This is a genomic window from Bradyrhizobium sp. HKCCYLS3077 (assembly GCF_051167555.1).
Classification (GTDB): Bacteria; Pseudomonadota; Alphaproteobacteria; order Rhizobiales; family Xanthobacteraceae; genus Bradyrhizobium.
Window position 1 is genome coordinate 337,681 of the sequence record NZ_JBNPTH010000001.1, and the last position, 115,343, is coordinate 453,023.

86 protein-coding genes and 1 tRNA gene (1 of these 87 running past the window's edge) are annotated in these 115,343 nt (G+C 65.7%); 47 read left to right on the top strand and 40 right to left on the bottom strand.

Annotation, left to right across the window (positions count from 1 at the left end; all coding sequences use genetic code 11):
• Window positions 1–46: 46 nt before the first annotated feature.
• Window positions 47–469, bottom strand: a complete 423-nt coding sequence (locus tag ACQR0Z_RS01565) for a GFA family protein (RefSeq protein WP_434917451.1) — start codon at window positions 467–469, stop codon at window positions 47–49.
• A 236-nt stretch (window positions 470–705) separates the two neighbouring features.
• Between ACQR0Z_RS01565 and ACQR0Z_RS01570 the strand changes: the two genes are divergently transcribed.
• The 4 genes from ACQR0Z_RS01570 (at window position 706) to ACQR0Z_RS01585 (ending at window position 6,800) form a co-directional block, all read left to right on the top strand.
• Window positions 706–1,713 carry an AraC family transcriptional regulator gene (locus tag ACQR0Z_RS01570; protein WP_434917452.1) on the top strand — a complete coding sequence of 336 codons (1,008 nt, stop codon included), beginning with the start codon at window positions 706–708 and terminating at the stop codon, window positions 1,711–1,713.
• Window positions 1,714–1,827: 114 nt separating this feature from the next.
• A complete protein-coding gene (locus tag ACQR0Z_RS01575) occupies window positions 1,828–2,928 on the top strand; it encodes an HlyD family secretion protein (RefSeq protein WP_434917453.1) in 1,101 nt (366 codons plus the stop codon).
• On the top strand, window positions 2,925–5,672 hold the full coding sequence (gene rbbA / locus ACQR0Z_RS01580; RefSeq protein ID WP_434917454.1) for a ribosome-associated ATPase/putative transporter RbbA: 2,748 nt from the start codon (window positions 2,925–2,927) through the stop codon (window positions 5,670–5,672). The genes ACQR0Z_RS01575 and rbbA overlap by 4 nt, the downstream gene beginning before the upstream one ends.
• 3 nt (window positions 5,673–5,675) lie before the next feature.
• Entirely contained in the window at window positions 5,676–6,800 is a 1,125-nt protein-coding gene (locus ACQR0Z_RS01585; protein WP_434917455.1) for an ABC transporter permease, read from the top strand.
• Window positions 6,801–6,857: 57 nt separating this feature from the next.
• On the opposite strand, the gene ACQR0Z_RS01590 is transcribed toward ACQR0Z_RS01585, so the two are convergent.
• A complete protein-coding gene (locus ACQR0Z_RS01590) occupies window positions 6,858–7,679 on the bottom strand; it encodes an outer membrane protein (protein ID WP_434917456.1) in 822 nt (273 codons plus the stop codon).
• 366 nt (window positions 7,680–8,045) lie between these two features.
• On the opposite strand from ACQR0Z_RS01590, the gene ACQR0Z_RS01595 reads away from it, so the two are divergent.
• Both ACQR0Z_RS01595 and ACQR0Z_RS01600 read left to right on the top strand, forming a co-directional pair.
• Window positions 8,046–8,300 carry a hypothetical protein gene (locus ACQR0Z_RS01595; RefSeq protein ID WP_434876241.1) on the top strand — a complete coding sequence of 85 codons (255 nt, stop codon included), beginning with the start codon at window positions 8,046–8,048 and terminating at the stop codon, window positions 8,298–8,300.
• 997 nt (window positions 8,301–9,297) lie between these two features.
• Window positions 9,298–10,668 carry a UDP-N-acetylglucosamine-peptide N-acetylglucosaminyltransferase gene (locus ACQR0Z_RS01600; protein WP_434917457.1) on the top strand — a complete coding sequence of 457 codons (1,371 nt, stop codon included), beginning with the start codon at window positions 9,298–9,300 and terminating at the stop codon, window positions 10,666–10,668.
• 13 nt (window positions 10,669–10,681) lie between these two features.
• On the opposite strand, the gene ACQR0Z_RS01605 is transcribed toward ACQR0Z_RS01600, so the two are convergent.
• Window positions 10,682–11,242 carry a hypothetical protein gene (locus tag ACQR0Z_RS01605; RefSeq protein WP_434917458.1) on the bottom strand — a complete coding sequence of 187 codons (561 nt, stop codon included), beginning with the start codon at window positions 11,240–11,242 and terminating at the stop codon, window positions 10,682–10,684.
• Between the two features lie 119 nt (window positions 11,243–11,361).
• Window positions 11,362–12,951, bottom strand: a complete 1,590-nt coding sequence (locus tag ACQR0Z_RS01610; protein WP_434917459.1) for an ATP-binding protein — start codon at window positions 12,949–12,951, stop codon at window positions 11,362–11,364.
• 256 nt (window positions 12,952–13,207) lie between these two features.
• On the opposite strand from ACQR0Z_RS01610, the gene ACQR0Z_RS01615 reads away from it, so the two are divergent.
• The 11 genes from ACQR0Z_RS01615 to ACQR0Z_RS01665 all read left to right on the top strand — a co-directional run bounded on the left by ACQR0Z_RS01615 (window position 13,208) and on the right by ACQR0Z_RS01665 (window position 24,331).
• Window positions 13,208–13,669, top strand: coding sequence for a DUF1348 family protein (locus ACQR0Z_RS01615; protein WP_434917460.1), 462 nt, complete (start codon window positions 13,208–13,210; stop codon window positions 13,667–13,669).
• Window positions 13,670–13,680: 11 nt separating this feature from the next.
• A complete protein-coding gene (locus ACQR0Z_RS01620; protein ID WP_434917461.1) occupies window positions 13,681–14,241 on the top strand; it encodes a TetR/AcrR family transcriptional regulator in 561 nt (186 codons plus the stop codon).
• 137 nt (window positions 14,242–14,378) lie between these two features.
• Window positions 14,379–15,392, top strand: coding sequence for a formamidase (locus ACQR0Z_RS01625; RefSeq protein WP_434917462.1), 1,014 nt, complete (start codon window positions 14,379–14,381; stop codon window positions 15,390–15,392).
• Window positions 15,393–15,608: 216 nt separating this feature from the next.
• Window positions 15,609–16,805 (top strand): acyl-CoA dehydrogenase family protein, encoded by a 1,197-nt coding sequence (locus ACQR0Z_RS01630; RefSeq protein ID WP_434917463.1) that lies wholly within the window; start codon window positions 15,609–15,611, stop codon window positions 16,803–16,805.
• 233 nt (window positions 16,806–17,038) lie between these two features.
• Window positions 17,039–17,383, top strand: coding sequence for an STAS domain-containing protein (locus tag ACQR0Z_RS01635; RefSeq protein ID WP_434917464.1), 345 nt, complete (start codon window positions 17,039–17,041; stop codon window positions 17,381–17,383).
• Window positions 17,384–17,420: 37 nt separating this feature from the next.
• On the top strand, window positions 17,421–19,502 hold the full coding sequence (locus ACQR0Z_RS01640; protein ID WP_434917465.1) for a chemotaxis protein CheA: 2,082 nt from the start codon (window positions 17,421–17,423) through the stop codon (window positions 19,500–19,502).
• Complete coding sequence (locus ACQR0Z_RS01645; protein WP_434917466.1) at window positions 19,502–19,972, top strand: chemotaxis protein CheW; 471 nt, start codon at window positions 19,502–19,504, stop codon at window positions 19,970–19,972. Before ACQR0Z_RS01640 ends, ACQR0Z_RS01645 begins: the two co-directional genes overlap by 1 nt.
• 26 nt (window positions 19,973–19,998) lie before the next feature.
• Window positions 19,999–21,816, top strand: coding sequence for a methyl-accepting chemotaxis protein (locus ACQR0Z_RS01650; protein WP_434917467.1), 1,818 nt, complete (start codon window positions 19,999–20,001; stop codon window positions 21,814–21,816).
• Between the two features lie 55 nt (window positions 21,817–21,871).
• Window positions 21,872–22,360, top strand: a complete 489-nt coding sequence (locus tag ACQR0Z_RS01655) for a chemotaxis protein CheW (RefSeq protein WP_434917468.1) — start codon at window positions 21,872–21,874, stop codon at window positions 22,358–22,360.
• On the top strand, window positions 22,341–23,222 hold the full coding sequence (locus ACQR0Z_RS01660) for a CheR family methyltransferase (RefSeq protein ID WP_434917469.1): 882 nt from the start codon (window positions 22,341–22,343) through the stop codon (window positions 23,220–23,222). The genes ACQR0Z_RS01655 and ACQR0Z_RS01660 overlap by 20 nt, the downstream gene beginning before the upstream one ends.
• A 14-nt stretch (window positions 23,223–23,236) precedes the next feature.
• Window positions 23,237–24,331 carry a protein-glutamate methylesterase/protein-glutamine glutaminase gene (locus tag ACQR0Z_RS01665; protein ID WP_434917470.1) on the top strand — a complete coding sequence of 365 codons (1,095 nt, stop codon included), beginning with the start codon at window positions 23,237–23,239 and terminating at the stop codon, window positions 24,329–24,331.
• Window positions 24,332–24,358: 27 nt separating this feature from the next.
• Here ACQR0Z_RS01665 and ACQR0Z_RS01670 read toward each other — a convergent pair whose 3' ends face one another.
• The 3 genes from ACQR0Z_RS01670 to ACQR0Z_RS01680 are packed head-to-tail and all read right to left on the bottom strand — an operon-like array spanning window position 24,359 to window position 28,592.
• Complete coding sequence (locus tag ACQR0Z_RS01670) at window positions 24,359–24,598, bottom strand: hypothetical protein (RefSeq protein WP_434917471.1); 240 nt, start codon at window positions 24,596–24,598, stop codon at window positions 24,359–24,361.
• Window positions 24,591–27,881, bottom strand: a complete 3,291-nt coding sequence (locus tag ACQR0Z_RS01675) for a hypothetical protein (RefSeq protein ID WP_434917472.1) — start codon at window positions 27,879–27,881, stop codon at window positions 24,591–24,593. The genes ACQR0Z_RS01670 and ACQR0Z_RS01675 overlap by 8 nt, the downstream gene beginning before the upstream one ends.
• 36 nt (window positions 27,882–27,917) lie before the next feature.
• Window positions 27,918–28,592, bottom strand: a complete 675-nt coding sequence (locus ACQR0Z_RS01680) for a hypothetical protein (protein ID WP_434917473.1) — start codon at window positions 28,590–28,592, stop codon at window positions 27,918–27,920.
• Window positions 28,593–28,910: 318 nt separating this feature from the next.
• On the opposite strand from ACQR0Z_RS01680, the gene ACQR0Z_RS01685 reads away from it, so the two are divergent.
• Window positions 28,911–29,807, top strand: coding sequence for an outer membrane protein (locus ACQR0Z_RS01685; protein WP_434917474.1), 897 nt, complete (start codon window positions 28,911–28,913; stop codon window positions 29,805–29,807).
• 64 nt (window positions 29,808–29,871) lie between these two features.
• Here the strand turns inward: ACQR0Z_RS01685 and ACQR0Z_RS01690 are convergent, their stop codons facing one another.
• The 16 genes from ACQR0Z_RS01690 to ACQR0Z_RS01765 all read right to left on the bottom strand — a co-directional run bounded on the left by ACQR0Z_RS01690 (window position 29,872) and on the right by ACQR0Z_RS01765 (window position 59,737).
• A complete protein-coding gene (locus ACQR0Z_RS01690; protein WP_434917475.1) occupies window positions 29,872–33,018 on the bottom strand; it encodes a tetratricopeptide repeat protein in 3,147 nt (1,048 codons plus the stop codon).
• 56 nt (window positions 33,019–33,074) lie between these two features.
• Window positions 33,075–33,197: a hypothetical protein gene (locus tag ACQR0Z_RS01695; RefSeq protein ID WP_434917476.1), complete on the bottom strand. Its 123-nt coding sequence runs from the start codon at window positions 33,195–33,197 to the stop codon at window positions 33,075–33,077.
• Between the two features lie 44 nt (window positions 33,198–33,241).
• A complete protein-coding gene (locus ACQR0Z_RS01700; RefSeq protein ID WP_434917477.1) occupies window positions 33,242–41,794 on the bottom strand; it encodes an autotransporter-associated beta strand repeat-containing protein in 8,553 nt (2,850 codons plus the stop codon).
• Complete coding sequence (locus ACQR0Z_RS01705) at window positions 41,795–43,420, bottom strand: ShlB/FhaC/HecB family hemolysin secretion/activation protein (RefSeq protein ID WP_434917478.1); 1,626 nt, start codon at window positions 43,418–43,420, stop codon at window positions 41,795–41,797.
• Between the two features lie 1,192 nt (window positions 43,421–44,612).
• Window positions 44,613–45,929 (bottom strand): hypothetical protein, encoded by a 1,317-nt coding sequence (locus ACQR0Z_RS01710; RefSeq protein WP_434917479.1) that lies wholly within the window; start codon window positions 45,927–45,929, stop codon window positions 44,613–44,615.
• 67 nt (window positions 45,930–45,996) lie between these two features.
• Window positions 45,997–47,502 (bottom strand): methylamine utilization protein MauJ, encoded by a 1,506-nt coding sequence (mauJ, locus tag ACQR0Z_RS01715; protein WP_434917480.1) that lies wholly within the window; start codon window positions 47,500–47,502, stop codon window positions 45,997–45,999.
• Between the two features lie 333 nt (window positions 47,503–47,835).
• Window positions 47,836–47,912, bottom strand: a tRNA-Arg gene (locus ACQR0Z_RS01720).
• A gap of 83 nt (window positions 47,913–47,995) precedes the next feature.
• Window positions 47,996–48,400: a YccF domain-containing protein gene (locus ACQR0Z_RS01725; protein WP_434858170.1), complete on the bottom strand. Its 405-nt coding sequence runs from the start codon at window positions 48,398–48,400 to the stop codon at window positions 47,996–47,998.
• Between the two features lie 148 nt (window positions 48,401–48,548).
• Entirely contained in the window at window positions 48,549–51,689 is a 3,141-nt protein-coding gene (locus tag ACQR0Z_RS01730) for a bifunctional diguanylate cyclase/phosphodiesterase (protein WP_434917481.1), read from the bottom strand.
• Window positions 51,690–51,847: 158 nt separating this feature from the next.
• Window positions 51,848–52,924, bottom strand: coding sequence for a branched-chain amino acid ABC transporter permease (locus ACQR0Z_RS01735; protein WP_434917482.1), 1,077 nt, complete (start codon window positions 52,922–52,924; stop codon window positions 51,848–51,850).
• The gene (locus ACQR0Z_RS01740; protein WP_434917483.1) at window positions 52,921–53,931 is read right to left on the bottom strand and encodes a branched-chain amino acid ABC transporter permease; all 1,011 of its coding nucleotides are present in this window, start codon (window positions 53,929–53,931) and stop codon (window positions 52,921–52,923) included. The genes ACQR0Z_RS01735 and ACQR0Z_RS01740 overlap by 4 nt, the downstream gene beginning before the upstream one ends.
• Window positions 53,928–54,650, bottom strand: a complete 723-nt coding sequence (locus ACQR0Z_RS01745; protein WP_434917484.1) for an ABC transporter ATP-binding protein — start codon at window positions 54,648–54,650, stop codon at window positions 53,928–53,930. The genes ACQR0Z_RS01740 and ACQR0Z_RS01745 overlap by 4 nt, the downstream gene beginning before the upstream one ends.
• On the bottom strand, window positions 54,647–55,411 hold the full coding sequence (locus ACQR0Z_RS01750; protein WP_434917485.1) for an ABC transporter ATP-binding protein: 765 nt from the start codon (window positions 55,409–55,411) through the stop codon (window positions 54,647–54,649). Before ACQR0Z_RS01750 ends, ACQR0Z_RS01745 begins: the two co-directional genes overlap by 4 nt.
• Before the next feature lie 67 nt (window positions 55,412–55,478).
• Entirely contained in the window at window positions 55,479–56,672 is a 1,194-nt protein-coding gene (locus ACQR0Z_RS01755) for a substrate-binding domain-containing protein (protein ID WP_434917486.1), read from the bottom strand.
• Between the two features lie 135 nt (window positions 56,673–56,807).
• Window positions 56,808–58,586: a putative bifunctional diguanylate cyclase/phosphodiesterase gene (locus ACQR0Z_RS01760; RefSeq protein WP_434917487.1), complete on the bottom strand. Its 1,779-nt coding sequence runs from the start codon at window positions 58,584–58,586 to the stop codon at window positions 56,808–56,810.
• 182 nt (window positions 58,587–58,768) lie between these two features.
• Window positions 58,769–59,737: a sensor histidine kinase gene (locus ACQR0Z_RS01765; protein WP_434917488.1), complete on the bottom strand. Its 969-nt coding sequence runs from the start codon at window positions 59,735–59,737 to the stop codon at window positions 58,769–58,771.
• Between the two features lie 175 nt (window positions 59,738–59,912).
• Here ACQR0Z_RS01765 and ACQR0Z_RS01770 point away from each other — a divergent pair, with 175 nt between their 5' ends.
• A complete protein-coding gene (locus ACQR0Z_RS01770; RefSeq protein ID WP_434917489.1) occupies window positions 59,913–60,755 on the top strand; it encodes an SDR family NAD(P)-dependent oxidoreductase in 843 nt (280 codons plus the stop codon).
• Between the two features lie 235 nt (window positions 60,756–60,990).
• Here ACQR0Z_RS01770 and ACQR0Z_RS01775 read toward each other — a convergent pair whose 3' ends face one another.
• Entirely contained in the window at window positions 60,991–62,367 is a 1,377-nt protein-coding gene (locus ACQR0Z_RS01775; protein WP_434917490.1) for a cytochrome P450, read from the bottom strand.
• Between the two features lie 235 nt (window positions 62,368–62,602).
• Here ACQR0Z_RS01775 and ACQR0Z_RS01780 point away from each other — a divergent pair, with 235 nt between their 5' ends.
• The gene (locus ACQR0Z_RS01780; protein WP_434917491.1) at window positions 62,603–63,133 is read left to right on the top strand and encodes a hypothetical protein; all 531 of its coding nucleotides are present in this window, start codon (window positions 62,603–62,605) and stop codon (window positions 63,131–63,133) included.
• Between the two features lie 127 nt (window positions 63,134–63,260).
• Here ACQR0Z_RS01780 and ACQR0Z_RS01785 read toward each other — a convergent pair whose 3' ends face one another.
• Both ACQR0Z_RS01785 and ACQR0Z_RS01790 read right to left on the bottom strand, forming a co-directional pair.
• Window positions 63,261–63,419: a hypothetical protein gene (locus ACQR0Z_RS01785; protein ID WP_011923716.1), complete on the bottom strand. Its 159-nt coding sequence runs from the start codon at window positions 63,417–63,419 to the stop codon at window positions 63,261–63,263.
• A 393-nt stretch (window positions 63,420–63,812) separates the two neighbouring features.
• Complete coding sequence (locus ACQR0Z_RS01790; protein ID WP_434917492.1) at window positions 63,813–64,628, bottom strand: outer membrane protein; 816 nt, start codon at window positions 64,626–64,628, stop codon at window positions 63,813–63,815.
• Between the two features lie 202 nt (window positions 64,629–64,830).
• Between ACQR0Z_RS01790 and ACQR0Z_RS01795 the strand changes: the two genes are divergently transcribed.
• The 3 genes from ACQR0Z_RS01795 to ACQR0Z_RS01805 all read left to right on the top strand — a co-directional run bounded on the left by ACQR0Z_RS01795 (window position 64,831) and on the right by ACQR0Z_RS01805 (window position 65,910).
• The gene (locus ACQR0Z_RS01795) at window positions 64,831–65,187 is read left to right on the top strand and encodes a hypothetical protein (protein ID WP_434858183.1); all 357 of its coding nucleotides are present in this window, start codon (window positions 64,831–64,833) and stop codon (window positions 65,185–65,187) included.
• A gap of 127 nt (window positions 65,188–65,314) precedes the next feature.
• Window positions 65,315–65,455: a hypothetical protein gene (locus ACQR0Z_RS01800; RefSeq protein ID WP_434858184.1), complete on the top strand. Its 141-nt coding sequence runs from the start codon at window positions 65,315–65,317 to the stop codon at window positions 65,453–65,455.
• A gap of 44 nt (window positions 65,456–65,499) precedes the next feature.
• A complete protein-coding gene (locus ACQR0Z_RS01805) occupies window positions 65,500–65,910 on the top strand; it encodes a response regulator (protein WP_434858185.1) in 411 nt (136 codons plus the stop codon).
• Between the two features lie 209 nt (window positions 65,911–66,119).
• Here ACQR0Z_RS01805 and ACQR0Z_RS01810 read toward each other — a convergent pair whose 3' ends face one another.
• Complete coding sequence (locus ACQR0Z_RS01810; protein ID WP_434917493.1) at window positions 66,120–67,358, bottom strand: LLM class flavin-dependent oxidoreductase; 1,239 nt, start codon at window positions 67,356–67,358, stop codon at window positions 66,120–66,122.
• Window positions 67,359–67,833: 475 nt separating this feature from the next.
• Between ACQR0Z_RS01810 and ACQR0Z_RS01815 the strand changes: the two genes are divergently transcribed.
• The gene (locus tag ACQR0Z_RS01815; protein WP_434917494.1) at window positions 67,834–69,297 is read left to right on the top strand and encodes an extracellular catalytic domain type 1 short-chain-length polyhydroxyalkanoate depolymerase; all 1,464 of its coding nucleotides are present in this window, start codon (window positions 67,834–67,836) and stop codon (window positions 69,295–69,297) included.
• Between the two features lie 366 nt (window positions 69,298–69,663).
• On the opposite strand, the gene ACQR0Z_RS01820 is transcribed toward ACQR0Z_RS01815, so the two are convergent.
• A complete protein-coding gene (locus tag ACQR0Z_RS01820) occupies window positions 69,664–70,332 on the bottom strand; it encodes an MBL fold metallo-hydrolase (protein ID WP_434876211.1) in 669 nt (222 codons plus the stop codon).
• Between the two features lie 132 nt (window positions 70,333–70,464).
• On the opposite strand from ACQR0Z_RS01820, the gene ACQR0Z_RS01825 reads away from it, so the two are divergent.
• Window positions 70,465–72,063, top strand: coding sequence for an alpha-amylase family glycosyl hydrolase (locus ACQR0Z_RS01825; RefSeq protein ID WP_434917495.1), 1,599 nt, complete (start codon window positions 70,465–70,467; stop codon window positions 72,061–72,063).
• Window positions 72,064–72,288: 225 nt separating this feature from the next.
• Here ACQR0Z_RS01825 and ACQR0Z_RS01830 read toward each other — a convergent pair whose 3' ends face one another.
• The gene (locus ACQR0Z_RS01830) at window positions 72,289–74,022 is read right to left on the bottom strand and encodes an alpha-amylase family protein (protein WP_434917496.1); all 1,734 of its coding nucleotides are present in this window, start codon (window positions 74,020–74,022) and stop codon (window positions 72,289–72,291) included.
• 121 nt (window positions 74,023–74,143) lie between these two features.
• Between ACQR0Z_RS01830 and ACQR0Z_RS01835 the strand changes: the two genes are divergently transcribed.
• Both ACQR0Z_RS01835 and ACQR0Z_RS01840 read left to right on the top strand, forming a co-directional pair.
• The gene (locus ACQR0Z_RS01835) at window positions 74,144–74,626 is read left to right on the top strand and encodes an MmcB family DNA repair protein (RefSeq protein ID WP_434917497.1); all 483 of its coding nucleotides are present in this window, start codon (window positions 74,144–74,146) and stop codon (window positions 74,624–74,626) included.
• A 212-nt stretch (window positions 74,627–74,838) separates the two neighbouring features.
• On the top strand, window positions 74,839–75,204 hold the full coding sequence (locus ACQR0Z_RS01840) for a hypothetical protein (protein ID WP_434876207.1): 366 nt from the start codon (window positions 74,839–74,841) through the stop codon (window positions 75,202–75,204).
• A 61-nt stretch (window positions 75,205–75,265) separates the two neighbouring features.
• Here the strand turns inward: ACQR0Z_RS01840 and ACQR0Z_RS01845 are convergent, their stop codons facing one another.
• Window positions 75,266–75,820 carry an ActR/PrrA/RegA family redox response regulator transcription factor gene (locus ACQR0Z_RS01845; protein ID WP_434858192.1) on the bottom strand — a complete coding sequence of 185 codons (555 nt, stop codon included), beginning with the start codon at window positions 75,818–75,820 and terminating at the stop codon, window positions 75,266–75,268.
• 175 nt (window positions 75,821–75,995) lie between these two features.
• Window positions 75,996–77,357 carry an ActS/PrrB/RegB family redox-sensitive histidine kinase gene (locus ACQR0Z_RS01850; RefSeq protein ID WP_434917498.1) on the bottom strand — a complete coding sequence of 454 codons (1,362 nt, stop codon included), beginning with the start codon at window positions 77,355–77,357 and terminating at the stop codon, window positions 75,996–75,998.
• A 98-nt stretch (window positions 77,358–77,455) separates the two neighbouring features.
• Here ACQR0Z_RS01850 and ACQR0Z_RS01855 point away from each other — a divergent pair, with 98 nt between their 5' ends.
• The 5 genes from ACQR0Z_RS01855 to ACQR0Z_RS01875 all read left to right on the top strand — a co-directional run bounded on the left by ACQR0Z_RS01855 (window position 77,456) and on the right by ACQR0Z_RS01875 (window position 84,511).
• A complete protein-coding gene (locus tag ACQR0Z_RS01855; protein ID WP_434917499.1) occupies window positions 77,456–78,247 on the top strand; it encodes an ABC transporter ATP-binding protein in 792 nt (263 codons plus the stop codon).
• Window positions 78,244–79,056 (top strand): ABC transporter permease, encoded by an 813-nt coding sequence (locus tag ACQR0Z_RS01860; RefSeq protein ID WP_434876204.1) that lies wholly within the window; start codon window positions 78,244–78,246, stop codon window positions 79,054–79,056. The genes ACQR0Z_RS01855 and ACQR0Z_RS01860 overlap by 4 nt, the downstream gene beginning before the upstream one ends.
• 124 nt (window positions 79,057–79,180) lie before the next feature.
• Entirely contained in the window at window positions 79,181–80,509 is a 1,329-nt protein-coding gene (locus ACQR0Z_RS01865; RefSeq protein ID WP_434858196.1) for a polyhydroxyalkanoate depolymerase, read from the top strand.
• A gap of 208 nt (window positions 80,510–80,717) precedes the next feature.
• Entirely contained in the window at window positions 80,718–81,557 is an 840-nt protein-coding gene (locus tag ACQR0Z_RS01870; protein ID WP_434917500.1) for a M48 family metallopeptidase, read from the top strand.
• Window positions 81,558–81,850: 293 nt separating this feature from the next.
• Complete coding sequence (locus ACQR0Z_RS01875) at window positions 81,851–84,511, top strand: EAL domain-containing protein (protein WP_434917501.1); 2,661 nt, start codon at window positions 81,851–81,853, stop codon at window positions 84,509–84,511.
• A 203-nt stretch (window positions 84,512–84,714) separates the two neighbouring features.
• Here the strand turns inward: ACQR0Z_RS01875 and ACQR0Z_RS01880 are convergent, their stop codons facing one another.
• Window positions 84,715–86,919, bottom strand: coding sequence for a transglycosylase domain-containing protein (locus ACQR0Z_RS01880; RefSeq protein ID WP_434917502.1), 2,205 nt, complete (start codon window positions 86,917–86,919; stop codon window positions 84,715–84,717).
• 147 nt (window positions 86,920–87,066) lie between these two features.
• On the opposite strand from ACQR0Z_RS01880, the gene ACQR0Z_RS01885 reads away from it, so the two are divergent.
• The 4 genes from ACQR0Z_RS01885 (at window position 87,067) to ACQR0Z_RS01900 (ending at window position 89,100) form a co-directional block, all read left to right on the top strand.
• Window positions 87,067–87,492 carry a DUF1330 domain-containing protein gene (locus tag ACQR0Z_RS01885; protein WP_434917503.1) on the top strand — a complete coding sequence of 142 codons (426 nt, stop codon included), beginning with the start codon at window positions 87,067–87,069 and terminating at the stop codon, window positions 87,490–87,492.
• Window positions 87,493–87,751: 259 nt separating this feature from the next.
• Window positions 87,752–88,084 (top strand): ArsR/SmtB family transcription factor, encoded by a 333-nt coding sequence (locus ACQR0Z_RS01890; protein ID WP_434858301.1) that lies wholly within the window; start codon window positions 87,752–87,754, stop codon window positions 88,082–88,084.
• Window positions 88,081–88,440, top strand: a complete 360-nt coding sequence (locus ACQR0Z_RS01895) for an SRPBCC family protein (RefSeq protein WP_434917504.1) — start codon at window positions 88,081–88,083, stop codon at window positions 88,438–88,440. Before ACQR0Z_RS01890 ends, ACQR0Z_RS01895 begins: the two co-directional genes overlap by 4 nt.
• 42 nt (window positions 88,441–88,482) lie before the next feature.
• The gene (locus ACQR0Z_RS01900) at window positions 88,483–89,100 is read left to right on the top strand and encodes an ATP-dependent Clp protease proteolytic subunit (RefSeq protein ID WP_434917505.1); all 618 of its coding nucleotides are present in this window, start codon (window positions 88,483–88,485) and stop codon (window positions 89,098–89,100) included.
• A 398-nt stretch (window positions 89,101–89,498) separates the two neighbouring features.
• On the opposite strand, the gene ACQR0Z_RS01905 is transcribed toward ACQR0Z_RS01900, so the two are convergent.
• The 4 genes from ACQR0Z_RS01905 to ACQR0Z_RS01920 form a co-directional block, all read right to left on the bottom strand.
• Window positions 89,499–90,749, bottom strand: coding sequence for an ABC transporter substrate-binding protein (locus ACQR0Z_RS01905; RefSeq protein WP_434917506.1), 1,251 nt, complete (start codon window positions 90,747–90,749; stop codon window positions 89,499–89,501).
• 391 nt (window positions 90,750–91,140) lie between these two features.
• The gene (locus ACQR0Z_RS01910) at window positions 91,141–92,364 is read right to left on the bottom strand and encodes an ABC transporter substrate-binding protein (RefSeq protein WP_434917507.1); all 1,224 of its coding nucleotides are present in this window, start codon (window positions 92,362–92,364) and stop codon (window positions 91,141–91,143) included.
• Window positions 92,365–92,739: 375 nt separating this feature from the next.
• On the bottom strand, window positions 92,740–93,105 hold the full coding sequence (locus ACQR0Z_RS01915) for a DUF1304 domain-containing protein (RefSeq protein ID WP_434858205.1): 366 nt from the start codon (window positions 93,103–93,105) through the stop codon (window positions 92,740–92,742).
• A gap of 102 nt (window positions 93,106–93,207) precedes the next feature.
• Entirely contained in the window at window positions 93,208–96,003 is a 2,796-nt protein-coding gene (locus tag ACQR0Z_RS01920; protein WP_434917508.1) for a [protein-PII] uridylyltransferase, read from the bottom strand.
• Window positions 96,004–96,196: 193 nt separating this feature from the next.
• Between ACQR0Z_RS01920 and ACQR0Z_RS01925 the strand changes: the two genes are divergently transcribed.
• From ACQR0Z_RS01925 to ACQR0Z_RS01945, 5 genes are all read left to right on the top strand, one after another.
• Entirely contained in the window at window positions 96,197–97,171 is a 975-nt protein-coding gene (locus tag ACQR0Z_RS01925; protein WP_434917509.1) for an aliphatic sulfonate ABC transporter substrate-binding protein, read from the top strand.
• A 368-nt stretch (window positions 97,172–97,539) separates the two neighbouring features.
• A complete protein-coding gene (locus ACQR0Z_RS01930) occupies window positions 97,540–98,388 on the top strand; it encodes an ABC transporter permease (protein WP_434917510.1) in 849 nt (282 codons plus the stop codon).
• Complete coding sequence (locus tag ACQR0Z_RS01935) at window positions 98,388–99,173, top strand: ABC transporter ATP-binding protein (protein WP_434917511.1); 786 nt, start codon at window positions 98,388–98,390, stop codon at window positions 99,171–99,173. The genes ACQR0Z_RS01930 and ACQR0Z_RS01935 overlap by 1 nt, the downstream gene beginning before the upstream one ends.
• Window positions 99,174–99,229: 56 nt before the next feature.
• Window positions 99,230–99,745 (top strand): OsmC family protein, encoded by a 516-nt coding sequence (locus ACQR0Z_RS01940; RefSeq protein WP_434917512.1) that lies wholly within the window; start codon window positions 99,230–99,232, stop codon window positions 99,743–99,745.
• Between the two features lie 264 nt (window positions 99,746–100,009).
• Entirely contained in the window at window positions 100,010–100,807 is a 798-nt protein-coding gene (locus tag ACQR0Z_RS01945) for a hypothetical protein (protein WP_434917513.1), read from the top strand.
• A 3-nt stretch (window positions 100,808–100,810) separates the two neighbouring features.
• Here the strand turns inward: ACQR0Z_RS01945 and ACQR0Z_RS01950 are convergent, their stop codons facing one another.
• Together ACQR0Z_RS01950 and mutS are read right to left on the bottom strand one after the other, a co-directional pair.
• The gene (locus ACQR0Z_RS01950) at window positions 100,811–101,653 is read right to left on the bottom strand and encodes a hypothetical protein (RefSeq protein ID WP_434917514.1); all 843 of its coding nucleotides are present in this window, start codon (window positions 101,651–101,653) and stop codon (window positions 100,811–100,813) included.
• Window positions 101,654–102,194: 541 nt separating this feature from the next.
• A complete protein-coding gene (mutS, locus tag ACQR0Z_RS01955; protein WP_434917515.1) occupies window positions 102,195–104,939 on the bottom strand; it encodes a DNA mismatch repair protein MutS in 2,745 nt (914 codons plus the stop codon).
• Between the two features lie 553 nt (window positions 104,940–105,492).
• Between mutS and pcaF the strand changes: the two genes are divergently transcribed.
• From pcaF to ACQR0Z_RS01985, 6 genes are all read left to right on the top strand, one after another.
• Complete coding sequence (gene pcaF / locus ACQR0Z_RS01960; RefSeq protein WP_434917516.1) at window positions 105,493–106,701, top strand: 3-oxoadipyl-CoA thiolase; 1,209 nt, start codon at window positions 105,493–105,495, stop codon at window positions 106,699–106,701.
• A 112-nt stretch (window positions 106,702–106,813) separates the two neighbouring features.
• Window positions 106,814–107,707 carry a dioxygenase gene (locus tag ACQR0Z_RS01965; RefSeq protein WP_434917517.1) on the top strand — a complete coding sequence of 298 codons (894 nt, stop codon included), beginning with the start codon at window positions 106,814–106,816 and terminating at the stop codon, window positions 107,705–107,707.
• 59 nt (window positions 107,708–107,766) lie between these two features.
• The gene (locus ACQR0Z_RS01970) at window positions 107,767–108,831 is read left to right on the top strand and encodes a phosphotransferase (RefSeq protein WP_434917518.1); all 1,065 of its coding nucleotides are present in this window, start codon (window positions 107,767–107,769) and stop codon (window positions 108,829–108,831) included.
• A gap of 526 nt (window positions 108,832–109,357) precedes the next feature.
• Window positions 109,358–110,527: a PspA/IM30 family protein gene (locus ACQR0Z_RS01975; RefSeq protein ID WP_434917519.1), complete on the top strand. Its 1,170-nt coding sequence runs from the start codon at window positions 109,358–109,360 to the stop codon at window positions 110,525–110,527.
• A 22-nt stretch (window positions 110,528–110,549) separates the two neighbouring features.
• The gene (locus ACQR0Z_RS01980) at window positions 110,550–111,212 is read left to right on the top strand and encodes an OB-fold-containig protein (RefSeq protein ID WP_434917520.1); all 663 of its coding nucleotides are present in this window, start codon (window positions 110,550–110,552) and stop codon (window positions 111,210–111,212) included.
• Between the two features lie 5 nt (window positions 111,213–111,217).
• Window positions 111,218–112,927 (top strand): flotillin family protein, encoded by a 1,710-nt coding sequence (locus tag ACQR0Z_RS01985; protein WP_434917521.1) that lies wholly within the window; start codon window positions 111,218–111,220, stop codon window positions 112,925–112,927.
• A 477-nt stretch (window positions 112,928–113,404) separates the two neighbouring features.
• Here ACQR0Z_RS01985 and ACQR0Z_RS01990 read toward each other — a convergent pair whose 3' ends face one another.
• Together ACQR0Z_RS01990 and ACQR0Z_RS01995 are read right to left on the bottom strand one after the other, a co-directional pair.
• The gene (locus tag ACQR0Z_RS01990; protein ID WP_434917522.1) at window positions 113,405–114,961 is read right to left on the bottom strand and encodes a DHA2 family efflux MFS transporter permease subunit; all 1,557 of its coding nucleotides are present in this window, start codon (window positions 114,959–114,961) and stop codon (window positions 113,405–113,407) included.
• A gap of 4 nt (window positions 114,962–114,965) precedes the next feature.
• Window positions 114,966–115,343: the 3' end of an HlyD family secretion protein gene (locus ACQR0Z_RS01995; RefSeq protein WP_434917523.1), read on the bottom strand. Its footprint extends 777 nt past the window's final position; the window shows 378 of its 1,155 coding nt (coding positions 778–1,155); the start codon falls outside the window, past its right edge — the gene reads right to left on this strand; its stop codon occupies window positions 114,966–114,968.

The following is a 115,343-nucleotide window of genomic DNA, read 5'->3' on the forward strand; positions in this document are numbered from 1 at the left end:
CGAGAGCCTGGAGGCGACGAGTCCTCCAGGCTCGCTGCGTGCCGGGCTATTCGGGGATAGTGTCGCCCGAGCCGCCGAACTCGCGCGGAAAATCCTTCAGCTTCGGCAGGCCGTCGCGCATCGGCAGCACCGTTTCCGCATAGTTGACGTGGACCGCGGGCTGGAACGCAAGCTCGGGCAGGGTCGCCGCGAACACGTCGATCAGCCCGAGCGGCGGGTGGTTGGTCATCAGATGCCCGCCGCATTTCGTGCAGTATTGCCGCTGGCTCAGCGCCGTCTTCTGAAACATCGCCACGTGCTCCGCGCCCGATGTGATCCTGACCGCATCCGGCTTCCAGAGACTGAAGGCATTGACCGGGCCGCCCGACCACGACCGGCAGGAGCGGCAGTGGCAATAGCCCATGGCCTCCGGCGCCCCGGTCACCTCGATTTCGACGGCTCCGCAAAAACATCGTCCAGACAGTGTCATCCTCGTCCTCATTGGTTGTGAGAGGGACGGACGGCAACATTCCCATGCGCGTGAGTCTTGGCGTTGGACGACGAATGCCGAGGCTGCGGCGATCAGAGGTGATCCGGTTCACATTCGGATCGCGCATGCGAGCCCGCGTCCCCTGATCAGAGGACGCCTGCCGCAAGCAGATGACGGTATCGAACCGTCGGAGCGAACCATTCTCGGTCGCAATCGGATCAGTCGCGGGTGATTGCATGTCGGGTCTCAATTCTCAGATCGTCGAGTTTTCAACCGACCGGATCGCGGAGCACGAACGGGCTGCGTTCTGGCGCGAGCATTACGGCCAAGTGATGCTGCGGGTGGACTTCGAGCCCGCGCCGGACGTCGCCTTCAAGGCGCATAATCGCGCGCTGGCGCTGCCCGGATTGCAGCTGTTCGATGCCTGGGCGACGCCAGCGCGGATCTCGCGATCGCGCCGCCATCTGACCGACGGCGCCGACACCGTGCTCCTCGCCATCAATCGCGAGGGGACCGCATTCGTGGAGGCCGCGCATCAGACCCAGGAGCTGCGCGAGGGCGATGCGGTGATCCTGAGCGGTGCCGAGCCGTGCGCGTTCCATCGCGCGAGCAACGGCCGGTCGTTGACCCTGCGTGTGCCGCGTGTGATGATCGAAGCGGCCGATCTCAGCATCGAGGATGCGGTGATGCGGCCGATTCCCGCAGGTCACGGCGCGCTGCAACTGCTCGATCACTATGCGGGCTGGCTCATGAGCAGCGGCGGTGCCATCGATGCGCAGCTCTTGAACCTGTCGGTGCGTCACGTCCAGGATCTGCTGGCGCTCGCGATCGGTCCGTCCGTCGACATGGCCGAGACGATGCGCGCGCGCGGATTGCGCGCCGCCCGGCTCAAGCTCGCCAAATCGTTTCTGGTCGCCAACAGCCGGCGTCGCGACGTGTCCGTATCGACGCTTGCGGCGAAGTTGAACGTCACGCCCCGCTATGTGCAGCGTCTGTTCGAGATCGACGGCACGACCTTCTCCGCATTCCTCGCCGGTGTGCGCCTCGCGAACGCCCATCGCATGCTGTGCGATCCTGCCCACGGCCAGCTCGGGATCGCCAGCATCGCCTATGATGTCGGCTTCGGGGATCTCTCGCACTTCAACCGCTCGTTCCGCCGCCAATATGGGCTGACGCCGCGCGAAGTCCGTGGCGATCGTGGCCAGAGCCAGGATGTCCGGCTCGCTGGCGTAACCCAAACGTGATCGCCGTCCACGCCACCTGGTGGCTGAACGCTGCGCGCCGTTGAGCTGAGTCAACGGTTTTCGGGAGCCGTATGGCAAAGCAAGCGCCTGCGTCAGCGACGAAGGCGTCTTGGAATGGATCAGCAGGAAACTGAGCGCGTCAACGATACCAGGCTTGTGCCACAGCCGCGCACTGAGGCCGCAACGGTGGTGCCGCATCCCGCCATGCCCGTTCCCGTGGCGCATCAGCCGCAACGGAAGCGGGTGATGTGGCCGCTGGTGCTGCTGCTCGCTGTTCTCGGCGCGGCGGGCGGCGGCGGTTACGTGTGGTGGCAGCAGCTTCACCCGCCGCTGCCGCTCGGCATCAGCGTCAGCAATGGTCGTATCGAGGCGGACGAGATCGATATCGCCACCAAATATGCCGGTCGCGTCGCCGAACTGCGCGCCGATATCGGCGATCTCGTCGAGGCCGGCCAGATCGTGGCGCGCATGGACACCAAGGAGCTGCAGCAGTCGCTGTCGAAGGCAGAGGCCCAGGCCGAACAGGCCCAGCATGTGGTCGATCAGGCGCACGCCAATCTGGCGCAGCTGCAATCGCAGAAGACGCTGGCCGAACAGGAGATGGAGCGCACGCGGAGCCTGCTGCAAAGTGGCTGGACGACGCGTGAGCTCGCCGACCAGCGCCAGCAGGCGCTCGACGCCGCGACCGCCGGCCTGACTGGCGCCCAAGCAAAGATATCGGAAGCGCAGCGCTCGCTGGAAGCGGTCCGGCACGACGTCGCGCTGTACATGGTCCAGATCGCCGACAATTCGCTGATCGCGCCGAAGCCGGGCCGCATCCAGTATCGGCTCGCCAATGTCGGCGAGGTGCTGGGCGCCGGCGGCAAGGTCTTCACCATGCTCGACACCGGCTATGTCTACATGGACGTGTTCCTGCAGACCGAGGAGGTCGGCAAGGTCAAGATCGGCAGCGACGCGCGGATCGTGCTCGACGCCTATCCGGATCGGCCGATCCCGGCGAAGGTCTCGTTCGTCGCCAGCCAGGCGCAGTTCACGCCGAAGACGGTGGAGACCCGCAGCGAGCGTGACAAGCTGATGTTCCGCATTCGCGTGCGCGTCGACCAGGACAGGCTCGCCGCGCATGCCGACGCCGTGCGCAGCGGTCTGCCGGGCGTGGCGTATGTCCGCTGGAATCCCGACACCGCCTGGCCCGCACGGCTGCAAGCTGCGCCATGAGCACATCAGCGCCTCCCGTCGCGGTGGTGAGGCAACTGTCCCAGCGCTATCGCGACATCACCGCGCTCGACGACGTCTCGCTCGAGATCCCCGGCGGCTGCGTCGTCGGCCTGATCGGTCCCGATGGCGTCGGAAAATCGTCGCTGCTGTCGATCCTGGCCGGCGCCCGCGCGATCCAGTCGGGCGATGCCGTCGTGCTCGGCGCCGACATGGCTGACCGGCGCGCGCGCGAGCAGGTCTGCCCGCGGATCGCCTACATGCCGCAGGGTCTCGGCAAGAATCTCTATCCCGATCTCAGCGTGCGCGAGAACATCGTGTTCTTCGCCCGGCTGTTCGGCCAATCCCGTGCAGAACGCGACTGGCGCATCGCCGAACTGTTGGAGGCGACGGCCTTGGCTGACTTCGCCGACCGGCCGGCGAAAAAATTGTCCGGCGGCATGAAGCAGAAGCTCGGCCTGTGCTGCTCGCTGATCCACGATCCCGACTTCCTGATCCTGGACGAGCCGACCACCGGCGTCGATCCGCTGTCGCGGCGGCAGTTCTGGGACCTGATCGACCGGCTCAGGGCGCGCAGCGCCAACCGCATGAGCGTCATCGTCGCCACCGCCTACATGGAGGAGGCCGAGCGCTTCGACTGGCTGATCGCGATGAACGATGGCCGCGTGCTCGCGACCGGCGCGCCGGACGAGCTGAAGGCGCAGACCGGCGCGGCGACGATTGAGGATGCGTTCGTCGCGCTGCTGCCCGATGGCGCCGCACGGGACGAGGCGGCCATGCCGCCGAAGGCCGAACTCGACGGCAGCCACGAGACCGTCATTGTAGCGCGCGACCTGACTTGCCGCTTCGGCGATTTCACCGCCGTCGACGGCGTCAATTTCGCGATTCGCAAGGGCGAGATCTTCGGCTTCGTCGGCTCGAACGGCTGCGGCAAGACCACGACGATGAAGATGCTCACCGGGCTCTTGCCGCCGACCGCGGGCGAGGCGCTGATCTTCGGCCGCTCGATGGAGGCCGGCAACCATGAATCGCGCAGCCGGGTCGGCTACATGTCGCAGGCGTTCTCGCTGTATGGCGAGCTCACGGTGCGGCAGAACCTCGTGCTGCATGCCCGTCTGTTTCACCTGCCCGGCGCCACCGCCGACAAGCGGATCGCCGAGCTCATCGATCGCTGTGATCTCGCCGACCATGTCGACGGTCTCGCCGCTGATCTGCCGCTCGGCATTCGGCAGCGGCTGTCGCTCGCGGTGGCGATCGTCCACAAGCCCGACCTGCTGATCCTGGACGAACCAACCTCGGGGGTCGATCCCGTGGCGCGCAACCAGTTCTGGCGGCTGCTGATCGAATTGTCGCGGCAGGACGAGATGACCATCTTCGTCTCCACGCATTTCATGAACGAGGCCGCGCGCTGCGACCGGCTGTCGCTGATGCATGAGGGGCGCGTGCTCGCCACCGACACGCCGGACGGGCTGATCGCGGCCAAGGGAGCGCAGACGCTCGAACAGGCCTTCATCGCCTTCCTCGAGCAGGACGCCGGCGTCGCCGATCCGCCGGTCACTCTCACCCAGGCGAGCCCCGATCAGCCGCATGCAACGCCAGCGCAGGGCGACCAGCGCCAGCCCGCCTTCAGCTCGCGGCGGCTGCTCGCCTATACGATCCGCGAGGGCCTGGAGCTGATCCGCGATCCGATCCGGCTGATGTTCGCGCTGTTCGGCACTGCGTTCCTGATGATCGTGATCGGCTTCGGCATCTCCACCGACGTCAACAACCTCACCTTCGCCGCGCTCGACCGCGACCAGTCGCCGGAGAGCCGCGCCTATCTCGCCGAGCTCCGCGGCTCGCGCTACTTCGTCGAGCGGCCGCCGCTCGCCGATTATGCCGAGCTGGAGCGGCGCATGAAGAGCGGCGACATCAAGGCCTCGATCGAGATCCCGCCGAATTTTGGCGTCGATCTCAAGCGGGGACGGCCGGTGTTCGTCTCTGCCTGGATCGACGGCGCAATGCCGTTCCGCGCCGAGACCATCCGCGGCTATCTCGAAGGCACGCATCAGCTCTATCTGTCCGATCCCGCGGTGAAGACCACGCAGCCGCTGCCCGCCGCGCCGGTCAATGTCGAGATCCGCTTCAAGTACAATCAGGCGTTCGACAGCATCTATGCGATGGCGCCGAGCACCATCGCGCTGCTGCTGGCGCTGTTCCCGGCGATCCTGATGGCGTTGGCGGTGGTGCGCGAAAAGGAGCTCGGCTCGATCACAAATCTCTACGTCACACCGGTGACGCGGCTGGAATTCCTGATCGGCAAGCAGCTGCCCTACGTCGGCGTCGCGCTGGCGAATTTCGTGCTGATGTTCGTGATGGCGCTGGTGCTGTTCCGCGTGCCGCTCAAGGGTGCGTTCCTGCCGCTGCTCGCCGGCACCTTCGTCTATGTGTTCACGACGACCGGCTTCGGCATGCTGATCTCGACCTTCTGCCGCACCCAGATCGCGGCGCTGTTCGGCACCGCGATCCTGACCGTGCTGCCGGCGACACAGTTCTCCGGTATGCTGGTCCCGGTCTCCTCGCTGTCCGGCGCCGCGCGGCTGATCGGCATGGGCTTTCCGATGACCTACTACCGCCCGATCACGGTCGGCACCTTCACCAAGGGATTGGGCTTTGCCGATGTCGGCATGGACATCCTGGCGCTGCTGGTCTTCATTCCCGCGCTGACCGCGGTCAGCCTCCTGATGCTGCCGAAGCAGGAGCGCTGAGCCATGCTGCGCTCGCTGTCCAACATCTTCTGGCTCGGCACCAAGGAGCTGCGCAGCCTGTTCGGCGATGTCGTGCTGATCGGGCTCGTGATCTATTCGTTCACGGTCGCCGTCATCAGCCAGGCGCAGAGCAGCTCGCAGGAGCTGCACCGCGCCTCGATCGCGGTGGTCGACGAGGACCATTCCGAGCTGTCTCGCCGCATCACCAAGGCGTTCCTGCCGCCATATTACCAGACGCCGGTGCACATCCGTCAGGACCAGATCGAGCCGCTGATGAACAGCGGCCGCTTCACCTTCGTGCTCGACATCCCGCCGAACTTCCAGCGCGATGTTCTCGCCGGCCGCAAGCCGTCGGTTCAGGTCAATGTCGATGCGACCGCGATGATCCAGGCCGGCATCGGCTCCGGTTACGCGCTCGAGATCATCGATACCGAGGTCGCCTGGTTCGTCGCCCGCTCCGAGACGCCGTCGCTGGCTCCGGTGAATCTGGTGACGCGGATCGCGTTCAATCCCAATGTGACCACGGCATGGTTCGAGGGCGTGATGGGCATCATCAACAGCGTGACCATGCTGGCGATCATCCTGGCCGGCGCGGCGCTGGTGCGCGAGCGCGAGCACGGCACCATGGATCATCTGCTGGTGATGCCGCTGTCGCCGTTCGAGATTGCGATGTCGAAAATCTGGGCCAATGCGCTGGTGATCGCGGTGGCGGTTGCCGTGGCCCTGTATCTCGTCGTCAGATGGTATCTGCAGGTGCCGATCATGGGCTCGATCCCGCTGTTCCTCGGCGGCACCGTGCTTTATTTGTTCTTCGCCACTTCGGTCGGGCTGTTCCTCGGCACGATCGCGCGGTCGATGCCGCAGCTCGGGCTGCTCTACATTCTCGTCGCGGTGCCGATCAACATGCTGTCCGGCGGGATGACGCCGGTGGAGAGCCAGCCGGTCTGGCTGTCGACGATCATGAAGGCCTCGCCCTCGACGCACTTCGTCTCGTTCGCGCAGTCGATCCTCTATCGCGGCGCGGGCCTCGATGTCGTCTGGCCGCAATTCGTCGCCGTGGCCGTCACGGCCGCGCTGGTGCTGTGGCTGACCTTGCGCCGCTTCCGGACCGCCATCGCGGCGGCCTGAGGCTCAACAAAAAAGCCTCGGCGGAGCCGAGGCTTTTGCGAATCGTTGCGGTCGCGATCAGTAGCGCGCGACGACCGGGGTGCCGAACTTGTAGTTCACGCCGACCCGGACGGTGTGGAACGAGAAATCCTGCGACAGATTTTCCCGGTAGTTGAAGCCGGGAGGAGCAAACGTGCTGCCGGGGGAATAGGTCGAGGCGTAGCTGATGTTGCCGAGGTCGGTGTAGAGGTACTCGGCCTTCACCGTCCAGTTCGGGGCGAACGCATGCTCGACGCCGGCGCCGACCGTCCAGCCGGCCTTCGTCACGTTGGCAGACGCGGTCTTGGCGTAGCCGTTGCCCGAGGTCAGATCCCAGCTGCCCTTGACGTTGCCGACGGCGAGACCGCCCGTGACATAGAATAGCGTGGTGTCGACGGCGACACCCGCGCGGCCGCGCAGGGTCATGAACCAGTCGGTGCGGATGGTCTCGTTGAACGTGCGCGTCGTCGGCGGATTCGGGCCCGTGACGATCAGGCGCTTGTTGATGTCCGATCCGTTGATGTCGGCCTCGATGCCGAACACACCCGGGCCGCTCTGCCAATTGTAGCCCGCCTGCAAGCCGCCGACGATGCCGGCGGGATTGAGCCGGTTGTTGCTGAGGGCGACGAACGTATTCTGGAAGGCGACGCCTTCGGCCGCCCAGCTGCTGGTCTGATCGAGGGTCGTGCCGAGATTCGAGCGGCCCCAGCCATAGCCGACGTTGCCGCCGAAGTAGCCGCCGGTCCAATTGTAGATCGCGGCCGGAGGCGGAGCCTTGGTGTAGCGTGCCGGAAGGTCTGCGGCGAAAGCGCCGAACGAGGTCGCGAGGAGCAGGGCGGTTGCGGAGACGAGCGTCTTCATCGGTCACAATCCTCAAATCAAATGAGCAACGTTCGGACACACTCATCTCACAATCCGATTTGTTGTGCTGTAGTCCAACTACAACACTCGCCGTCGTAAGTATCTGTGATGTCGTCACAATTCTCCGTTGTGCCGTTAACCCTAAGTCGTTGTAAACCCGACTCCTAATGGGCACAGCGGTTCAGTGATACGGGAGGCCGCCGCGTCTCGACCGCCGTCCAGGCGGATGCGGACAAATTGACGCATCTCATTAGGCAACGATTTGCCAACCATCCGCAGCACTGGCGCGGGCCGCTAACGATTTCGAAAACGCGCGGGTGCACCGTTGCCTCCGTCGTCCTGGGGGACGGAGAGAGGAGAGCAGTCATGATGAATGGGGAAGCGGTTCTCGAAAACGTGCGGCGCTATCGCACCATCGCCTCCTTGTACCGGCAGACGGCGGCATTCCGGCCGCATCAGCGCGAGTCGCTGCTGGCGCAGGCGGCCGAATGGGAAAGCCGCGCGGTCGCCGAGCTCGAGGATTACTTCATCGCGCGCCAGGCGCCGTCGCAGCCGCCTGCAAACATGAACTATCATACGCCGTCCTACACGCCGCCCGCCTGGCAGATGGCCGCGGCGTAGTCGCAAGGTCGCAGCCGAGCAGCCCCGCGGCGCAATCCGCGCCCGAGTTGGTGTGCCGATGGACCCTCTCCGAGCGAGAGGGGCAGGGAAGACCAGGCACCGACCGGTGCCCGTGGCCCCCGTGCGAGAAGAATGCACGGGGCAGGAACCACAGGTTCGGCCGACGACCGGCCCTCCCTGCGCAATGGGCTACGGCTTATACGTGCTCTTCTCGGTGCACCGGGCTTTCTGGCCACCGTATCGCGACAACGCTTTCGCGTTGCGCGGGACACCAGCATCGGGGTGTCAGAACCACACGACTTCACCGTCCGCAACGAACCGTTCGTCGGCATGCCCTTGGGCATGCTGCGATCCACTGCGGCCATCGCTCCCCGCCTCGCGTGTCGTGACGACCGCGATACGCCCTCTGCTCGAGGCGGTATGTCCGCATCAGACAATAGATTTCGAAAAAACGGAAGCAAAAAATTTTAGCGGTGGCATCTGGACAGGGGTCATCGCGTTGAGGCGGCGGGCGAAATGAGTTTTTCGGAGCATGTCGCCTCGTGGCGTTGGAGATCGAGCTGGAGTGGACCGGTCTGCCCGACGGGCGACTCACGCGTCGAAGATCTCGCCGAGCGATTAGTCCGGAGTTTCCCGAGACGACATCGGATTGGGAGCCGACAGCGGTGCTTCACACTGGCTGTCGTCCCGGACAAGCCACGACGCGCGCGAGCGCGTTGGGGCGCCGATCCGGGACCCATAACCACAGGGCGTCGGTGTTGGCACCACTGCCGCTCCAGCGTGCGCGACACGGGCAGCACGGAGTATGGATCCCGGATCTGCGCCCTGCCAACGCGGGCGCATTGTCAGGACTTGTCCGGGATGACGGCGGAGGGGATCGGCGGTCGTGTGTCTTCAAGCGGGGGAGCTTCGCATAACCGGCGCTTGGTGATCCCAGGGCTGGCGCAGGACTTGCTGAGCCTAAGGCGGCCGGCGGCTCCGGCGACGAGGGGACTCGATGAGAGCGTTCGGTCGCGACCGTGGCATGTGCGCCTGGGATGATTTCGCCCAGTCATCGATAGACGCCCGCCTGGCGCTGGCGGGAGCGCGGTCGGGGCAGATTCCGCCGTTCCTGATGCTGTCCGTGCCCGGAATGAGCGCGCGGGACCATCGCGTCTGCTCGGAGCTGTGGACGCGGGATCGCCTGGCCGCCAGCGGCGCGGAGCGAAGCCGCCTGGATTTCCGCTTCGACCTGGGGGTTCGCGACAAACTTCGTGTCGGCTACCTGTCAAACGACTTCCACGATCACGCGACCGCGCATCTGCTGATCGAGGCGCTCGAGGCCAACGATCGGACGCGCTGCGAGCTGCACGCCTTCTCGTTCGGGGCCGATGACGGCGGCACGATGCGCGGCCGGCTCAGCCGCGCCTTCGACGTCTTTCACGACATCACGGCGCTGAGCGACAGCGATGCCGCGACCGCGGTCCATGCGGCGGCCATCGACATCCTGGTCGACCTGAAGGGATTCACGCGCGGCGCCCGCACCGGAATCCTGATGCTGCATCCGGCGCCGGTCCAGGTGAACTTTCTCGGCTATCCCGGGACGCTCGGCCGCGACATCTGCGACTACATGATCACGGACGCGTTCATCACGCCGCCCTCCGCCGCGGCCGATTACGCCGAGAGCTTCGCCTATATGCCGCATTCCTACCAGCCGCATGGCCGGGCCAGCCTGGGGCCGCCACCGGCGCGCGGCGATGTCGGTCTGCCGGAATCCGGCTTCGTGTTCTGCTGCTTCAATCAGGCCTACAAGTTCACCCCGGACGTGTTCGACATCTGGTGCCGGCTGCTGGCGGAAAGCCCGGACAGCTTGCTGTGGCTGCTCGCCTCGGATCAGGCGCAGGGCAATCTGCGCGGCGAGGCGCTACGCCGCGGCGTTTCGCCGGACCGCCTGGTGTTCGCACCGGAGCTCGATCAGAAGGCGCATCTCCGCCGGCTGCAGCTGGCGGATCTCGTTCTGGATACCGCGCCGTACGGCGCGCACACCACGGCGAGCGATGCGCTCTGGGCGGGCGTGCCGATCCTCACCTGTGCGGGCGATACGCTGGCGTCGCGGGTGGCTGGCAGCCTGCTGCATGCGGTCGGCCTGTCCGAGCTGATTGCCTCCGACGAAGCCGATTACGTCGCGGTCGCGCTGACGCTTGCGGCCGAGCCCGACCTGCTGCAGGCAGCCAAGGCGAGGCTTCGGCGCAACCGCCTGGTCGCCCCCTTGTTCGATGCGCCGGCCTTCGCCCGATCGCTCGAGGATCTCTACGCGCAGATGTGGGACCGGTGGCGCCGCGGCGTCGGCCATGCGGCGATCTGGGCTGCCGCGACGCCACCCCGATGACGCTGCCGGTCCGTTACTCCCTTGCCATGCGCGCGGCGGCGAGCAGGCCGATCAGGGCGGTGAGCGCGCCGACGCTCATGGCGTTGATGGACACCAGCGAGGCGTAGTCGGACTCGGCGACGCGCATCAGCGGCTCGCCGAGACGGGCGTCGACGAACAGATAGGAGGCGAACGGCAAGGCCAGCAGCGGCAGCGACCGGAGGCGCTCCTCGGGACGAAACAGCAGCGCGCCGAGCAAAGCGCAGGGAATCAGGAACAGCTCGACGCCGCTATGGGTGCCGAACAGCTTGACGGAGAACACCGTATTGCCGGTGCCGGCCAGCACCATCAGGGCGCGGCCGGCAAACGGGTCGCGTCGCGCGAGCACGGGCACGCTGGCGAACAGCGGCAAGGTCAGCAGCGTGAGCCAGGCCGGCCAGGCGGCGGTGCCGGCGATCGCATGCAGATACAGCGGATAGAACGGCTGGTTGGAGACGATGACCAGGGCGACCTTGGCGGCGATGTCGGCTTGCGGATCGTCCGTCGTCGCATAGGCCTGGACGGCGGCGAGCCAGCGCCGGAACATGTCAATCATTCACGCAACCTCGACTCCGCTGATCGGTCCTGCTGATCGACCTTGCGCCAGCCGCTCATGAAACGCGCGCATGCGGCGGACGGATCAGCCGGCGCCGTTCCCGGCGCTGGTCCTTTGGGTCACGCATTCAGCGCCGTGCGGATCATGCGGGCGAGATCGGCACTCTGATAGGGCTTGGTCAAGAGCAGCACGCCGGCATCGAGGCGGCCGTGGTGCACGATGGCGTTTTCCGTATAGCCCGAGGTGTACAGCACCTTGAGGTTCGGCCGCCGCTTCAAGGCTTCGATCGCCAACTGACGGCCGTTCATGCCGCCGGGCATGATGATGTCGGTGAACAGCAGATCGATGCGGACGGGGCTGTCGATCAGCGCCAGCGCCTCGTCGGCCTTGCTGGCGGCGAGCGTGGTGTAGCCGAGCCGCTTGATCTGGGCGATCACATATTCGCGCACCAGGGAGTCGTCTTCCACGATCAGGATGGATTCGTCGCCGCGCTCCATGCCGGCCATGCTGATGTCGGCCAGCGCTGCGTCGGCGTCGCGGTTGGCTTGCGGCAGATACAGCTTCACCGAGGTGCCGTGCCCCGGCTCGCTGTAGATCTTGATATGGCCGTTGGACTGCTTGACGAAGCCATAGACCATGCTCAGCCCGAGGCCCACGCCCTTGCCGACGTCCTTGGTGGTGAAGAACGGCTCGAACACCTTGTCGAGCAAATTGGCCGGAATGCCGACGCCGGTGTCGCTGACCGCGATCATCACGTAGTTGCCGGGGATCACCTCCGGATTCATCCGCGCATAGGCGTCGTCGAGCAGCACGTTCTTGGTTTCGAGCGTGAGCTTGCCGCCCTCGGGCATGGCGTCGCGCGCGTTCAGCGCGAGGTTGAGGATCGCGGTCGAGAGCTGGCTGGGATCGATCATGGCCGGCGCCGAATCGTGCGCCAGCATGGATTCGATCTCGATCTGCTCGCCGAGCGTCCGCCGCAGCAGGCGGGCGGTGTCGACCACCATGCCGTTGATGTCGACGCTGCGCGGCTGCAGCGGCTGGCGCCGCGCGAACGCCAGCAGGTGCTTGGTCAGGTCGGCGCCGCGCGCGGCCGCCGAATTGATAAGGCTGGTGATCTGCACGAGCTGCGGACGGTCCTTCACGGCCTCGGCGAGGATCTCGATCGTGCCTGTGATCACGGTGAGGATGTTGTTGAAATCGTGCGCGACACCGCCGGTGAGCTGGCCGATCGCCTCCATCTTCTGTGCCTGGCGTACCTGTGCCTCGGTGGCCTCTATCTCCTGGAAGCGCCTCACCATGGCTTCCGCGGTGCGCCGCTGCCGCGTTTCCTCCTCGAGCTGCGCATAGGCATGCTTCAGCTCGGCCCGGGACGGCATCGTCAGCACGCGCGGCAGCAACAGCAGCAGCGCCGCGGCGATGCCTGCCGACATGAAGGCCAGGAAACCCTTGGTGGTCGCCTCGAGCACGTAGGCCGGCACCCACAAGGTCAGCACTTCGATCAGCCGCGTCAGTCCACATACCGACACCCAGAACGCGAATGCCCAGAAGATGTAGCTGAACTGAAAGTCGCGGCGACGATAGACCATGTAGGCGAGGACGAAGGCGATGGCGAAGAAGGCGAACGAGATGAGGGTATCGGACACCGCGTTCACCCAGATCAATTCAGGTGTCCACAGCAAACACTCGCCGTGCGGCGTGAGCTTCGACATGTCCCAATCCCCAACCCTGCGGCCAGCCACATTGCCTCATGGCTTTGCCGTCGCCTTGGCGTCCCCTTAGCAGAACATCGAATTTCCGTTGAGCACACAAGCGTGCTGACTGTCACATATCGCCGATTGGTAGAGCGGCACCGCGGCCGTTCGTTCGATGCACGCAGCGGTAGCGCGGCCCAGCCTTGCCATTGCGCTTGACGCGCGTTGTACCGAAAGGTACAGAGTGTTCATATCAGTACACAGGAGATTCGATATGGCCCCGCCCGTTCCGCCGTTCACGCTCGAAACCGCTATCCAGAAAGTCCGAATGGCCGAGGACGGCTGGAACAGCCGCGATCCCGAGCGGGTGTCCAAGGTCTACACGCCCGACAGCCGCTGGCGGAATCGCGCCGAGTTCATCAACGGCCGCGCCGAGATCGTCGCCTTCCTCACCCGCAAATGGGCGAAGGAGCTGGACTACCGGCTGATCAAGGAGATCTGGGCTCATAGCGACGACAGGATCGCAGTCCGCTTCGCCTATGAGTGGCACGACGATAGCGGCAACTGGTTCCGGTCCTATGGCAATGAGAACTGGGAGTTCGACGCCGAAGGCCTGATGCAGCGGCGCTACGCCTGCATCAACGATCTCCCGATCAAGGAGGCTGACCGCAAATTCCATTGGCCGCTTGGACGGCGCCCGGACGATCATCCGGGCCTGTCCGACCTCGGTCTCTGAGCACGCGCGCCATGCGGACGCTCTATGAGCGCGCCGATGTCGTGCCGCTGATCGCCGAGGTGTTCCGCGAGTTCGGCTTCGAGGGCACCTCGCTCAGCCGCATCACCGAGAAGACGGGCCTCGGCAAGGGCAGCCTGTATCATTTCTTCCCGGGCGGGAAGGATGAGATGGCGCGCGCCGTGCTGGCGCATGTCGACGGCTGGTTCGAGCGCGAGATCTATGCGCCGCTGCGCGACGGTCCGCCCGACGACGCCGTCGCGCAGATGTGGCGGGGTGTCGACGACTACTTCCGGTCCGGCCGCCGTGTGTGCCTCGTCGGCGCCTTCGCGCTCGACGAGACGCGCGATCGCTTCGCGGCCGATATCGCCAGCTATTTTACGCGCTGGATCGCAAGCTTGCGCGATGCGCTGATGCGCGCCGGCTGGCCGGCCGACCAGGCCATCGATCATGCCGAAGAGGTGGTGCTCGGCATTCAGGGCGCCCTGGTGCTGGCGCGCGCGACCGCCGACGAGGCCGTGTTCGGCCGCGCGCTCGCGCGGTTCCGGCAACGCCTGCAACAGCTCCCCGGCTGATCCCAGGGAACTGCCACGGGAACTGCCTCCTCAAGCGGCACTGCGTGGGCTGAAATATCGGCGCGCCGCGCCGGTGAAATCGTGGTTGTGTTGGGCGCAACGTCCCGAACAGGCGGCGACATCGAGGGAGGTCCGGCATGAATGGGTTAGGCGGTCTCAACAAATCCGATCACGGTGTGGTCATCGGACTGGTGCAGCTGCAGCTGCCGGTCGTCGTGACCAAGGACGATCTCGCGCGGCAGACCGAGAAGATCGTCTGGACGGTCGGCAAGGCCCGGCGCAATCTCGGCACCATGGACCTCGTGGTCTTCCCGGAATATTCGCTTCACGGCCTGTCGATGGACACCAATCCGGACATCATGTGCCGGCTCGACGGGCCGGAGGTCGCAGCCTTCAAGCAGGCGTGCATCGACAACAAGATCTGGGGCTGCTTCTCGATCATGGAGTACAACCCCGACGGCAATCCCTATAATTCCGGCCTGATCATCGACAGCAATGGCGACATCAAGCTGTATTATCGCAAGCTGCATCCGTGGATTCCGGTCGAGCCGTGGGAGCCCGGCGATCTCGGCATTCCCGTGATCGAGGGGCCGCGCGGCGCCAAGATCGCACTGATCATCTGTCATGACGGCATGTTCCCGGAGATGGCGCGGGAATGCGCCTACAAGGGCGCCGAGATCATGATCCGGACGGCAGGCTACACCGCGCCGATCCGCGAGAGCTGGCGCTTCACCAACCAGGCCAATGCGTTCCAGAACCTGATGGTGACGGCCAATGTCTGCATGTGCGGCTCCGACGGCTCGTTCGATTCCATGGGCGAGGGCATGATCGTCAATTTCGACGGCAGCATTCTCGCGCATGGCACCACCGGCCGCGTCGACGAGATCATCACCGCCGAAGTGCGCCCCGATCTCGTGCGCGAGGCGCGCATCGGCTGGGGCGTCGAGAACAACATCTATCAGCTCTGGCATCGCGGCTATGTCGCGGTGAAAGGCGGCGCGATGGACTGCCCCTACACCTTCATGCAGGACATGGTCGCGGGCACCTACCGCCTGCCGTGGGAAGATCAGGTCAAGGTGACCGACGGCACGTCCTGCGGCTTCCCGGCGCCGACCCGCGTGTTCGGCAAGATGGCCAAGGCGGCGGAGTAGCGGACTTCCCCTAAGGCTTCGCTGAAGCTCAACTGTCTCCGCCGTCATGGCCGGGCTTGTCCCGGCCATCCACGCCGTCCGGCATGCTGAGAACCACGTGGATGCCCGGGACGAGCCCGGGCATGACGAGGTGGAGGCGGTTCAGCGTAATCTTGACAGCTCGATCGTCTGCCAATTATTTTACATTTAAAATAATTGGCAGACAGGTCCGTCATCATGAGTGCATCGGCCAAGGTGATCCCGCGCGACTGGCTCGACTGGCCGTTCTTCGAGCCGAAGCATCGCGCGCTGTGTGAAAGGCTCGACGGCTTCGTCGCCTCCGGACAGCTCGACGATGTCGATCATGGCGACGTCGACGCCGCCTGCCGCAAGATCGTGCGTGCGCTCGGCGCGGCGGGGTTGCTCGACAGCGCCGTGGTGTCGCCCGACGCGGATGCCGGCGCCATCGACTCGCGCGCGATCTGCCTGTCGCGCGAGACGCTCGCTTATGCCGACGGCCTCGCCGACTTCGCCTTCGCCATGCAGGGCCTGGGCTCCGGCGCGATCGCGCTTGGCGGCTCGCCGGAGCTGCGCGCCAGCGTGCTGCCCAAGGTGCGATCGGGTGAATGGCTCGCCGCCTTCGCGCTGTCGGAGAAGGACGCAGGCTCGGATGTCGCCGCGATGGCCTGCGCCGCGCGGCTGGACGGCGACGCCTACGTGCTCGACGGCGAGAAGACCTGGATCTCCAATGGCGGCATCGCCGACGTCTACACGCTGTTCGCCCGCACCGGCGAAGCGCCCGGCGCGCGCGGCATCTCCGCCTTCGTCGTCTTCCCCGACGATCCCGGCTTCTCCATCGCCGAGCGCATCGAGGTGATCGCGCCGCATCCGCTGGCGACCTTGCGGCTGCAGAACTGCCGCATCCCGGCGAGCCGGCGACTCGGCGCGCCCGGCGGCGGCTTCAAGCTGGCGATGCAGACGCTCGACATCTTCCGCGCGTCGGTGGCCGCCGCGGCACTCGGCTTCGGCCGCCGCGCGCTCGACGAGTCGCTGGCGCATGCCTCGAGCCGCAAGATGTTCGGCGGTGCGCTGGCCGATCTGCAGATGACGCAGGCGGCGTTCGGCGAGATGGCGACGGAGACCGACGCGGCCGCACTGCTGACCTATCGCGCGGCCTGGCGGCGTGACGTGCAGAAGCTGCCGACGACGCGCGAGGCCGCCATGGCCAAGCTCGCCGCGACCGAGACCGCACAGCGCGTCATCGATCGCGCGCTGCAGATGTTCGGCGGCCGCGGCGTGCGCAAGGGCGAGATCGTCGAAAGCCTGTACCGCGAAATCCGCGCGTTGCGAATCTACGAAGGTGCGACCGAGGTGCAGAAGCTCATCGTGGCGCGCGAACTGCAGAAGTCGCGCACAGGGCGCGTGCGCGACTGAGGCCTTGCGGCGCGACAGGCCGTCCGTCGTGCTGCGCCAGATTGACGCATTCGGCCGTTCGGGCTCGAACTAACAACGTATGTCGCAGCGATCTCATCACTGTTTTGTCTCGATCATTCCGCGTGAATGCACGCGAGCACGCGTATGGCCGTCATTTGGATCACCCGGTAAACTCCGGGGGTCCTAGAATTCCCCTTTGATTTTAGTGAATCTCTAAGCCCGTCCTCGCAACGATGCCGCCGTCTTGTTCCGGTGGAGAGTCGTTCGTGTCCGAGGACGTGAAGTCGAAAGAGTCCGTAAAACTACCGGCCGACTGCAGTATCTCAGCGATCCGCGAAGTACACGAGCTGATCCGCGATGCGTTCGGACAGCACGCTGCGCTCGAGATCGATGGCTCCTGCGTCGACCGCGCCGACGTGACGTCGATCCAGCTCCTGATCTCGACCGCCAAGACCGGTCGCGAGCAGGGACGCGCGGTCGCGCTCACCGCGCCGTCGCAGGTGTTGTGCAACGTCATCAGGCGCGCCGGTCTTGCGGACGGCGATCATCATTTCACCAGCCAGATCGAATCGCGCTGATGACCCGCTCTCCGACCTCCCAAAGCGGTATGCAGCCATGAGCAGGCCGGATTGGACCGAGTCGTTCCGGCAGGAAGCCGCCGAGCTCCTCGACACGCTCGAAGGGGCGCTGCTGGATCTGTGCGATCAGCCTGACGATCGCGAACTCGTCGACTGCGCCTTCCGTGCGCTGCATACGATCAAGGGCTCGGGCTCGATGTTCGGCTTCGAGCGGGTCGCGCTGTTCACACATGAATTCGAGACGGCGTTCGACAGGGTCCGCCGCGGCGAGATCACGCCGACGCGCGATCTCATCTCGGTGGCGCTCGCGGCCAAGGACTACATCCGTTCGCTCGTCCAGTCGCCCGACAGCACCGATGACATCATCGGCGACGGCATTCTCGACGATCTCAGGCGCTTCGTGGCGCCGACCGGCGCGCCGGCCGAGACGCAGCCTGCGGCCGTCGCCGCCGTTACAGCCGAACCTGCAGCACAGGCCGGCTGGCGCCTGCAGCTCGAATTCGAGCACCACATCCTCCGCAACGGCTCCAATCCGCTGCACTTCCTCGACGACCTGAGCAAGCTCGGTCCCTGCTTCGCGGTGGCGCTGACCGATGCCGTTCCGCTGCTCGACGAACTGCAGCCCGAGGATTGCTATCTCAAATGGGACGTGACGCTGCATTCAACATGCAGCCGCGAGATCATCGACGACATCTTCATGTTCGTCGCCGAGGAGATGAAGCTGACGGCCACGCCGCTGTCGCTCAATGAGCTGCCGCCTGTGGCCGGGCCGACCGTTGCCGCGCCGCCGCTGCAGCCGGCCGCGCCCGAGACGCGGACGCAGACGCTGACCGAGGCGCCGGCCGCCACGGCGACGCCGCGCCAGAGCGCAAGCGAGAGCCAGGATCAGGAGCGTAGCGCGGAGCGGCGTCGTGACGAGCCGAAGCGCAGCGACGCCAGCGGCAATGCCACCGTGCGCGTGCAGGCGCGGCGTCTCGACGAGATGATGGACCGCGTCGGCGAACTTGTGATCGCGCAGGCGCGGCTGAGCCAGCTTGCCGCCGGCAGCGCCGACGTCTCGATCAAGCTGATCGCGGAGGAGATCGAGCGCCTTGCCGCGAGCCTGCGCGATACCACGATGGGCGCGCGCATGGTGCCGATCGGCTCGCTGTTCGGCCGCTTCCGCCGCCTGGTCCATGATCTCTCGCGCGACCTGGCCAAGCCGGTCGATTTCGTGACGTCGGGCGAGGACACCGAGCTCGACAAGACCATGATCGAATGTCTCGCCGATCCCCTGGTGCATCTGATCCGCAATGCGATTGACCATGGCATCGAGCAGACGGACGCGCGGGCGGCCGCCGGCAAGACCGAACGTGGCCGTATCGAGCTGCATGCCGTGCACTCCGGCGCGCAGGTGCTGGTGACGGTGCGCGACAATGGCGGCGGGCTCAACACCGCCCGGATCCGCACCAAGGCGGAAGAGCAGGGGCTGATCGCGCCGGGTGCGGCGCTCTCGGACGCCGACATCCACCAGTTCATGTTCCATCCGGGATTCTCGACCGCGCAGACCATCTCGGCGCTGTCGGGTCGCGGCGTCGGCATGGACGTCGTCAAGCGCACCATCGAGACGATGCGCGGCACCATCGACCTTGCGACTCGGCCGGGCGAGGGCACCACGGTGACGCTGCGCCTGCCGCTGACGCTCGCGATCATCGAAGGGCTCATGATCCGGGTCGGCGACGCCCGCTACATCATTCCGCTGTCGGCGGTCGAGGAATGCGTCGAACTCACCGCTGCCGATCAGCGCGCGCGCGGCCGCCACTTCCTCAACATCCGTGGCGATCTCGTGCCGTATTTGATGCTGCGCGACATCCTGCATGCGCGCGGCGCGCCGGACGACTATCAGAAGACGATCATCGTCTCGACGGGCGAGTCCCGCGTCGGCCTGGTCGCCGACCAGATCATCGGCAGCCACCAGACCGTCATCAAGTCGCTCTCCAAGCTGCACTCCGACGTCACGATCTTCTCCGGCGCGACGATCCTCGGCGACGGCACGGCCGCGCTGATCCTCGACGTGCCGCAGCTGGTCGGACTCGCCCAGACGCATGCCGATAAGCATCATCTCAACGAGGCCGCCTGATGGGACCGCACGCCGAGCAAGCCGCCGCCGCGACGATCGACGCCGCCGTCCAGGTCGTCATGATCGGGCTCGGCGACGAGAAGTTCGCGCTCGATGCCGCGATCGTGCGCGAGATCATCGATCCCGTGCCGGCGACGCAGGTCGCGGGCGCAAGGCCCTTCGTGCCGAGTATCATCAACGTCCGCGGCAACATCGTCCCGCTCGCCGATCTCAGGCTGCGCTTCGGCATGCCGGTGACGGAGGTGTCGGGCGACACCCGCATCGTGGTGATCGAGGTCCCGGTCGAGGACGAGCCGGTCATGGTCGGGGTCATCGCCGACAAGGTCTACGAGGTGACCGAGATCTTCCACGCCGATACGCAGCAGACGCCGCGCGTCGGCGTGAACTGGAAGCCGGAGTTCATCCGCTGCATCACCAAGTGGCGCGACGAGTTCGTCATCGTACCGAACATGGAACGCATTCTGAATTAGTCAGACCAGACTTCCGAGGGGCAATTATGAGATTCACGGTCAAGGCCAAACTGGCGGCATCGTTCGGTGTCGTGATCCTGCTGTCGATGATCGCGGGCGCGGTCGGCTACATGAAGCTGTCGGATACGATCGCGACGACGGAGACGATCGTCGGGGCCGCGGGGCGGATGGAAAAGGCGATGGAGCTGGAGACGAAGCTGCTGCTCCAGGTGCGCGCCGAGAAGAACGCGCTGCTGACGGCGACGGACGCCGAGTTCGACCGCTTTTCGGCGGAGATCGCGACCTTGCGCACGGCGATGGCCAAGACCAAGGACGAGATCTACGCGGTCGCGACCGAGAACGGGCGCAAGCTGCTGGATCAGTTCACCACCCATTTTGCCGCCTTCACCGCCGCGCAGGATGAAGGCTTGAAGCTCGGCCGGGCCGATCGCGCCAAAGGCGCGGTCCATTCGATGACGGAGGTGCGCAAGGCGGTCGGGCAGACCACCACCTCACTCGAGGAGTATGTGCACTACGTCCAGGGGCTGATGGCATCGCGCGCCGAGCAGGCCAGGGCCGATGGCGCCCGCGCGCAGCTGCTGCTGATCAGCCTGCTCGGCGCGGCGCTGCTGCTCGGCGTGTTCGCCGCACTCTGGATCGCGATCAACATCAGCCGCGGTCTCTCCCGCGCCGTCGGTCTCGCCGAGGCGGTGGCGATCGGCGACCTCAGCCAGACCATCTCGCACAAGAGCAATGACGAGGTCGGCGACCTCATCAATTCGCTGAACGTGATGACGGTGAACCTGAACAAGATGGCGAAGGTCGCCGATGAGATCGCCAACGGCAATCTCATCATCGAGGCGAAGCGGATGTCGGACAAGGATACGCTCGGCATGGCGCTGGAGCGCATGGTCGAGCGGCTGCGTCAGATCGTGTCGGAGGCGCTCACAGCGGCGCAGAACGTGTCGGCAGGCAGCCAGGAACTGTCGGCCAGCGCCGAGCAGCTGTCGCAGGGCGCGACCGAGCAGGCGTCTTCGGCCGAGGAGGCGTCGTCGGCGATGGAAGAGATGGCGGCGAACGTCAAACAGAATGCCGAGAACGCCAGCCAGACCGAGAAGATCGCGGCGCAGTCCGCCAAGGATGCGGAGGCCAGCGGCACCGCGGTCGGCCGCGCCGTGGAGGCGATGCAGACCATCGCCGGCAAGATCACGATCGTGCAGGAGATCGCGCGGCAGACCGACCTGCTGGCGCTCAACGCCGCGGTCGAGGCGGCGCGCGCGGGCGAGCACGGCAAGGGCTTTGCGGTGGTCGCCTCCGAGGTGCGCAAGCTCGCCGAGCGCAGCCAGGCGGCGGCGACCGAGATCGGCCAACTGTCCAGCGACACCCTCAAGGTCGCGCAGGACGCCGGCGGGATGCTGTCGAAGCTGGTGCCGGACATCAAGCGGACGGCCGAGCTCGTGCTCGAGATCACGGTGGCCTGCCGCGAGCAGGACGTCGGCGCGGCGCAGATCAACCAGGCGATCCAGCAGCTCGACCAGGTCGGCCAGCAGAACGCCAGCGCCTCCGAGCAGGTGTCGGCGACATCCGAGGAGCTCGCGGCGCAGGCCGATCAGCTGCAGGCGACGATCGCCTTCTTCCGCATCGACCAGCGCGCCGGCGACGTCGAGGACGCGCCGATCGACGCGGCCGTCACCCAGCTGCGCGGCAAGGCCGCGAGCATGGCTGCCGCCGACCGCGGTGCCAAGAAGCCGATGCCGAAGGCCAAGCCCGCGCGCGCGGTCAAGGCGGCCGGAGGCGGCGGCTTCTCGTTCAGCCTCGAGGATGGCGAGGACGAGCGCGACGAAGATTTCCGGCGTGGAGCCTGACGGCGCGGTGGCGCGCGCCGGTCCCCGGCTGCGCCAGGAGGGAGCAGGGCAGAGCATGGCCGAAACGTCTCAATATCTCACGCTTGGTCTTGCCGGCGAAACGTTCGGCATCGGCATCCGCAACGTCCGCGAGATCCTCGACATGAGGCCGATCTCGCGGCTGCCGCACGCGCCGCATTTCCTGCTCGGCATGATCGACGTGCGCGGCAGCGGCTATCCGATCGTCGACCTCCGGCTCAAGCTCGACCTGCCGAGCGTCGCGGCGACGGAAGCGACACGGATCATCATCCTCGACGTGCCGGTCGGCAATCGGCTGGTCGGTGTCGGCTTCGTCGCCGATTGCGTGTTCGAGGTCACCGACATCGACGAATCCACCGTCGAGCCGGTCCCCGAGGTCGGCGGCCGCTGGACGTCCGACTACATCTCCGGCATCGGACGCAAGGGAGACAAGTTCGTCGTGCTGTTCGATCTGGCCAAGCTGATGGCCCATACCGGCCTGCCGGCCGCAGCCATCCCTGGTGGTCATGCCCCAGCCGCAGCTTAAGCCTGCCTGGGCGAACGCCTATGTCGGCGGAACGCTCTCGGAGCCGCATTTCCGCGCGCTCGCGCAACTGATCGAAGCTCAGGTCGGGATCAAGATCCCGCAGGGCAAGCGTTTCATGCTGGAAGGCCGGCTGCTGAAGCGGGTGCGCGCGCTCGGCCTGTCGGATATCAGCGAGTATGTCGATGCCCTGTTCGACGCCAGCCAGTTCGAGGACGAGCTGATCCACCTGATCGACGTCGTCACCACCAACAAGACCGATTTCTTTCGCGAGCCCGCGCATTTCGATTTCATGCGCCAGACGGCGGTGCCCGAGCTGATCAAGCAGCGCGGCGGCGCCGATCGCGTGCATAAGCTGAAGGTGTGGAGCGCCGCGGCTTCGATGGGAATGGAAGCCTATACGATGGCGATCGTGCTGGACGACATGGTCCGCAGCGGATCACGCATCGATTTCCGTGTTCTCGGCACCGACATCTCCAATCCGGTGCTGCGCATGGCGCAGAAGGCGATCTACGACATCGAGGCCCTGAAGCCCGTGCCGGAGTCGCTGGCGAAGCGCTACTTCCTGCGTTCGCGCGAGCCGGCTCGCGCCGAGTGCCGCGTGGTCCCGGAGCTGCGCAGCCGCGTCAGTTTCCAGCGCATGAACCTGATGTCACCGACCTATCCGGTCGATCGCGACGTCGACATCATCTTCTGCCGCAACGTTCTCATCTATTTCGACAAGCCGACCCAGCGCAAGGTCGTGACCCAGCTGGCCTCGCACCTGCGGCCGGGCGGCTATCTGATGGTCGGTCATTCCGAATCGATGGTTCACAATGTCGTCCCTGGTCTCACACAGGTCCGACCGACGATCTTCAGGGTCTAAGGGGGGGCGAACGCATGACCAGCCAGAAGGTACGTGTTCTGATCGTCGACGATTCCGCGTCGGTCCGGCAGGTCGTGACGACGATCCTCAGCGAGGATCCCGACATCGAGGTCATGGGAGCGGCGGCCGATCCATTCGCCGCGGCGCGCCGGCTCGAGAAGGAGTTGCCCGACGTCATCCTGCTCGACATCGAGATGCCGAAGATGGATGGCCTGACCTTCCTGCGCAAGATCATGGCGCAGCGGCCGATCCCCGTCGTGATCTGCTCCGCTGCCACGGAGAAGGGATCGCAGCTCGCCTTCGAGGCGCTCGAGGCGGGCGCGGTCGACATCGTGCCCAAGCCGCGCGTCGATACGCGCCAATCGCTGGTGGAGGCATCGGGACGGCTGCGCGATGCGGTGAAGTCGGCGGCGCGTGCCCGCGTCAAGCAGCGCACCGCGCGCCCCCTGGTCGTCGAGAAGAAGCTGACCGCCGATGCGATGCTGCCGCCGCCGGTGGAGACCCGCGCGCGGCCGAAGACCGAGCGCATCGTCTGCATCGGCGCGTCGACGGGCGGGACCGAGGCGCTCGCCGAGGTGCTCATGGCTCTGCCTGCCGACAGCCCTGGCATCCTGGTGGTGCAGCACATGCCGCCCGGCTTCACCCTGGCGTTTGCACGCAGGCTCGACGGGCTCTGCGCCATCAATGTCAAGGAGGCCGAGGACGGCGAGACCGTGCAGGCCGGCTGCGCCTATATCGCCCCGGGCGCCCGCCACATGCTGCTGCAGCGATCAGGCCTGCGCTATCATATCGCAGTCAAGGACGGGCCGCCGGTCTCGCGTCACCGTCCGTCGGTCGACGTGCTGTTCCGCTCCGCCGCGCAATATGCCGGCCGCAATGCGCTCGGCGTGATCATGACCGGCATGGGCGACGACGGCGCCCGCGGCCTTCTGGAGATGCGCAAGCTCGGCGCCGCCACGCGCGCACAGAACGAGGAAAGTTGCGTCGTGTTCGGCATGCCGAAGGAAGCGATCGCCTTGGGCGCCGCCGAGAAGGTCGTGGCGCTCGATCAGATCCCGCGCGAGATCGTGTTGTGGCACCAGGCAGCGCACACGGCCGCGGCGGAGTAGTGCGGCGCCGACGGCCTTTGAACCGGCTCAGCGCCGTTTTTTAACCGGCCCCCGCGGGGTCGGCTTGGACCGTTCGGGATCGGTGAAGCCGCGCGAGAATTTCTCATAGAGATCGTCCAAGGACCGCACACCGAACGCGATGTCGGGCCGCTCGCTGTCCGCGCGCGAGGACGAGCTCTTCGAGGTGATGCGAAAACTCGGCAACTCCGAGAGAGACGACGGGACGGAGCTCTCGCGCACCGTCGGCTTCTTCGTGCTGTCAGACATCGAGGCTGGCCTCTTCGAATATGGTGGCTTCCAGCGCCTTGCGCCGGATCAACCAGCCCAGCACGTCATCATACGCCTCTAGCTCACCTTCCGGAAGGGCCAGCAATGGCCGGCTGTCGGGCGACGGATCGAGCTTTGGCGGCTCCGATGCGATGCTGGTGCTCTCGTTCTGGAACACCAGGAGGTGGCCCTCCTTCCGCTCGGGAGATTGCATGATGATGAGCGCCCAATCCTCCTGCTCCGGCCCGTCGAGCAGGCTTGCCGCCTCGGCGAGCAGGCGGCGCCCGAAGCCGAGCGCCGCCAACGCGGCGAGGAACAACCAGCGTGGTGCATAACCGTCATCCGGCGACGAGAAGCCCAATACGCAGATCCTGCTCCACTGAGCCAGACTCATGTTGGCGAGGTTGCGCTGAAACAGGTTGCCGGGAGACTCCTCTGCCGCGGCGCAGACGATATCGGCATAGCTCGGCGGCTCGACCAGCGATGACGCCGAGATCAGATGCTTGAAGACCCGGTCCCGCCAGACGCTCCAGAGTTGCGGGCGGCGATAGGCTTCGATGGCCGGTGTGCTGTTTGTCAGACCCTGGCTGAGTGTCTTCAGGTTTGCCGACCAATCCTTCACCGACTGGACGTCATCTGTCAGTGCTGGGCCCTGCGGGTCCGCCGGGCGGCCGGTGATCGCATCGAGCATGATGACGAACGTGTCCGACTGCTGAAAGAACGCCTGGAGATCGACATAGCGCGCAACGGCCTTGAGAGCGACGCGGAGCGGCATCAGCTCGGGGCTTCCGGACGGGCGCGCGTCGGCTGACACCTGGCAGGCCAGGCGGAACAGCGCCGCGAGCTTGATGCCGTTCTGTCGGGCAAAGCCGATGACGGCTCCGATCAGCGGAAGATCCTTCGCCATTCCGTCATAGGGCCGGTCGAATTTGCTGGCATCGTCGAGCCGCCGCTTGGCCCGATCGAGTTCGGCTACGTCGACCGTCGCTGGGAGAATCTGCAGCGTGATCAGATCCTGGATGTCCATTCCGTGCGTGCCCAGCGCCGCGGTGAGCGCACTGAGGAATTCCAGTGGATCGTCGATCTGCTTCTTGATCGCCGTCGGCAGTCCTGCAGCGGCGAGCGCACTCCGCAGCTTGTCGCGGACGACGACCTCTTCGCCATACATGTCGTAGATGAACTTGTACTCGCGCGTGTCTCCGATGCGCTCGATCAGGTTCGGCTGCGGGATGATCGCGGCCATGTCCGAGCGGCCATCCTTCGACAGCTCATCCTTCAGCTCGACGCAGTCGCAAACCAGTTCGGCAAAGGCTGCGACGCTGCGATCGATCAGGTCGAGGTCGAGGGGGCCGACGCCGCTGCGAAGCAGGCGCTGCTCGGCGGTTTCGCCTTCGCGTGCCGCCGGAGCTCCGCTCCGTTCGAGCAGGCAATCGACGATCGCGGCCCGGTCGAGCTTGACTTTCGCCTGCTTCTTTTCCCAGGCGCGTGACAACAGGTAGAGGGCGTCGATCGCCAATTGCATGAAGCGCGGCTCCGCCTCGATCCGCTGCCGGATGCCGTCGCGCTTGAGGATCAGTCCGATGGCCAACTGGATGCTGGCCGCGAACGTGTATTCGAGCCGCTTCAGATCCGCAGGCGTCCGCCGCAGCCGTCCGTCGACGTCGCACTGCTCCGCCAGCTCGCGCAGAACCTCGGCCATGTTCAGCTTGGACCGGTGCAGCACGAACAGCCCGAAGATCGCGCGTGCCGCTTCGTCCGGCAGATCCTGCTGCGACGCCGGCACCCAGATGGTGATGGCGCGCAGGAATTCCACGAAACGGTCGGGATGCGGAAGAATGAACAGGAAATGGCTGAAATAGGTGTGCTCGACCGGAAACGCCTCGCGCTCGACCTTGTCCATCAGCGCGTCATAATACTTGCGGTCGGTCAGGAAGCAGAAGCATCCGAAATCGGTCGTCAAATGCTTCAGATTCTTGATCAGGGTCGAAATCGAGGTTGCCGCATCGTCCAGCTTGTCGAGCTCGTCGAGCATGAAGACCGGTGCCAGGCCGGCTTCGCGGACGCGCTCGATCACGACAGGAAGGTCGCGTTCGAGCGATTGCTTGTCGCGATTGCGGACGAAAGTGTAGTCGATCGACCGCTCGGACTTGGCCGTGCGCTTGCTCGTCCAATTCAGCGTCAGCGTGCCGAGCAGCCATGCGCCGAGACCGAGCACGATCGCCGCCGGCGCACCCAGGGTGTCCACGCTCAGCGCGCCGACGCCGGCGCCGACCGCGAGGCCCGCGACCTTGTTGATCGCGTCCTTGAAGACAGCCTCGTTCTTGACGTCGAAGCTGCGCTCGCGCGACTGGCTTTCCTTGTCGGTCTGCGTCGATTTGACCGTGCCAGAGCACACCTCGAAGGCCTGCGCCGCGGTGGCCAGTGCGACGATCTCGCGGATGCCGCGGTCGTTGAGCCCGGCCTTGGCCAGCGCGGCTCCGACGTCGTAAGGCCACAACACGCCGGCATCGACCCGGCCCAGCCGGCGATAGAAGGCGCGGAGCGTGCCCGGGCGGGGAACGTTGTCGAGCTCGAGCGTAAACTGACCGGCGAGCTCCAGATAGTCGGCGACCTGCGCGCGGGGCGTGCCGGCCTGCTCGGCCTGATAGATCTCGTCTCTCGCATGGTTGGTGAAGGACCGCCCGAACTCCGCGGCGAGTGCGCGATAGAGCGCGACCGTGATCTGTTCGAGCGCCGTCACCGTCAGGTCGGGCGCGGCCGGCGCAGGCTGTTCAGGTGCGGCGGGCTCACCGCCGCCCTCCGCCATCTGCGCTCCGCCGGTCGTGATCTCGATCGTGACCTCGGGCTTGGTCTTTGTCTTGCTCTTGGCGCCGGGCTTGGTCTCGGAATTATTCGGCGCGGCGGACTTGTCTGCAGCAGGCGCCGGCCTGGTCGCTGCCGGAAGAAGGCTCGGGCCGTGGAGCTTCACCAACAGCGGCCGCTGCTGATTGAGCATGCGTCCCCGATCGCTGCCCTTGGCGCTGGCCGTCTTGACTGCCTTGTCGATGATCGAGCGGTTGAGGTCATCGACGACCTGGCGGACCAGCGAGGTCTTGCCGGCACCGCGATGGCCCGCGACCAGGAACGAGCGCCCCGGTACTTCACCCTTCACGTAGCGGGTCAGCTCCCGCATCAGCGTGTCATAGGCGTTCGAGGTGATGAAATGCGCGCGCGCGGGAAACGGCCATTCGCCGAACCATTCGACGGCGCCTTGGTCGTCACGTTCGTTGAGGATGAATGTCACGGCGGCTGCGCCTGGCTCACGCTGTTGATCTCGAACTCACGGCTTCGGCGTTGCCGCGGACTGCGGAGCCGCAGCCGGCTGCGCCGCGACCGCGTTGGTTGTCGTTGGCTTGGTCGTGGTATCGCTGCCGCTCGCGACCTTGGTCTCGGTGGTGGTGCCTTGCGGGCGCGAGATCTGGACGGACACGATCGCGCAGCAGGCAAACAGGAAGGCCGACACGATCAGGCTGGTCGCCGAGGACAGACGCCATCCACCCAGCGCGCTGCCGAGGCCGCCCCAACTGGTCTCGAATTCGATCGCCTCGCCCTGCCGGAACAATGACAGGGCGTTGGCGGCGGCGACCAGGGCCACGCTGCCGAGCATGACGACGAGCACCGCCTGAACGAAGGAGAGCTGGCCAGTGCGCGCGGCCGCCGTGGCCATGGTGGCGGTGGCGAAGATCGCGACCGGAAGCCACGTGTTCTGCGCTTCGCCGTTCGGCGTCTGCCGCGACATCAGGATGGCGACGAAGCCGCCGATGCCGCCCACCGACAGCAGGACGAGGACCAGGGCCTGCGCCTCGGCCAGCCATGCGCGCTCACTGAGCAAAACACAGGCGGCGAACCCCAGCACCATGCCGAACACCGTGGCGGCGATCACCCAGCGGGTGATCAGCCAGGAATCGACCTGCCTGGAGTCGGCCTCAGCAGCCGTGCGGTTTGCGTCCGACATCGAGCTCCCCACCAGCGAGCGCCGAATCGCCGAGACTGACGCCGCGCGTCAGCGCTGTCCGGCTTGCAACGGAAGGTAGCGTAGCCGGAATCCGGCCGCCATGGCTATCGTTCCCTGCCTGTTATTGAGGCGACGGGACCTGGCCCGGCGTGCCGCCGAATGGCCTCCGTCATTTGGATGAGGCAAACGAGAAACACTCGGTCTGAAAAATGCCGCGATGCGGCCAGGGTTGAGCTCTCTGTCGTACCGGATCGCGTGGCCGGACCGTAAGATCGGTTCATCATTGGAATGACCCGTCGGACGATCATGCAAAGCCGCTTGCTTTCGGGACTCATCATCGGACTCGCTCTCGCAGTCGCTGCCCCGGCCTTCGCGGCGGACCTACCGGTCTCCGTCCAGAAGCGAAGAGCGGAGCCGCAGCAGCAGTCGCGGCAGACGAACTCGAAGAGCAAATGGTCCGGCGGGCAGCTCGGCGGCTCCAACGGTGTCAGCTCGGTCAACAACAACTTCGTCGATCCCGGCGCCTATGTCTGTCCGGCCGCCTATCCATTCGGTGTGAGCTGTTTCGAGACCCCGTTCTCATTCAACCGTCATCCGCTGAGCTACACGGTCGGACCCTTCTTGGGATACCGCTGGCAGTTCGGAGATACCGTTTTCGGCGTCGAGGCCGACTGGTCGTGGAAGCGGGCCGAGAGCTCGGCGTTGCAGGTGCTGCCGACGGTCTGTTTCGACGCGGCCTGTCTCACCAGCCGGTCCGACACCAAGTTCGGGTCGGTCCGGCAGAACTGGGATGCCTCGCTCCGCCTGCGTTACGGCCTGCTGGTGACCCCGGACACGCTGGTCTACGGCACCGCCGGCCTCGCCGTAGGCAACATCTCCGGCTCATTCACCTATGTCGGCGCGCTCACCCAGACGACGATCATCCCCTCGTTCCCGCCGGTCATCACGCCCGGCAGCACGGCAACGGCGTCAGCGAGCTGGTCGGACACGCGGGTCGGCGGCACCGCCGGTGTCGGCGTCGAGACCGCGCTGTGGGACAATTGGAAGGCGCGTATTGAATATCGCTACACCGATTTCGGCAGCTACACCAAGACGGTCGCGGTCAACACCGTCTGCGTCGCGCCGACCGGCTGCAGCGCCCCGTCGAGCAGCGCGACGATCAATCTGCGCGAGTCCTTCCACACCATCCGCGTCGGCATCGGCTTCGACTTCTGACCGCCGCGCCACTGTAAACGTCCGGCATGTCGCATCAGGCCACGCGCGCCACCCGTGCGGGCGCCTATTGCCGGGCGCCTTCTCCGATCAGCGAGAACGGACCCCAGATCGCCGGATGGGCATTGGTTCGCGACGTCCGGTCATCGAGATAAGCGAGCATCGCGCGCCGCAGGGCCTCGGCGCGGCCGAGCGTTGGATCGGCTTTGAGCGCGGCAAAGGTCATCGTGTTCAGCCGCGTCGCCGCCTCGGAATCCACGGGCCAGTGCGAGACCAGCAGCGCGCGCGCTCCCGCGAAGAAGAAGGCGCGGGCCAGACCTGACAGCGCCTGCGCGCCGGGCTTGTCGCCGGCGGCCGTGTTGCAGGCCGACAGTACCACCCAGTCCGCATTGAGCTTGAGCTGCGCCGCCTCGCTCGCCGTCAGCAGGCCATTGTCCTCCTCGGTCGGTTGGGCGGGGAGGCTGAGCAGCAGCGCGGGTTCGGCCAGGCCCTTGACGTCGCCGGCGACGAGGCCGTGGGTGGCGAAATAGACGATGCGAAAATCCGACAGCGGCGCATGCTTGACGGTGGTGACGCTCGCGTCGCGGCGGAGATGAATGTCCGACAGCGCCGCGCCGAGATCACGCGCCACCGCCTTGAGCTCGTCCGCGGTATCGGGAAGACGCGGCGCCGATGCGAGCGCGGAGCGATCGAGACCCGCGCCCCGCCAATATTCGGTGTAGGCGCGTGCCATTCCCCTGGCGCGGCCGAGATCCCTGCTTTGTCCCGTCGCCTGCTCGTCACTGAAGACGGGGTCGCCAAATCCGATCATCGGCTTCTGGTTCGAGTCCCGCCGGACGAAGGAGCGGAGCGTCTGCAAGCTCCCGACGGATGGCAGCACCGTGATCGCCTGGCGCTTGATCAGCCACGCGGCATCGCGATACGGCGTCGTGTCCGGCCCGGGCGTCTTGCTGCTGGACGGCGCCGCCGCCTTGGGTGGCGGCTCCGTCACGAGCAGGTGAAACGGCAGCGCGGTCAGCGCGCCCGACGAGACCACCAGCAGATTGCGTTTGGTCCTCACGAGACCGTCGACCGGACCGATCAGCTGCGCGAACATCCGGGAGGCGAGGTCGAGGTCGAACGGCTGCGGGTTGTCGATGTCCAGGCCCTTGCGGAATTTGACGATCTCGGCGGCAAGGTCGGCGCCGCCGGTCGGCAGCGTGCGCCAGTCGAAAGCCTCCGCCGTCAGCGCGAAGACGTAGCTCTCCTTGTCGCCGGTCAGAAACAGCAGCAGCGCCTCGTCCGGTCCAAGCAGCTTCTGCGCGCCCTCGACCGCCAGCGGCCTGGGCGCCGACAGCTTCGCATAGTCGGGAAACTGCTGTTGAAGCTGCGCGGCATTGTCGGCCAGCTTGCTTTCGGTGTCGGCAATGCTCTTGCGGATGTCGTCGACGCGCGCCGCCGTCGATGCGCCGTCGAGGGTCGACAGCGCCGAGACCAGCGCCCTGTTGCGATCGCGCAGATAGGCGGAGAGATCCTGGTTGGTGCGCACCAGCGCGGCGAGCGCATCATTGCCGGCGGCGAAGCGCGGCCCGAGCTGTTGCAGCGCTGTGCCTGCCGATGACTGGATGCCCCATTGCGCCACCTCGAACGCCTCGCGGCCGCCCGCGTGGCTGGAGCTTGCGTCCGCGCGGGCCGCAGCCGCCAATGCGGCCACGTGAGTCACGAAGATGTCGCTGCGCTGCTCGATCAGTCCGCCCGATCCGTCGGCCGGCGGCAGGCCTGGCGACATGTCCTCATCCGCATGCGCCAGAATCCGAGCTGTCGCCTTCCTGGAATAGGCGACCGCCTCGGCTGGCCTGTCCCGCGACAGGCTCAGGGACGCGAGATCGTTGAAGCCGCGCGCCACCTCCGGATGGTTCACGCCGCGCCATTTCTCGTTGATCGCGAGCGCCCGCTTGTACGCCTGCTCCGCGTCGTCAGGGCGGCCCTGGTGCTCGAAGAGGTGGCCCTGGCTGATCAGCACCGTCGCAAGGAAGCGGTGGTCGGCGCCCACCGTCTTGGTCAGGATGGCGAGCGCGCGCCTGAACTGCGCATCCGCTTCGGCATAGCGGCGCAGCCCGTCATAGGCCACGCCGAGCTTGCGCAGCACTTTCGCAGTGTCGGGATGCTCCGCTCCGAGCGTCGTCTCGGCGATCGCCAGCGCGCGCCTGGCGAAGGTCTCGACATCGCCATAGCGCTCCTGGGATTCGTAAATCGCGGCGAGATTGTTGAGGATCGTGGCCACGCCGACACTGTTGGCGCCGAACGCCGCCTCGCGGATGACGAGCGCGCGCTTGTAGAGCGCCTCGGCCTCGTCGAACCTGTCCTCGTCCGCATAGACGCTGGCGAGATTGAGCAGCGAGGTGGCAAGCCGCGGATGGTTCGGGCCGAGGGCTTTTTCCCAGATCCCGATGGCCCGGCGGTAGAGGCTTTCTGCCTCCGCATAGCGGCCGATGCGCTCGTCGACATGCGCGAGATTGTTGAGACTGGCGGCGACGTCGGGATGATCAGGGCCGAGCGCCTGCTCGCGGATCGCCAGCGCACGCCTGGTGGCCTTCTCCACCTCCGCAAAGCGGCTCTGGTCCTCATACAGCCGGGTGAGATTGTTGAGAACGAGGGCGACCTGGAGGCTGTTGGGTCCGTTGTTCTTCTCGGCAAGCTCGAGCGCGCGCTGGTACTGCGCCTCCGCATGGCGCGCCTGGCTGGTGTAGACGTCTCCGAGATTGCCGATCAGCCTGACCGCTGCGGGGTCGTTGGGGCCGAGCGACTTGGTCGCGATGTCCAGGGCGCGCTTGTAGAGCGTTTCGGCCTCGCCACTGTTGCCCTGCAGGAGCTGGACGGTGGCGAGGTTGGCCAGCGCCTGCGAGATGCGCGGGTCGGACGGCGGGATGTTCTTTTGCAGGGCATCGAGGACGCGGCCGAACATGCCGGCTGCCGTCGTGTAGTGACCGAGCTCCTGATGCGCACGGGCGAGGTCGTTGAGCGCGACGACATAGGCGATGTTGTTGGTGCCGGCACGTCTGGCCGCGGCCTCGGTCGACTGCGCCTGCGCGAGCGCGCCGGAATAGTTGCCGGCCGTATAGAGTTCCGAGAAGCGCTTCTGCGCCGCTTCGATATCGAGCTTCTGTGCCGCCGCCGGCACCAGCGCGGCCGCCACGAGAAGCCCGATCAGTCCATTCCACCAGCTCGACCGCATCAACACGCATCCACCGACGAGGAGCAGCCGACATCGGCCGGCCCGCTCTTCTGACACTACCCAAGTTTGAAGCAGATCGCCGCCGAATGCACGCGCTTGTCGCGGCGGCGCAAGGCTCCCATGCCGAAGAGGATCAGCGTGTCATCCGAACGGATGACATCCGCGCCGATGATCGGCATGCCGATCTTCCTTTCGCTCCATCTTCGCGCCGGAGATGACGTTGCTAGCGGTTCGACCGACGCTGCGATCCGTTCAGGAGGGGCGGCGTGTTCCGCTCCGTGTGATGAAGCGCCGGGCCGACGCAGCCAGCTGACTCGCTGTTCGCGCAAGGAAGGTAGTCGATCTGCGCGACGATGCTGGGCCAGTAATTTGCGGCGGGATCGGTCGGCGGTGTTAGCTTCGGCGGTGCCGGAGGTGGTGCAACAACGGTCCAGACGCCGCTATTCGTCGCAACGAGAGTATAGTTCGGATTGGTCAGCGATCCCGTGACGTTCAGGACGTATTGGCCGGCAGCCGATGTCGCCGTGATCCCGAAGGAGTTGCCAAGACCGCTCAGCGCGGCGACTGTGTCGCCATTCTGCAGGCCGGCGGCGGACAGGCCTGGATTGGCCGGCGACACGCCGTAGCGCGATGAGCCGCCGAGCGCGGTCACCGTGAGCGGGGCCGGCGTGATCGCGAAATTGGCGCCGGTGTAGCCGATGCTGTAGTTCGATCCCGCCGACAGGCTGCCCTGACCGATCGCGTAGCTGCCGACATTCTGGCCGGCGGCGCGGCTCAGCGTCCCCGACAGCACCGCCGCGGTGTCGCCGTTGACGAAGCCGCTGACGCCATAAATGAGGGTCGGATCGACCGCGCCGTAGACCTTGCCCTGGCCTGACGTCGCCGTCACCGTGAGCGGCGCGGGCGTGATCGCGAAGTTGGCGCCGGTATAGAGGATGCTGTAGTTCGATCCCGCCGCCAGGCTGCCCTGGCCGATCGCGTAGCTGCCGACGTTCTCGCCGGCGGCGCGATTAAGTGTCCCCGACAGCACCGCCGCGGTGTCGCCGTTGACGAAGCCGCTGACGCCATAAATGAGGGTCGGATCGACCGCGCCGTAGACCTTGCCCTGGCCTGACGTCGCCGTCACCGTGAGCGGCGCGGGCGTGATCGCGAAGTTGGCGCCGGTATAGAGGATGCTGTAGTTCGATCCCGCCGCCAGGCTGCCCTGACCGATCGCGTAGCTGCCGACATTCTGGCCGGCGGCGCGGCTCAGCGTCCCCGACAGCACCGCCGAGGTATCGCCGTTGACGAGGCCGCTGACGCCATAAATGAGGGTCGGATCGACCGCGCCGTAGACCTTGCCCTGGCCTGATGTTGCCGTCACCGTGAGCGGCGCTGGCGTGATCGCGAAGTTGGCGCCGGCATAGCCGATGCTGTAGTTCGATCCCGCCGACAGGCTGCCCTGACCGATCGCGTAGCTGCCGACGTTTTCGCCGGCGGCGCGGCTCAGCGTCCCCGACAGCACCGCCGAGGTGTCGCCGTTGACGAAGCCACTGACGCCATAAATGAGGGTCGGATCGACCGTGCCGTAGACCTTGCCTTGGCCTGATGTCGCCGTGACGGTCAGCGTCGCCGGCGTCACAGTGAGACTGCCGGCACTGTTGTAGTTCAAGGCATAGCCCGATGTCGCCGCGAGCGATCCCGCGGCGACGCTGATGCCATAGGGGCCGCCCGATACGCCGGCGCCTGCCGCCGAGCCCGACGATGTCACGGCGGGATTGCCGCTATAGGACGAAGCCGCGTTGTCGCCGAGAAAGACGTTGGCGACGGCGGACTGGTAGCCCGAGACGGTGTAGGCCGACGCGACAATTGCGGTGGCGTCGACGCCGTAGGTCTTGGTCGTGCTGCTCGAGGCGAAGGTCAGCGTCGGCTGATAGGCGAAGAGATAGCGGTTACCCGCGGCGCCGACGCTGCCGGGAGGCTGGCTGCCATAGGTCGCGTTCCAGATCGCGGTGTTGTTGCTGTTGAGGCTGCCGAACGTATCGCTGCCGGGAGCGCTGGAATAGATCAGCCAACGCCCCGACGACGCCGTCACGGCGCCGCTGCCGGAATTGTTGATGAACTGATTTGCGGCCGCGAGCACGGGGCTTGCCGAACTCACGGTGGCGCCGCTCCCGAGCGTAAGATTGCCGCTGGACACCAGCGAGATCGCAGTGCCGGAAGCCGACGAGGTCAGTGCGGCGTTGCTGGCGACGCTGAGGTTGGCGCCACCCGTCGTCGTCACGGTGACCTGGCCTGTGGAGGCGATCGAGCCCAGCGCAAGCGCCACCGCATCCGTGAAGCCGAAGGCCCCGATCGATCCGGACGTCGTGATCGTGTTGACGGCATTGTTGCCCGACAGGTTGATCGTGCCGGCGCCGGAATGGGACAGTGTCGCCGCCGTGATCGTGCCGGTCCCCGAGAGGGTCGCACCCGACCCGACGCTGGTCGTCGCGGTTGCCGAGCCGACATTCCAGGAGCCGCTCAGATTGAGCGTGCCCGCGCTCACCGTCGTGGTGCCCGTGTAGGTGTTGGCGCCGGCCAGTGTCAGCGTCGAACTCGTGCTGCTGTTCTTGGTGACGCCTCCTGCACCGGAAATCGCGCCCGACAGGGTCTGCGCCGCGCTGGAGGAATATTGCAGCTTCGCGCCTGAACCGATCGAGATGCTGCCGCCGTAGGTGCCCGAGCCGAGCGAGCCGGCCGAGCCGATCTGCAACTGGCCGGCGGCGATCGCGGTCGCGCCGCTGTAGGTGTTGGTCCCGGACAGCGTCAGGGTGCCGGTCCCGTTCTGTGTCAGCGACACCGTCCCGCTGCCGTTCTGGATCACGCCGGAGAACGTCGTTGACGCGTTGTTGCCGCCGTTCGTGAGCGTGACGGCCGACGCCGTGCTGTTGGTGACCGTGCCGGCGCCTGCGAGCGAGCCGATCGTGCTGGAATAGCCGGCGAGATCGAGAAGGGACGAGGCGCCGACGGTCACGGCGGAATTGCTGCCGAAGGCCGAGCCGGAGCCGGCCTGCAGCGTGCCGGCCGTCACCTGCGTCGTCCCGGTGTAGGAATTCGTCCCGGACAGCGTCAGCGTCGACGCGGCACTGGTGTCCTTGATGATCGAGCCCGTCCCGGACATGTTGCCCGACAGCGTCTGTGCGGCGCTGGAGGAATATTGCAGGCTCGCGCCGCTCCCGATCGAGATCGCGCCGGCATAGGCGCCCGAGCCGAGCGAGCCGGAGCCGCCCACCTGCAAGGTGCCGGCCGAGATCGCGGTCGCTCCGCTGTATGTGTTGGTCCCGGACAGCGTGAGCGTGCCCGATCCAAGCTTGTTCAGGGTGCCGGAGCCGGCCAGGGCCGTGGCATAGCTGACGTTCTGGCCGTTGGTGTCGATGATCCAGTTCTGTCCTGCGTTGAAGCGACCGGAATAGTCGACCTGGTTGGCTGCGCTGTATTGCAGCGTGCCGCCGGTGAAGCTGACCACGCCGGATGGTCCGAGCGCCGTGCTGCTGCCGGCATTGACGATGCCGGCGACGAGATTGGTGCCCCCGGTGTAGCTGTTGCCGCCCGACAGGGTGAGCGTCGAGATTGCGCTGGTATCCTTGGTCACGGTGCCGCCGCCGCTGATCGCCCCCGACAGGGTCTGGGCAGCGCTGGAGGAATATCGAAACAGCGCGCCGCTCGCGAGCGCGAGGCTGCCTGCATAGGCGCCGGAGCCCAGCGATCCCGAGCCGCCGATCTGCAGCGTCCCGGCGTTGACCGTGGTTGCTCCGCTATAGGTATTGGTGCCGGTCAGGATGAGCGTCGTCGACGCGCTGGTATCCTTGGTCAGGGTGCCGGAGCCTGACACCACGCCGGAGAGCGTCTGTGCCGAGCTGGAGGAGTACTCGAAATTGGCGCCGCTCGCGATCGCGATGCCGCCGGCATAGGTTCCCGACCCGAGCGAGCCGGCGGAGCCGATCTGCAGCGTGCCGGCCGAGATGATCGTGTTGCCGGTGTAGCTGCTGGTTCCGGTCAGGGTCAACGTGTTGGCGCCCAGCTTCACCAGTCCGAGCGCGTTGCTGCCCGCATTGGTGTTGGCAATGGCATTGGCGTAGCTGACGCTGCCGCTCGCCGTGTCCAGGCCGAGGAACGCGCCGTTCTTGAAGCCACCTGACGCCGTGCCGAGACTGCTGATGCTCTGGACGTCGGACGACGTGAACTGGCCGGCGCCGCCATAGGCGAGCGCGAGCGTCGCGCCGGCGCCGACGATGATGTTGGACGCGGTCCAGTTCGACGGCGTGTTGTTGTAGAGCGAGACCTCGTTGCCGAATTCCAGCGTGCCCGCCGTGACCGTCGTGGTGCCGCTGTAGGTGTTGGTGCCGGTCAGCGTCAGGGTCGAGGAGTTGGTGTCCTTCAGAACGCTGCCGGAGCCGGAGATGGAGCCGGATAGCGTCTGCGCCGCGCTCGACGAATATTGGAAGGTCGTACCGGACGACGTGGCGATGCTGCCGGTGTAGGCGCCGGCGCCGAGCGAGCCGGAGCCGCCGATCTGCAGCGTGCCGGCCGAGACCGTGGTCGTGCCGCCATAGGTGTTGGTGCCGGACAGCGTCAGGGTCGAGGACGAGCTGGTGTCCTTGGTGACGGCGCCCGCGCCGGAAACGACGCCCGAAAGGGTCTGCGCCGCGCTCGAGGAGTAGTCGAACAGGCTGCCGGACGCGATCGAGATGTTGCCCGCGTAGGACCCCGCACCGAGTGAGCCGCTGCTGCTCACCTGCAGCTTGCCGTCCGAGATCGTCGTGTTGCCGCTGTAGGTGTTGGTGCCTGTGAGGACCAGGGTCGACGACGATGTGTCCTTGGTCAGGTTGCCACCGCCGGAGATCACGCCGGACAGGGTCTGCGCCGTGCTCGACGAGTATTGCAGGGCGGCTCCCGAGCCGATCGCGACGTTTCCGGCATAGCTGCCCGAGCCCAGCGAACCGGACGAACCGATCTGCAACGTTCCTCCGCTCACCGTCGTGTTGCCGGTATAGGTGTTGGTTCCGGTCAGCGTCAGCGTGTTGGTGCCGAGCTTCACCAGCCCGAGTGCGTTGTTGCCCCCATTGGTGTTGGCGATCGCATTGGAATAGCTGGCGCTGCCGCTCGAAGTATTGAGCCCGAGGAACGCGCCGTTCGCGAAGCCGCCGCTGCCGGTGCCGAGAGCGCTGAGGCTGTGCACGTCGGACGAGGTGAACTGACCGCTGCCGGCATAGGCCAGCCCCAGCGTGGCGCCTGAGCCCACGATGATCTTGCTGGCGGTCCAGTCGGCCTGATTGTTGTTGTAGAGCGAGACCTCGTTGCCGAACTCCAGCGTGCCCGCCGTGACCGTCGTGGTACCGCTGTAGGTATTGGTCCCGGTCAGATTCAGGGTCGACGAGTTGGTATCCTTCAGGACCCTGCCGGAGCCGGAGATGGAGCCGGACAGCGTCTGCGCCGCGCTCGACGAATATTGCAGGGTCGTACCGGACGACGTGGCGATGCTGCCGGCGTAGCTGCCGTTGCCGAGCGATCCGCTGCCGCCGATCTGCAGCGTGCCGGCATTGAGTGTCGTTGCGCCGCCATAGGTGTTGGTGCCGGTCAGCGTCAGCGTCGCGTTCGAGGTGTCCTTGGTCAGCGCCCCGGCGCCGGAGATCACGCCCGAGAGGGTCTGCGCGGCGCTCGATGAATATTGCAGCACCGTCCCGCTCGCGAGAGCTAGACTGCCGGAATAGCTGCCCGCACCCAGCGATCCGCCGCCACCGATCTGCAGCGTGCCGGCATTCAGCGTCGTTGCGCCGCTGTAGGTATTGGTGCCGGTCAGCGTCAGCGTCGAATTCGCGGTGTCCTTGGTCAGCGCCCCGGCGCCGGAGATCACGCCCGAGAGGGTTTGCGCAGTGCTCGAGGAGTATTCGAACGTCGTACCCAATGCCGTCGAGATGCTGCCGGCATACGTTCCGGAGCCGAGCGAACCGGCGGATCCAATCTGCAGCGTTCCGCCGTTTATGGTCGTTGCGCCGCCATAGGTGTTGGAGCCCGAGAGCGTCAGCGTGTTGCCGCCCAGCTTGACCACGCCCAGCGTGTTGTTGCCGGAATTGGTATTGGCGATCGCATTGCCGTAGGTGGCGTTGCCGCTCGTCGTGTCGAGCCCGAGGAACGCGCCGCTCTTGAAGCCGCCGCTGGAGGTGCCGAGGCCACTGATGGTCTGCACGTCCGACGACGTGAACTGCCCGCTGCCACCATAGGCCAATGCCAGCGTCGCGCCGGAGCCGACGATGATGTTCGTCGCCGTCCAGCTCGAAGGTGTGTTGTTGTAGAGTGACAGCTCGGTGTCGAACGCCAGCGTGCCGGCCGTCACGGTGGTCGTGCCGGAATAGGTGTTGGTGCCGGTCAGCGTCAGTGTCGAGGCGGCGCTGCTGTCCTTGGTCAGCGCGCCCGCGCCCGAGATCGTCCCCGACAGGGTCTGCGCGGCGCTGGAGGAATATTGCAGCAGCGCGCCGCTCGCGAGTGCGAGGCTGCCGGCGTAGTTTCCCGACCCGAGCGAGCCGGAGCCGCCGATCTGCAGCGTGCCGGCATTGACGGTGGTCGTGCCGGAGTAGGTGTTGGTGCCGGACAGCGTCAGTGTCGAGGTGGTGCTGCTGTCCTTGGTCAGCGCGCCGGCGCCTGAGATCGTCCCCGACAGGGTCTGTGCGGCGCTGGAGGAATATTGCAGCAGGGCTCCGCTCGCGAGTGCGAGGCTGCCGGCATAGTTTCCCGACCCGAGCGAGCCGGAGCCGCCGATCTGCAGCGTACCGGCATTGACGGTGGTCGCGCCGGAATAGGTGTTGGTGCCGGACAGCGTCAGTGTCGAGGCGGTGCTGCTGTCCTTGGTCAGCGCGCCCGCGCCTGAGATCGTCCCCGACAGCGTTTGTGCGGCGCTGGAGGAATATTGCAGCAGGGCGCCGCTCGCGAGTGCGAGGCTGCCGGTATAGTTTCCCGAGCCGAGCGCGCCGGAGCCGCCGATCTGCAGCGTGCCGCTGTTGACGGTGGTGGCGCCGGAATAGGTATTGGTCCCCGACAGGGTGACGCTTCCCGGACCGTTGAATGTCAGGCCTCCTCCGCCCGAGATCGCGCCGGACAATGTGCCCGAGCCCCCGGCGGCGACGTTGAGAACCAGAGAGCCGGCATGGTTGATGCCGCCGCTCCCGGAAATCCCACTGGTGCCATTCGCAGTGAGCGTGAGGCCGCTCGACGCGCCCGAAGCGGTGACGCCCGCATTGAGGATGATGCCGTTGGCCGCGTTCAGCGTCAGGGTCGTGTTGGCGCTCCAGCTCAGCGGATTGGAGACGGTGATGTTGCCCGCTTCCGATCCGCCCGCGCCGGTCGATACCGTGACGTTTGCCGTCGCCAGCGCGGTCTGCAGCGTCGAGGTGTTGATGTTGGCGCCGCTCGCGGTGGCGACCCAGCCGGACGTGCCGGTATCCGCGCCGGTGGAAATGGTGACGTTGTAGGGATCGAGCAGCAGCGTCCCGGCACGGCCATGCGCCGACAGCAGGTTCGTGGTGCCGTCGTAGATGAGACCGCCGCCGGAGACCTCGGCATTACCGCCATTGCCCGTGGTGCCCAAGGCCCGCGCCGAGATGGTGCCGAGAAATTGGGTGAGATCCGTCGACCAGAGCGTGATGCGACCGGCATCCCCGGCGCGGCCTGCATCGGCCCTGATCGTCGATGCCGCATCGACGAAGACAGTCTTTGCTGTGGTCAGGCCGGGAAGCGCCGCTCCGCCCGCGCCGCCGCCGATGGTGACCGAGCCCCCGCCGTTTGCGCCGGACACGTCGATCCCGGCCCCGCGCAGATTGATCTTCGCGGCGCCGATCGTCACGTTGCCGCCGTGGCCGCGCCGGCCGCCTGACGCTGCAAGCTTGCCGCTGACCGTCACCGCGCCGCCTGCGCCGTCGATGAAGATGTTGCCGGGCCGCCCCCTGACGGTCGTCGCGCGGATTCGTCCGGAGACGTTGACGACGTTGTGGAAGGCCTGCTGCGCGGTTGCGGCGCGGATCTCGACCGTCCCGCCCGCCGCGCGGATCTTGCCGGACACGTCGATCAACGCCTTGCCGTCTGCGGTGGCAGCGCTGGTAGGAGCGACGACCTGCAGGAAGCCGTCGCCGGTCGGGTTCAGCGTGATCTTCTCGCCAGCGCCGAGGCCGACCGAGCCGAGCGGAACATTGATCGTACCGCTGTTCGACACCTTGCCGCCGAGCAGGCCGACGAAGGATCCCGGCGCGCCCGCGATCGTGCCGGCATTGCTGACTGCGGCCGACGCTCCCTTGCCGCTGAAGCTCAGCGCGCCCGACATGAAATCGCTGTCGCGGATGTCCAGCGTCGATGCGACGAAGCCGCCGCCGACCTCGACCGATCCGGTCGGCGTGATCGCGATGCCGTTCGGATTGACCAGGAAGACCTGCCCGTTGGCGGTGACCCGCCCGGCGATGGAGGACGGAGCTTGTCCGGTGACGCGGTTGAGGATGGAGGCATGCGCGTCGGGCTGCACGAAGTTCACGTTGGCGCCGCTTCCGACCGAGAAGCTGTCCCAATTGACGACCGCCCTGTCGGAGGATTGCCGGATGGTCATGGAATTCATCGTGGGCGTGGTGATGCTGACCTGGCCGGAGGCCGCCGATCCGCCGCGTGGCAGCACGGCCTGCGCCTGCACGCGTCCGGACAGCGCCAGCACGGACGTGCAGCCGAGCAGGGCGATTCGCACGCTCGCCAGGATGCGGCTTGGATCCTTGGTACGCATTCAGAACACCGACGCGGCAACAATGTTGGTGCGCCATCCCGCCTTCACGCCGGCGAGGTCGGTGAAGCCTCGGGCCAGCTCCAGCGTCAGACTGCCGGTCGGCCCTCCCGCCCTGGACTCCAGGCCCGTGCGGACCCCGAGACCGAAGGACTCGGCGGTGAAGCTCGGTTGCTCCACGGCGGTCGCCTGCGCCAGCCAGCCGTGGCCGACGGCCCCGAACAGATAGGGAGAGACCCCCGCATTGATGCCGCCCCACGTCACGCGGAACGGCCGCGTCAATTCGCTGCGCAGGACGATGCCCTGGTCGGCGGTGAAGGTGCCGGACGCAAAGGCCGACATCTGATCGCTGCCGTCGAGCGAGATCTGCTCCGGACGCATCTGAGGCGTGCCGCCCGTGAACTGTCCCGAGGCCATCACATCGAAACGGAGCCCGAGTGCCAGGGGCTGGACGAAGCGCGCGCTTGCCGAGACCTTGGTGAAGTCAGGGCCGGCGCCCTGTCGTGACAAGGGAATGCCGGACGCCGCAGCATCGCGGGACGAGCGGCCACCGAGCCCCTTCGACGCCGACGCGGTCAGCTGCCAGTTCGCGCCCCACGGCAGAACGCCGGCATAGTCGGTGCCGCCTCGCAGCACGGCGTAGTGATCGTGATTGAGTCGCGTCGCGAAGTCTGGCGCCGACAGTTGCTGATCGATCATTTCGAACGCCGCGTTGATGTAGAGCGAGGCGTTACGCGTCAGGTCGATCGGCTCGCGGACGCGGACCACATAGCGCTCGAAGCTGCCGAGCGAGGCCGGGAGACCCGATGCGGCCGCCGTGCGCGTGATGGAGCGGGTGTATTCGGGATTGAGCGTGAAACCATCGGTGCCGATCGGCACGACGAGGCCGCCGCCATAGATCGAGAGGGGGGATCTCCCGTCGACGCCGAGATCGATATTGGCCGCTGCCCCGGCGGTCGCATAGATCTGTTCGCCGGCTCCGAACACGCTGTTGAGGCTGAACGTCGCGCGCGATTGCCAGGTCCCGAGCGTATGCGACAGTCGATCATCGAAGCCGAGCGAGCCCGAGATCGGCTGATAGGTGCCTTCGAGCACGAGACGAACGCCGCCATCGCTTTGGCCGCGGTCGAGCGTGCTCGTCAGCCTGAGGCCGGGCACGTCGCCGGCGACGAGCAGCGCGCGCTCCAGTGCGTCGAGCCTGAGGCGGCGCCGCCCGATGAGGACCGCGCTGCGCTCGCTCACCACGCGGCGCACGCGAGCATCGACGCCTTCAACGTCGACGCTCTCGATGAAGCCGTCGACGACCACGAAGCGAAGCCGGCCGTGATTGACCAGGTGTTGCGGCGGAACGATCACGCGCGCCAATGGGAAGCCGCTCGCGACATAGCTGCGTTCCAGTGCGGCAGCCGTTGCATAGATCTCGGCGAGGCTGACAGGCCGGCCGATGATGCGCTCAGCGATGGCCGTGGTGACCGGTGCGAGTTCGGCGAACTCGTCGTCGACGACGAAGCTGTCGATGATCACGGTCAGGTTGGCGCTGCCGGCGGGCGCCGTGATCGCAGACGGTCCTGGTACGATCAGAGACGGGGACCTCGGCGCGGCGTCCGGCCGGAGAGTCTCGGGGGTCACCTGGCTTGGCTGAGGGATCTGTGCGACCGCGGGCTGCGTGAACAGCGCCGCGAGGCCGATCCCCGCGCCAAGACAGACAATGTCTGCCAGAGCAGCAAGGACTCCCAAGCGCCTCGTCACCATCACGCCACCCGCAATCACGACTGCAAAACCGAATTGATCGACCGGAAACGTGAAAGATCATGGTTAACGATCAGGGATACGCGCCCTCCGTCGAATTACGGAGAACTGCGGAGAATCGCGGGATTGCGGCTTCCGGCGGTTCGGTCGATGGCCGGCGCCGGACGAGCGGCCGCAGCACGCTGGCACAAACGAACTCGTCCCGGCGCAACGCTCGAGCGGCTCTTGCGCAATGGAACCAAAACTCTGTCGAGATGGATCGACAACGGCGCTCGGGCGCTGTCCTGGGTGCAAGCGCTTCTCGGCAAACGGCGCTTCAAGGTTGCCGGTGTCGCGCAAGCCAATCAGACAGCGCGGTTCATCCGGAGCTTCCGAACACGGGCGGAATTGATCGTCGTGCCCGTTACCAACGTCGCGTGTCGTGGACAGCAGTGACCGAAAAACGATCCGACCGGCGGAGGTCGTCGCAGGGCAAGGTGCAACAAACAGGCGGTGACGTGGCTGTGACGGACTGGGCTTCGTGGCTGATCAGAAGCTGCGAGCGCCTGGCTAAAAAACCAGTCAATCTAACTGGTTAGCGCTGGCGCACCCGACACGATTCGAACGTGTGACCTTTGCCTTCGGAACATTTTTAGTTGTTCTGCGCGAGAAAACGCCAGGACATCTATTGCTAAGATATCACACTCTAATCATTATCGAAACTGGAATGAGCCTCCGCCGGCCGTATCCTGCGACACGCTCCGGCTTTCCTCCAAGTGCTTACGTGGTGCTTACGCGGGAGACGAGCTTCGGGGGAGAGAAAATCCATGCCTACGCTCAGCAAACGCGTTGTCGAAGGCGCCGAACCTAAAAGCACGGACTACGTGATCTGGGATGACGGCGCGGTCCACCGCTTTTCCCTCCTAGGGTTGCCTTGACGACAGAGGTGGCAAGCCTCAGTTTTTCTGCGCGAGGGATGGAAGCCGTACGGCCAGCCGACGCGTAAAACGTGGCTCAGTTTACGAGAGACCGATAGGCAGGGCCGGCGCGCCGTATAACATCGTGTCGAACCTACCCGCTGCTCCTTGACTCACTATTCTGTAACTGTCTGATTGATCCTCAGCGCTCGTGCCGCGGGGTCGTCACTGAAATGCAGGACGAGATGATCGTCATCCTCGTCGACGTTGCGTGGCGACATTTCAACCCTGGACAGTGTAAAGCCTTGGTTCAGCCAGCTCTCAAACAAGTTCGGATCGCCCTTTTGTTGGCCGATGAAGTGGCGGAACTGGTCAACAGAGATGCGACCCGCCAGGAAATCGAGAAAGGCGCGGGCCGGTACTTTCGCCTTGAAATCCTTCATCGTCACCTCAATCGACATGCCCAAATACCAACCTCTGCGTTTTGGCGAGAAAGCGCCCTGTCGAAACAGGGACCGTGCCTGGTAGCCTTCGAACCGTGGACGCGGAAGTGCTCTAACGATCCGATTGAGGCCCTCCGGCGGGATGTCGAATCCGGCCCGCCCGAAGAATGTTGCAGACCACTTTATCTCTCGATTGAGTGTCAAAGACTGCTGAGGGCGCTGCGGCGCGAACACCACAATCGCGTCGACCCGATCCTTGTGCGCCTGCATAAACCGGGAAAGAATCTCACTTCCGGAAACACGTCGACGGGTGTGATCGATCTCACCAAAGTGGCCCAGGCGGTTCAATAGTGCGGAGCCAACGTCGGTCAGAAAGATAAATCTGAGCGTATCGCCATGTCCGCCCTTCAATTGCGCGGCCTTTCGCTTCAGCACCTTATAGAGAGGGTTATCGTCTATCGAGTGGGTTTCCGGAGGCATACTCGACCAGACATTATGATAGCGGATCTGCCTATGCGCAGAGCGTTCGATCTCAACGTCGAGGCCGGGTTCGACAATATGCAGCCTGGTGCTACTGGCAGGGCCGCTTGCGATCCAATCCTCGATCAGTTTCGCTGCATTCTCGGAAAGCGCATAGTCCAGAGGCGCCAGCCGCCGACGAAAGTAGCGCCCATTTTCGTAGCCGTGTTCTTCTCCGAACCGGTAGTAGAGAAATGTGCTGATGCCCTTGCAAAAGCGATCCGCGAACTGACCGATGGCAATCGCAACATTGTCCATCGCCTCTTCGCCTGAAATGGCATTATCGCTTGTTGCGGCAATTTCGATGGCGCAGGGCTTTCCGGGCACGAGTTGTTCAGTGTAGGCGTCGGGACGGTTGCCGCCTCCCCACCATTCGGGCTCGATTTCGAGTTCTCCCATTTGGCCGATTGCCCAAAGAAGACCCAATTCCATTTCCGCCGGCAATGCCTGTTCGACGCGCTTGTCTTCGAGACGATTGAGCAAGTCGCGGGTCTTAGCGTCACCCAACACGGGATATAGCTCATCCAGCATCAATTGGAGGCGTCGTCGGGTAAATAGCGGCATCGCAATAGACCAACTACTGTAATCCTATCGAATATTACTGCGGCCTCGCCGGACCTTCGCGAGCATCGCCAATATCGGCTTTCGGCATCTCCGGCAAAGGATCGCCGCGATCGTGTGCAAGTTCATCCGAGTAGGAGATTTTGGACAACTTGTATTCCGTTTGAATGAAGTGTCGGGCGAGGGCGAAGGTGACCTCGGCGGCCGAGTAGAGACGCCGCAGCTCGGGCGACGCGTCGGCATCGGACGGAAAGGACTCAGAGGCGTGTGCCGTCGCTACCCGGCAATTGTCGAAGATATACTTCTCAACGTCCTTGCCGTTTCGGTCGGCGTCAAACCGCGAAAGTATCTCTGGCCGGAGTGACGCAGAAACCTCCGCGAAGACGTTCTTGATCCAGAGCTTGGTCGAATTCTGCTCGCCTGCCTTTGTCCTTGATCGTCTTTCGAAAACCTTGAAGAAACTTAACACCTCGAAGGTGACCAAGCCCGCGTGACGAGCATTTAGTCCCTCTCTGTAATACGCCAGCCGCTGAAGCAATTCCGGGTCGTCGGGGATGGATCTGGAGAACACCCAATTTGGCGTGGTTGAGAACGCTCCGTCAGAGCGCTGGACGGGCACCGGTATTGGATTGCCAGACCAGCCGTCCTCCAACACCGCGTAGCTATCATCGCACCAACTTAGCAAGCTCAGGAAACGATTGAGAAGTGTGCGGGCGTCCTCGGCGGAAATGCGCTCGTTGACCAGGTCGATGCTGATCGAATGCGAGAACTCCTTCGTCTTCGGGAAGAGTACGAAATGACGGCCGGCAAATTGCACACGGGTCGGCTCCTTCGGCCAAACCGCCTGCGTATCGACACCCAAATTCAGAAAACGCGAATTGTGGCGTGCGCCAAGGCTCTTGTGAAAGGCGTCTCGCTCTTCTTCCGTTTGATATTCTCGCCAGTCCGTCTTCAGCGGCAGATCGAGCTGCCGCGAAAGTGAGACGGCCCGGCGAAGCTGGGTGAAGAAGTCGCGCCCCAGAACGAGTTGCCGAGCGGACGGACCATCCATCCTATCATGATCATAGGTGGTTTCTGCGCCTTTGCTGAGCAGAGAGGTCGCCATCTTGGAGACGTATGAGACCGTCTTTCGCAGTTCACCCTCTTGGAACAGCGCCTTCGCATGATAGCCGTCATCGTTCCGGATCCGAGCAATCGAGAACGAAAAGCTGAGAATCGACCTGCACGCCTCATCTTCTGCGATTACGGACGCTATGGAGTCCAACAAGGTCGCCGTGCCTCTGAACGAGGAGGCCGGTCCGCCGACCGCGCACAGGTTGCCAAGGACAAGCGATACGTGTCCAGCCCATCCGGGCAATATTGGTACGAAGCCCAGCACCACGCTGGCGATCTGTTCGTCCGAAAGGCGAACACCTGCAAATTTTCGTCCGCGTGGCAGCAGACCATAGCCCCGCAATGACTCGAACCGCTTGAGGGTGTCGTCGAATGCTCCCGGCTCCGCGAGCGCGCGGTGCAATATCTCGGACAAAGGACGCGCATACATCGGGGTCAGCCTTGCGTGTTGCCTAGCGTGTTCAACAGCTCGGGATCTTCAAATTCCACGAGTCTCTCCGCGATCATCAGTGTGAATACTGATTGAACTTTGCTCCCCTCAATCACGTCATATAAAAATCTAGAGTTCTGATTTCGTTGGTGCGAGAGCGGTGCCCCAGCTCCGATCGGAGTCCAAGCCCCGCGCCGAAACACATCTCCGGCGCTGTTGGGGCCGGCTGCGTTCATCAGTTTGTTCTAGCGGGTGGCTTTAGCCTGCGGCGACGATGCTGGCCTGAAAAGCTCGGGCACAATGTTCGCAGTTTTGTTCTGATTGGTCCCGAAATGGCGCACCCGACACGATTCGAACGTGTGACCTTTGCCTTCGGAGGGCAACGCTCTATCCAGCTGAGCTACGGGTGCGTGCGGGACGGTTTAGCCGATTGGCCGGGGGTCGGCAACGGGCTTGAACGGTCTTCCGGTGATGGCCGGCCGGAAATTGCGACTCAGGCCGGGACGATGGTCTTGCCGATCGGCCACAGCGCGAGGCCGGCGAGCTTCAGATGCGCCCAGGCGAACGGCAGGCCGATGATGGTGACCGCCAGGGCGATCGCGGTGAGCAGGTGGCCCAAGGCGAGCCACCAGCCGGCCAGGACGAACCAGATGATGTTCCCGAGCAGGCCGAGCAGCCCGGTGCCGACATCCTCGATCCCCGTCAGTTCGTCGCGCCGGACCGCGCGCGAGCCGAACGGCAACAGCGTATAGGCGGCGATGTTGAAGGCGGCGCGCGCCCAGGGCAGGCCGACGATGGTGATGGCCATGACGACCGCGGCGACCAGCCAGCCAAACGCCATATAGGCGCCGCCGAGCACGATCCAGAGCACGTTGAGCAGCAGGGAAACGGGTTGCATGGGCCACCTGACGAGGTTCCGATGCGACCTATATAGGGTGTTGCCGGCGCCGGCCAACGGTGCTGGCAGCGGGAGCCGCGTGAGGCGGTTTGGCGCAGAACGCTTCTTGCGCGCTCCGCGGGCCGGGCAGGTTGCGCGGAGGCGCCGGTCAGCCCGCGGCTTGCAGATCCTCCGCCGCATCTGCCGGCGCGAACAGCTTGCGGAGCTCGGCGGCGGGCTTGGGCGCGCTGAACAGGTAGCCCTGCATCTCGGTGCAGCCGAGCTGGCGCAGGGCCGTCTGCTGGGCACCGGTCTCGACGCCCTCGGCCGTCGTGGTCATGTTGCTGGCGCTGGCGATGCTGACGACCGCCTGAACGATCGCCGACGAGCTGCCCGCATTGATGTCGCTGACGAAGCAGCGGTCGATCTTGATCTTGTCGAACGGGAACCGCTTCAGATAGCTCAGCGAGGAATAGCCCGTGCCGAAATCGTCGAGCGCGATGCGCACGCCCATGTCGTGCAGCTGATGCAGGATGCCGAGCGCGGCGTCGTCGTCGCTGATCAGCACAGCCTCGGTGATCTCGATCTCCAACCGCTGCGGAGCGAGGCCGGCGGCCGAGAGCGCGCCGGCGATCCGCAACGCCAGTGTCGGCGATTTCAGCTGAACGGGCGACACGTTCACGGCGAGCCGGATGTCCTCGGGCCAATGCGCGGCCTCGGCGCAGGCGGTGCGCAGCACCCAGTCGCCGATCTCGTTGATGAGCCCGGTATCCTCGGCCAGCGGGATGAAATCGAGCGGCGGCACCATGCCGCGCTCCGGATGGCGCCAGCGCAACAGCGCCTCGCAGCCCGTCATGACGTTCTCGCTGAAGCCCAGCAGCGGCTGGTAGTGCAGCTCGAACTGGTCCTGCGTGATCGCCTCGCGCAGGTCCTGCTGCAGCTGCAGGCGGGCGCGGGCGCTTTCGTCCATCGCCGGCTCGAAGAAGCGGAAGGTGTGGCGGCCGCCGGCCTTGGCGGCGTACATCGCGAGATCCGCGTTCTTCGTCAACTGGTCCCGTTCAATGCCGTCCTGCGGCGCCAGCGCGATGCCGATGCTGGCATCAGTCGACAATTGATGGCCGAGGCAGCGATAGGGCTTGCGGATCGCCTCCAGGATCGCGCTGACGGTGATGACGACCTCGTCGCGGTCCGCGGCGGCCGTGAGCAGCACGGCGAACTCGTCGCCGCCGAGGCGGGCGACCATGTCTTCCGGCGCGAGGCAGCCCTCGATGCGCCGCGCGATGGTCTTCAGCAGCTCATCGCCGACGTGGTGGCCGAGCGAATCATTGATGCCCTTGAACTCGTCGACATCGATGTAGAGCAGGGCGAAGAAAGTGCCGTGCCGGGCGCGTTCGAGCTCCTGACCGATCCGCTCCTGGAACAGCACGCGGTTGGGCAGCTCCGTCAGCGCATCGAAATGCGCGAGATGGGCGATCTTCTCGTCCGCCAGGCGCTGCTCGGTGATGTCCTCGATCACGTTGATCAGATAGCGCGGCCGATCCGCCTCGTCGGCGATGGCGATGCGGCGGGACGTGATATAGCGCAGTCCGAGCGCCGGGGTCTGCCAGGGGTGCTCGGCGAGTAACAGGCCGTCCGCATGCTCGAGGGCGCGATCGTCGTCGGCTGTGACCTTCTCGGCGGACGTCTTCGGCATCAGGTCGAACACCGTTCGGCCCACGATCTGTTCGCGCGGCAGTCCGAAGCCCTTCTCGGTCGATCGGTTGACCAGGAGGTAGCGGCGGTCGCGCACGTCCTTGACCAGGATGTGGGACGGAATGTGATCGATGATCTCGCGCAGGAACGCGTAGTTCCGGTCGCGCTCCTGCTCCAGCCTGCGATGCTTGCTGATGTCCTCGATCGTGGTCACCCAGCCGCCCGATGCCAGCGGCTTGTCGATGACGTTGAAGAAGCGGCCAGAGGCGCCTTCGACGACCATCTGACGTGTTGCGCCCGTGCCCGCCCTGTCGATGAGATCCGTGCAGAAATCGGTCACGTCTCCGTTGAATGAGCCCCGCGCCTTGCAGTGAGCGACGACCTCGCTGAGATGCAGACCGGGTTCGATCACCGCGGTGGACAGGCCGAGCAGGTCGATGAAGCGTTGATTGAACATCACGACGCAGGCATTGGCGTCGAACGAGATCAGGCCCTGCGTCATGTTGTCGAGCGCCGTCTCGACGCGCTGCTTCTCATTCTCGAGCTGCTGCGTCGCGGCGCGGTTCTGGCGGACGATCTGGCGGATCATCAGGCTGAACATGACGGCGATTGTCATGGCCGCGAGCGTCGCCGCGCCGACCAGCAGCACCATCTGCGACCGCCAGTCCGCCAGCGCGTCGTCGACGGTCTTGGTCACGGTCATCGTGAGCGGGAAGCGGCCGACCTTGGCGCCGGCCATGATCTTTTCGAGATTGTCGAAGGGGCTCTTGAGAACGTTGGTGTGCACGCGGCCGTCGGCGACCGCGCCATAGAGGTCGCCAGTCGCGACCTTCTGACCCATCGCGGATGCGATGTGCGGGTAGCGCGCCAGCACCGTGCCATCGGCGTGGAAGAGGGTGATCGCGGAGTTGTTTCCCAGCGCGATCGATTCCATGAACGTCTCGTAGGCGCGCGGGTCGACGCGGCGCGTCAGCAGGCCCAGGAATTCACCATTGGCGTTGCTCAGGCGGTACGCCACGATGGTGGCCCAGCCGCCGGTGACGCGGCTGATGACCGGCGTGATGGTGAAGCCGTCCCGTGGGGTGCCGGCTTGAAGATCCTTGAAGTAGGGGCGGTCGCTGATGTTGATCGGGGGCATCGGATCATGCGACGACCAGTTGACGAAGTTGCCGTCAGCGCCGATGAGCGTCAGATCGCCCATGTAGGACAGGCCGTTGACCTGCGACTGCAGCATCGCCTGGATATCGGGCTGCGACATCCGGGCCCGGAACGCCTCCGGCGAGCCGATCGATCCGAGCTGCATGCGACGGATGACATGCGACACCGCCGTCTCGGCGTCTTCGAATTGTTGCGCGAAATGCCGGCTCAGCAGCAGCACCGTATTCTCGAGCTCGCGCTCGCTGTTGCCGACGGCCTTCGATCGGAAGCCGTTCGCCATCACGATCGTCCCGATGACGATGGCCGCGATCAGGAGCGTGCCGCAGGCGACCAGCCATGGCAGCGGGCCGCGCCAGAGCGACGTGTCACCCCGTTCCGGCTCCGTCGCGCCGGCCCCTGACGTGTCTGCTGCGCCCTGCATGTATAGATCGACCTGGCAAAAATGGCTTACGACAAGCATGCTTGATAGCAAGGCACTGGTACCGGAGCGGTTAGGAAACGCGGTTATCCGGGGCTTAAGGCGAGCGTGAAAGGTCGCCGAAAACGGTAGCTTTGGCACGCGAATACCGTGTCGGTACTGCCGTGCCGCCGCGGTTGCGCGAATTGTTAAGATTAATCTCAGGCGCGGTGCTGCGCGCCCGGCTTGGAGCGCAGACGGCCGACCACGCCGGTCGGGAAGAAGTAGACGCTGGCAATGAACAGGAGGCCGAGCCACAGCAGCCAGCGGTCGGGATGCAGCAGGCCGGGCAGCAGCGGCAGTCCGGCGTCGGCGGCGGCGGTCGATGCGACGCCCATCAGCGCCTGAAGGTAATTCTGGGCGAGGATGAAGATCGCAGCGCCGATGATCGCGCCATAGATCGTGCCCATGCCGCCGATCACGACCATCAGGAGGATGTCGAGCATGATCGAGAACGACAGCGACGTATCCGGGCCGGCATAGCGCAGCCACAGCGCGTTCAGCATGCCCGCACAGGCCGCAATCATCGCGGCGATGCAGTTGGCGTAGGTCAGATGGAAGACGGTGCGAAAGCCGAGCGCCTCTGCTCGGAAGCGATTTTCCCGGATCGCCTGCAGCACGCGGCCGAACGGCGAATTGACCACGCGCAGCAGCGCGAGGATCATCAGCGCACAGGCCACCAGCACGAGGTAGTAGGTCAGGATGCGTCCGTTGATCGGGAAGCCGATCCATTCCTTGCCGATGAAGACGGTGCCTGGCCGCAGCAGCTCGGGCAGCTGAAAGCTGCGACCATCCTCGCCGCCCGTCAGCCACGACAATTGCGACGCCAGCACCAGGAAGGCCGAGGCGACCGCAAGCGTAATCATCGCAAAGAAGATGGCCTCGACCCGCAGCGAGAACAGGCCGATCGCGAGCGCCAGCAGCAGGGCGAGCGGCAGTCCCGCGGCCACCGCGACGGCGACCGATGTCCAGTTCGGGCCCAGCCCATAGAGCGCGATCGCGATCGCATAGGAGCCGATGCCATAGAACATCGTGTGCGCGAACGACACCGAGCCGGTATAGCCGAGCAGCAGATCGTAGGACGCCACCAGCGCCGCGAAGATGCAGATCTTGGCGGCCACGTTCAGCGCCTTGGCGCCGGGGAAGAGGAAGGGCGTCGCCAGCAGCGCCAGCACAATGACGATGAGCAGGATGGACAGTGCGCGGCTGCGCGGCGGATCGCCGGAGAGGATCATCATCGGCTGGTCACCGCATAGAGGCCGCGCGGCCGCCACATCAGCACGGCGACCATCAGCAGGATGTTGGAGACGAGGGCGAGCTTGGGCAACAGGAAGCCGCCGTAATTGGCGACCATTGCGACCAGGATCGCGCCGATGAAGCAGCCGGTGATCGAGCCGAGGCCGCCGATGATGACGACGATGAACACGAGCACCGTAAGCTCGTCGCCGATCGAGGCATGGACCTGCTCGCGATAGAGGCCCCACATCACGCCGCCGAAACCCGCCAGCGCCGAGCCGGTCATGAATACGCCGAGGAACAGGCGGCGGATGCGATAGCCGAGCGCCTCGACCATCTCGCGGTTCTCGACGCCGGCGCGGATCAGCAGGCCGATCTTGGTCCGGTTCAGCACCAGTTCGATGGCGACGAAAATCACGAGGCCGATGAGCAGCGCCAGCAGCCGGTATTTCGAGATCGCGACGTCACCCAGGATGAACGAGCCGCGTAGCGCCGTCGGCAGCGGCATCGGAATGATCTGCGGGCCGAACAGCGCGTACAGCGTCTGCTCGGCGACGATCAGGCCGCCGGTGGTCATCAGGATCTGCTTGAGGTGCTGGCCATAGACCGGCAGCACCAGCACGCGCTCGACGACCAGGCCCAGCGCGCCGGTCACGCCCATCGACAGCAGGACGGCCGGAACGAGCACGGCGAGGTTGGTCAGCAGCGAATCCGCCTGCGCCCAGCTCGCCAGCGGCAACAGCACCAGCGTCGCGGCATAGGCGCCGACCGCGATGAAGGCGCCGTGGCCGAAGTTCAGCACGTCCATCAGGCCGAACACCAGGGTCAGGCCGGAGGCCATGATGAAGATCATCATGCCCATCGCTAAGCTCGCGACCGTCAGGGTGATCCAGGAGCTCGTCGAGCCGATGAGAGGAATCATCATCAGCGCCAAGGCGACCGGCAGCAGCAGGGGCGCGATGTCGCGCTTCGGCTTCGGCAGCGCGTCGGTTGCGGCGATCTCGCTCATTGGTGCGCCTCCAGGCTCAGGCCGAGCAGGCGCTCCTGCAGCGGGACGTCGGCCGCCAGCGCGGCCATCTCGCCGCGATGGACGATGGTGCCGTTGTCCATCACCAGCACCTGGTCGCCGAGCTCGCGCGCGGCGTGGAAGTTCTGCTCGACCAGAAGGATGGTGGCGCCGCGGCGCTTGATCTCCTTGAGGCACTCGATCAGCGACATCACGATCGCCGGCGCCAGTCCCTTGGTCGGCTCGTCGATCAGGAGCAGCTTGCGCGGCTCGACGATCGCGCGCGCGATCGACAGCATCTGCTTCTGTCCGCCGGAGAGACTGCCGGCACGCGACAGCCAGAACTTCTTCAGGGCGGGGAAGAAGCCGAAGATCCAGGCGAGCTGGGCATCGTCGAGCGGACCGTTGCGTGCCGCCAGCACCAGGTTTTCCTTCACGGTCAGGTCGGAGAACACCGCCATGCTCTCCGGCACATAGCCGACGCCGCGCTGGGCGATGTCGGGCGTCGAAAGCTTCTCGATCGGCTCGCCTGCCAGCGAAATCGTGCCCGTCCTGGCCTGCCACAGGCCCATGATGGTGCGCAGTGTCGTGGTCTTGCCGGCGCCATTGCGCCCGAGCAGCATCGTGGTCTGGCCTTCCGGCACCTCGAAGTCGACGCCCTGCAGGATGTGATAGCGGCCGATATAGGTCTCGACATCAGCGAGCTTCAGCATGGCGCTCATGCCGCGCTCCGCGGGGCAACGCCGAGATAGGCTTCCTGCACGATCGGCGAGGCGATCACTTCGGCTGGCGGCCCGTCGGCGACGAGCTGGCCGTTATGCAGCACGATGATGCGGTCGGCGAGCGACCGCACCACGTCCATCTTGTGCTCGACCAGGAGGATAATCCGGCTCTTGTCCTGCTTGAGCCTGGCGATCAGGTCGAGCACGACCGGAACCTCGTCGATGCTCATGCCGGCGGTCGGCTCGTCGAACATGAAGACCTTCGGCTCCAGCGCCATCATCAACGCGACCTCGAGCTTGCGCTGATCGCCATGCGACAGGGTGGTCGCAGTGACGCCGCGGCGGCTGCCGAGCGCGACCTGGTCGAGGATCGCATCGGCGCGTGCGATCAGGTCGCGGCGCGCCATCCAGGGACGCAGCAGGTCGTAATGGGTCCCGCTCTGTGCCTGGACGGCGAGGCGGACGTTCTCTTCGACGCTGAGATTGGGGAACAGGTTGGTGAGCTGGAACGCGCGTCCCAATCCGGCGCGGGTGCGCAGCGGTGCCGACAGGCCGGTGATGTCACGGCCGTCGAACAGGATGGAGCCGGACGATGCACGCAGCTGGCCGGAGATCAGGTTGAAATAGGTGGTCTTGCCGGCGCCGTTGGGGCCGACGATGGCGGTGAGCTCGCCGGGGCGGAAACTGCAGCTGACGTTGTTGACCGCGACATGGCCGCCGAAGCGGATGGTCAGGTCGCGGGTTTCGAGAGTGAGGGGCATGGCGTCGGCTGCAGGGGCTTCCAAAGTGGACGTGCCCGGCGCGAGGGCCGGGCACGGATTCAGGATCTCAGCGCTTGTTGCGGATCGGGATGTCCATCTCCTCGATCTTGATCTCGCGCACGGGCTCGTTGACGGCCCAGGCGAGGTTCGGGTCGACCTTGACCCGGAAGTGATACATGCTTTGCAGCGCCTGGTGATCCTCTTTGCGGAAGATCATCTTGCCCTTCGGCGTGTCGAATTCCATGCCCTCCATCGCCGCGATCAGCTTCTCCGTATCGGTCGACTTCGCCTTGGTCACGGCGGTGACGACGGCCATCGCTGCTGAGAAGCCGCCGACCGTGAACAGGTCTGGCGGCGCGTTGAAGCGCTTCTGGTGCTCGGCCAGCAGCCAGTCGTTCACGGGGTTCTTGGGAATGTCATAATAATAATAGGTCGCGCCTTCCATGCCCGGCAGCTGCTTGTAGGCCGCGAGCGCCGCGAGGATGTTACCACCGGAGGAAATCTCGATGCCGTAACGCTTCGGGTCCATGTCCTGCAGCTTGCCGAGCGGATTGCCGCCGCCGGCCCAGAGTACCCAGATGAATTTGCGGCCAGGCTTGTCCTTCAGCGCGTCGAACAGACGCTGGCCGACTGCCGTGAAATCGGTGGTGTTGGTCGGCGCGTATTCTTCCGCCGCCAGCGTCGCACCGGTCTTGGCCAGCGCCTCTTTGAACGCCGCGATGCCGTCGCGGCCGAAGGCATAATCCTGCGCCAAGGTGGCGACCGTCACGCCGGGCTTGCCGATCGCGACCGCGTTGGAGATCGCGTCCTGCGAGGAGTTGCGGCCGGTGCGGAAGATGTAGCGATTCCACTTCTCGCCGGTGATCTGGTCGGCCACCGCCGGCTCGACGATCAGGATCTTCTTGTTCTCCTCGGCGACCGGCAGGTCGGCGAGTGCTGCGGCCGAGGACGTCGTGCCGATCGCGATGTCGGCGCCGTCGTCCTGATAGGCTTCCGACAAGGCGGCCTTCGACAGGTCCGGCTTGCCCTGGTCGTCCTTGGTGATGATGACGATCTTGCGACCGTCGATCATGTTGGTGCCCTTGGTCGCGTATTCTAAACCGAGGCGGAGACCTGCTTCGGTCTGCTTGGCATAGGCTTCGAGCGGGCCGGTCTTGCCGTAGATGAGAGCGATTTTCAGATCGTCGGCCTGGGCCGCGGTGGCCAGCAGGGCTGCACTCAGTGATAAAGCAATGCCTTTGAACAATTGTGACGTCTTCACGAGCCTTCCTCCCAGCTACCGGCGGCTGTTGTCTGCAACTGATAGTGTGCAGGCGCGGGCCGGGTCAAGGCGCTTTGGCAGGCAGTCCGGGAGCCCTCATACTTTGTGCTGATCGTCTCCTCGCTCCGAACGATGTCATCGCCGATAGCGGCTGCTGCGCGCGTAAGCCTGGCGATTTTCCTGCACAGGGCGACTGGCGAGGCTGATGCGCGCTTCGCTTGCAAGCGGCGCGGCAGGCTTGAGCTCTTCCAGAAAGATCGGACGCGAGAAGTAGTAACCCTGGGCATAGCGGATCTTGGTGGCCGCCTGCAGATAGGCGAGTTCCTCGAACGACTCGATGCCTTCGGCGATCACCGTCATGCCGAGCGCCTCGCTGAGCGACTCGATCGCGCGCAGGATGCCCTGGCTGCGCGGTCGCTTGTGGATGTCCGTGATGAAGGAGCGGTCGATCTTGATCTCGTCGGCGGTGATGTCGGCCAGCGCCGACAGCGACGAATAGCCGATGCCGAAATCGTCGATCGAGATGCCGACGCCGATCTCGCGCAGCAGCGGCACGATCTCGTCCTGGAAATGGCTCCGCGTCACGAAGGCGTCCTCGGTCACCTCGATCATGAACCGCTTCGGAAATCCGGTCGCCTCGATCGCACGCGCGAAGGGCTGCATGAATTCCGGGTTCGAGGCCTGCTTCGCTGCGACGTTGATGCTGATGGTCGCGTCGGGACCGAACGTGTCGTTGATGAGATCGATCGACTTGACGATCTCGCCGAGCACGAGATGCGCCAGCTCGTCGATCAGGCCGAGCTCGACGGCGAGATTGATGAATGCGCCCGGCGCCTGGATCACGCCTTCATTGTCGCGCAGCCGAACCAGGGCCTCGATGCCCTTGATCTCCTCGGTGCGGATGTCGACCTTGGCCTGGAATGCGCAGCAGAAGCGCTTTTCGAGGATGGCGAGCCGCAGCGACTGCTCGACCTTCATGCGCGCAAGCGCCTCGTGCTCCATGGCGCTAGAGAAGAAGGCCAGCGTGCCCTTGCCGCCGTTCTTGACGCGGTACATCGCGAGGTCTGCGTTCTGGCGCAGCACGTCGTAACTGGCGCCATGCTCGGGAAACAGGCTGACGCCGACCGAGGCGGCCGCGAACACTTCCGCGCCGTCGATGAAGAACGGCGCACTCAGACGGTGCAGCAGGCCCTGCAGGAATTCGGCGACCTCCTCGGCGCGCTCGATCGGATGCAGCAGCAGCAGGAACTCGTCGCCGCTGATGCGCGACAGCAGGTCAGTCTCACGCAGATCGCGGCTGATGCGCTTGGCGAACTCGACCAGCAGCGTGTCGCCGGTGGCATGGCCGTAATAGTCGTTGATGTATTTGAAGTTGTCGAGATCGAGGAAGGCGAGCGCGAAGCGTCCATCGACGCGGCCGCGCCGGACCAGATGGTCGGCGCGATGCTCGACGACGCGGCGCATCGGCAGGCCGGTCAGCTCGTCATAATAGGCGGCGCGGAACAGCTGGTCCTCGAACTCCTTCTGCTCGCTGATGTCGGCCGAGCTCGAGATCAGTACGTGCTGGTCGCCGATGCGGACGGGCCGGTGCGCCGTCAGCAGGGTCTGCGCGCCGCGCTCGCCGGGGACCTTCTCCTCGGTGATCACGGTGCGCCCCCGGCCGAGGATCTCGCGGCAGGCGGACCGCCTGTTGTCGAGATGCGGTGCCGCCACGCCGTCGACGCTGTTGGCGGCGGCGCCGAGCTGAACGGCGGCGGTGTCGTTAACCAGAAGGAAGCGACCGTGCTGGTCCTGCACCGTGACGCCCGACGGCAGCTGGCTGAGAATGCTGCGCAGGAAGCGCAATTCGGCCTCGGTCGAAGCCGTCCCGTCCTTGGCGTCGGGCGAAAAGTTGAAACGGTCGCTGCTGTACATGCGCCGATTGTGCAAAGTTCCCGCTTCATTTTAGTTAAGCGCTACGTAGAAACACGGAATGCGCGCACCAACTGTCGGGAATTGCGCGACTTTGTGCCCCGTCGTCGTTAACGGATCCTCAACGCCGCTGCAGACGCGCGCGCGGCCATGCGGCGAAAGTCGGAGGCGAGGCCGGCTCCTGCTCAGCTCGCCGGCACGCGACACTGCATCGTGCAGTGAATGCCGGTCTTGAGAAACGTCGTCTCGGTCTTGCCGTCGAACGCCGACAATGCCGCCTTCAGCAGCTTGCTGCCGAATCCCGGCTTGCCGACCTGATCGATCGGCGGGCCCTCGGCTTCGTCCCAGGTCAGCTTGAGGCGGTCGTCCTGCATCGTCCAGGCCACCTGCAGGAAGCCGCGCGGCGAAGCGAAGGCGCCGTACTTGCCGGCATTGGTCGCCAGCTCGTGAAAGATCAGCGCAAGGCTCACGGCGAGCTTCGCCGGCAGGAACAGCCGCTCGCCATTCAGCTCGAAGCGCACATGGCCGTAGGGCCCGAGCTCCGACATCAGGAGATCCTTGAGGTCGCAGCCCTGGCCATCGGCGCGCGCGATCAGATCGTCGGCGGTGGCCAGCGCGCGGATGCGCTGGTCGATGCGCCCCCACACCTCCGGCTGATCGTGCAGCACCTGATGCAGCACGGCGTGAATGGTGGAGGTCTTGTTCTTGAGCCGGTGATGCAGCTCGTCGACCAGGAGCTTGCGATACTGCTCCTCCTCGGTGAGGCGCCGCGCGATCTCGCGCTGTTTGCCGGCGAGGTTGCGATGATGCGTGACGCCCCAGATCACCAGGCCCGAGACGGCGAGATACATCGCCATCAGCGCAAGCCGCGCCGCATCGACCGGGCCGCCGCCGAAATCGAGCCCCAGCCCGAGCGCCGCGCCGAGGATCGCTGTCGCGATACCGACACCCGAGCCGCCCATCGCCGTGGCGAAGAATACCGCGGGCGTATAGGGCGTGAAGTACACGTCGGGTCGCAGATGCGCCATGCCGTAGCGGAACGCGGTGGCGAGCATGAGGCACATCGCCGCAAACGCACAGCTCCAGGCGAGGGATGGCTGCAGCTCGCCGAGCCAGGTCCGCTTGATGTCGTCGATGAGTCGCGTCATGGACATCCATCAGCCTGATGCGCGCAACCAAATTAAGGCGAGCGTGGCGGTAATTTGTCCGGTTGAAGGAAGCCGCCCGTCTTGTGTTGCAATTGATCTCACCGGATGATGGTTCCGCGTGGGAACTTCGGCGCTTCAAGCGACGATCGACAACAAGCATTGCACAGGGAAGGATCGAGCGATGGGACGGTTGGACGGCAAGGTTGCGGTGATCACGGGCGCGACCAGCGGCATCGGCTTGCGGACCGCGGAAGTCTTCGTCGCCGAAGGCGCCAAGGTCGTCATCGCCGGACGGCGCAGTGCCGAAGGCGAGGCGCTGGCAAGCCGTCTCGGCGCCAATTGCGTGTTCCGGCAGACCGACGTCACGGTCGACGAGCAGATGCGCGCGCTGATCGATCTCGCCGTCGATCGCTTCGGCCGGCTCGACTGCCTGTTCAACAATGCGGGCGGTCCGGCGCAGACCGGCGGCATCGAAGGCCTCGATGCCGGCCGGTTCGACCAGGCGATGGCGGTGCTGGTGCGCAGCGTCATGCTGGGCATGAAATACGCCGCGCCTCACATGAAGCGGCAGGGTGCGGGCAGCATCATCAACAACGGCTCGATCGCGGGACGGCTCGCGGGCTACTCGACCTCGGTGGTGTACAGCACGGCGAAGGCCGCCGTGATTCATCTGACGAAATGCGTCGCGATGGAGCTCGGCGAATCCGGCGTGCGCGTCAACTCGATCTCGCCCGGCCTGATCGCGACCGGCATCTTCGGCAAGGCGCTCGGCCTGTCGACGGAGGCGGCCGAGAAGACGCCGGAGACGGTCCGCACCGCCTATGCCACCGCGCAGCCGATCCCGCGCGCCGGCGTGACCGACGACATCGCCCACGCGGCGGTGTTTCTCGCCAGCGACGAATCGAGCTTCATCAACGGCCATGATCTCGTCGTCGACGGCGGCATCACCGGCGGCCGCAACTGGAGCCAGCAGCAGCAGGGCTACGCCGCCATGCGCAAGCTGCTGGGCGATGCGGTGGAGTAGAGGACGACGTCTTGGGGTGTTCTCTGACGGTCGACGCACAATGCGGCGATTGCCCGGATCTCTCCACGCCGTCATGGCCGGGCTTGTCCCGGCCATCCACGTAGTCCGACGTGCTGGGAAAGACGTGGATGCCCGGGACAAGCCCGGGCATGACGAGTAACTAATAGCTCTCACTGGTCGTGGCGACACGCGGGGCTCGTGGAAAACTGACTCCGCCGACCACGGCACATTGCGCTCACACCGCCTTCAACTGCACCTTCAGCCCGTCACGCGGCTTCGGGATCGGCCAGACCTGCCAGTTGGGCTGATAGCCCGGCGCGAACGACACTTCGACATTGGCCAGGAAGTGCCGCGCGAAGCACTTCACCTGCATGTAGGCGAAGTGCAGGCCGAGGCACATATGGGCGCCGCCGCCGAACGGCACCCAGGCGAAGCGGTGACGGCCGCGCTGCGCTTCGTCGGTGAAGCGCATCGGATCGAAGCGCTCGGGATCGGGCCAGATCTCCGGCATATGATGGGTGTACATCGGATTGATGCCGACGCCGGTGCCGGCGGGAATCGCAAAACCCTTGAAGGTGAAGTCCCTGACAGCACGGCGCGGCAGCGAGGGCACCGGCGGCATCAGCCGCAGCGTCTCCTGGAACGCCATCTCCGTCAGCTTCATCTTCTCCAGATGCTCTGAGCTCATCGGATCGCCCGCGGCGAGGCCGAGGCTTGCGACCTCGTCGCGCAGCCGCTGCTGCCATTCGGGGTGGGCGGCGAGCTGAGCGACGAAGGAGGTGATCGACGAGGTCAGCGTGTCGTGCGCGGCCATCATCAGGAAGCTCATGTGGCCGACGATGTCCTGCGTCGACAGCAGCGCGCCTTGATCGTCGGTCGCGCGGCAGAGATGCGAGAACAGATCGTCGCCGTCGCCCCTGGCCCGCCGCAGCGGAATCTGCTCGGAGAAATAGGCCACGATGCGCTGGCGGCCCTTGACGCCGCGCGCCATCTGCGTGCCCGGCAGCGGCTTGCGGATCGGCGCCACCGAGGCCGCGACCATGTCGACGAAGGCGCGGTTGATCGCGTCGACCTCCGGCCCGATCTCGGTGCCGAGAAAGGATGTCGCGGCGAGATCGAGCGTGAGCTGCTTGATCGCGGGATAGAACAGCATCTCGCCGGGATTTTGCTTCCATTGCGCGATGCGCGCGGCGATGCCGCGGTCGAGCCCGGCGAGGTAGGACTTCATCGGCCCGGCCTTGAAGGCAACCGACAGCGCCTTGCGGTGCATCCGGTGCTCCTCGAAATCGAGCAGCATCAGGCCGCGCGGGAACAGCAGATTGAGGATGCGGCCCCAGCCATGCGCCGAGGAGAACAGCTTGGTCTGGTCAAACAGCACGAGCTCGTTGGCCTCGGGGCCGAGCAGCACGACATTGACGTCGCCGAACATGTTGCTGCGATAGACCGGACCGAATTTCCGCGCGTTGCGCTCGACATGCCCCTTGGGATCGGCGAGCACCTCGAAGGTCTTGCCGATGATCGGCCAGCCCTCGTCGCCGGGAATATGGGTCAGCGTGTTGCGGCGGGGCGCGTTCAGCATGAAGGCGTCAGAGGCCACGTTCTGCATCGACATCGCGGGTCTCCATCAGGTGGGAAAGATTTGCGGCGCTCCGACGGCAGCGTCGGCTAGCGGCACGCGGGGCACATCGTCACCGGCATTGAAATGCGGTTGCAGCGCCGATGCAATACGCTCAGGTGACTCATGGCCGTTCAATTGTGCTGCATCGCACGCCGCTGCGTTCTCGCGGCGCGGTGATGCGTCCGAGGGATGGAATTTTCCGCCCTCGCAAGATGAGAGGGCGCGGGGAATGCCGGGCGCTGGCCGCACCCATGGCCCGCCTGCAACAAAAAAGCAGGCGGCAGTCACCACAGGTTCAGCCGAAATCACCCGGCATTCCCCGCGCGATGGTTTTCACGCTTATGTCGCGATCTCCCCGGTGTCCGGCTTGTTAGCCACCGTCACTCTCCGGCTCATCATGACCACAGAGCTTGACGCCAGCATCGGGGCGCCAGGACCACGCGTCTTCACGTCCGCAAGCCTGCCGTTCGTCGGCGAGCGCAAGGCCCGCTGCAGCAAACTCGCAGCCACCGCATCCCCCCCCGCGTGTCGTGACGATCGCGATGCGCCCCTCTCATCGGGACGGGATGGCGTGACGATAGGCGATATTCTGAAAAACGGAAGAAGAATATTTTTGCACGGAGGACTGGACAGAGGTGATGCGATTGAGCGGGCTGACGAAATCAGATTTTCGGCGCACACGTCGAACGGCGTTCACCGGAGCGTCGACAGGCGAGCGGGATGCCGTGTCGCGCTTTCCAAGGCGCTTCGCTGGTCCTGATTCGCCCGTCGGGCGTAGCGGGCGCCGGCAGCCTTACACGGGCGAACGACCCGCGGCATCGGTGATCATCAGCGACGCGAGGCCGTCTCGCTGTTTGAATACGCCGCCCGCTCCGGCGCAAATGCAATCATCCGGCCGACTTGTTGATCTTCTTCACCTTGGCGTCGGTTGCCTCGATCGAGGCCGCCAGCTCCAGGATCGCCTTGGCCAAGAGGTCGGCGGCCTCCTTGGGATCCTGCGATCTTTCGGCGCGCAGCGCGTAGTTCTTGGCTGAGGAGAGTGACATTGGCGACCTTTCCCACGACAAAGCCCGCCGGGCCGAGACGGCGGGCTGCCTGACGCATCCGATGCGCGAGCGGTCCATGGCAGACCGTGCGCGATCGGCCGCGAGCATGGCAGGACAGGGTTAAGAAAATCCTGGTGACACCCGATCGCCGATGTCTGCCACGGCGGCTGCCGGCGCTTCGAGATTCAGACGTCAGACTGCGACCAATGTTGGCAAGTCTTAGTTGATTTCGCCGCGCATCACCCGCCTTAGGGTGGGTAAAGGCGAGCCGCTGATCTCTCCACGGGCTCGCCTACAGTGGCCCGTGCCCACCATCTTGCTGATGAGTTCGCCGATCTATGGTGCGCACGCGGCCGCCTGCGGCGGCTGCTTTGCTCAGCCCTACATTCGACGTCAGAACTTGTAGGCGAGGCCGACCGTCGCCGTATGGGTTCGCGTCGTCACATGCGCGGTGAAGCGGTCGTCGAAGCCGACACCGACGCCGCCGGCGACGAAGACGGGCTGGGTCCAGGTGCCAAAGTCGGCGTAGCGATAGTCGGCACGCACGACCCAGTGGCCGCCGATCATGTGCTCGACGCCACCGCCCACGGTCCAGCCGACCCGGGTCGAGGCGAAGGTGTCGTTGTGTGGAATGCCGAGGCAGAACGCGTTGCCGGGAACGACGGTGCAACTGGCGCTCAGCTCAACGCGCTGCCACGCCACGCCGCCGCTGCCGTAGATCAGCGTATCAGGCGCGACCAGATAGCCGAGCCGGGCGCGCAAACTGCCGTCCCAGGTGCCCTTCACGGAGCCTGCCGGCAGCCCGACCAGCGGCGCGCCGAAGAACAGCCCGGCGGTTCCTGGCAGGGCATTTGCCGTCTTGTTGTTGTCGGCCCAGCCGAAGTCGCCCTCAACGCCGGCGACCCATGACGGCGCGAACTGCCAATTGACGCCGAGATAGCCGCCGAACCGGGCCGCGACGCTGTCCATCGCGCCGCTGGTGCCGGCCGTCGGCACGAATACGCCGGCAAAGTTCGGGGCGATGTCGCTGGTGCGCCAGTCATTGTCCGCCCAGCGGGCGCCAACCGACACGCCGGCGTAGACGCCGGTCCATGACGGCGCGGCCACGACTGGCGGCGCCTTGACCGGCAGGTCGGCCGCCAGCGCAGATCCTGCGAGCGCGGTCGCCGCCAGCGCAGCCGCAATGCCCGCCACTACAGATTTCGCCATCACTTCCCCCGGTATCCGACGTCGATTTGACACCTGTGGCACACCATCGGCAGTTGCAGCCGGCGCCGCAATCGCAGCGCGCGCGGCCCAGCGAAAAAGTTCGCGGTGTTGCGAGCCCGACACGCCGCCGGGGGCTTGCCCGGGACGACATCCGATGTGAGGAGACGGCGTTGAACGTCACTGGCTGACGGAGGATTTCAAGATGTTGGCCTCGATGCGACGGCTGTGGGGAGCGTTGAAGCGGCAACACGCGGTCGAGGCCGATGTCGGAGCGAACCGCCCTGGCCGACGGTGGCGCGTTCGTGCGGTTCGTGACGACGGCCGAAGCGTCGAGCTTCAGAACCAGGGAATCTTCGATGAACTCGTCGTCGACGATTGGCTCCACCTCGAGCAGATGGACGACCATGCCTGGTGGCTTCAGGTCGGCGATGTCGGGATATGGGTGAGCGTCAAGGCGGGGGAGCCTCCGGTGGTCGACGTCGAGCGCGGGGCATACGGCGACATTCGCGGCGAGACGCGGACCTGGAACGCGCAGGCGTTCAAGGACGGGCTGCGCTGAGGGAATCGTTTTCCCGTCGAAACAGTGTTAACTCCACGGACGGTGTATCAAGTCGGCGCGACGGCGGGCGTTGTTCGTCCGTGGCCTCTACGCCAATTCATCCATGCCGATCATCCGAGATCGGCCCATGATCAGCGCCGAGGCTGCTGCCGATCGCGTGAAGCAGATCATCTCCAAGGCCGCGATCGACTTGGCCTCGGCGCCGATTGTCGGGGTCCGTAGATCTACGGAGACCAATCTTTACCTCGCGGCCACCGCTGTTCTCTAGAGACGGCCAGACCGGGACGTCTGGCCAACAGCGAGGGCAGGACCATGAGCAATCAGTTGCTGGTGATCGAGGATGCCGAGGTGCATCTCTCGATCTTGCGCAAGATCGCCGCGCAATGCGGCTATGAAGCGACCTGCGTGACCTCGGTCGAGGCCGCCGCCGCCGAGCTGCGTGAGAAGACATTCGACTGCATCACGCTGGACCTGTCGTTGGGCGACCGCTGCGGCGCCGACATCCTGCTGCTGCTCAATGAACTGAAGATCCGGACCCCCGTGATCTTCATCAGCGGCGCCGAGGACGGCACCCGCGAGGAGCATGTCCGGCTCGCCACCGTGCTCGGCCTGGTCGTCTATCCGCAATTCCAGAAGCCGGTCGACCTGCCGGCCCTGCGCGAGACCCTGAAGCAGATCGCGACCCTCGCCGAGTGCGAGCGGCTGGTCGCCGCGGTGAGGTAGTCACGCCGCTCTACGCAACCGCGCAGCTTGCCCACCACGACCACCGTCATTCCGGGGCAAGGCCGCAGGCCTTGAACCCGGAATCTCGATGTTGGCTTGCGAGTGTTCGACCATCTCGGGATTCCGGGTTCAATCGCCAACGCGCTTCCGCGCATTGACGATTGCCCCGGAATGACGGGGTATGATGCGATCGCAGACGCGGCTTGCTGCTACCCTCGTCGCTTCGCCGCTTCCTGCAGGTCCGGCGCATTCACCGCGGGAATCGCGACGCGGCCCGGTCCCGTCTGCGACAGCGCCGCGGCCGCCTTGTCGTTGTCCATGATCTTGGCCATCACGGCCTGGCCGGCGCGCTCGAAGATGGCGCGGTTCTCGATGACGAATTTTTGCGAGCGGCGCAGGCCGTCGATGTAGCCGTTGATCTCCGGCACCACGTAGCGCGCGACCATGTCCCAGCTGCGCCGCGTGTTCTCCGGATTGGCCCAGTCGTGCACGAAGCCGATGATGGTGCCGACGCCGCCCGACACCTGCATCAGGTTCTTGATCGTCTTGACGAGATCGTCGGGCGTGCCGATCGTCGAGGCCGCGCCCTCCACAAAGGCGGTCTTATCGACGGCTTCATCGGGCGAGGAGAAGGCCTTCAGGCCCGGCCGCATCAATGTGCCGACATTATACTCGTTGTGCCAGCGCATCAGTCCGGCGCCGGCTTCGCGGCGCGCCTGCTCGCGGGTCTCGGCAATGTGCCAGGACAACAGCACGCGCCAATTGGCGCGGCTCACCGTGGTGCCATGCTTCTTCGCCGCGTCCTCGGCGAACTCCCATTGCTGCGGCAGCGCCATCAGGCCCTGCGTCGACATCGAGCCGAGCGAGATGATGCCGATGCCGTATTTGCCGGCGAGCGTCATGCCCGACGGCGAGATCTGCGAGGCCACTACGAACGGCATCTCCTCCTGCAAGGGCAGGATCTGCAACGCCGCGTCGTTCATCGTGAACCAGTCGCTCTTGGCGGTGACGCGTTCGCCATTGAACAGGCGTCGGATGACCGCGATCGCCTCGTCCTGGCGGTCGCGTTGCGTCATCGGATCGATGCCCAGGGTATGCGCATCGGAGGCGAGCGCACCGGGACCGGAGCCGAAGATGGCGCGGCCGCCGGTCATGTGGTCGAGCTGCACCATGCGCTGCGCGACGTTGAACGGATGATGATAGGGCAACGAGATGACACCGGTGCCGAGCTTGATGCGCTTGGTGCGCTCGCCGGCGGCGGCGAGGAACATCTCGGGCGAGGCAATCATCTCCCAGCCGCTCGAATGATGCTCGCCGCACCAGAACTCGTCATAGCCGAGCTCGTCGAGCTGCGACACAAGGTCAAGGTCGCGGCGGAATTGCAGCATCGGATGCTCGCCGATCGGATGATGCGGAGCGAGGAATGCACCGAATTTGAGCCGCGCCATTTTGTTTTCTCCCGAATGGAATTTCGTTGTTGCTTGACCGTCAGGCTAATTGGCGCGCCGTGCGCAGGCAATCACGTTGCTGCTCATTCGGCGGCGGTGCATGCCTGCCATTTGATGTTTACTCATCGGCCATCCGCACGCAGACTTCGGATCGAGATTGCGATTCGCGAAAGGGGCTTTCCGCACAGTCATCGGCTCGAAGCAGTTGCGCGAGCGTCACCGCTCATCCTCATGGCGATTCCGAGCATGTCTGGTTCGCATTTTGGTGAGCCTTGCGTGAAGCGCCGCGTCGGCGTGGCATTTTGATCGCAGCAACACCGAAATTCGCAATCAAATTACCGGCGTCCGCGTTTGCGCGGGCTTTTTCTTTTGCACTGCAGCAACCATCTGGGTGATGGTGGAGTTTGATCTGCTGAACTGAAGACGTGACTGCCCAAGATTTGACTGCCAAGACCTGACTGCCAAGGAGCTGCCGTTGTCCCTCGCTGAAAATGTTGAGTATTTGCGACGGCTGCGCGAGCTGAAGGGCATCACGGGGTTCGGTGATCTCCAGCGTCCGGCTCGGCCGGCGCCGGAATGTCCGCTGGTCGAGGTCGAGAGCTTCGGCAGCAATCCGGGCCGGCTGAAGATGTTCGCCTATGTGCCGGCGCAGCGCCAGCCGCTGCTGCCGCTCGTGGTCGTGCTGCATGGCTGCGGACAGGGCGCGGCCGACTATGATCTCGGCGCCGGCTGGTCGACGCTGGCGAAGCATTTCGGCTTCGCGCTCTTGATGCCCGAGCAGCAGCGCGTCAACAATCCGCAGCGCTGCTTCAACTGGTTTCAGTCCGAGGATATCGCGCGCGGCCAGGGCGAGGTGGCGTCGATCCGCGAGATGATCGCGCGGATGGTGGCCGATTGCGCCATCGACGAGCGGCGGATCTTCGTCACCGGACTTTCGGCTGGCGGTGCGATGACGATGGCGATGCTGTCGGCGCATCCGGAACTGTTCGCGGCCGGCGCCGTCATCGCGGGCCTGCCGTTCGGCACCGCGCGCAACATGCGCGACGCCATCCTGCAGATGCGGATGCCGCCGGCGCGGCCCGCAGGCGAACTCGGCGACCTCGTGCGCCGCGCCTCGAACCATCATGGCAAATGGCCAAAACTCTCGGTGTGGCACGGCACCGCCGACTACACCGTGCATCCGGGCAATGCGGGCGAGATCGTCAAGCAATGGCTCGATCTGCATCATCTGCCGCTGGCGCCGATGGCGGCCAACGATGTCAATGGCTATCCGCATGAGCAGTGGTGGAATGCCGACGGCGAGACGATGGTCGAATCCTACACCATCACCAACATGGCACACGGCACGCCGATCGGAATCGCCGCCAACGACAAGCGCTACGGCAAGGCCGGGCCGTTCCTGCTCGAGGCCGGCATCTCGTCGTCCTATCTGATCGCGAAGTTCTTCGGCGTGACCGACTGGATCCGGCAGCCGAAGCCGGCGGTGACCTCGCCGAGCACCAAGCTCATTCCCGAGGTGTCGCCGATCGCAGCATTGCCGGTGCTGACCAAGATGCTGCGCCGTCCGGAAGATGCTCAGGCAGCCGAGCCGGCGGAATCCAAGGCAGCGCCCGAGGCCGTCAAGCCAGCCAAGCCCGCGCGCGCCAAGTCGAACCGCGTGGCGAGGCCGCCGAAGCGCAAGGTGGAGCCTTCCACCGGAGCGCCAGGCGAGATCAAGCCGCTCAGCGCAACGCCGGCCGACGCCCCAGCCGACGTGAAGCCGCTCGTTGCCAAGCCAACGGTGGCCAAGGCCGTCGACATGACGCCGGCCGATCCGCCGGTCATCGCGGTGAAGGCACCGCCGATTCCCACGGCGCCATCCCCGCAGGCGAAGCCCCGTCGCGTCATCGACGTTGCCGCCGTGATCGACCGCGCGCTGAAGGCCGCGGGGTTGAAATAAGCGGTTGTTGCGAGCGCCTTCGCCCCTCGCAGAAGGAGGCCGGTGTACGCAAACATCTCGAAGCGGCAGCCGTTCACTTCAAGGCACGGACGGTGTGCTCCCTCTCCCCGTCCTTCACGGGGCCGCGACGAGCTTTGCTCGCGCTGAGAGGGTTGGGGTGAGGGGCAGCCACACCCACCGACCCCGCGGAGAGTCCCCCTCACCCGGATTGCATCTTTCGATGCAATCCGACCTCTCCCCGCCCTAGCGAAGCTTCGCTTCGCCCTGGCGGGGCGAGGTAACGTCCGTCGCAGCGGATGAGTGCTTACGCTAGCCCGTTCGGGAGAGGTGAAGCGCCAACGATTGGCGGAATGAACTCGCTCGAGTTTACGCCATCCCGGTGAGGAACGGGTTGGTCATCCGCTCCTGGCCGAAGCTCGAGCCGGCGCCGTGGCCGCAGATGAAGCCGACGTCGTCGCCGAGCGGCAGCAGCTTGTCCTTGATCGAGCTGATCAGCGTCTCATGGCTGCCGCCGGGCAGGTCGGTGCGGCCGACCGAGCCGTTGAACAACACGTCGCCGACATGGGCGAAACGCATCTGCTTGTTGAAGAACACGACGCTGCCGGGCGAATGGCCGGGGCAATGCAGGATGTCGAAGACGAGCTCGCCGATCTCGACGGTGTCGCCTTCCGCGAGCCAGCGGTCCGGCGTCACGTCGCGCACGCCCGTGATGCCGAAACGCTTGCCGCTCTCGACGACGTTGTCGAGCAGGAACTTGTCGGCGATATGAGGGCCCTCGATCGGCACCTTCAGCTGTTCGCGCAGATCGGCGGCGCCGCCGACGTGATCGATGTGGCCATGGGTCAGCCAGATCTTCTCGACGGTGACCTTGGCCTGCGCGATCGCCGCCTGGATGTTCGGCACGTCGCCGCCGGGATCGATCACGATCGCCTTCTTCGTGGCCTCGCACCACAGGATGGTGCAGTTCTGCTCGAATGGCGTGACGGGCACGATCATCGCGCCGGCCTTCGCCTTGGTCTGGTTCTGTTCGCTCATGCCGCCAGCATGCCGATTTTTCGCAATGCGCCAAGCGAAAAAGTCTCGCGGCGGACGGCGCGGGACCGCCTTGTGAACCCGCCGCCTGTTCCTGCGTTGGGCCGCACGGTTGCAAGCAGAAAGCGGTTCGAGATGGCGGAGCAGGGCATCTGGTGGCGCGAGGGGATTTTCTACCAGATCTATCCGCGCTCGTTCCAGGACAGCGACGGCGACGGGGTCGGCGACCTCACCGGCATCATCCACCGCCTGCCCTATCTGATGACGCTCGGCGTCGATGCGATCTGGCTGTCGCCGATCTTCACCTCGCCGATGGCCGATTTCGGCTACGACATCGCCGACTACACCGGCATCGATCCGCTGTTCGGCACGATGGAGGATTTCGATGCGCTGGTGAAGGCCGCGCATGAGGGCGGGCTGAAACTGATCCTCGACCTCGTGCCGAACCACACCTCCGATCAGCATCCGTGGTTTCTGCAGGCCCGGCAGTCGCGCGACGATCCGCATCGCGACTGGTACATCTGGCGCGATCCTGCTCCGGGCGGCGGCCCGCCGAACAACTGGCTGTCGGAGTTCGGCGGCAGCGCCTGGCAGTTCGACAAGGAGACGGGGCAATACTACTACCACGCCTTCCTGGCGCAGCAGCCGGACCTGAACTGGCGCAATCCGGCGGTGCGCGCGGCGATCTACAATGTGATGCGGTTCTGGCTGCGCAAGGGCGTCGATGGCTTCCGCGTCGACGTGATCTGGCACCTGATCAAGGACGCCGCGTTTCGCGACAATCCGGCCAATCCCGACTATCACGGCGGCCGGCCGCCGCATGAGCAGATCATCTCGCGCTACTCCGCCGATCAGCCGGAGGTGCACGAGGTCGTGGCCGAGATGCGCGCCGTCGTCGACGAATTCGAGGATCGCGTGCTGATCGGCGAGATCTACCTGCCGCTCGAACGGCTGATGACCTATTACGGTAAGGATCTCGGCGGCGCGCATTTGCCGTTCAATTTCGCGCTGCTGTCGGCGCCATGGCACGCGCGCGAGATCGAAGCCATCATCGCCGGCTACGAGGCGGCATTGCCGGCTGGCGCCTGGCCCAACTGGGTCCTTGGCAATCACGACCGGCCACGGGTGGCGAGCCGGGTCGGGCCTGAGCAGGCGCGGGTCGCGGCGATGCTGCTGTTGACCCTGCGCGGCACGCCGACGCTTTATTACGGCGACGAGATCGGCATGCATCAGGTGCCGATCGCGCCTGAGCAGGTGCGCGACCCCTTCGAGAGGAACGTCCCCGGCATCGGCGTCGGCCGCGACGGCTGCCGCACCCCGATGCAGTGGAGCGCGTTGCCGGGGGCAGGCTTCACGAATGCGTCACCGTGGTTGCCGGTGGCGGATGACTTTACGCACGAGAACGTCGTCAATCTCACTGCTGATCGGCGCTCGATCCTCAATCTCTACCGTGCGCTCATTCGCTTGCGGAAAACGCACCGCGTGCTCGTCACCGGCAGCTACCGGCCCATCGCGGCGCAGGGCGACCTGCTGCTGTATCGCCGCGAGGGCGACGGCGAGGTTCTCACCATCGCGCTCAATCTCGGCGATGAGCCGGTCTCGATCGCCACTGAAGGCAACGGCCTCGCCGGCGCGATCCTGCTCTCGACCTGGCTCGACCGCGACGGCGAGCGCATCGACGGCACGCTGGATCTGCGGGGGAACGAGGGCGTGGTGATCGGGCGGGCGATGTAGCTCGCTTGTTGTGGCTGCGGGGCCGATCGTCGCTGTTAGACATTGTTGTGCGACGGCGGCTCCTTGCACTGGCTGTCGTCCCAGGCTTGACCCGGGACCCATAACCACAGGCAGCCGCTTGAGGCAGGATGGCAACTCCGAGCCGTCGCCACACGACCGCCTGTGGCTATCGGTCCGGGGTCAAGCCCGGGACGACACTGAGTTTGACGAGGCCATGTGGTCAATTCAGCGGCGGCGTGGCCGTGCTTGCCGTGCCTTGCCGACCTTCCGCACCCGCTTCGCCGGGCTCGCCGTCTCGATATCGCTCCGCCGCAGCAGATAGTCCAGGCCGCCGACGCGGTACCAGCGGTAGCCGTAGGGCTCCAGCACCAGGGTGTGGCGGCCGCGCTCGTCGGCGTGGCTGTGATCCTCGGACAGGAGATTGATCAGCAGCTTGCCGGTGTTGTCGGGCAGGCCGACGTCGAAGCTGATCTCGCGCGGCTTCTCATCGAGATTGTGCACGAACAGCACTGAATTGTTGCGCCAGTCGTAGCGCATGATCAGCACGGCCGGATCCTTGGTCGCGATCACGGCAAAATCGCCCCAGCCAATTTCCGGCACCTCCTTGCGCATGCGGATGATGCGCTCGGTCCAGTTCAGCATCGAATTCGGATCGCGGCGCTGCCTGGCGGCGTTGACGTGCTCATAGCCATAGGGGCCATGGTCGATCACCGGCGAGACGGAGGTCTCGCTCTTGGTGAAGCCGCCATGCGGCTCGGTCGACCATTGCATCGGCGTGCGTGCGCAGTTGCGCTCAGGCAGGCTGAGGTCGTCGCCCATCGCCAGCTCGTCGCCGTAGCGGATGACGGGCGTGCCGGGCAAGGTGAACATCAGGCTGTAGGCGAGCTCGATGCGGCGGCGGTCGCCGCCGAGCATCGGCGCCAGTCGCCGGCGGATGCCGCGGTCATAGAGCTGCATGCTCTTGTCCGGCCCGAACGCTGCGAACACCGCGTCGCGCTGCTGTTTTGTCAGGCGTCCGAGATCGAGCTCGTCGTGATTGCGCAGGAACAGGCCCCATTGCGCCGAGGCCGGCCGCGGCTTGGTCGCCTGCAGCGCTTTCGCCAGCGGCCGCGTGTCAGACGCCGCGAGCGCATAGAACAGATGCTGGTTGACGTGGAAATTGAACATCATGTGCATGCGGTCGCCGTCGTCGCCGAAATACTCCATGTCTGTCTCGGGCAGCACGTTGGCCTCGGCCAGGATGATCGCCTCGCCCTGGCGCCATTGCAGGAATTCCCTGAAGGTCCGCAGCATGTCGTATTGCTCCGCCGGCTTCTTCACGTCGGCGCCCTTGGTCGCGATCACGAACGGCACCGCGTCCATGCGGAAGCCGGAGACGCCGAGCTGGATCCAGAAGCCCATGATCTTCAGGATCTCCGCCTGCACCTCCGGGTTCGAGGTGTTGAGGTCGGGCTGGAAATCGTAGAAGCGATGGAAGTAGTACGCGCCCGACTGCTTGTCGCGTGTCCAGGTCGTCTTCTGCACGCCGGGAAACACCATGCCCTTGTCGGCATTGGCGGGCTTCTTGTCCGACCACACGTACCAGTCGCGATAGCGCGAATCCTTGGCGCTGCGGGCGTCGATGAACCACGGATGCTGGTCGGAGGTGTGGTTGACGACGAGATCTATGATCACGCGGATGCCGCGCTGCTTGCAGCCATGGGTGAACTGCACGAAATCGCCGAGCGTGCCGTAGCGCGGATCGACGCCGTAATAGTCGGCGACATCATAGCCGTCGTCGCGCTGCGGCGAGGGCTGGAACGGCATCAGCCAGATCGCGGTGATGCCGAGCCCATGCAGATAGTCCAGCCGCCGTGTCAGCCCCTTGAAGTCGCCGATGCCGTCGCCGTCGGCGTCCATATAGGTGCCGACCGACAGGCAGTAGAAGACGGCGTTCTTGTACCAGAGGTCATCGATCATGGACGGCGCTCTCCTTGCGCCGCCCAGCCGGCGGCGTTTGTTTAAGCGGAAGGCCGCCGCCGGGTTCCCGTTCCGCATGCGAGCGGTGCTGTCGGACGGCAGAATCGGCTATGCTCCGTCCATGGACTCGTCAGCCGCCCGGATCAGCCTCGTTCCCATCGACCGCCGCCAGTCGGAGACGGCGCTGGCGATCGCGCGCGGCACGTCGCGGCTGCTGCGCTCGCTCGGCTTCGCCGCGGTCAGCGAACTGCCGTTGCCGTCCGGACGGCGCGCCGATCTGGTGGCGCTGAACGAACGCGGCGAGATCTGGATCGTCGAGATCAAATCGTCGCTGGAGGATCTGCGCGCCGATCATAAATGGGAGGAGTACCGCGTCCATTGCGACCGGCTGTTCTTCGCCTTCACGCAGGACCTGCCGTGCGAAATCTTTCCGCCGGACACCGGGCTGATCGTGGCGGATGCCTATGGCGCCCATCTGCATTGCGAGGCGCCCGAGCACAAATTGCCGGCCCCCACGCGCAAGCAGATGACGGTGCGTTTCGCGCTGGCTGCTGCCCAGCGGATGAACCGCTTGATCGATCCGCAGGGGCACGCCGGCGACTGAGTTCCGGGTGGCGCCCGGGCGTCTTCGGGCCGAGTTCGAGATCCGGTGCCGCGCGAGCCCCCCGGCTGACCAGCCGCAGCGGAGCGATGTCCTTCCGATCCAGGTCGAATTCCCGACTTTGCCCGAGAATTGCCCCGCATGGGGCGCAACATCTCGCAATAGTTTTAACACGCGAGCGGTATCCAGCCCAGGGGTGGAGAGATGGACGACAGATGCGACGGGTGGTCTTGGCGTTGACACTGCTCTTCGTGACGGGAGCGCGCGCGGAGGAGGTGGCGTTCTACGTCCTCGGCGTGGGCGCCGATTCCTGCGAGCGCTTCATCCTTGCCGCCGAAGAGCAGCCGCCCGGCACCTACAAGGCGATCGGCAACGCCGACGGTCCCTATGTCAATGCGATCTCGAAATATCAGCAATGGATGATGGGCTACGTCTCAGCCGTGAACGTCGGTCGCGGCGACGAGGGTCGTCAGATCAAGCTCGACCTCACCGAGATGGACAGCTGGATGCGAAACTGGTGCAGCCGCAACCCGCGGCGCACGGTGTTCCATGCGCTGCAGGCGTTCGTGAAGACGCACTGAGCAGGATCCGGAAACCTAAAAATGGTTTCCGAAGAGACCATGCCCCAAGTGGGTGGCGCCGCTACTTCGGCGCGCGCTTCGCCAGGATGCGCTGCAGGGTGCGGCGGTGCATGTTGAGCCGGCGCGCGGTCTCGGAGACGTTGCGGTTGCACATCTCGTAGATGCGCTGGATGTGCTCCCAGCGGACGCGGTCGGCGGACATCGGGTTCGACGGCAGTTCTGACTTCTCGCCGGTGGTTGCGAGCAGCGCGGCGACGACATCGTCGGCATCCGCGGGCTTCGCGAGATAGTCGACGGCGCCCATCTTCACCGCGGTCACCGCGGTGGCGATGTTGCCGTAGCCGGTCAGCACGATGGCGCGGGCTTCGGGCCGCTTGCGCTTCAGCGCCGACACCACGTCCAGGCCGTTGCCGTCGCCAAGCCGGAGGTCGACCACTGCGAACGCGGGCGCCGACTTGCCGATCTGTGAGATGCCTTCCGCCACGCTCTCGCAGGAGGTGACGGTAAATCCGCGAGTCTCCATGGCGCGCGATAGCCGCTCCAGGAACGGCTTGTCGTCCTCGACGATCAGGAGAGAGCGGTCCGGGTGGTTCGTCAGTTCGGCGATGGCGCCCACGGTCATATCCTTGAGAAGAAGGCTCGATGTTGCGAGACGATCTGTCATAGGTGACATATGGGCCCTGCATGGCTCGCTGCCAAGATCGCGGGATGCCGCAGTCTGCGGCGTGACGCCGCGCGTTCCGGCAGATCTCCGGTGTTCCGTATGCCAGCCGCCAGCCCCGAGGGTCCAGCTACACCGGCTCGGCCTCGTCGCCATCCTCGCTGGCCTCGAACCGCCGTCGCGGCCAGACGACCTGCACCACGGCGCCATGGTCCGGGAAGGTGCGGTTGGTAAACGAGACCTTGGCGCCGGTCCGCTCCAGCAGGGTGCGGGCGATGAACACGCCGAGTCCGAGGCCGCCGCCCTGATTGCCGCTCTGGCCATCTTCGCCGCTGCGCCGGCGCGACAGATACGGCTCGCCGATGCGCTTGAGGATGTCGGGGGCGAAGCCCGGGCCGTCGTCCGAGATCACGATCTCGACAGTCTCGTTGTTCCACCAGGCGTTCACCTCGACGGCATTGCGGGCGAAGTCGACCGCATTCTCCAGGATGTTGCCGACGCCATAGAGGATGGCCGGATTGCGCGAGCCGACCGGCTCCTTGGATGCGGCGACGGCTACCCGCACCTTGATGTCGACGCCGAAGTCGCGATGCGGAGCGACGGTCTCCTCGATCAGCGTCGACAGCTTCATGCGGTCATACATCGAGCCGATCGACGACAGCTGGGTGATCTTGCCGAGAATGTCGCGGCAGCGCTGGGCCTGCTCGCGCAGGGTCCTGATGTCACCCGTCACCTGGCTGTTGTCCTGCAGCGCCCGCTCCAGCTCGCGCGAGATCAGCACGATGGTCGCGAGCGGCGTGCCGAGCTCATGCGCCGCGGCGGCCGCGAGTCCGTCGAGCTGGGTGAGATGCTGCTCGCGCGCCAGCACCAGCTCGGTGGCGGCCAGCGCGTCCGACAGCTTGCGCGCCTCTTCGGTGACCTGGAAGGCGTAGAGGCTGGTCACGCCGATCGCCAACGCGATCGAGAGCCAGACGCCGAACAGGTAGATCGGCGGGAAGATCAGCGGCTCCTCGCCCTCCCAGGGCAACGGCAGATGCATGAAGAACAGCGCGGTGGCGCAGGCGACCGCGAGCAGTCCGAGCATGATCGTCAGCCGCACGGGCAGGGCGGTGGCGGCGATCAGCACCGGCGCCAGGAACATGTAGGAGAACGGGTTCTCCAGCCCGCCGGTGAGATAGAGCAGCACCGTCAGTTCGATGATGTTGAGTGCGAGCAGCCCGGCCGCATGCGGCGGCTCCAGCAGCTGCATCGGGTTGAAGGTGATCTGCAGGCCGAGATTGAGCAGCGCCGAGACGCTGATCACGGCAAGGCATGGCACCACCGGCAGGTCGAACTCCAGCCCCTGCACCACGATGAAGATCGCGCTCAATTGACCGAGGGCGGCGAGCCAGCGCAGCCGCAGGATCGTGTCGAGCCGGACGCGCTGGCGCGGATGGCGGTAATCCGTGTCGGGCGTGTCGATGATCAGGGCATCGGTCATGGCGTCGGTCATGGTCGGGAACTTAAACCCGCGCAGGCGTGGCGACAAATCAGCCGGGCCGTTGGTGGCCTGTTGCGGTTTGCGGCACAATGCCTCAATGAACTCCCGACATGATGCAAGATGACGCAGCGCCGACGCCTTCGTCGGCTTCGGGTTCAGGTTCGCCGGCCATCGCGGTGTCGAGCCTGACCAAGATCTACAAGACGGCGACCGCCGTCGACGGCATCTCCTTTGCGATCCCCCGCGGCAGCATCACCGGGCTGCTCGGCGGCAACGGCGCCGGCAAGACCACGACGATCGCGATGATCATGGGCCTGGTGCAGCCGACCTCCGGCACCGTCGAGGTGCTCGGCCACACCATGCCGGGCGAGGCTGCGTCCGTGCTCGGGCGGATGAATTTCGAGAGCCCCTATGTCGACATGCCGATGCGGCTCACGGTGCGGCAGAACCTCACCATCTTCGGCCGGCTCTATGCCGTCGATCACCTCAAGGAGCGGATCGCCGAGCTCGCCGCGCAGCTCGACCTGACCGACTTCATCGACCGCGCCAATGGCAAGCTCTCCGCCGGGCAGAAGACGCGGGTGGCGCTCGCCAAGGCGCTGATCAACGATCCGGAGCTGCTGCTGCTCGACGAGCCGACCGCCTCGCTCGATCCCGACACCGCCGACTGGGTGCGCGGCCACCTCGAACGCTATCGCAAGCGCCGCGGGGCCACGATCCTGCTCGCGTCGCACAACATGCTGGAAGTGGAGCGCCTGTGCGACCGCGTCATCATCATGAAGCGCGGGCGGATCGAGGACGACGACAGCCCGGCCCAGATCATGGCGCGCTACAACCGCACCTCGCTCGAGGACGTCTTTCTCGACGTCGCCCGCGGCCGCGACCGGGAGGCGGCACAATGAACGATCTGTCCTTAGCGATTGCGCCGCATCGCATCGGCGCGATGGTCCTGCGCTACTGGTATCTGCTGCTGTCGTCGTGGCCGCGGCTGTTGGAGCTGATGTACTGGCCGACCCTGCAGATCATCACCTGGGGCTTCCTGCAGACCTACATCGCCAGCAATGCCGGGTTCTTCGCCCGTGCCGGCGGCACGCTGATCGGCGCCGTCATCCTGTGGGACATCCTGTTCCGCGGGCAGCTCGGCTTCTCGATCTCCTTCCTGGAGGAGATGTGGGCGCGCAACATCGGCAATCTGATGATGAGCCCGCTGACCCCGATCGAATTCCTGCTGTCGCTGATGGCGATGAGCCTGGTCCGGCTCGCCATCGGCATCATCCCGATGACCCTGATCGCGGTGTGGTTCTTCGACTTCAACTTCTACAGCCTCGGCCTGCCGCTGATCGCCTTCTTCTGCAACCTGATCTTCACCTCCTGGGCGGTCGGCATCTTCGTGTCCGGCCTGGTGCTGCGCAACGGGCTCGGCGCCGAGAGCATCGTCTGGACGTTGATGTTCGCGCTGATGCCGCTGGCCTGCGTCTATTACCCGGTGCAGGTGCTGCCGCACTGGCTGCAGCTCGTCGCGTGGTCCTTGCCACCCACTTACGTGTTCGAGGGCATGCGCGCGCTGCTGACCGATCACGTCTTCCGGACCGACCTGATGCTGACCGCGCTCGGGCTCAATGCCGCCCTGCTGTTGGCGTCGTTTGCGGCATTCATTGCTCTGTTACGCAGCGCGCGCCGCGCCGGCTCGCTGCTGTCGTCAGGCGAATAATTGCGTTTTCCCGTGGATTTTCGGGCTCATTTCGCTGCTTTCAGGCACCAACTCGTAACACACCGCATTGACGCTTAATTACGCATTCGGCAGTATGCTGCGCTGCAGAGAGGGTTGAACGAGAATGCCGATAGGTGAGTTTGGCGGTGCACCGCCCCTGGCGTCGGAAGGCAGTCCGGTCCTGACGACGCCGATGTACTGGATGTACGAAATGGCGCATGCCTCGCTCAATCCGGCGCGCGCTGTCACCGACGCCACCAAGATCCTGTTTCAGAACCCGCTCAATCCCTGGGCGCACACCGAGATGGGCAAGTCGATCGCGGCGGCCTGCGAGCTGTTCGAGCGCACCACGCGCCGCTACGGCAAGCCCGAATGGGGCCTCGACGAGACCGAGGTCAACGGCGTCAGGACGCCGGTGGAGGTCCGCTCGATCTGGGAAAAGCCGTTCTGCCGCCTGCTGCATTTCGACCGCAAGCACATCCGCCCGCTGCGCGCGCCCCAGCCGCGGCTCCTGATCGTGGCGCCAATGTCCGGCCATTACGCGACGCTGCTTCGCGGCACGGTCGAGGCGTTCCTGCCGACCCATGAGGTCTACATCACCGATTGGGCCGATGCCCGGATGGTGCCGCTGGCGGAAGGCCGCTTCGATCTCGACGACTACATCGACTACGTCATCGAGATGCTGCGCTTCCTCGGCACCAACATGCACGTGATGGCGGTGTGCCAGCCGGCGGTGCCGGTGCTGGCGGCGGTGTCGGTGATGGAAGCCGAGCGCGACCCGTTCGCACCGATCTCGATGACCTTGATGGGCGGACCGATCGATACAAGGCGCAATCCGACGGCGGTCAACAATCTCGCCCAGGAGCGCGGCATCGATTGGTTCCGCAACCACGTCATCACCAAGGTGCCGTTCCCTCATCCCGGCGTGATGCGCGACGTCTACCCGGGCTTCCTGCAGCTGAACGGGTTCATCAGCATGAACCTCGATCGCCATGTCGACGCCCACAAGGCGCTGTTCGCCAACCTCGTGAAGGGCGATGGCGACCAAGTCGACAAGCATCGCGACTTCTACGACGAGTATCTCGCCGTCATGGACCTGGCTGCGGAATATTATTTGCAGACGGTGGAGACGGTGTTCATCCGCCACGCGCTTCCGAAGGGCGAGATGACTCACCGCGGCACGCTGGTCGATCCGTCGAAGGTCACGCGCGTCGCGCTGATGACGGTCGAAGGAGAGAAGGACGACATCTCCGGTCTCGGTCAGACCGAAGCGACGCATGCATTGTGCTCGTCGATCCCGGATCATCGCCGGGTTCACTACGTGCAACCGGGTGTCGGTCATTACGGCGTGTTCAACGGTTCGCGATTCAAGTCGGAGATCGTGCCGCGCATCAACGACTTCATGTTGTCGGCGGCCGATCCGAAGTCGCTGCTGACAATTGCCGCTGAATAGTGGGCGAGGGCGCGCGATGCGCAGTCGAATCCGGCTGCGCGTTAACTCTTTGAAGGGACTTCAAAAACCCGATTTCAGGAGTGACTCAAGCAGTGAATGTGGCGTCGCTGCTTGAGCGACGCTTCTGAATCTGAACTCAACTCTTGAGGGCGCGGAGAGGCCCAAGCCCTGGGGTGCGGAACCCCGGGAGACCCTGTATGTTGGGCAAATGATTTGTTTTTGCGCCGAGCGCTTTCCCTGGCGGCGGATATGGCAAAATCCGGGCGAGTTCTTCCCTCCCGGACTGACAGAAATGGCCACTCGCGCGCTACTCTATCGGCGGCCCGCCGAACCCTCGCGTCTTCTCGTCAAGCACGGCTCGCAAATCTACTCGATTAGATTGCGGCGTCACCGTCGTGCGCGACGTTATACACTGAGAATCCATCCGTCGGATCGCGAAGCGATCCTGACGATGCCTCCGCGCGGCACCATCGTCGAAGCGAAAGACTTCGCGCAGCGTCATGGCGCGTGGATCGCGGCGCGTCTCGGCCGTCTGCCGAAGGCAGCACCCTTCCTGCCGGGCACCTTGGTGCCGCTGCGCGGCGTGCCGCACAAAATCGTGCATCGCGCCGGCGAGCGCGGCACCGTGTGGACCGAGACGCGAGACAGTGGCGAGAAGATCCTGTGCGTGGCCGGCGGGATCGAGCACACCGAGCGTCGCGTGCTCGACTTCCTCAAGCGCGAGGCGCGTCGCGACCTGCAGAAGGCCTCCGACGCCTATGCCGAGCAGCTCGGCGTCAAGGTGAAGCGGCTGTCGATCCGCGATCAGTCCAGCCGCTGGGGCTCTTGCACCTCGGCCGGCTCGCTGTCGTTCTCCTGGCGCCTGATCCTCGCGCCGCCCTTCGTGCTCGACTATCTCGCCGCGCACGAGGTGGCCCATCTCATCGAGATGAACCACTCGCCGCGGTTCTGGAAGGTATGCGGCAAGATCTGCGGCTCGGTCGAGCGCGCCAAGAAGTGGCTCGACACCTGCGGCAACGATCTGCACCGCTATGGCGTCGAGGATTGAGACGTCGCAGACCTGCGATCGAACAGCAAAATGGCCCGGCCCCTGGCGCGGGCCATTTTCTTTGCGCGCGTTGCCAGCAGAACGGGCCAGGCAGCTATCGATTTCTTAAGCCTTCCGGCGCGCAACCTCAGGCGACGGCGGCATTCGACCGCGCCTTAACGTCGCTGTAACGCTGTGCTCGTCAGATTTACCTCGGATAACCAAGGTGACGTCCCTGCGAGCTGCCGGGTCGGTCGCTGCAACCCAAGTGCAGATCGTTCTCTCAGAACGTGCAGTGCCCCGTGAATCGAACGATGCTTGCAAGCGAGTTCCAACCGGCCGCGTCTATCGAACTGCTCTCGGCCGCGCTCGATCGCGCCTCCGAAGCGATCCTGTTTCTCGACCAACACCACCGTGTTCACTTCGCGAACCGTGCGGCTTCGGTGCTGCTCCGGCGGGAGGCGGCCGCGCTGATCGGTGCCGACCTCGAGAGCCTGGGTCTGCCCGCCGACCTGGTCTCCGCACCGACCGCTGCCGATGGCGGTGGCCCGGATGCGGGCCAACAGCGGGACTCCGAGCCTTGCGAGCTGACCCTTCGGCATGCGGACGGCTCAAGGAACCGGTTGCGATGCTGCGCGCGCGCGCTTTCGCCGGATCAGGCGCCAGTGCAAGCGATCCTCTTCCTCCAGGACATCACCGCCGACGTGGTCCTGCGTGAGCAGAACGCGCTGCTGACCTCGGTGGCCGACCGCAGCAACCGCGCCGTCATCGTCACCGATCACGAGCTGAAGGTCCTCTATACCAACGCGGCCTTTGCCAGCATCTTCGGCTACAGCTCGGAGGAGGTGCTCGGCCAGGATGTCGAGAAGCTCCTCGTCGGGCCCTGCACCGACCCCAAGATGGTCGACCGGTTGAAGCAGTGCATCATCGACGCGCAAGGCGTCGAGGAGGACCTGCTGATCTATGACAAGGCGGGCTGCGAGATCTGGACCACGGCGCACGTCAAGGCGCACCGCAACGCGCGCGGCCAGGTCAAATATCTGGTCGGCCTGCTCAGCGACATCCGGGAGAACAAGCAGCTGCGCTCGCTGCAGCAGCTGATCATGGCGGCGCTGGCCTCCGACGTGTCGATCGCGGCGATCGCCGACCAGCTCTGCCGCCGGGTCGAGGAACTGGCCCCGGACGTGGTGTGCTCGCTTCTGCATGTCGACTCCGATGGCAAGATCCATCCGCTCGGCGGGCCGAGCCTGCCGACGGCCTATTCCGAAAGCCTCGATGGCGTGGCCATCGGACCGGATGTCGGCTCCTGCGGGACCGCCGCCTATCTCTGCGAGCCGGTGCTGGCGCGCGACATCGACAACGATCCGCGCTGGCAGCCCTACAAGGCCGGACCACTGGAGGCGGGCCTGCGCGCCTGCTGGTCGACACCGATCAAGGGCAAGGATGGCCGCGTCATCGGCACCTTCGCCTTCTACTTCCGGGAATGCCGCGGCCCCAGTCCCTGGCATGAGCAGATCGTCGCCGCCTGCGTCCAGCTCGGCGCACTGGCCATCGAGCGCCAGGAGGTCCGATCGACGATCTCGCAGGTCGCCTATCACGACATGCTGACCGGCCTGCCCAATCGCGCCCGCATCCCCTCGCTGATCGCCGAGGCGATCAAGGCCTGCCCGGAGGGCAGCCATCTCGCGGTGGCGTTCCTCGACGCCGACAATTTCAAGGACATCAACGATACGCTGGGTCATGCCGCGGGCGACGAGTTCCTGGTCGGCTTCGCCAACCGCCTGCGCGCGCAGATCCGTGCCGGCGACATTCTCGGCCGGCTCGGCGGCGACGAGTTCGTCATCGTGCTGCAGAACCGCGATGCCCTGGAGGCCTCGCTGACTGCGGCGCGGATCACGGCTGCGCTGGCGATGCCGCTGACCATCGGCAAGCGTCAGGTTCCGATGTCCGCGAGCATGGGGCTCAGCCTCTATCCCGATAATGCCAAAGACATCGACACGCTGATCAAGCAGGCCGACGCGGCGATGTACAAGGCCAAACGGGCCGGGCGTGCCACCTACCGCTTCTTCAGTGCCGACATCGACAAGCTCGCCGAAGAGCGGCTGATGCATTCGAGCGCGCTGCGCGAGGCGATCGCGAGCGAGGCGCTGACCCTGCACTACCAGCCGCAGATCTGCACCAAGAGCGGCGCCATCCACGGCGTCGAGGCGCTGGCACGCTGGCACGATCCGGTGCTCGGCGAGGTCTCGCCGGCCAAGTTCATTCCGCTCGCCGAGGAATGCGGCCTGATCGAGCAGATCGGCGTGTGGTCGATCAAGACGGCGTGCCAGCAGATGGCGTCATGGCGCCGCGCCGGTCTCGACATCCCCTGCATCTCGGTCAACCTGTCGCCGATCAACTTCCAGAACGTCAATCTCGCGGCGCTGGTGGCGCAGATTCTCGCGGCCAACGACCTGCCGGCGAAGATGCTGATGCTGGAGATCACCGAGGGCGTGATCCTCAACGAGCGCGCCACCGTGATCGCGACCATGAGCGAGCTGCGCAACATGGGCGTCGGCCTGTCGCTGGACGATTTCGGCACCGGCTATTCCAGCCTGAGCCGTCTCGCGCAGCTGCCGATCCATGAGCTCAAGATCGACCGCAGCTTCATGCGCGATTTCGAGAACGAGCGCGGCACGCGGGCAATCGTGACCGCGGTGGTCAGGGTCGGCCAGAGCCTGGACGTCAAGGTGGTGGCCGAAGGTGTAGAGACCGAGCCGCAACGCAAGCTGCTCGCCGAACTCGGCTGTGACGCGATGCAGGGCTTCCTGTTCGCCCGCCCGATGGCCGCCGGCGACTTCAGCCGCTGGCTGCTGGACTACAGCGCCCATCGCGCCAGCCTGATGCTCCGCCAGATCGGACGGGCGCTGGCGCAGGCGGCGGGGCCCGCGAAGGATGGGTCGGTGCCGCGCCCGGCGACAGCTGCGGCGGGCTAGCCGTCCAAGCCTGATCATCGTCCAACGCTTGGGATCGTCATTCCGGGGCAGTCGTCAACGCGCGCTTGCGCGTGTTGGCGATTGAACCCGGAATCCCGATGTTGTTGGAAAAGAACGCCGGACAATCTCGAGATTCCGGGTTCAAGGCCTGCGGCCTTGCCCCGGAATGACGGTGGGTGTGGCGCAATCAGATCGGTATCAGCTCAGCGGCCGCCGAACAGGCGGTCCACCAGCCAGCCGTCGAGGCCGGCGGCGGGCTCCGGCCGCACATTGTTGCGCGCAGGGCTCGGCGCCGTCGAGCGCGCCGAGTAGGCGGCATTCGAGGCAGGGGCCGATGGCGCCGTGATCTGTGAGGCGATCTGCGCCAGGGTCGGCAGTCCAGCGCCTTGCGCGTTCGGCAGCGCCGCCACCGGCACGCCCTGATGCGCCGCGCGCATGAAGCGGGTCCAGACCTCGACCGGCAGGCCGCCGCCGGTGGCCTTCTTGGTCGGCGAGTTGTCGTCGTTGCCGAGCCAGACGCCGGTGACGAGGCGCGCGGTGTAGCCGATGAACCAGGCGTCGCGGAAATCCTGGCTGGTGCCGGTCTTGCCGGCGGCGACCCAGCCGGGGATCTCCGCCTTCTTGGCGGTGCCGGAGATCAGCGTCTCCTGCATCATCTGGTTCATCATCGCGACGTTGCGCGGGTCGATCACCTGCGCGGCCTGCTCGGTCTGGCGCATGTAGAGCAGCTTGCCGTCGAGCGTCTTGATCCGCGTGACGACATGCGGCGACACCGCGAGGCCGCCATTGGAGAACGGCGCGTAGGCGCCGACCAGCTCGATCATCGACACTTCGGAGGTGCCGAGCGCAATCGACGGGTTGGGGTCGAGCTTGGAGGCGATGCCCAGGCGGTGCGCGGTGCGGACGACGTTCTTCGGGCCGACCTCCAGACCAACACGCACAGCCACGGTGTTGAGCGACATCGCCAGCGCCTGGGTCAGCGTCACCGGGCCGAAATATTCGCGGGTGTAGTTCTCCGGCCGCCAGCCCTTGAGGTCCAGCGGCGCGTCCTGCCGCACCGTGTCCGGCGTCAGGCCCTGCTCGATCGCGGTGAGATAGACGAACGGCTTGAACGCCGAGCCCGGCTGGCGCCTGGCGGTCACGGCGCGGTTGAACTGGCTGTCGGAATAATTGCGGCCGCCGACCATGGCGCGCACCGCGCCGTCAGGCGTCATCGCCACCAGCGCGCCCTGGCTGACATTGAACTTCACGCTCTTGGCCGCGAGCTCGTCGATGATGGCGGCCTCCGCGACGCTCTGCAGCTTCGGATCGATCGTGGTCTCGACCACGATCGAGTCCTCGACCTGGCCGACGAGATCATCGAGCACCTCGCCGATCCAGTCGGCGACGTAGTTGACGGTGCCGGCGCCGGCCGGCTTCACCGCCACGGAAGGATGCGCGATCTGGGCCTGCGCCTGGGCGTCGGTGATGAACTTGGCGTCGGCCATCGCAGCCAGCACGGTCTGCGCGCGCTTGGCCGCGCCCTCAGGATTACGGTTTGGCGCCAGCCGCGACGGCGACTTGACCAGGCCGGCGAGCATCGCGGCCTCGGCCACCGTCACCTGCCGCGCCGACTTGCCGAAATAGCGCTGCGCGGCGGCCTCGACGCCATAGGCACCGGAGCCGAAATAGACGCGGTTGAGATAGAGCTCGAGGATCTCGCGCTTGGAATATTTGCGCTCCAGCCACAGCGCGAGCTCCGCCTCCTGCAGCTTGCGGGCGAGCGTGCGCTCCTGGGTCAGGAACAGGTTCTTGGCGAGCTGCTGCGTCAGGGTCGAGCCGCCCTGCGACACGCCGCGATGCAGGATGTTGGCGACCACGGCACGGCCGATGCCGATCGGGTCGATGCCGAAATGCTGATAGAAGCGGCGGTCCTCGATGGCGATGAACGCCTTCGGCAGATAGGGCGGCAGGTCCTTCAGCGCGACATTGGCGCCGGCCATCTCGCCGCGCTGCGCCAGCATGGTGCCGTCATAGCCGACGATCTCGATGGTCGGCGGCCGCTTCGGGATCTCCAAGGACTGGATCGGCGGCAGATGCGCGCCGGCCCAGATCACCACGCCGACCAGCGCGATCACGCCCCACAGGCCGCATACGACAGCCCAATAGGCCATGCGGCCGATCGACAGTCCCCAGCGCGACCTGGCGCGGGCCGGCTTTGCTTTCGGGGGAGTGGATTTCGGCTCGCGCGCCGGCACATCGTCCTCGTCGTCCGGCTGAACCGGCTTCTTCTTCGCCGATTTCTTCGGCGCGTCTTCGCCCGCCGGAATGCGGTCCTTGGGATCGAGGCGCAGGTCGGCCATCGCCGCCGCAAGGCCGAATCGCGGCTCCTTGCGTCCGCCGCCGCCCTGTTTCCGTCCCCGCGCCATACGCAACCCGAGCCCTGCCGTCCAACCACGGTAGTGGGTGGAGTTTAAGGGGCAGTTAGGAAGAGCTTAACGCGCAATTAGGAGTTCCGCGGTGCTAACGCCGCGTTATGGTTAAGCCGAGGTAAACAACGACAAGCGAGGAAGCTGATGGGCCATATCGATCCCACCAAGGAGGTGTTCGCGCAGTTTCGCGACAACGATCGGCCCGGGCCGATCCACATGCTGAACCTGGTTCGGCTGCGCAAGGAAGCCGCCTATCCCGATGGCCGCAAAGTCAGCGGCGCGGAAGCCTATGCGGCTTACGGTCGCGAGAGCGGCCCGGTGTTCGAACGCCTCGGCGGCCGCATCGTCTGGCAGGGCCGCTTCGAGCTGATGCTCATCGGTCTGCAAACGGAGCGCTGGGATCACTGCTTCATCGCGGAGTATCCGAGCGTGCAGGCCTTCGTCGAGATGATCCGCGACCCCGTCTATCGCGAGGCGGTGAAGCATCGCCAGGCGGCGGTGGAGGACTCGCGGCTGATCCGCCACGCGGTTCTGCCGGTGGGGAAGAATTTCGGCGAGGTGCCGGTGTAGTTTGTTGTCGTCGTGTGTGGACCCTTGCCTTCGCCACACAAACGGTACGTTCCCTCCCCCCTTGTGGGGGAGGGCTAGGGATGGGGGTAGCCACGGAGACGGTCGCCCGGAGTACCCCCCTCCCCAACCCTCCCCCACAAGGGGGAGGGAGCGCAGCGATGGCTGGGTAAGAGCGTGCCAACGGCGGCGCTTATCCGCGTCGCTGCCCGAACACATCTTCATTCAAAGGAAATCGGAGCCGCTTGCGCATTACATAAGTATATGCTTATGTCTCGTCATGATCGAGAGTGACATCTTCAAGGCCCTGGCTGATCCGACGCGCCATGCGATCTTCGAGAAGCTGGCGGCCGGCCCCATGAATGCGAGCGCGCTGCGCGAGGGCATGACGATCAGCCAGCCGGCGATGTCGCAGCACCTGGCTGTGCTGCGCAATGCCGGACTGGTGCGGGAAGAACGGCAGGGTCGCTTCGTCAACTACGAGGTCGATCCGAATGGCCTGGCGCAGATCGCGCGCTGGCTTTCGAAGTACCGCGCCTACTGGCCGTCACGCGTCGATGCATTGAAAACCTTGCTGAAGGACATGGACCAATGACCGATCTCAAGGCCGATCAGCGGAACGAAGAGCTCGTTCTCGACTACGACCTCGACGCCCCGCCGGAGAAGGTCTGGCGCGCGCTCAGCATTCCCGCCCTGCGCGACAGCTGGCTGCCGAATGGCGATCTCGCCGATGCGGCGCCGATCTCGTCCAAGCCGGGCGAAGAGGTCCGCTACCGCATGCGCGACGACGAGCCGCCGTTCCTCGAGAGCATCGTCACCTTCCAGGTCATGCCGAATGCGGTCGGCGGCACGCGGCTCCGAATCATTCACGGACTGGCCGTCGCACGCGCGATGATGCTGATGCCACGGGCGGCCAACAGCAACGCGCGCTCTTTGATGCGCGCGGCCTGAGCCCGTCACGTCTCACCAAACCACCTAACCTGGAGGTCGCCGATGCGCGAAACGATGCAGCTCGTCCCCATGGTCATCGAGCAATCCAGCCGGGGAGAACGGTCCTTCGACATCTATTCTCGGCTGCTGCGCGAACGGATCGTGTTTCTCAACGGCGAGGTCAACGACACCGTGTCCGCTCTGGTCTGCGCGCAGCTCTTGTTTCTCGAGGCCGAGAACCCGAAGCGGCCGATCCACCTCTACATCAATTCGCCCGGCGGCGTGGTCACCAGCGGGCTCGCGATGTACGACACGATGCAATTCGTCAAGGCGCCGGTGCACACGCTGTGCATGGGCACGGCGCGGTCGATGGGATCGTTCCTGCTGATGGCGGGCGAACCGGGCCAGCGGACAGCGCTGCCCAATGCCAGCCTTCACGTCCATCAGCCGCTCGGCGGCTTTCAGGGCCAGGCGTCCGACATCATGATCCACGCCAGGGAGATGGAGCAGACCAAGCGCCGCATGATCCGGCTCTATGCCGAGCATTGCGGCCGCAGCTATGAGGACGTCGAGCGCACGCTCGATCGCGATCATTTCATGACGGCGGACGAGGCTCAGGACTGGGGGCTGATCGACCGGGTCGTGAAGCAGCGCGATCTGGGCAGCGTCAGCAGCGACTGATACGCCCGTGCGAGGCGAAGGCGATTGCTGTCGCAACAGGTGTCGTCACCCGCGAAGGCGGGTGACCCAGTATTCCAGAGGCGGCTGTGATCAACCGAGGCGCCGCGGCGTACTGGATGCCCCGCCTGCGCGGGCAAGCCGTTCGGCTACTCCGCCGCACGGCGCCGTTTTGGGCGTCGTGAGGGCCACAGTGGTTAACACGCAAAAAGTCCGTTCCCTCCCCCCTTGTGGGGGAGGGCTAGGGAGGGGGGTAGCCACGGAGACGGTCGCCCGGAGTACCCCCCTCCCCAACCCTCCCCCACAAGGGGGAGGGAGCGCAGTGGGGTGCTCGGCGCGATTCCCTATCTCTCTCTAGCGCGCGCACGCGCGCTGAACGGCTAGACTTGCGCTAGCACGATCTACCCCGCCGCCCCTGTGTCCTCGATGATCGGGCCGAACAGCTCCCAGCGCTCGCCGTTGAAGCGCATCATCTGCATCTGCTTGTTGATGCGGAAGTCGGTCGGCGAGGTGTTGATGGAGAGGCCGGGCAGCGCGAGGCTCGGGACGTAGCCCTTGATGTTGGCGGCCTGCCGCATCACGTTCTCGCGCGTGAGATCGTCGCCGCATTGGCGCAAGATCTGCACCAGCAGCTCCGCCGTCGAATAGCCGTAGGTGTTGACCGTGTTGAGCTTGTCGCCTTCCGGATAATACTTGTCCATGAACTCGAAATAGGCCTTCACGCCCGGATCGTCCTTCCATTGCGGATCGGCCGGGTCCTTGCCGTAGTTGGTGCTGATGATGTCCTTGGAGATGTCGAGGCCGGCCGGCTTCAAGGTCGCCGATACCGGGCTGGCATTGATGTCGAGGATGTGCACCGGCTTCCAGGCGAGATCGGCCAGCTTCTTGATCGCCTGCGCCGCGAATTTCGGCGTCGAGGCGTTGTAGAGCAGGTCGGCGCCGGAGGATTTCAGCTTGACGATCTGCGAGTCCACGGTCGGGTCGGACAGCTCGTAGGAGGCTTCCGACACGATCATCGTGTCGGCCTTGGCGCCGAGGCCGCTGCGCAGGCCGGCGATGTAGTCGCGCCCGAGGTCATCGTTCTGGTAGAGGATGCCGATCTTGGCGTTGGGGTGGTTGGCGAGAATGTATTTCGCGTAGATCCGCCCCTCCGACTGGTAGTTCGGATTATAGGCGATGGTCCACGGGAAGTTCTGCGGATCGGTGAAGCGCGAGGCGCCGGTCGAGGCCAGCAGCTGCGGCACCTTCTTGCCGTTGAGGTACTTCTGCACGGCGGCGTTGGACGGGGTGCCGATGATCTGGAAGGTGAACAGCACCTCGTCGCCTTCGACCAGCTTGCGCACCTGCTCGACCGCCTTGGGCGGCGAGTAGGCGTCGTCATACTGGATGAGATTGAGCTTGCGCCCGTTGATGCCGCCCTTCTCGTTGATCATGCGCAAATAGGCGGCCTGGGTCTTTCCGATGCCGGCATAGGCCGACGCCGGGCCGGAGAACGGCACGGTCTGGCCGATCTTGATCTCGGTGTCGGTGGCGCCGGTGTCGTATTTCTTCTGGGCGTAGGCGGATGATGCAGGCAGCGCGACGGTCAGCGACGCAGCAAGCGCGATGGCCCACGCCTTGATGCCGACGAGACCGAACAGTGACGTTCTCATGCGAGTCCTCCCTCCGGTGATGTTTGTCGATGGTTCTTCTTGGTTGTTATCTCGCCATCGCTGCACGCGAGTGTGGAGGAAGCAAGTCGACAAGGCAACGCTTGTTGGAGCGACCAACCGGCGCAATCGGTGCCGCAATGCAAAAGGGCTGCGCGATTGCGCAGCCCCTTACCAGTAAACAGCTTCCACTCCTCACCCTGAGGAGCCCGCTGGAGGCGGGCGTCTCGAAGGGCGAGGCCCCAGTTCGGGCCTCATGGTTCTCAGGGCGATGCAAGTGCATCGCCCGAACGCGCCGCGAGCTTGTCGCTTTCGCAAGAGCGAGCTGATGGGCGCGGCGCTCCTCACCATGAGGTTCGAGAGTCGAGGGCAGACGCCGAGACCGTCAGCCGAACTAACCCGCCGCGCCCTTGTCCTCCAGGATCGGGCCGAACAGCTCCCAGCGCTCGCCGTTGAACTTCATCATCTGCAGCTGCTTGTTGACGCGGTAGTCGGTCGGCGAGGTGTTGATCTTCATGCCCGGCAGCGACAGGTCGCCGACCACGTCCTTAAGCGACGCTGCCTGCTTCATGACGTTCTCGCGGGTGAGATTGTCGCCGCACATCTTCAGGATTGTCACCAGAAGCTCGGCGTTGCCATAGCCGTAGGTGTTGAAGTTCGAGTTCTTGTCGCCGTCCGGATAGTACTTGGCCATGAACTCGAAATAGCGCTTCATGCCCGGATCGTCCTTCCACTGCGGGTCGAGCGGGTCCTTGCCGTAGTTGACCGAGATCACGCCCTTCGACGCCTCCAGTCCCGCCGGCTGCAGCACGGCGCCCACCGACGTCGCATTGATGTCGACGATGTGCACGGGGTGCCAGTCGAGCTCGTGCAGCTTCTTGATCGCCTGCGCGGCCTGCTTCGGCGTCGCGGCCGAGAACAAGAGGTCGGCGCCGGCCGACTTGATCTTGAGCAGCTGGGAATCGATGGTCGGATCGGAGACCTCGTAAGACGCTTCGGCGACGATCATCGAGGCCTTGTCGCCGAGGCCGGCCTTGATGCCGTTGAGATAGTCCTTGCCGAGGTCATCGTTCTGATAGAGCACGCCGATCTTGGCGCTGGGATGCTCCTTCAGAATGTATTGGCCGTAGATGCGCCCCTCGGTGAAGTAGTTGGGATTGTATCCCATGGTCCAGGGGAAGTTCTTCGGATCGGTGAACTTGGTGGCGCCGGTGGCCGCGAACAGCTGCGGGACCTTCTTGGCGTTGAGATATTTCTGGACGGCGGCGTTGGACGGCGTGCCGATGATCTGGAAGGTCAGCAGCACCTCGTCGTCCTCGACCAGCTTGCGCACCTGCTCGACCGCCTTCGGCGGCGAATAGGCGTCGTCATACTGGATCAGCTTGATCTTGCGGCCGTTGATGCCGCCCTGCTCGTTGATCATGTTGAAATAGGCGGCCTGTGTCTTGCCGATCGAGGCATAGGCCGAGGCGGGGCCCGAGAACGGCACCGTCTGTCCGACCTTGATCTCGGTATCGGACGCGCCGGGATCGTACTTCTTCTGGGCCTGGGCTGATGTGGCGGAGAGGGTGACGGCCAACGCGGCCGCACCGGCAAAACGGAAAATTCCCTGTCGCATGGGGTCTATCGTTCCTCCTGATGTTTTATGCGGCTGGTCTGCCCCGAGGGGCGCCATCGCTGGGAGGGAGTGTGGAGGAACGGGGTGGCCGGCGCAAGGCGAGGGAATGGGCGGGTGCGGTTCCGGCGATGTCGCCATGACGTGCCCGGCTGGCAACAAGTTCGGTGTCATCCCGGCCAAGCCCTGGCGTCGCGTCGCGACGGCGGGGCGCCGAGCCGGGATCCATAGCCACAGGCGGTCGTGTGGCGACGGCTCGGAGTGGCGATCCTGCCTCGAACGCTGACCGGGGTTATGGGTCCCGGATCGGCGCCGCGACGCGCTGATGCGCGTCACGGCTTGTCCGGGACGACAGCGGTTTTGACGATGCGGCGTGCCTCAGCCCGCGAGCCAGACCAGCACCAGGCCGATCGCCGCCGGCACGCTCTGGATGAACAGGATCTTGCGGCTGGCAGTGGCCGCGCCGTAGAGCCCGGCGACCAGCACGCAGAGCAGGAAGAAGATCTTGATCTGGAACGCGAAAGCGGGCGCCGGATGCGCCAGGCCCCAGAACAGGCCGGCAGCGAGGAAGCCGTTGTAGAGGCCCTGGTTGGCGCCGAGCACCTTGGTCGCCTCGGCGCGCTCCGGCGTGTTGTTGAAGGCCCGCAAGCCGGCCGGCTTGGTCCAGAGAAACATCTCGAGCACGAGAATGTAGACGTGCAGCAGGCCGATCAGCCCGACGACGATGTTTGCAATCAATGCCATGGTTCGGCTCCCCCAAGCCATTCGAGACCGGAGACGCTGCCGGCCCCCTCAATCATGCCCGCGGCGACGGCCGCAATGGCCGCCCCGACAGGTCCTCTCTCGTCACGCCGCCGGCTGAGCCGCTGCGTCGTCGCTGGCCAGCAGATGCAGCAGCGCACTTTTGATCGCGGCCTGCCGGGTCGGCGCGTTGATCTGGGCGCCGAGCAGGTCGGTCACGTAGAACACGTCGCGGGCGCGCTCGCCGAAGGTGGCGACATGGGCTGAGGCGATGTTCAGGTTCAGCTTCGAGATCGCGGTGGTCAGCTCATACAGCAGGCCGGGGCGGTCCAGGCCGGAGACTTCGATGACGGTGTAGAGCTCCGACCATTGATTGTTGATGCTGACCTCGGGCTCGACCGAGAACGCCTTGTGCTGCTTGCCGCGCGTCGTCCGCCGCGCCACCGCATCGGGCAGCCGCAGCTTGCCCTCCAGCACCTGCTCGATGGTCTCGCCGATCCGCGTCGCGCGCCGGCCCTCGTCCTCGTCGCGCTCATATTCCCTCGATATCGCGATGGTGTCGAGCGCGCGGCCGTCGGTGGTGGTGTAGATCTGGGCGTCGACGATGTTGGCGCCGGCCGAGGCGCAGGCGCCGGCGATGATCGACAGCAGCCAGGGATGGTCCATCGCGAAGATCGTCAGCTCGGTGACGCCGCGCGCCGGATCGAACCCGACATTGATTGCGAGCTTGTGGCCGGCATCCTCGCTCGACCGCACGAAGCGGGCATGGCGGATCTTGCGCGGCAGCTCGACCTTGAGCCAGTAGGCCGGATAGTGCCGGCCGATATAGGTGTTGAGCTCGTCCTCCGGCCAGTCGGTGAAGGCGTTGCGGAATTCGGCCTGCGCCGCGGTGATGCGCTTGGCGCGGTTGACCTCGGAGAAGCCGCCGGTCAGCACCGGCTCGGTCTCGTAGTACAGCGTGCGCAGGAGCTGCGCCTTCCAGCCGTTCCAGACGCCGGGGCCAACGCCGCGAATGTCGGCGGTGGTCAGGATCGTCAGCAGCTTCATCTGCTCGACCGATTGCACCACGGCGGCGAACTTCTCGATGGTCCGGCGGTCCGACAGGTCGCGCGACTGCGCCACCGTCGACATCGTCAGATGCTCCTCGATCAGCCAGGCGACCAGCTCCGTGTCGGCATTGTTGAAGCCGAGCCGCGGGCACAGCCGCCGGGCGATCTTGGCGCCGGCGACCGAATGATCCTCCGGCCGGCCCTTGGCGACGTCGTGCAGCAGCACGGTGATGTAGATGACGGCGCGGTGCTCGGGCCGGATCTTGCGCATCAAATCGGAGGCGAGCACGAACTCATCATGGCCGCCGCGCTCGATCTCCTGCAGGAAACCGATGCAGCGGATCAAATGCTCGTCGACCGTGTAGTGATGATACATGTTGAACTGCATCATCGAGACGATGCGGCCGAACGCGCTGATGAAGTGGCCGAGCACGCCGGTCTCGTTCATCCGCCGCAGCACGGTCTCGGCGTCGTTGGAGGTCAGGATCTCCATGAACAGCCGGTTGGCTTCGGGATTGTCGCGCAGCTCGGTGTTGATCATGTTCAGCGAGCGCGTCACCGCGCGCATCGCATCGGGATGGAAGGCGAGGTTGTTCTTCTGCGCGAGGCGGAAGATGCGGATCAGGTTGACCGGGTCGTGCTTGAAGACGTCAGGCGCGGCGAGGTTGATGCGGTTGTTGTCGACGATGAAGTCGTCGCTCTCCGGCACGCGCCGCCAGGTCGAGCCGGTGGTCAGGCGCGAGATCATCCGGCTCAGCACTGGCGCCGCCTTGGCCTGCTGGTCCTCCAGCTTGGCGCACAGGATGGCGGTGAGGTTGCCGACCTGCTTGGCGACCAGGAAGTAGTGCTTCATGAAGCGCTCGACATCCTGCATGCCCGGGTGGCTGGTGTAGCCCAGCCGGACCGCGATCTCGCGCTGCAGGTCGAACGACAGCCGCTCTTCGGGGCGTCCGCTGACGAAGTGCAGATTGCAGCGCACCGACCACAGGAAATCCGAGCAGCGCCGGAAGGTGCGGTATTCATGCGCGTCGAACACGCCGCGCTCGACCAGCTCGGCGGTCTCGCGCACGCGATAGACGTATTTGGCGATCCAGAACAGCGTGTGCAGGTCGCGCAGGCCGCCCTTGCCGTCCTTGACGTTGGGCTCGACCAAATAGCGCGACTGGCCGCCGCGGCGGTGCCGCTCCTCGCGCTCGGCGAGCTTGGCGGCGACGAACTCGGCGGCGGTGCCCTGCACCACCTCGCTGTCGAAGCGCTGCACCAGTTCGTCATACAGCGGCTTGTCGCCGGCGAGATAGCGCGTCTCCAGGATCGCGGTGCGGATGGTCATGTCGCCGCGGGCCTGGCGGATCGATTCATCCACCGAGCGGGTGGCGTGGCCGACCTTCAGCCCCATATCCCACAGCGAATACAGAATGGCCTCGGCGACCTGCTCGCCCCAGGCGGTCTGCTTGTAGGGCAGGATGAACAGCAGATCGATGTCGGACTCCGGCGCCATCAGCCCGCGGCCATAGCCGCCGGTCGCGACCACGGCCATGCGCTCGGCGCCGCTTGGCACCTCCGAGCGATACAGGTGCTGGGTGGCCGCGGCGTAGAGGATGCGGATGATCTCGTCCTGGACGAAGCAGAGCTGCTCGGCACAGCGCCTTCCGTGCCGATCCTTCAACAGCTGGGCCTGGGCGGCGGCGCGCGCCTTGACCAGCTCGGCTTTGAGGAATTGCACCACGGCGGCGCGGAACATGTCCTCCCGGCCGGAGTGCTGCTTGGCCAGCGTGTCGACGGCGGCCGCAATGCCGGCGCTGTCGAAATCGGAGAGGCCATCGGGATGGGATTGGGGGGCGACGCTGTCCATGGATGCAACCGGTATCGAACAAGGCCTGTGCTGTCACGAAACTTCCAATGCAGCAATCGATCCATGCTGTCACCGGCCCAAGGCGGATGATGATCGTGCTCCCACCCGCCTTGCAAAGGAAAAGCAATTCTCGTTGAGCCCTGGCATAACGCGTTGAAACAACAACGATGTTTTTACAGCAGGAGGGTTGACGATGGGTGGATTGTCGAGGCGCGCCTTGGTCGGGCTTGCGGCCGTGGTTCTACTGGGATGCGGCGTTGCAACAGCCGCGGAGCAGCCCAAGGAAATCCGGATCGATTGGGCGACCTACAATCCGGTGTCGCTGGTCCTGAAGCAGAAGGGGCTGCTCGAGAAGGAGTTCGCCAAGGACGGCATCACCGTCACCTGGGTGCAGTCGGCCGGCTCCAACAAGGCGCTCGAGTTCCTCAATGCCGGCTCGCTCGATTTCGGCTCGACCGCCGGCTCCGCCGCGCTGGTCGCCCGGATCAACGGCAACCCGATCAAGTCGATCTACGTCTATTCGCGGCCCGAATGGACCGCGCTGGTGACGGGTAAGGATTCCAAGATCGCCGCGGTTGCCGATCTCAAGGGCAAGCGCGTCGCGGTGACCCGCGGCACCGACCCGCACATCTTCCTCGTCCGCGCGCTGCTCGGCGCCGGCCTCACCGACAAGGACATCACGCCGGTGCTGCTCCAGCACGCCGACGGCAAGGCAGCGCTGATCCGCGGCGACGTCGACGCCTGGGCCGGGCTCGATCCGATGATGGCGCAGGCCGAGGTCGAGGAAGGCGCAAAACTGTTCTACCGCAAGGCTGACGCCAACACCTGGGGCATCCTCAATGTCCGCGAGCAATTCCTGAAGGACAATCCCGAGATCGTCCGCCGCGTGCTGGCGACCTACGAGGTCGCGCGCAAGGATGCGCTGGCGAATTACGACGACCTGAAGAAGACGTTTATCGCGGTCACCAAGCTGCCGGAAACGGTCGTCGACAAGCAGCTCAAGGAGCGCACCGAGCTCACCCACAGCCGCATCGGCGCGCCGCAGCGCGACTCGATCCTGGCAGCGGGCTTGGCTCTGCAGCAGGCCGGCGTGGTCGACGCGAAGGTGGATGTGAAGGCGACGCTGGACGCGCTTATCGACGACCAGGTCCCGCTGCCGACGAACTAGGGCGGCCTACGCCTACGAAAGCGCTCACGCTCGCGCGTGCCGCAACTCGCGCTACCAGCAAGGTGAGCGCAACAGAAAACGGTGGCGCGATAAAACACCGGTGTCGTCCCGGACAAGCCCGCCAACGCGACAGCGTTGTCGGGCGCCGATCCGGGACCCATACTCCGTGAAAGCTGTTGTGGGGCACCGCTGGAGCGGCATCTCGCCTCGCCACACCCGCCGCGGAGTATGGGTCCCGGCTCGGAGGCCGGGACGACACCGAGATTGAGGCGCCGTTGTCGGCTCAACCCTGACAGGCGCGCGCTGATATCCGTCGGCATACGCCCGTCACCCCGCCTTGCATTCCCACGCGAGACGCTGTTCTCACTATGGCCATGACCGTCGAACTTCAGGCCCCCGCCGCGGCGGCCACACCGCAGACCACAAGCCGGCCCTGGGCCGCGCGCCTGGCGCGGCCGCTGCTCGGGCTGCTGCTGCCATTGTCCCTCGCGCTGGCCTGGGAATTCGCGGTCCGCGCCGGGTGGTCGAACGGCCGCCTGGTGCCGCCGCCATCAAAAGTCTTCACCACCATCGCCGAGCTTGCCCGCTCCGGCGAGCTGACCCGCCACATCACGATGACCCTGACCCGCGTCGGCATCGGTTTCGGCCTCGGCGTCGCCGCCGGCACGTTGCTCGGCGGCATCTGCGGCTATTGGAGCCTCGCCCGCCGGCTGGTCGATCCGACCATCCAGGCGCTGCGCGCGATCCCGTCGATCGCCTGGGTGCCGCTGTTCATTCTCTGGCTCGGCATTTTCGAGACCTCGAAGGTGGCGCTGATCGCGGTCGGCGTGTTCTTCCCGGTCTATCTCGGCCTGACCGGCGCGATCCTCTCGGTCGATCGCAAGATCGTCGAGGTCGGCCGCGTCTTCCGCCTGTCCGGCCCGGCGATGATCCGCCGCATCCTGCTGCCCGCCGTGCTGCCCGCCTATGTCGTGGCGCTGCGCGTTGGCCTCGGCCTGGGCTGGATGTTCGTCGTCGCCGCCGAGTTCATGGGCGCGTCCGAAGGGCTCGGCTACCTGCTGATCGACGGCCAGCAGCTCGGCAAGCCGGCGCAGATCGTCGCCGCCATCGTCATCTTCGCGATCATCGGCAAGGCGACCGATTGGCTGCTCGAGATCGCGACCGCGCCGCTGCTGCGCTGGCAGGACAGCTTTGCCCGCCAGGGTGGAGCGGCCTGATGCTGCAGCTTGCCTCCGTCACCAAGGTCTATCCCAACGGCGTCCATGCGCTGGAGCGGTTCTCGTCGGAGATCCAGCTCGGCGAGATCATCGCCATCATCGGCGGCTCCGGCTGCGGCAAGTCGACCTTGCTGCGCGCGATCGCGGGGCTCGACCGCGCCAGCGCCGGCAGCGTGACGCTCGATGGCGAGGCGATCTCGGCCCCGCATGCCAAGGTCGGCATCATCTTCCAGGAGCCGCGGCTGCTGCCCTGGCTCACCGTCGCCGACAATATCGGCTTCGGCCTCTCCGAGCTGCCGGGCGCCGAGCGGCGCGAGCGCGTCGCGCGCGCGCTGGATCGTGTCGGCCTCGCTGACAAGGCCAAGGTCTGGCCGCGCGAATTGTCCGGCGGCCAGGCGCAGCGCGTCGCGATCGCCCGCGCGCTGGTGGCGCAGCCGGAGGTGCTGCTGCTCGACGAGCCGTTCTCCGCGCTCGACGCCTTCACGCGCAAGGACCTGCAGGATCACCTGCTCGACCTCTGGGCCGATACGCGCCCGACCCTGATCCTCGTGACTCACGATGTCGAGGAGGCGGTGGTGCTCGCCGACCGCGTGCTGGTGATGCGACCGCATCCCGGCCGGCTGTTCGAGGAGATCACCATCAATCTGTCGCGGCCGCGCGACCGCAACGCGCCGTTGTTCGAGCAGTTCAAGCGCCATGTGCTGACGGCGCTCGACAGGTCGCTCGATCGGACGGTGCCGGATACGCAGGGCAGGCGTGAGCCCGGCGGCGGGCTGTGGTGGTGACATCTGAGCGATCGCCCGGTACATCTCTCCTGAAATGACTCCGGGAGAGAACGACAATGGATGCTGCCGAGCTGCGCGCCATGCAGGCGCCGATCAAGGAACGCTACAAGGCTGATCCCTCCGCCGCGGTGATTACGCTGAAGGCCAAGGGCGAGGTCGGCGGCGACGGCCTGACCTGCAAGCTCGAGACCGGCCGCGCGCTGGCGGTCGCCGGCCTGCATCCCGCCACCGGCGGCTCGGGCCTGGAGCTGTGCTCCGGCGACATGCTGCTGGAGGCACTGGTCGCCTGCGCCGGCGTCACGCTGAAGTCGGTCGCGACCGCGGTCGAGGTCCCGCTCAAGAGCGGCTTGGTGCTGGCCGAGGGCGATCTCGATTTCCGCGGCACGCTCGGCGTCGACAAGGAGGCCCCGGTCGGCTTCCAGGAGATCCGCCTGCGCTTCGAGATCGACACCGACGCGCCGCAGGACAAGCTCGATCTCCTGCTCAAGCTCACCGAGCGCTATTGCGTGGTCTATCAGACCATCAAGAACGGCCCGAAGGTGTCGGTCAGTTTGAAGCGGGTGGCGGCGTAGCCACCGCGCTGGTGCCTGCCCTCGACTGATCAGCGCGAGCCAGCGCGGCTCGCTCGGTCAGCGCCTCCCCCGCGCTTGTCCGCCGTAGCTCGAAGAGCGTAGGCGGATGCGGCAGGGAGGTCGTCTCGCATCGCAGATGCGAGGCGAGTGGGGGACTCTTTCCACACGACGCGCCCCCTCGATCACCACCCGAGCCACGCCCCCACCCCAGCCCTCCCCCGCAAGCGCGGGAGAGGGAGCGCACCGCCGCTGCGGCATGAGCTGATGTCCCTCGATCTATCCTTCCTGCTCGTCCTCGGCCTGCGCATGGCGATCGCGGCATCGTTCGTCGTATCTGCCTCGATGATCGCGGAACGCACTGGGCCCGTGATCGGCGCGCTGGTCGCGACCTTGCCGATCTCGGCCGGTCCGACCTACGTGTTCCTTGCGCTCGACCATGATGCCGCCTTCATCGCGCAGGGCGCCCTGACCAGCCTGCCGATCAACGCCGCGACCATCTTCCTCAGCCTCGCCTACGCCGTGCTGGCGCAACGCCACAGCGTGGGGGTGGCGAGCGCCACCGCCGTCGCGGTGTGGCTCGGTCTCGCGTCCCTGATCAAGAGCGTGCAGTGGACGCTCCTGATGGGCATCGTTGCCAACATCGTCACCTTCGCGATCTGCCTGCCGCTGTTGCAGCGCTATCGCCACGCCAGGATGCCGCTGATCACGCGGCGCTGGTACGACGTGCCGTTGCGCGCCTCATTGGTCGCAACACTCGTCGCCACCGTCACCTCGGTCTCCGGCTGGGCCGGTCCCAGCGTCTCCGGGATCCTCGCGCTGTTTCCGATCGTCTTCACCTCGATGATGCTGATCCTCCAGCCGCGCATCGGCGGCCCCGCAACCGCCGCGGTCATGGCCAACGGCGCCTGGGGCCTGATCGGATTTTCGCTGGCGGTGATCGTGCTGCATCTCGGCAGCCTGCACTTGGGCGCCGCCTTCGGCCTCAGTGGAGCGTTGGCCACCTGCGTCGGCTGGAATCTCGGCCTGTGGTGGCTGGGACGAAGGAAGGCGGCGCGCGTCTGATCGTTACGATGGACGTGGATGTCGACGCAGGAAATCGGCGCGCGATCGCACCGATGGGTTCTCGTCCTGCTCGAAATGGGCGATCAGCCGATCTTCGTCAGGGACGGTCGTACGACTCGCGATCAGTGCATCGGCTGCGGCACGCCGCACGATCACCGATGCATCGCGTGCCGCCTGCCAGAACAGATCAGGCGGCAGTGCGATGTCCTGCAGGGGACGGTGATTGAATTTCGGAACGCGCTTCCTGATGCCGTAGACCTTGTCGATCCATTCCCACCCGTAGCCCGCAAACCAAGTGACGCTACCGGTCAGAAGGCAGCGATAGGCAATTGCTCTGACCTGCGGCTGGATCGCCGATGCGGCCAGCGCGGGCAGATACTGATCGATGGCAGGATAGCGCACCACGAGACGCAGATACCTGGCGAGCGAGCCGTTGGCTGTCCGTTGCAGAAAGCCGGCGATGATCGGCAGCACGTCCGGCCTGCCGAAAATGTCGTCGAGCAGGTCGGCTTCGCTGCTGCCCCAGCGTCTCCAGCTGTGTCGGCGGTCGAGGAGATATGGTGCACTGCTTGCTGCCACATCGGGGGCGATCTGCCGCTGGACGCGCTGCACATAGCGCGCGGCGGCGCGCCTGACCGGTTCGGCCCAATCGTTTAAACGCCATGCCACGGCGGCGAGAAAGAACGGGGAGGCTGGTGGTCGTTGCAACCAATCGAGGGCCGCCTCTCGAACATGGCCGCTTGGATGAAAGAGGAAGATCCACGCATAATCTGGAGCGCGCCGCATGAGGGCGAGATCGCGGACATAGATCGGCTCACCAGTAAATCGAGCGATCAGCCGATCCATGAGGAGTGGCTGCCAGCCAAGACGTGCCGCGAGCGCGATCTCGCGCGCAGCTAGGACGACTGAGTGATGTGGCACAGCCGAGAGCTCCGCCAGGATCGCTGGCAACTCGTCATCCCAGTTCTCGCGAGCGGATGCCAGCGCGGAGAGCTTAGCGGTCAAGGTGGGAGATAGCACTGTTCGAGAATGCGTTGCCATCTCGCCAGGATGGCAGTCTCGTCCCGGTTTTGAAAGCGGACATCGCTCTTGTCATTGCTGACGAGCATGCCGTTGGCCTGCTGCCATCCGCCCGACGAACCGCCGCAGCCTCGAGTCGTTCTCTCCACCGTCATTGCGAGCGCAGCGAAGCAATCCAGAGTCCCACCCGAGCCCCTGGATTGCTTCGCTGCGCTCGCAATGACGGAGAGTTTGGGACGAGCCGCCTCGCCGCCCTCGCTGTCATTCCGGGGCGCGCGAAGCGCGAGCCCGGAATCCATTGGGCCGCATGTTCCGACGAGAGAGGGGTTCCGGGTTCGCGCTGACGCGCGCCTCGGAATGACGGCGACTATTTGTTCGGCAGTTTCGCCTTCAGCCGATACAGCGCATCCAGCGCCTCGCGCGGCGTCATCTCGTCCGGATGGAGGTCCTTCACCGCGGCGATCAGTTCCTCAATCTCCTTCGACATCGTGGGCTCCACCGCCGCGCGCGAGGGCACCGCGAACAGCGGGAGATCGTCGACCAGCGCCCGGGCGTTCTGGCCGCGGTCGGCGGCCTCCAGTTTCGCCAGCACCGACTTGGCGCGGCTGATCACCGCCGGCGGCAGGCCTGCGAGCTTCGCCACCTGGATGCCGTAGGAGCGGTCGGCGGAGCCCGGCAGCACCTCGTGCAGGAACACCACGTCGCCCTGCCATTCCTTGACCCGCACCGTGGCGTTGAACAGCCGCGGCAGCTTGGCGGCCAGCGCGGTGAGTTCGTGATAGTGCGTGGCGAACAGCGTGCGGCAGCGGTTGCTCTCATGCAGGTGCTCGATCGCGGCCCAGGCGATCGAGAGGCCGTCGAAGGTTGCGGTGCCGCGTCCGATCTCGTCGAGGATCACCAGCGCGCGCTCGCCGGCCTGGTTGAGGATCGCCGCGGTCTCGACCATCTCGACCATGAAGGTCGAGCGGCCGCGCGCAAGATCGTCGGCGGCGCCGACGCGCGAGAACAGCCGGTCGACGATGCCGATGCGGGCGCGGCTCGCCGGCACGAACGAGCCGATCTGCGCCAGCAGGGCGATCAGCGCGTTCTGACGCAGGAAGGTCGATTTACCCGCCATGTTCGGACCGGTCAGCAGCCACAGCTGTCCGCTTTTGTGCCCCGGCGTCGGCGACAGATCGCAGGAGTTCGCGATGAACGGCTGGCCCTCGCGCTTCAGCGATTGCTCCACCACCGGATGACGGCCGCCCTCGATCGCGAAGCCGAGCGAGCCATCCACCTCGGGGCGGACATAGTTGTCGTCGACCGCGAGCTTGGCGAGCGCGGTCGCGACATCGAGCATCGCAAAGCCGTGTGCGGCCGCGCGCAGATCGTCGCCGATCGCGAGTGCCTGCGCGCAGAGCCGGTCGAAGATCTCGAGCTCGAGATTGAGCGCGCGCTCGCCGGCATTGGCGATCTTGGCCTCGATCTCGCCGAGCTCGGATGTGGTGAAACGCACCTGGCCCGCCAGCGTCTGGCGATGGATGAACGTCGCGTTCAGCGGGGCCGACATCAGCTTGTCGCCGTGCTGCGCGGTGACCTCGACGAAATAGCCGAGCACGTTGTTGTGCCGGATCTTGAGCGCTTTCACTCCGGTCTGGTCGGCGTAGCGTGCCTGCATCGAGGCGACGACGAGCCGCGAGGCGTCGCGCAGATTGCGCGTCTCGTCGAGCGTCGCATCATAGCCTGATCGAACGAAGCCGCCGTCGCGCTTGATCAGCGGCAGCTGCTCGTCGAGGGCGCGGGCGAATTCGTCGGCGAGCGTTCGCGCCGGCCGCGCTAGCGCGGCCATCACCGCGGCGATCTCCTGCGGCGGCTGGTCGAGCACGGCAAGCCGCGCCAGCGCCTGGTCGGCGGCGAGGATGCCGTCGCGCAGGCTTGCCAGATCGCGCGGACCGCCGCGCCCGACCGACAGCCGCGCCATCGCGCGGGTCATGTCCGGCGCGCCGCGCAGGATGGAGCGGATGTCCTCGCGCGCCGCGCTGTCGGCGACGAACACATTGACCGCGTCGAGCCGGCGTCCGATCTGCGCCGGCTCCGTCAAGGGTGCAGCCAGGCGTTGCGCCAGCAGACGCGAGCCGGCCGAGGTCACCGTGCAGTCGATCGCGTCGAGCAGCGAGCCGCGGCGCTCGCCGGCCAGCGTGCGCGTCAGTTCGAGATTGGCGCGGGTCGCCGGGTCGATCGCCATGGTGCTGCCGGTCGCCTCGCGCGCCGGCGGCGCCAGCGGCGGGCGCTGGCCGACCTGCGTGCGCTCGACATAGGTGACGCAGGCGGCCGCCGCGGTTGCTTCGAGCCGCGACAGCACGGCAAGTCCGTCCATGGTGGCGACGGCAAAGTAATCGCACAGCCGGCGCTCGGCGGTGGCGCCATCGAACACGTCGCGCGTCAGCGGCGTCACTGCGGCAAGCTCGCGCAGCACCGGCTCGAACGCCTCGTCCGAATACAGCGCGTCGGAGACGATGACTTCGTTCGGATTGATGCGCGCGAGCGTCGCCGTCAGCTCGGCGAAGGCGCATTCGGTGACGATGAAGTCCGAGGTCGAGATGTCGATCCAGGCGAGCCCGAGGCGGTCGCCGCCGGACGAGCCGCGGCTGCGCGCGATCGAGAGCAGGTAGTTGTTGGCGCGCGCGTCGAGCAGATTGTCTTCCGTCAGTGTGCCCGGTGTCACCACGCGCACCACGCCGCGCTTGACCACGCTCTTGTTGCCGCGCGCCCGCGCCGCGGCCGGATCTTCCATCTGCTCGCAGACCGCGACGCGGATGCCCTGTGCGATCAGCCGGTGCAGATAGTCTTCCGAGCGCTCGACCGGCACGCCGCACATCGGGATGTCCTGGCCCTGATGCTTGCCGCGCTTGGTCAGCACGATGCCGAGCGCTTTTGAGGCCACCTCGGCGTCCTCGAAGAACAGCTCGTAGAAATCGCCCATCCGGTAGAACAGCATCAGCCCGGGATGCGCGGCCTTGATGTCGAGATACTGCTCCATCATCGGCGTGAGCTTGGCCGGCGCCTCGGCGGGCGCGGCCGAGGACACCGACTCTTGCGGAACCGGGGCGGAGATGGGCTGCTGGATGGTCATGGCGCGGAAACTAGCCAATTTGCCCGGACGGTCCTACCGCTTTGCAGGCGATGTCCCGGTTTTCCACGATGGCAATCTTGGCCCCGCGCCGGTGCCGGACAGAACCACCGGCGTCATTCCGGGGCGTGCGCAGCACGAACCCGGAATCCATCGTGCGTCAGGTTGTGCGGCCCAATAGATTCCGGGCTCGCCGCGCTGCGCGCGCCGCCCCGGAATGACGGCGAGGGTGGAGCGGCGGTGTGCGCCAAACGTGGCTTCGGGCATTGGCAGCGATTGCACCTCCCCCGCTTGCGGGGGAGGTCGCTTCGCATCGAAGATGCGAAGCGGGTGGGGGCCTCTCTCCACACGACGCACCCCTCGATCACCACCCGAGCCGCGCCCCCACCCCAGCCCTCCCCCGCAAGCGGGAGAGGGGGCGCACCGATCGCGGCGCGATGGTCTCGCCTCCTCAATTTCCACGCATGCCACCCCGCGTTCCCGTCATTTGACCTGCCCCCATCGCACTCCTAAAACCGCCGTCAATTCTGACCAGAAACACCCCCGGGAGAGAGCGATGCGAGACGTGTTCATTTGTGATGCGGTGCGGACCCCGATCGGGCGCTTCGGCGGCGCGCTGGCGAAGGTGAGGACCGACGATCTCGCGGCGACGCCGCTGAAGGCGCTGAAGGCCAAGCATCCCAATCTCGACTGGGCCGCGGTCGACGAGGTGTTCTTCGGCTGCGCCAACCAGGCCGGCGAGGACAACCGCAACGTCGCCCGCATGGCGCTGCTGCTGGCGGGCCTGCCGGACTCCATTCCCGGCCAGACGCTCAACCGCCTCTGCGCCTCCGGCCTCGACGCGGTCGGCGCCGCTGGCCGCGCGATCCGCGCAGGCGAGGTCGATCTCGCGATCGCAGGCGGCGTCGAATCGATGACGCGCGCGCCGTTCGTGCAGGGCAAGGCCACGGAGGCGTTCTCGCGCTCGGCCGAGATCTTCGACACCACGATCGGCTGGCGCTTCATCAATCCGCTGATGAAACAGCAGTACGGCGTCGATTCGATGCCGGAGACCGGCGAGAACGTCGCCGAGGAATTCCAGGTGTCGCGCGCCGACCAGGACGCGTTCGCGATCCGCTCCCAGCAGCGCGCCGGGAAGGCGATCGCGTCCGGCTATTTCGCCGCCGAGATCACGCAGGTCGCCGTGCCGGGCGGCAAGGCCGGCCCCATCACCGTCGACAAGGACGAGCATCCGCGTCCCGAGACCACGCTGGAAAACCTCGCCAAGCTGAAGCCGATCGTTCGCAATCCGGGCACTGTCACCGCCGGCAATGCGTCGGGTGTGAATGACGGCGCCGCGGCGATGATCCTCGCCTCGGAAGCCGCGGTGAAGAAGCACGGCCTGACGCCGCGCGCGCGTGTGCTCGGCCTTGCCTCCGCCGGCGTGCCGCCGCGCATCATGGGCATCGGTCCGGTGCCCGCGGTGCGCAAGCTGCTGGAGCGGCTCGGCCTGAAGATCACCGATTTCGATCTGATTGAGCTGAACGAAGCGTTCGCGTCCCAGGGCATCGCCTGTCTGCGCCAGCTCGGCGTCGCCGAAGACGCCGATTTCGTCAATCCGCACGGCGGCGCCATCGCGCTCGGCCATCCCCTCGGCATGAGCGGCGCGCGCATCGCGATGACCGCGGTGCACGGCCTCGAAGTCCGCGGGGGAAAACGCGCGCTCGCCACCATGTGCGTCGGCGTCGGCCAGGGCGTTGCGCTGGCGGTCGAGACGATCAACTGACACGCCGCCGTCATTGCGAGGAGCGAAGCGACGAAGCAATCCAGAGCCACGCGTGTAGCCCTGGATTGCTTCGCTTCGCTCGCAATGACGGAGAATGCAGAGGGACCGCGCCATGACCATCTCCCGCGAACAGGACGTCACCCCCGCCGTGCTAGCGGTGATGGAGCGGACCTCCAATCCGCGGCTGCGCGAGATCATGGTGTCGCTGATCAAGCATCTGCACGGCTTCGTCCGCGACGTCCGCCTCACCGAAGCAGAATTCCGCGAGGCCGCCGCCCTCATCGCCGAGCTCGGCCAGCGCACCAATGACACGCACAATGAAGTCGTGCTGATGGCCGGCTCGCTGGGCGTCTCGCCGCTGGTCTGCCTGCTCAACAATGGCGATGGCGGCAACACCGAGACGGCGCAGTCGCTGCTCGGCCCGTTCTGGCGGCTGAACTCGCCGCGCACCGAGAACGGCGGCTCGATCCTGCGCTCGCCGACGCCCGGGCCGGCGCTGTTCGTGCACGGACGCGTGGTCGATCCCAACGGCGCTCCAGTGGCTGGCGCCGAGGTCGACGTCTGGCACGCCTCTCCGGTCGGCTATTACGAGAACCAGGATCCAGAGCAGGCCGACATGAACCTGCGCGGCAAGCTCTTAACCGATCAAGACGGCCGCTTCTGGTTTCGCTCCGTCATGATGGTCGGCTATCCCATCCCCACCGACGGTGTCGTCGGCCGTCTCCTGAAGGCGCAGGGCCGTCATCCCTATCGTCCCGCGCATCTGCATGCGCTGATCGTCAAGCAAGGCTTCAAGGTGCTGATCTCGCAGGTCTACGACCCCAACGATCCGCACATCGACAGCGATGTCCAGTTCGGCGTCACACGCGCACTGCTCGGCAATTTCATCCGCCACGACGAACCGCATCCGACCGAGCCCGGCGTCACCGCGCCCTGGTACTCACTCGATCACGTCTACCGCATGGAGATCGGCGACGCCGTGCTGCCGCGCGCGCCGATCAAGTAGCACTGTCTTGATTTTCTGTTAGGGTCGGAGGCGCTGTAACCGTCGAAGGACAGCTCCTGATGACGTCTCCGGTCTTGCCATCCGTCGTCGACCCTGCGCGTCTGACCGAGACGCTTCGTGCATCCGGCGCGCTCGGCGCGAGCGCTGTGCGTGAGGTCGCGATGCTCAGCGCGCGCGACATCATCGTCTCGAGAATCATTCGTCTCGCTATCAGCTATGACGGCCCGGCGCCTGATGCGCCGCGGACGCTGATCCTGAAGGTTGCGCAGGAGAATTTTGCCAAGACCCTGTGGCGCGCCGGCCGCCAGGAGGTTGCGTTCTACACCACGATCGCGCCGCATCTGCCGCACCAGCTGGTGCCCCGCTGTTTCGGTGCGCATTGGGATGGCGACGGCCAGGACTGGCATCTGCTGCTGGAGGATCTGACCGACAGCCATGAGATCGCGACGGAATGGCCGCTGCCGCCGACATCGGCGCAGGCTGCTGACATCGTCGAGGCGCTGGCGCGCCTGCACGCGGCGTGGTGGGACCATCCCGATCTCGGCCGAACGATCGGCGAATTCATCGCACCCGCTTCCATGGCCGAGGTCATGGCGCAACTCGCCGGCCATCTCGAACGTTTCACCGCGCTGCTCGGTGATCGCCTGAGCGCCGACCGACGCGATATCTACCGGCGCTTCATCGCGTCCACGCCAAGACTGCTGGCGCGCTATCATTCGCACCGCCACCTCACGATCGCGCATGGCGACGCACATAGCTGGAACTTCCTGCTCGCCAAGCCAGGCGTGGCGGATCGCGCGCGCGTGTTCGACTTCGACCAGTGGCGGATCAATGTCGGCGCCAACGATCTCGCCTATCTGATGGGTCTACAGTGGTATCCCGAGCGCCGCCAGCAGGTGGAGCGTGATCTACTCGATTGCTATCACGAAGCCCTGCTCGGCCATGGCGTGACCGGCTACAGCCGCGCCGCGCTCGACGACGATTATCGCTATGGCGTGCTGTGGCAGATCACCAAGCCGGTGTGGCAGTGGACCGCGAACATTCCGCCGATCATCTGGTGGAACAATCTGGAGCGGATCTTCCTCGCCGTCGACGATCTCGGCTGCCGCGATCTGCTGGATTGATCTGGCTGCCGGCTGCACCGTTGTGCAGGGCCGCTGATAGCTAATCGCGCCTGCAGCGTCGGGTTTGCCACGCGATGCTACAAATTCGATGTCGTCCCGGACAAGCCGTGACGCGCGTCAGCGCGTCGCGGCGCCGATCCGGGACCCATAATCCCGGGCAGTGTTCGAGGCACGATCGCCACTCCGAGCCGTCGCGACACGACGGCCTGTGGCTATGGATCCCGGCTCTGCGCCCTGCCGTCGCTGCGCGACGACAGGGCTTGGCCGGGACGACCCCGGACGTGGAGACGCAGCTTCGTGACAATCGAAGCGAACGGAGCGGCCATCAGATTGCTTTCGAGCATTTTGCCGCTCATCACGCCGCGCCCCTCTTAACGATCACCAGAGATTGTTTGGTCGCCCCTCAAACCAGCCCGGGAGGTCAGAGCGACATACCAACATGGGCATGGCGTTCGGTGTGGTCACGGAAAGGTGCGGCGTCCTCGGAGCCACGGACGGCTTGCCAAAGCACAATAACAGTGCTTTGATGTTCTCCATGGCCGTAAGCCCGTACGATCAGGCTGTTCGCTACCGTCTCGCGCTCACGCCCGAGGCCCGCGACGCCGTCGAGGCGACGTTCGCCGATTATGCCCGGATGATGGACATGCTCGACGAGATCGCGAGCGCGAAGGGCATCGGCGCCAATCTCGTCGCGTTGCATGGCCATGCCTATGACCCCATCCGCAAGGCCACCCGACTGCCGTCGCGGCTCGTCACGCTCGGCCTGCGCGACCGCGCGGCGTATCGGGCGGCATCGAACCCGCGGCTGCCGCTCGACGACCGATTGGTGAATGTCAGGGATGCCGGCACGCTGTCGCTCGGCACCGCGCTCGGCCGCGTCACGATTCCGTTCGAGGTGACCGGTTATGTCGCGGGCTGGACGCACGCGACGCCGGCGCAGCTCGTTCGTACCGATAACGGTGACTTCGAGGTTCATTTCGGTGTCACCGCAGCGTCACGCCAACACGTCAGCCCACGAAAGGACCACGTCATGCTCGCCGAACACGCGCCGGCTCCCGACACGCTCCTGTCACGCGCCGGGCGCCTCATCGCCGGGATCGCCTATGGCGCGATCGAGAAGGCCGAGGACAACAACAGGGTCGCCCTGGTCAAGCAGGCGATTCGCGAGATCGAGCAGGCCGAGCGCGAGTCTCGCGAGAGCCTCGCCTCCGCGCGCGCCGAGGAGTACCGGCTCAATGCGCGCCGCGCAGAGATCGAGCGCGAGACCGTCGCTCTGGCTGAACAGATCCGCGTCGCCATCGGCGAGAACCGCGACGATCTCGCCCGCGCCGGCATTGCCCGCCAGATGGACCTCGAAGCGCAGTTCGAGGTGCTGTCGAAGGCGATCGACGAGAATGCCGAGCGCGTCGATGCGGTGCTGACGAGCCTGCGTGCGATCCTCTCCAGCCTGCAGGATGCGCAGGCGCGGCTCGCCGAGCTCGAACGCAGCGAGGCGATGGCTCAGCAGCCGAAGGCCGCCGCGCGCAAGACCGAGGATGCCGGCCTTGGCAAGGCCACGCGCGCGTCACGCGCAATTGCCCGCGCCACCGGCGTGCCGGAGGGCATTCCGCCGTCACCGGACATCGACGAATTGTCGAAGCTCAAGCGGGACAAGGACATTGCCGAGCGGCTGGCGCGTCTGAAGTCGCAGAACTGAGCGTGCAGGGGCGCATCGTCCCATGACCATGTTAGACCATTTCATGCAGCCCGAGGTGCGGCCGTTCGCGGTCGCCGCGGTGATGATCGTGCTGGTCGGCGGCGTCGAAATCGGCTCGATGCTGCTCGGCCTCTCGATCAGCGAGCTGCTCGGCCACGCCGTCGATCTCGGACACGACAGCGACAGCGGCAGCCTCGGCCAGGTGCTGTCCTGGATCAATGTCGGCGGCGTGCCGCTGATGATCTGCATCCTGCTCGCGCTCGGCATCTTCTCGATCTCGGGCTTCCTGCTCCAGGACGCGGTGCGTCTGGTGGGATGGCCGCTGCCGGCATCGGCCGCGGGTGTGCTCGCCGCTGTCATCACCGTGCCGCTGTTGCGCAGCTCGACGCGCACTATCGCGCGGCTCGTCCCGCAGGACGAAAGCTATGCCGTCGGTCTGGCCGATCTCGTCGGCCGCACCGGCGAGGTCGCGGTCGGACCGCTCGATGGCGGGCTGCCCGGCCGCGTCCGCGTCAAGGACATTCACGGCAATTGGCACACGGTCACCGCCACGGCCGCGCCCGGCTCGCCGGCGCTGCCCAAGGGGGCCGCGGTTCTGCTCGTCGACCGCAAGGACGGCCGCTTTCTCGCGATCGCGGCCGCCGACGAGCTCACGGACTCTCATACGTCCTCAACCCGAAAGTAGCTCCCATGTTTGATCTGGTTTTGCCCGCGTCGATCGGCGTCGTGCTGCTGGTCGTCCTCGGCACGGTGTTCGCCGTGCTCTATCACCGCTCCACCCGCGACGAGGCGTTCGTGCGCACCGGCCTCGGCGGCAAGAAAGTCGTGCTCGACGGCGGCGCCGTCGTGCTGCCGATCTTCCACTCGATCGCGCGCGTCAATCTGAAGACCCTGCGGCTGCGCGTGGAGCGCTCCAAGAAGGATTCGCTGATCACCAAGGACCGTATGCGCGTCGACATCGACGCCGAGTTCTATGTCCGGGTGAAGCCCGATGTGGATTCGATCGCGCTTGCCGCGCAGACGCTCGGCGCGGTGACCAACAATGCCGAATTGCTGCGCGACCAGGTCGAGGCCAAGTTCGTCGACGGCCTGCGCTCGGTCGCGGCGACGATGGAGCTGTTGGACCTGCAGGAGAAGCGCTCGGATTTCGTCAAGCACGTCCAGGCCGCGGTCGAGGCCGACGTGCAGTCGAACGGCCTGGAGCTGGAATCGGTGTCGCTGACCAAGCTCGACCAGACCGACATCTCGTTCTTCAACGCCGAGAACTTCTTCGACGCCGAGGGCCTGACGCGGCTCAAGACCGTCACCGAGACCCGGCGGCGGGACCGCAATGCCATCGTGCGCGACAACGAGGTGGCGATCGCGCAGAAGGACCTCGAGGCGCGCCAGCTCACGCTGACGATCGAGCGCACCAAGAAGGAGGCCGAGCTCAGCCAGGAGCGCGACATCGCCAACAAGACCGCGAGCACCCGCGCCGAGGTGGCGAGCGCGACGCAGACGGCGTGGCAGACCGAGGAGAACGCCCGCATCGAGGCGCAGCAGAAGATCGCCCAGCGCGAAGCCGAAGCGTTGAAGGTGCGCGAGACCGCGACCATCGAATCCAACCTCGCGATCAACCGGCGCAAGACCGACGCCGACCGCGAGATCCAGATCGCCACCCAGGACAACGACATCCAGATCGCGACCAAGAGCAAGGAGACGTCTGAAGCCCGCGCCGTCGCCAAGGCGGCCGAGGCGCTGGCGGTGTCGGCGGAGGAAAAGGTGACCACCGCGCGCGCGATCGAGATCGCCGACCGCGAACGCCAGACCGCGGTCATGGCCGCGCGGAAGGAGGCCGAGCAGCGCTCGACCGGCATCACGGTCGCGGCCGAGGCCGAGAAGCGCGCCGCGGTCGATCGCGGCGAGGCGGCCAAGACGCTCGCCGAAGCGGAGGCCGAGGCCAACAAGATCAAGGCTGCCGGCGTGCGCGAGATCGGCGAGGCGGAGGCCGCGGTGATCCTGTTGAAGAACGAGGCGCAGAACAAGCTCGGCAGCAACGTGATCGATTTCGAGCTCGCCAAGCAGCGCATCGCGACGATGCCGGCCGCGCTGGGCGAGATGGTCAAGCCGATCGCCAATCTGAAGGACGTCCGCATCCTGCACACTGGCGGCGCCTTCGGCGGCAATGGCAATGGTGCCGGCGGCGGCAATGTCGGCTTCGGCGAGGGCCTCGCCGGCGAGCTGCTGCGCGTGCATGCGCTGAAGCCGCTGATCGATGAGATCCTGGTACAGTCCGGCTTCAAGCCGGGCGACGATCCGGTGCAGGCGCTGGCGGGCATCGTGATGCCGAAGGCGGAGGCGAAGACCGCGAATGGCGCCGGCACGATCGAGCCGCTGCCGGTGTCCGCGCCAGCACCGTAAGGAGAGAGCGCGAAGGCCGCATCAAACTCCGCCGTCGTCCCGGACAAGCCCGGCAACGCGATAGCGTTGGCGGGCGCCGATCCGGGACCCATACCGCGTGATCTCACTTGAGGCAGGCTCGATGTTGACGCGGTCGGGCGACAAGAACCGTACGTGATTGTAAGAACCGGTGTGCGCAGGAAAGTCAGACCGGCGAGAACAGATCCACCGCATTCGCGGGAAAAATTCCCCGGGGGCTGGGGGCGGCGCTGGAGGAGCCACCGCCCCCGCCCGGCACGTCACGAGTGGGGCGCTCATGAGGTGCAGTCCCTGCGCGCAACTCATACGCAGGGCCGAGTGGGGTATCGATAAGATAGCGAGAAACGCGCCGGATTGAAGTTACAAATCCATCACGTCGCGGTCACCTTTTTGCTACTCCCGCCACACTGCGTCCGAATAGCGCACGCTTTTTCCGTGCCGGGAACATCGGTTGGTTAACTACTCCATCACGGCATGATCGGCTGGCGCTGACTGCGCGCGTAATGCCGTGCGGGTCGAGCCGATCATCACCGCGAGCGGGATCGACACCAGGATGAACGTCATCACCAGCTGGTAGTCGTGCGAGAAGGCGAGGATCTGCGCCTGCACCATCACCATCGCGTCGGCCATTGCACGACCGGCATCGGTGGAGAGGTTCAACAGACCGGCCACGTTCGGCATCTGCAGAGCGTGATTGAACGGGTTGATGTGCTCGACCAGGATCGCGTGGTTCCGCCGCGTGCCTTCGGTGAGCTGCGCGATCGCAATGGAGATGCCAATCGAGCTGGCGACGTTGCGCACCAATGTCAGCATCGAGGTTCCATCGGTGCGCAGCTCGCCCGGCAGCGTCAGGAACGCGACCGTCGACAGCGGCACGAAGACGAGGCCGAAGCCGAACCCCTGCATGATGCTGATGGTGATGATCTCGGGAACGCCGGTCTGGTCGGTCCAGGCCGTCATCTGGAACAGCGACAGCGCCGTCAGCGACAGGCCGACGATGATCAGGGTGCGCGCCTCGATGTAGCGCAACAGACGCCCGACCAGCATCATCGCGGCGAACGTGCCGCAGCCGCGGGTCGCGAGCAGCACGCCCGCGGTGATGATCGGATAGCCGATGACGTTCTGTAAGTAAGGCGAGGACAGCGCCATGGTGGAGAACAGCACCAGGCCCATCACCGTCATGAACACGCAGCCGCCGACGAAATTACGGTCCTTGAACAGCGCGAACTGGATGAACGGCCGCTTCGTCGTCAGCGAATGCGCCAGGAAGTAGTAGAAGCCGACCGCGGCGACGATGAATTCGATGATGATCTCGTTGCTCTCGAACCAGCCCTGGTCTTCGCCGCGGTCGAGCGCGATCTGCAGCGAGCCGATGCCGATGGCGAGCGCCATGAATCCGAACCAGTCAAATGTCAGCTCGGCATTCGGCTTGGTCTCCTCCATGAACGCCATCAGCCCGAGCACGGTGACCGCGCCGAACGGCAGGTTGACGAAGAACACCCAGTGCCAGGAATAGGTCTCGGTCAGCCACGCCCCGAGCGAAGGTCCCATGATCGGGCCGAGCATCACGCCCATGCCCCAGATCGCCATCGCCTTGGCGCGCTCGTGCAGCGCGTAGGAGTCGAGCATCACGGCTTGCGACAGCGGCACCAGCGAGGCGCCGAACACGCCTTGCAGGAGGCGGAACAGCACCATCTGTGTGATGTCCTGCGCCAGCCCGCACATGACAGAGGCGATGGTGAAGCCGGCCGAGCAGATGATGAAGGTGCGCTTGCGGCCGAAGCGGTTGGCGATCCACCCGACCGGCGCGGTCATGATCGCGGCCGCCACGATGTAGGACGTCAGCACCCAGTTGATCTGGTCGGTCGAGGCCGACAGGGTGCCCTGCATGTACGGCAGGGCGACGTTGGCGATGGTGGTGTCGAGCGCCTGCATGATCGTCGCCGTCATGGCGCAGATCGTCACCATGTTCCGGCGGAAGCCGGGAACCGCGGATGAGGCTGCAGGCGCATTCATCGCGCTACTCCTTCTCGGCGGCGTGCGCCGATCCGAACAGCCCGGCCAGCGTGCGCTCATGCCCGGTGTCGACCGACACGTTGACGCTCATGCCCGCCTTCAGCTTGGCGACGAACTTGTCGTTCTTGTCGAAATAGATCCGGATCGGCACGCGCTGGACCACCTTGACGAAATTGCCGGTCGCATTCTGCGGCGGCAGGATCGCGAACTGCGCGCCGGTGCCCGGCGACAGCGAGCCGACCGTGCCCTTGAAGCGGTGGTTCGGGAACGCGTCGACGTCGAGCTCGACCGGCTGGCCGACCGCGACATAGGTGAAGTCGCTCTCCTTCGGGTTGGCGTCGACCCAGGGATTGCTGATGTCGATCACCGAGAACACCGGCGT

Excerpts from the sequence above, each read along its gene's own strand:
- ACQR0Z_RS01565 (WP_434917451.1), bottom strand. The coding sequence starts at position 469 with ATGACACTGTCTGGACGATGTTTTTGCGGAGCCGTCGAAATCGAGGTG.
- ACQR0Z_RS01570 (WP_434917452.1), top strand. The coding sequence starts at position 706 with ATGTCGGGTCTCAATTCTCAGATCGTCGAGTTTTCAACCGACCGGATC.
- ACQR0Z_RS01575 (WP_434917453.1), top strand. The coding sequence starts at position 1,828 with ATGGATCAGCAGGAAACTGAGCGCGTCAACGATACCAGGCTTGTGCCA.
- rbbA (WP_434917454.1), top strand. The coding sequence starts at position 2,925 with ATGAGCACATCAGCGCCTCCCGTCGCGGTGGTGAGGCAACTGTCCCAG.
- ACQR0Z_RS01585 (WP_434917455.1), top strand. The coding sequence starts at position 5,676 with ATGCTGCGCTCGCTGTCCAACATCTTCTGGCTCGGCACCAAGGAGCTG.
- ACQR0Z_RS01590 (WP_434917456.1), bottom strand. The coding sequence starts at position 7,679 with ATGAAGACGCTCGTCTCCGCAACCGCCCTGCTCCTCGCGACCTCGTTC.
- ACQR0Z_RS01595 (WP_434876241.1), top strand. The coding sequence starts at position 8,046 with ATGATGAATGGGGAAGCGGTTCTCGAAAACGTGCGGCGCTATCGCACC.
- ACQR0Z_RS01600 (WP_434917457.1), top strand. The coding sequence starts at position 9,298 with ATGAGAGCGTTCGGTCGCGACCGTGGCATGTGCGCCTGGGATGATTTC.
- ACQR0Z_RS01605 (WP_434917458.1), bottom strand. The coding sequence starts at position 11,242 with ATGATTGACATGTTCCGGCGCTGGCTCGCCGCCGTCCAGGCCTATGCG.
- ACQR0Z_RS01610 (WP_434917459.1), bottom strand. The coding sequence starts at position 12,951 with ATGTCGAAGCTCACGCCGCACGGCGAGTGTTTGCTGTGGACACCTGAA.
- ACQR0Z_RS01615 (WP_434917460.1), top strand. The coding sequence starts at position 13,208 with ATGGCCCCGCCCGTTCCGCCGTTCACGCTCGAAACCGCTATCCAGAAA.
- ACQR0Z_RS01620 (WP_434917461.1), top strand. The coding sequence starts at position 13,681 with ATGCGGACGCTCTATGAGCGCGCCGATGTCGTGCCGCTGATCGCCGAG.
- ACQR0Z_RS01625 (WP_434917462.1), top strand. The coding sequence starts at position 14,379 with ATGAATGGGTTAGGCGGTCTCAACAAATCCGATCACGGTGTGGTCATC.
- ACQR0Z_RS01630 (WP_434917463.1), top strand. The coding sequence starts at position 15,609 with ATGAGTGCATCGGCCAAGGTGATCCCGCGCGACTGGCTCGACTGGCCG.
- ACQR0Z_RS01635 (WP_434917464.1), top strand. The coding sequence starts at position 17,039 with ATGCCGCCGTCTTGTTCCGGTGGAGAGTCGTTCGTGTCCGAGGACGTG.
- ACQR0Z_RS01640 (WP_434917465.1), top strand. The coding sequence starts at position 17,421 with ATGAGCAGGCCGGATTGGACCGAGTCGTTCCGGCAGGAAGCCGCCGAG.
- ACQR0Z_RS01645 (WP_434917466.1), top strand. The coding sequence starts at position 19,502 with ATGGGACCGCACGCCGAGCAAGCCGCCGCCGCGACGATCGACGCCGCC.
- ACQR0Z_RS01650 (WP_434917467.1), top strand. The coding sequence starts at position 19,999 with ATGAGATTCACGGTCAAGGCCAAACTGGCGGCATCGTTCGGTGTCGTG.
- ACQR0Z_RS01655 (WP_434917468.1), top strand. The coding sequence starts at position 21,872 with ATGGCCGAAACGTCTCAATATCTCACGCTTGGTCTTGCCGGCGAAACG.
- ACQR0Z_RS01660 (WP_434917469.1), top strand. The coding sequence starts at position 22,341 with ATGCCCCAGCCGCAGCTTAAGCCTGCCTGGGCGAACGCCTATGTCGGC.
- ACQR0Z_RS01665 (WP_434917470.1), top strand. The coding sequence starts at position 23,237 with ATGACCAGCCAGAAGGTACGTGTTCTGATCGTCGACGATTCCGCGTCG.
- ACQR0Z_RS01670 (WP_434917471.1), bottom strand. The coding sequence starts at position 24,598 with ATGTCTGACAGCACGAAGAAGCCGACGGTGCGCGAGAGCTCCGTCCCG.
- ACQR0Z_RS01680 (WP_434917473.1), bottom strand. The coding sequence starts at position 28,592 with ATGTCGGACGCAAACCGCACGGCTGCTGAGGCCGACTCCAGGCAGGTC.
- ACQR0Z_RS01690 (WP_434917475.1), bottom strand. The coding sequence starts at position 33,018 with ATGCGGTCGAGCTGGTGGAATGGACTGATCGGGCTTCTCGTGGCGGCC.
- ACQR0Z_RS01695 (WP_434917476.1), bottom strand. The coding sequence starts at position 33,197 with ATGCCGATCATCGGCGCGGATGTCATCCGTTCGGATGACACGCTGATC.
- ACQR0Z_RS01700 (WP_434917477.1), bottom strand. The coding sequence starts at position 41,794 with ATGCGTACCAAGGATCCAAGCCGCATCCTGGCGAGCGTGCGAATCGCC.
- ACQR0Z_RS01710 (WP_434917479.1), bottom strand. The coding sequence starts at position 45,929 with ATGCTGGATGAGCTATATCCCGTGTTGGGTGACGCTAAGACCCGCGAC.
- mauJ (WP_434917480.1), bottom strand. The coding sequence starts at position 47,502 with ATGTATGCGCGTCCTTTGTCCGAGATATTGCACCGCGCGCTCGCGGAG.
- ACQR0Z_RS01725 (WP_434858170.1), bottom strand. The coding sequence starts at position 48,400 with ATGCAACCCGTTTCCCTGCTGCTCAACGTGCTCTGGATCGTGCTCGGC.
- ACQR0Z_RS01730 (WP_434917481.1), bottom strand. The coding sequence starts at position 51,689 with ATGCTTGTCGTAAGCCATTTTTGCCAGGTCGATCTATACATGCAGGGC.
- ACQR0Z_RS01735 (WP_434917482.1), bottom strand. The coding sequence starts at position 52,924 with ATGATGATCCTCTCCGGCGATCCGCCGCGCAGCCGCGCACTGTCCATC.
- ACQR0Z_RS01740 (WP_434917483.1), bottom strand. The coding sequence starts at position 53,931 with ATGAGCGAGATCGCCGCAACCGACGCGCTGCCGAAGCCGAAGCGCGAC.
- ACQR0Z_RS01745 (WP_434917484.1), bottom strand. The coding sequence starts at position 54,650 with ATGAGCGCCATGCTGAAGCTCGCTGATGTCGAGACCTATATCGGCCGC.
- ACQR0Z_RS01750 (WP_434917485.1), bottom strand. The coding sequence starts at position 55,411 with ATGCCCCTCACTCTCGAAACCCGCGACCTGACCATCCGCTTCGGCGGC.
- ACQR0Z_RS01760 (WP_434917487.1), bottom strand. The coding sequence starts at position 58,586 with ATGTACAGCAGCGACCGTTTCAACTTTTCGCCCGACGCCAAGGACGGG.
- ACQR0Z_RS01765 (WP_434917488.1), bottom strand. The coding sequence starts at position 59,737 with ATGTCCATGACGCGACTCATCGACGACATCAAGCGGACCTGGCTCGGC.
- ACQR0Z_RS01770 (WP_434917489.1), top strand. The coding sequence starts at position 59,913 with ATGGGACGGTTGGACGGCAAGGTTGCGGTGATCACGGGCGCGACCAGC.
- ACQR0Z_RS01775 (WP_434917490.1), bottom strand. The coding sequence starts at position 62,367 with ATGTCGATGCAGAACGTGGCCTCTGACGCCTTCATGCTGAACGCGCCC.
- ACQR0Z_RS01780 (WP_434917491.1), top strand. The coding sequence starts at position 62,603 with ATGCCGGGCGCTGGCCGCACCCATGGCCCGCCTGCAACAAAAAAGCAG.
- ACQR0Z_RS01785 (WP_011923716.1), bottom strand. The coding sequence starts at position 63,419 with ATGTCACTCTCCTCAGCCAAGAACTACGCGCTGCGCGCCGAAAGATCG.
- ACQR0Z_RS01790 (WP_434917492.1), bottom strand. The coding sequence starts at position 64,628 with ATGGCGAAATCTGTAGTGGCGGGCATTGCGGCTGCGCTGGCGGCGACC.
- ACQR0Z_RS01795 (WP_434858183.1), top strand. The coding sequence starts at position 64,831 with ATGTTGGCCTCGATGCGACGGCTGTGGGGAGCGTTGAAGCGGCAACAC.
- ACQR0Z_RS01800 (WP_434858184.1), top strand. The coding sequence starts at position 65,315 with ATGATCAGCGCCGAGGCTGCTGCCGATCGCGTGAAGCAGATCATCTCC.
- ACQR0Z_RS01805 (WP_434858185.1), top strand. The coding sequence starts at position 65,500 with ATGAGCAATCAGTTGCTGGTGATCGAGGATGCCGAGGTGCATCTCTCG.
- ACQR0Z_RS01810 (WP_434917493.1), bottom strand. The coding sequence starts at position 67,358 with ATGGCGCGGCTCAAATTCGGTGCATTCCTCGCTCCGCATCATCCGATC.
- ACQR0Z_RS01820 (WP_434876211.1), bottom strand. The coding sequence starts at position 70,332 with ATGAGCGAACAGAACCAGACCAAGGCGAAGGCCGGCGCGATGATCGTG.
- ACQR0Z_RS01825 (WP_434917495.1), top strand. The coding sequence starts at position 70,465 with ATGGCGGAGCAGGGCATCTGGTGGCGCGAGGGGATTTTCTACCAGATC.
- ACQR0Z_RS01830 (WP_434917496.1), bottom strand. The coding sequence starts at position 74,022 with ATGATCGATGACCTCTGGTACAAGAACGCCGTCTTCTACTGCCTGTCG.
- ACQR0Z_RS01835 (WP_434917497.1), top strand. The coding sequence starts at position 74,144 with ATGGACTCGTCAGCCGCCCGGATCAGCCTCGTTCCCATCGACCGCCGC.
- ACQR0Z_RS01840 (WP_434876207.1), top strand. The coding sequence starts at position 74,839 with ATGCGACGGGTGGTCTTGGCGTTGACACTGCTCTTCGTGACGGGAGCG.
- ACQR0Z_RS01850 (WP_434917498.1), bottom strand. The coding sequence starts at position 77,357 with ATGACCGACGCCATGACCGATGCCCTGATCATCGACACGCCCGACACG.
- ACQR0Z_RS01855 (WP_434917499.1), top strand. The coding sequence starts at position 77,456 with ATGATGCAAGATGACGCAGCGCCGACGCCTTCGTCGGCTTCGGGTTCA.
- ACQR0Z_RS01860 (WP_434876204.1), top strand. The coding sequence starts at position 78,244 with ATGAACGATCTGTCCTTAGCGATTGCGCCGCATCGCATCGGCGCGATG.
- ACQR0Z_RS01865 (WP_434858196.1), top strand. The coding sequence starts at position 79,181 with ATGCCGATAGGTGAGTTTGGCGGTGCACCGCCCCTGGCGTCGGAAGGC.
- ACQR0Z_RS01870 (WP_434917500.1), top strand. The coding sequence starts at position 80,718 with ATGATTTGTTTTTGCGCCGAGCGCTTTCCCTGGCGGCGGATATGGCAA.
- ACQR0Z_RS01875 (WP_434917501.1), top strand. The coding sequence starts at position 81,851 with ATGCTTGCAAGCGAGTTCCAACCGGCCGCGTCTATCGAACTGCTCTCG.
- ACQR0Z_RS01880 (WP_434917502.1), bottom strand. The coding sequence starts at position 86,919 with ATGGCGCGGGGACGGAAACAGGGCGGCGGCGGACGCAAGGAGCCGCGA.
- ACQR0Z_RS01885 (WP_434917503.1), top strand. The coding sequence starts at position 87,067 with ATGGGCCATATCGATCCCACCAAGGAGGTGTTCGCGCAGTTTCGCGAC.
- ACQR0Z_RS01895 (WP_434917504.1), top strand. The coding sequence starts at position 88,081 with ATGACCGATCTCAAGGCCGATCAGCGGAACGAAGAGCTCGTTCTCGAC.
- ACQR0Z_RS01900 (WP_434917505.1), top strand. The coding sequence starts at position 88,483 with ATGCGCGAAACGATGCAGCTCGTCCCCATGGTCATCGAGCAATCCAGC.
- ACQR0Z_RS01905 (WP_434917506.1), bottom strand. The coding sequence starts at position 90,749 with ATGAGAACGTCACTGTTCGGTCTCGTCGGCATCAAGGCGTGGGCCATC.
- ACQR0Z_RS01910 (WP_434917507.1), bottom strand. The coding sequence starts at position 92,364 with ATGCGACAGGGAATTTTCCGTTTTGCCGGTGCGGCCGCGTTGGCCGTC.
- ACQR0Z_RS01915 (WP_434858205.1), bottom strand. The coding sequence starts at position 93,105 with ATGGCATTGATTGCAAACATCGTCGTCGGGCTGATCGGCCTGCTGCAC.
- ACQR0Z_RS01920 (WP_434917508.1), bottom strand. The coding sequence starts at position 96,003 with ATGGACAGCGTCGCCCCCCAATCCCATCCCGATGGCCTCTCCGATTTC.
- ACQR0Z_RS01925 (WP_434917509.1), top strand. The coding sequence starts at position 96,197 with ATGGGTGGATTGTCGAGGCGCGCCTTGGTCGGGCTTGCGGCCGTGGTT.
- ACQR0Z_RS01930 (WP_434917510.1), top strand. The coding sequence starts at position 97,540 with ATGGCCATGACCGTCGAACTTCAGGCCCCCGCCGCGGCGGCCACACCG.
- ACQR0Z_RS01935 (WP_434917511.1), top strand. The coding sequence starts at position 98,388 with ATGCTGCAGCTTGCCTCCGTCACCAAGGTCTATCCCAACGGCGTCCAT.
- ACQR0Z_RS01940 (WP_434917512.1), top strand. The coding sequence starts at position 99,230 with ATGGATGCTGCCGAGCTGCGCGCCATGCAGGCGCCGATCAAGGAACGC.
- ACQR0Z_RS01945 (WP_434917513.1), top strand. The coding sequence starts at position 100,010 with ATGTCCCTCGATCTATCCTTCCTGCTCGTCCTCGGCCTGCGCATGGCG.
- ACQR0Z_RS01950 (WP_434917514.1), bottom strand. The coding sequence starts at position 101,653 with ATGGATCGGCTGATCGCTCGATTTACTGGTGAGCCGATCTATGTCCGC.
- mutS (WP_434917515.1), bottom strand. The coding sequence starts at position 104,939 with ATGACCATCCAGCAGCCCATCTCCGCCCCGGTTCCGCAAGAGTCGGTG.
- pcaF (WP_434917516.1), top strand. The coding sequence starts at position 105,493 with ATGCGAGACGTGTTCATTTGTGATGCGGTGCGGACCCCGATCGGGCGC.
- ACQR0Z_RS01965 (WP_434917517.1), top strand. The coding sequence starts at position 106,814 with ATGACCATCTCCCGCGAACAGGACGTCACCCCCGCCGTGCTAGCGGTG.
- ACQR0Z_RS01970 (WP_434917518.1), top strand. The coding sequence starts at position 107,767 with ATGACGTCTCCGGTCTTGCCATCCGTCGTCGACCCTGCGCGTCTGACC.
- ACQR0Z_RS01975 (WP_434917519.1), top strand. The coding sequence starts at position 109,358 with ATGTTCTCCATGGCCGTAAGCCCGTACGATCAGGCTGTTCGCTACCGT.
- ACQR0Z_RS01980 (WP_434917520.1), top strand. The coding sequence starts at position 110,550 with ATGACCATGTTAGACCATTTCATGCAGCCCGAGGTGCGGCCGTTCGCG.
- ACQR0Z_RS01985 (WP_434917521.1), top strand. The coding sequence starts at position 111,218 with ATGTTTGATCTGGTTTTGCCCGCGTCGATCGGCGTCGTGCTGCTGGTC.
- ACQR0Z_RS01990 (WP_434917522.1), bottom strand. The coding sequence starts at position 114,961 with ATGAATGCGCCTGCAGCCTCATCCGCGGTTCCCGGCTTCCGCCGGAAC.